We start from the raw sequence: 113739 nt of genomic DNA on the forward strand, positions 1-113739 counted from the left end.
CGTCGACGCGGCCGAACTCGACGAAAACCGGCGTGCCGACGTCGACGTCGCGGGCCTCGAGGCCGTCCCGCAGGACCGCCAATAGCTCCGGAACGTTCGTCTCGACGGCCGTCGAGGAGAGCCCGTCGCTGACGACGATCTGGACATCGGGTGCGTGCTCGCACTCGTCTCGGAGCCGCTCGAGGCTCTCGTCGGCGAGTTCCCGCCCGAGATCGGGACGGGCCAGATACTGGTCCGTATCCGCGACTCGCGTTCGCAGCGGTACCAGCCCGAGGTCGTCGATGGTGGCGTCGTCGACCCGGGAGTGGACCGCGTCGCGTGCGACGCCGTGGTCCGCGCGGAACTCGAGGAGGCTGTCCGTCGTGGGTCGCGGGCCGGCGCGGCCCACGCCCAGACGTGTGGGGGTTCGATCGGCGATGCGACGGCGCAGTTCGTCGTCCTGCTCGTCGTGGCCCGCAGTCGACGCACCGTCCTGCTCGTTGCCCGAGTCGGTTACGTCAGTAGGGTCATCGGTCGAATCGGCGTCGTGGGTTCGATTGGAATCTGATGCCATGGTCACGTGAAGATCGTCGGATCGCCCGCGCGGTCGGTCAGTCGGCCGTCGCGCCAGAGGCCCATCTCGGCGAGCCAGTCCCGAAATGGGGCCGTCGGCTCGAGGTCAAACAGTTCCCACAGCGCCGCGGCGTCGTGGTAGCTGTTCGACTGGTAGTTCAACATTACGTCGTCGCCCATCGGCACCGTGATGAAGTAGTTCGTCCCCGCCGCCGCGAGCAGGACGGCGAGGTTTTCGATGTCGTTCTGGTCGGCCTGAATGTGGTTCGTGTAGCAGGCGTCGATCCCCATCGAGATGCCGTGGAGTTGGCCCATGAACACGTCCTCGAGGCCGGCCCGGATGACCTGCTGGCCGTCGTAGAGGTACTCCGGGCCGATGAAGCCGACGACGGTGTTGACGAGGAACGGGTCGTAGCGCCGCGCGAGGCCGTAACAGCGGGCCTCGAGGGTGAGTTGATCGACGCCGTGGTGGGCGTCGCCCGAGAGCTCAGCGCCCTGTCCCGTCTCGAAGTACGTGACGTTCGGTCCCGACGAGGTACAGCGGCGCTGGGCGAGGTCGTGAGCCTCGTCGAGGAGGGCGACGTCGACCCCGAACTCGTCGTTGCCGGCCTCGGTGCCGGCGAGGCTCTGGAAGACGAGGTCGGCCGGCGCGCCCTCCCGCATCGCGTCCATCTGGGTCGTCACGTGGGAGAGACAGCAGTTCTGCGTGGGAACGTTCCACTCCTCGATGAAGTCGTGGGTCGCCTCCAGAACCCGCGTCGTGGTCTCGACGGTGTCCGTGACCGGGTTGACGCCGATCACGGCGTCGCCGGTGCCGTAGGCTAGCCCCTCGCGCGTCGCGTCGATGATGTTATCCACGTCGTCCGCGGGATCGTTGGGCTGGAGTCGAAACGAGAGGGTGCCGGCCTCGCCAATCGTCGTGTTGCAGCGGGCCGTGACTTCCATCTTGGCGGTGACGAGCACGAGGTCCATGTTCGACATGAGTTTCGTCACCGCCGCGATCATCTCGCTGGTGAGACCGGGGCGGATCGCCGCGATCTCGCGGTCGCCGGTCGCGCTGTCGACGAGAAACTCCCGGAGATCGGCGACGGTCCACTCCCTGATCTCGTCGTATATCGGCTCTCGCACGGCGTCCTGAATGACTCGCGTTACCTCGTCCTCGTCGGACGGAACGACCGGGTTCTCGCGGAGCGTCTCGAGGCGCACGCCGGCGAGCGCGCGTTTTGCGGCGACCCGTTCGGCGTCCGATTCGGCCGCGATGCCCGCTAGCTCGTCGCCCGTCTTCGGCTCGTTGGCCTTGGCGAGGACCTCGACGATTGAGTCGAACCGGTCTCCGGCCGACGAATGTGTGGTTTGAATAGACATGGCACGGATGGCGACAGCTACACCGTGGACCGGCTTCACAGTTTGGTCCCGATTCCGACGCCGCAGCTGCGCTCGTCGAACCGACAGTGCGCTCGACACCGACGGCCGCCCGTCGATGTCCCGGTCCGCGCCGACCGGACATGGGCAGCGTTTTCACCGGAGCGACGACAGGAGAGGCATGAACCGGGCGCACGTCTGGACGGCGGCGATCTTCCTGTTCGTCTTCGGTGACGCGATGGCGATGCAAGCTCGAGGACCGCTCCTCGCCAGCCTCGAGGGGAGTTTCGGCGTCTCCGAGGCCGCGCTCGGGCTGGTCGCGCCCGCCGGAACGACCGGCTTCGTCGTCGCCATCGTCGTGACGGGAATCCTCGCCGGCCGGCTTCGAATGCGGTGGACCCTGCTCCTGGGCGTCCTCGGCGTCGGCGCTGCGCTCGTCCTGATGGCGGGTGCGCCGCTGTACTCCCTCTTTTTGCTCGCGCTGCTCGCACAGGGGGCGGCGGCCGGGGTGTTTCGCGGCCTCGATCGGGTCGTGTTGAGCCACCTGCACACCGCCCGACGGGGTCGGATCTTCACCGCCTACGCGCTCGTCTGGGCGATCGGTGCCGTCATCGGTCCCCAGGTCGTCAGCACCGTGCTCGCCGTGGCCAGTTGGCGAGTCGTCTTCCTCGTCATCGCCTGCTGTTTCGTGCCGGTCGCCGTCGTCGCGAGCCGCGTCGACCTCCCCGCGATGGATGCCGAGCGATCGATCTCGCTGGACGCGCTTCGCGCGCTGCTTCGACGACCTGCCGTCATCGGTTCCTGTACTGGCATGTTTCTCGTCGGCAGTGTGGAGGGGATCATGTTCACCTGGCTTGCCTACTACGCGAGCGGCTTCTACGGGACGGCAACGGCCAATCTGCTGCTGTCGGCGTACCTGCTGGCGTACGTCCCCGCGCGGGCCGGCTACACGGTCGCCGTCGAGCGCGTTCCCTACCTGACGCTACTGTTCGCGGCGACGCTGCCCGCGATCCCGGCGCTCGCACTCACGTTTTCCGGGATCACCGGCCCGCCACTGTTTCTCGCCGTCTTCGTCGCCGGCGCGGGGCTCTCCAGCGGATTCCCGACGCTGTCGGCGTACGCCGTCGAGGCTGCACCGGAGTACAGCGGGCCGCTCGCCGCCCTGACCGCCGGTGCGACGTACGCCGGAATCGCGATCGCCCCCGCCGTCGTGGGCGTCCTCGCGGAGTGGTACGGCATCGGTCGGGGGCTGTGGCTCGCCGTCGGATTCGCGGCTGCGCTCTCGGTGACGATCGTCGTAACGTGGGCCTGGACGGGCACGGCGAACGCGCCGACGGCTGGGACGACCGCAGAGTGAGCGTCCCGACCACGCGGATCGGAAAAACGAAAGTGGCGATCGAAATCGGCGGCGTTGGGTCCCGCTCAGTCGTCGGCCGGAGCGGCCGTGTCACTGCTGAACCGACCGTCAGGGACCGTCCCGTCGTCGTTCCAGCCGCGTTCCTCGTAGTACTCCGCGAGTCCCCGTTCGAACTCCGGAATCTCGTAGGGGACGGTGTCGTCGCTCCGATCGAACCCGCGCTGGTTGTTGAAGTGGCGCTCGAGCGAGACGACCTCGCCGCCGAGTTCGAGGAGGTCGTCGTAGTCGGCGTCGAGCAGCGACTCGAGGCGCTCGGGGGTAATGAAGTCCCGCGAGAACTTACAGAGGACGCCGCTGTCTTTGATCGCGTTGACGTTCTCGAGTTCGATGACCTTCGGCGGTTTGTTCTCGAGACCCTCCTTGTCGAAGGCGTCCTCGGCGTCGACGAGCGGGTACTCGTAGGGGTAGAACTCGGCGTACATGTGGTCGGCGCCGCGGTTCGAGGTGGCGAAGGCGAGTCCCTGGCCGTTCAGCGTGCGGCCGTCGTGGGCGGGGAACTCCATCCCCTTGACGGTCCAGTTCTCGACGCCGAGGTCGTCGTGGACGCGGTCGATCCCCTCCGCGAGCGTGTCGCCGACGCCCTCGCGGTAGGCGATTTTCTCGACGAGGTCGTGGATGAGGTCGACGTTTCCGAACTCGTCTTCGCTGGCGAGGTACGCCGCGACGGTGTCGCCGGCGGAGATGGTGTCGAGCCCGTACTCGTCGCAGAGCTTGTTGGATTTCATCACGTCGACGATGTCGTCGACGCCGGAGTTCGAGCCGAAGGCCATGACCGTCTCGTACTCGGGGCCTTCGGTCTCGAGGCCCGATTCCTCGTCTCGGGTCGGGAGTTTGCAGGCGAAGGCGCAGGCCGAACAGGTGCCTTTCTTGTACTTCTTTTCGGCGACCGCGTCGCCGCCGATCCCTTCGGCCCCCTCGAACGACAGTTCGGAGAAGTAGTAGCTCGGCAGCGCTTCGACCATGTTCGCGAACTCCGTCATGGTGGTCGTTCCAGACCGCTTCATCGGGTGGTCCGCCTTGGCCGCCTCGCCGTGAATCTCCATCTGGACCGGCGGAATCTCGACTTCGTGGGTCGAGTCGCCGTCGAACGTGATCGCCTTGACGTTCTTCGCACCGAGGACGGCACCCAGTCCGCCGCGGCCGAAGGCTCTCTCCTTCGAGGTCATGATCGACGCGAACCGGACCTGATTCTCGCCGCCGGGTCCGATGACGACCGTGTGTTCGGACTCGAGCCCGTGTTCGTCTTCGATGTACTCGCAGGTCTCAGAGACCGTCGCCTCCTCGAGGTCGGGAACCGGCTCGAACTCGACGCCCTCGTCGGTGACGTGAACGATGACGAGTTCGTCGCTCTCGCCGGTGATTTCGACGGCGCTGTAGCCCGTCCCGGTGAAGTTTCGCGAGAGGAATCCCCCGGCGTTCGAGGAGAGCAACCCGTCGGTCAGCGGCGAGACGCCCGTCACCGACATCCGACCGGTGAAGCTCATCGTCGAGTGCTGGAGCGGGCCGGTCGCGAAGAACAATCGGTTCTCCGCCCCCAGCGGATCCGCGTCGAACGGGATCCGGTCGTGTGCGAGTTTCGTCCCGAGTGCACGCCCGCCGAGGAACGACTCGAGGAGATCGTCGATCTCCGCAGTCTCGGCCGTTTGCCCCCCGAGGTCGACCGTACACAGCGGTCCTCGTACGTGTTTCATATGAGACGTAGTGGCCCCGAGGCTGCAAAATGGTACCGATTCCGCTCACCCGAGGTACTTCCGCCGCCGGCGACGGGAAGAAAGACGGCTCGAGCGCCGACCGTCTCCGCGACGCGCTCTGAGCGGTCAATCCGAGTCGCCGCCGAGCCGATTACGGCTCGAATTCGGCGAACACTAAGCGGCTGGAGTGTGAGACCGGCGTATGTCACGATCGACGGGGCGGCGCGATGACACCACGATCGGCGAACTCTACGAGCAACTCGAGACGCTGGAGGAAACCGTCGACGATCCGGCGGAGCGAAAAGAGGTACACCGAACGATGACCCTGGTCGACCGGCTCTCGCACAACGGGATGGTCAATCGGGTGATCACCCGGTTTACGGGCAAGGACAAAGCGGAGGCGTTCGTCGGCAGCATCATCGTCGGGATACCCTTACTCGTCGAGGACGGCGTCATCGAGATCGGCGCGTTCCTCGCCGAGACGCCGACGTTTCTCGTCGCGAACCTGGCGCTCGCCGTCTCGCTCGTCGTCGGGATTCTCTACGTCGCCGACTTCCGGGAGGTACAGATCAACAATCCCTACTTCGGCGTGATCCCGCGCCGGCCGGTGTGGGTGCTCGGAATCGCGTTCGTGACCGCAACGATGATGATGACGCTGTGGGGGCGAGTGGCGTGGGACGAGCCCTGGGTCAACCTCTGTCAGGTGTCGGTGGTCTTTACCGGGATGGCGATCGGCGGCTCGCTGGGTGATATCCTTCCCGGCGAGGAAGAGCGCGTGCGGAGTGAGTAACGAGCGCTTCGACGGGAGTCGAGCAGCGAGCCCCAACTCGGCAATGACGCTGGCGGATTCAGTTCGGACACGGTCTCGAAGAACGGACCGTTCGTCGAGACGGCGGTCCTCGATCAGTCGTGAAACTGCTCGTCGTCGAGTAGTTCGCGCTCGCGGAAGACGAGGAAGACGGCCTCCGGGTCGGTCTCGAGTTCGACCGCTCGGCTGTCGCCCTCCTCGATGGTGCCGTCGTCGCCCCACGCTATCGGTTCGGACCGCGCAGGCCGGATGTGCAACCGGACGTCGGCGGCGGCGAGTTCGTCGCCGCCGTCGTGCGTGGCGGTCAGCGTTCCGTTTTCGTCGTCGTAGACGATTTCGAAGTCGGCATCCGGAGCGATGACGTGGTCGGTCACCTCGACCGGGTCGTCCGGAACGGTCCACTCGACGACGAGTTCGGTTCCCGTCTCGAATTCACCGAGATCGACCACGTCGCCGTCTTCGAGTGTATCGTGCTCGTCGGCCGGCTGAACGTCGGTCGCGTCGCCGTTCGCGAGGACCCGAAACGCAGCGCCGGCCCGGGAGACCTCGTCATGGTAGACGGCGACGACGTTCCCCGCTCGAGATTCGAAGGAGAACGCGAATCTGGGCTCCGGTGTGAAGTCGAAGAAGTGGCGACGGTGTCGGCCGTCGGAATCGTTGAGGACGACGTTGATGCGCTCGTCGATCTCGACGTCGGTCAGCGTGATTGCGTCGTCAGTGGTTAGCGTGTCGTGTGCCTCGGCGAACAGCGGCTCCGGCCCGTCGATATCGCCCGAACCCGGAACCCGGCGGCGGACGCCCAGTCGTGCGGGATCGGCTTGCCGCGTGCCGACGTACGTGAGTTCCACCTCGTCGGCGTCGGGATCGTAGTCGGCCTCGAAGGTGTCTGCGGCGGTCACCGTCCGACTAAGCGTGTACTCGGAGTCGACATCCTCGGGAACCCACGAGAGGGCGACGTTCACGAACGGCTCCGCCTCGACCGTCAGCTCGTCGCCCGGCTCGAATCGGTCGTCCTCGTCGCCCGGCTGGACATCCGTCCGCTCGCCGGCGGCGCGCAGTTCGAGGTCGGCGGCGTCGACGGCCTCGCCGTCGTCGTGGACGAACGTCAGGGTCCCCTCCTCGCCGTCGTACTCCGCGGCGACTCGCGTGTCCGGACGCACGACCAGATCACCGACCTCCATCGGCTCTGCCGGCGCGGTCCACTCGACGAGTAGCTCCGTACCGACGTCGTAGTCGCCGAGTTCGAGGTCGTCGCCGCGCTCGAGGGTGTCCACGAGATCGGCGAACTGCGTCTCCGCTTCCCGGCCGTCGACGAGCAGGCGGAACTCCGCGGCATCGCGCTCCTGCTCGTCGTGATACCGAGCGACGACACCCGTATCCGAGCGGCGGTGGAGGAAGACCCGCGGCGGACGCACCCGGTGGCTGACCAACTGTCTCGGCTGGTCGCGGGGCTCGTTGGGCACGTCGAGTTCCAGCGAGACGCGGTCGCCGACGCCGACGTTCTCGACGGTGATCGCGTCGCCCGCGGCCAGCGCGTCGTACTCGCCGGCGAATCCCTCGAGCGTTTCCGTCCGGTTGTCGGAATAGTTCCGGAGATTCAACTTCGTCGGGTCGGCCTCCCGATCGCCGGCGTACTCGATCTCCAGTCGCTCCGCGTCGAAGTCGTAGTTGACCTCGAAGGCGTCCTGCCCGACGAGGAGACTATCGTACGTGTAGAACGCGTTCTCGTCCTCGTCGAACCAGCGGAGGGTGACCGTGGCGATGGGATCGGTGGCGACGGGCAGTTCGTCTCCCGCTTCGAAGACGTCGAACTCCGCGGACGGCCCCTCATCGGAGCGTTCACCGTCGTGCCACAGCTCGAGGGTGTCGGCGTCGATCGGCTCGCCCTCGCGGTGGCGGAAGACGACGGCGCTCTCGTCGTGATCGAGCTCGGCATCGATCTGTGCGTCGGGTGCCGCCTCGCGGTCGCGCTCCGGCGGCTCCTCGGCGACCACCGTCGTGTGAACGAGATCGGGGGTGTGATCGACGTCGATCTCGGCGACGACGCCGGGCTCAAGTTCGGTGACGATCCGCTCGACGGTCTCGTCGTCGAGATCGGTTCCGGTGGCTGGAAACAGCAGGTACTGGTTCTCGACGGTTCCGTCGATCGCGTTCGGATCGTCCGCAAAGCCGGCCGCGAACGCGTCGAGGGTGTCGGAACCGATGCCGGAGAAAACCGCCTGATCGACGTCGGGCACGAAGTAGACGAGGGGCTGGTCGGCGAGCAGTTCGAACGCCACACCGGCGTCCTCGTAGCCGTCGAGAAACGTCGCGGCGTCGTCCGTATCGACATCGACGGCCGCCGTCGCCAGGTCGGCTGGCTCCTCGCTATGGACGACTACCGCACGACCTTCCGTCGTCGCGTACGCGCGATCGGTCGCTTTCGCGAACCGCCAATCGCCCCGTTCGTCGGTCTTCTCACCCGGCTCGAGCCGGTCGAACGACCCGACCACGACGCCGATCTGTCCGGAGTGCTCCGCGACGCGGGCCGCGGCGACGTGGGAGACGTCGCCGACGTCGAGGTCGTCGAACGATCGAAGGACTTCCCGCACTTCGTAACCGTACTCGTCTTCGCCCTCGGCATCCGCCACGTCGGCGAGGAGCACCGTCCGGTAGTCGGTATCCGCGGCCGACTCCGACGGGAGCAACGCGAGCGCGCCCGCGACGCTATCGGGGAGGTCGGCGTCGAGACCGTCGAACTGTTCTGCGTACGATCCGCCCGTAATGCCGGCGAGGCCGGCAGCCGCGACGGCGCTTCCGGTAAGAAAGCTCCGTCTGGAGGGTCGTTCCATACCGATTACATCTTAGAGATATTGTAAATATATTTCGATGACATCATCGGGGAGATCGGGATACTGGAGCGGGTTGTCGCCGGAAGGCCTCGTTACGAGGGCGTGAGGCGAAAACGGATTCGGGATCGCTAACCGTCGAAAACCGGCCGCTCAGGCGATGGCACGCACGGGAAACCCTTTTCTCACGAGAGTGAATAGCTCCGTTCATGAATCACTTCGAGGGCGAAGCCTCGTCGACTCCGATCGAATACGAGCCCGTCAACGTCAAAGAGGTACTCGTCGAGATGAAAGACACCGCGGAGCTCCTGATCGACCTCTCCTACTCCGCGGTCCTCCTTTCGAGCGCGGATATCGCCGAAGAGGTCCTCCGACTCGAGGAGCGGATGGACGTCCTCGAGATGCGAGCGCGAATGGGGTTGATGATGGCCGTTCGCAGCCCGGAAGACGCCGAACGGCTCGCACCGGTCCTGGGGATCGTCGCCGCGGCCGACGACATCAGCGACGCCGCCGGCGACATCGCGAAGGTCGTCCTCGAGGATATCGGTCTCCCGGAGGCGATGCGTGCGGCGCTGCCGGAGGCCGTCGAAACGCTCGTTCGAGGGGTCGTCGGCGAACACTCCGAATACGCGGGGCGGACGCTCGAGTCGATCAACCTCGAGTCGGAGACGGGCGTGCGCGTAATTGCGCTTCGGCGCGGGGACGAGTGGCTGCTCAATCCCGGTCCGCAGACGTCCGTCGAGAGCCACGACGTCGCGCTCCTGCGCGGCCCCGATCCGTCGATCGGCGACGTCTACGAGGGGTTGACCGGAACGCCCTACGAGCCGCCAACCGCGCAGACACCGGCCATCGAGGACTTAGAGCGGGCCGTGAACACGATCGTTCACATGAAGAACCTCTCGGAGCTGGCGGTCGATCTCGCCTACAGCGCCGTGCTCTTCGACAACGACGCCCTCGCCGAGGAGGTTCGCAACCTCGAGGTCGAAGTCGACGCGCTGGAATCGCGGTTCGAGGCGTGGACGCTGCGGGCGGCCGCCGAGGCGTCGGATCCGGTGGTACTCCGTGGGCTGATCCACCTGGGCAGCGCCACGGAGGTCATCAGCGACGCGGCGGTCGACATCAGCGAAGGCGTGCTCCGGGATATCGACGTTCACCCCGTGGTGCAGATGGCCGTCGAAGAGAGCGACGAGATAATCACGCGCGTCGAGGTCGAGTCGGAAAGCGACCTCGACGGGACCGCGATCACGGTCGGCGTGCCGGACACGGAGTCGACGATGTCGGTGATCGCGATTCGCCGACCTGGCGAGGGCTGGTTGCTGGTCGGAGACGCCGACGCCGAGGTGCGAGGCGGCGATATTCTCATCTCGAAGGGGACGCGGACGGCCGCCACCGCCTTCGAAGCGCTGGCACAGATCTGAGGCGGTCGACGGATTCGGATCGGAACCGCGAGTAAGTGGCGAGGTCAGAAGCCCAGAACGAGTGTCGAAACGCCGATGAAGATGACCATGCCGCAGACGTCGACGACGTTCGTGACGATCGGGATCGTCGTGTCGTCGGGGTCGATCCCCAGCCGGTAGGAGGCGTAGGTCGCCGCGAAACTGAACACGATAGCGATGACGGCGACCGACATCCCGCTGATCAACGAGATGGCGAGCAGTGCCGAGAGCGGCAGCGCGAAGCCAAAGAGGACGCCGACTACGTACGCACCACACGCCAGTGCGGTGAAGATCGTCGCCGCCAGCGCCAGAATCGCGGCGACGTTACCCCACAGAACCCGATCGCGCAGGTCGAGTTCCGTCGTTCCGAGGTGGAACCGCGTCGAGAGCCGCGAACTCAAGATCGCGCCGAGGTTCCCGCCCATGTCGACCATCGTCGGCACCATCACCGCCAGCAGTCCGTACTCGTTGAGCATCTCCTCTGCGTCCTCGAGCGTGATGCCCGCCGCGAGGACGATGATCGAGAGGACGACCAGCAGCGGGAACATGTTCAGAACGATGCGCTTTGCGTCCCACGTGCCGAGCGATCCCTGCGGAGCCACCATCAGGCGAGTACCTCCACGATGGAGATCGCGAACACCAGAAAGAGCATGCCGAAGATATCCCCGAGCGTCGTCACGACCGGACCGACGAGGTTGTCGGGATCGTAGCCGGACTCGTAGCCGGCGAAGATCAACGCCAACAGCCCGACGATCATGACGACCGACGTCAACGTCCCGGCGATCAGCATGATCCCGACGAGTTCGTAGACTGCGGCGACCTCCCACCCGATCACCAGCAGCGCGATCCACGTGACGACGCCGATGACGATCGAAATCCCGATGCCGTTGACGAACGAGGCCACTACCGCGTTGACGAGCCGTTCGTTCCGCTCGAACCGCGGCGGGATCAGCCCCTGGTGGAGTCCGCTCGAGATCCGTCCGCCGAGTGCGCCGTAGACGTTCCCGCGCGTCGCCAGAAACACGGGAACCATCACGAGGAGGCCGGGAAACCGCTCGACGCTCTCCAGGGTTCCTTCAAGCACCAGTCCGGCGAAGATACCGCCGCCGAGCGCGATCAGCAAAACGGGGAGCGCTTCGCGATAAATCGACCAGAAGACGTCCCGAGTGCTCATATCCGTTCGTGGGCGAGTTGCCTGTTAAACGTACCGAGAACCGATCCGTCGTTCCGATTCCGGTATCGGCTTCGAGAGAGCCCCGGAGGTAGTTCGAGCCGCGTTCGCTCGAGTGAAAGTACCCGAGAGCGGACCCGAACGAGCGATCCCGGTGGCGGGATCGATCACTCCTCGTAGATTCGGTCGACCCGGTCCTCGAACCGCGAAAGGATGACGCGACGCTTCTTTTTCATCGTCGGCGTCAACATCTCGTTTTCCTCGGTGAACTCCTGCGGGACGAGTTCGAAGCGCTTGATCGTCTCGTGTTTCTCGAAGTTCCCGTTGACCCGATCGACTTCCTGTTGAACGTACTCGCGAACGCGGTCGTCGTCGCACATCGACTCGGGGTCGTCGGGAAGGTCGATACCTTCTTCCGCGGCCCACTCGCGAACGTGTTCCGTGTTGGGAACGAGCAACGCGCCGATGAACTTCTCGCCGTCGCCGACGACCATCGCCTGTTCGACGATCTCGCTCGCGGCGAATGCGTCCTCGATCGGGCCGGGCGCGACGTTCTTGCCCGTCGAGAGAACGATGATCTGTTTGACGCGGTCGCGGAACTCGAGGTAGCCGTCGGGGCGGATGTGGACGATGTCGCCGGTTCGGAACCACCGTTCGCCGGCGTCGTCTTCCACGAAGGCGCCCTGCGTTGCGCCGGGTTTGTTCCAGTACCCCTGGGTGACGTTCGGCCCCTTGACGAGGAGTTCGCCGACGTCGCCGGGATCGTCGCTGAACACCTCCTGATCGGCGGCCGTCTCGTCGACTTTAAGGTCGATCCCGGGAAGCGCCGGGCCGATCGTACCGATCTGCACCGCCTCCGGCGGGTTCGTCGTGACGACCGGCGAGGTCTCGGTCAGCCCGTATCCCTCGTAGATGGGCAGCCCCATCGCGTGATAGAGCCGGCAGAGCTCCGGCGAGAGGCTGCCGCCGCCGCTGATCAGCAGGTCGATCTCGCCGCCTAACGCGTCGCGAACGGACGAGAAAACGAGTTTGTCCGCCAGCGCCTGTTTGGCCGCCAGGATCGGACCCGGCGACTCGGCTTGCTGGTACTCGATGCCGACGCCGGTCGCCCACTCGAAGATCCGCTGTTTCGCGCCGGATTCGCTGGCCTGTTCGCGGATCGCGTCGTAGATCTTCTCGTAGACCCGCGGCACGCTCGTCGCCGTCGTCGGCTGAACGATGCCGAAGTCCTCCTGGAGCGTCTCCGAACTCTCGGCGTAGGCGACGCACGCGCCGGTCGCGAACAGCACGAAGTGGCCCGCCGTCCGCTCGAAGACGTGTGCCAGAGGCAGGTACGACACCGCGACCGACTCCTCGTCGAGTGCCGGGACGCCGTCCGGCTTGTCCGGTCGCGGTGCGAACCGCTTGCGGACCGCGTTAACGTTCGACCGAAAGTTCCAGTGGGTCAACTGGACGCCCTTGGGCTGGCCCGTCGTCCCGCTGGTGTAGATCAGGCTCGCCAGATCGTCCAGTTCGGGCGCGTCGACGCGCTCCTGATAGGACTCGAGGTCGAACGTCTCCTCGCCGCGGTCGTAGACCGCCTCGAGCGTGAGGATATCCTCGCGGTCGTCGTAGCCATCGAGGTCGTCCATCGAGACGATGAACTCGAGATCGAGTTCGTCTTCGACCGCGAGGACCCGCTCGAGCAGCGCCTCGTTTTCGACGACGACGGCGGAGGCGTCGGGATCGTCGAGCAGGTACTCGACCTGATCCGGCGAGGAACTCGTGTAGACGGTCGTGACGGCAGCGCCGGCACCGAGCAGGGCGAAGTCACACTGGGCCCACTCCATTCGGGTGTTGGCGAAGATGCCGACCCGGTCCCCCCGATCGACGCCGAGGTCGTGGAATCCCGCCGAGAGCTTGCGGACGATATCGCGCATTTCAGCGTAGGAAATCGTTCGGTACTCGCCGGGCGTCGCGGCCGTGAGAACCGAATCCGTTAGCGACCGATCGTAGATCCCGCCCTTGTACTGCTGGGCCGGACGATTCGCGTTCCGTTCGACGGCCTCCTCGAACATCCGCCCGAGCGTCGTCTCCCCGATGACGTCGTCCTCGTACTCCCGTTCGGCATCCTGCCAGTTCATACGAATGTGACAGCATCTCTCGCACGATAAAACATGTTGAAACGGGCTTCACCGGCCGCTCCGTTTATTGGGTCCGGACCTCGCGCCGTACACCGCTCGAGGGACCGGGTGTCGAGACCGCCGCTCGAGCGACTCGACGGGCGATCGAAACGATCCGAGTTCAGTCCCGTCGGTCGAGGTAGCCGAGGACGCCCCGCGTGTTCATCGCCGCCTCGGCGCTCGCCTTGCGCTCGCCCCAGACGTCGGCCACGTCGGTCTCGGTAGCGAAGTGTTCGACGACGGCCTCGTCGTCCGCGAGTTCCTCGCGCTTCCGTTCGACGGCCCGCACCCAGTCGGTAAGCACGGTCGCGTACTCCTCGAGGGCGGCGTCGAGGTCGTCACCGACGTCTCGCGGCCCGAAGTGCGTGTAACAGAGAACGTCCGGATCGATTTCTGCGATCGTCTCGAGGTCGTCGAGACACTGCTCGAGATCGAAGTCCGAAGGGGGCGACGTCTCCCGGATTTCCTCGATTCCGGGGATCCAGATGCCCGCTGCGTCGCCGGTGAAGACGGCGTCGTTCGCCGGGTCCTCGAAGATCACCTGGTGGAACGCGTGGCCCGGCGCGTCGTGGACGCGCAGTTCGTGTTCGCCGAGGTCGACGACGTCGCCGCCCTCGAGTTCGACGATTCGGTCTTCGGGGATCGGTTTCGGTTCGGCGTAGAACTCCCACTGGTCGCCGACGGCGTTTTTCGTGCCCTCGACCAGTCGCGAGGGATCGGCGAGCAACCCCGATCCGGGAGCCGGGACGTACACGTCGGCGTTCGGGCAGACCTCGGCGAGGAAGCCAGCGCCGCCGGCGTGATCGAGGTGGATGTGCGTCACCGCGATAACCGCGAGTTCCTCGGGGTCGATGCCGACCGCCTCGAGCGCCTCGACGATCGACTCGTAGTCGGTTCCGATCCCGGTATCGACGACGGCGGGCCGGTCGTCGTCGAGGAGATAGACGGCGCCGTATTCCTCCGTGTCGTACATGCCGGTGTCGAGATAGTAACAGTCCGTACAGTCGCCGGCCGTCACCTCGTGAACCGTACCGAGATCCGTTTCCATAGCGGTATCCCGTCGGCTGACGGGATAAAAGCTGGCGTCGCGGCCGAACGCTCGCTCGAATGCGGAGACTGTGCGGTCGGTTCCGGGAGCACCGCGACGCTGACGACGGACGATCCGTGATCCGGCCGCCGGGGCGGTTACCGATTGTCGGGACAGTCCTTCCACTCGCCGATTCCCGACGGATCGAGGTGGACGTGGGCGTCGCCGACGTTCTCGAGTTCGCGCAGCCGTTCCACGAGATCCGACTCGATGTCGTGGGCCTGCCGGAACGGCATGTCGCCGTCGACCTCGACGTGGACTTCGACCTCGAGGACGGTGCCGTCGTAGAAGACGGTCAGATCGTGGACGCCGCGGACCTCCGGGTGGGTCCGCAGGGTCTCGATGATCGTCATGCGCTTTTCGGGATCGGGAGCGGCACCGGTGAGGTAATCGACGTTCTCGCGGCCGATCTCGACGCCCTGATAGACGACCAGCAGGCTGACGAGCGCCCCGGCGAGGGGGTCAAGAATCGGCTGCCCGAACCACACGCCGGCAACGCCGACGACCGCGGCGAAGGAGGTGTAGATATCGTTCAGGCAGTCCGCGGCGAGCGCCCTGAGCGCGGTCGAGTTCACGTCCTCGTTGACGAGCGTCGTGTATCGGTAGACGAGGTACATGTCCACGATCGCGAACGCGAGCGCGCCGAGCAACAGCAGGTTCGCGTCGGGCGGATCCTGCTCGACGAGCCCCTGGACGGATTCGGAGAGCAACAGCAATCCGAGCAATGCGATCACCGCGCCGACGAACAGCGCCGTCAGCGGTTCGATCCGGTCGTGACCGTGCGGGTGGGTATCGTCGGGTTCGTCGTAGGAACTCCGGCCCCAGATCAACACGACGACGCTCGCGACGAGGTCCGCGAGCGAGTGGGCGGCGTCGGCGACCAGGGCGACGCTCCCGAAGGCCAGCCCTGCGGCCCCCTCGACCACAATTTTGACGACGTTGCCGAGGACGTTCACCCACGACGCGCGCATGAACCCGCGGCGTTCGTCCTCGACATCGACCATGCCGTGGTTTAGAGGGAGTCTAAACTTGGGTCTTTTCCTTCCGATCGAGCCGACGCGAGGCGATTTACATCGCAATTCTAATCACGCCGCTGGGAGAACCACGCCGTATCCGGGCGATGGGGCCCGCCCGAACCAACCGCCGGACCGCTCGTAGTCGTCGCGGGTCGTCGTGTCGACGGCCGCGTCGAACGCGAGGGCGGCTGACGGTCCCTGCCTCCCAACCAGCTATGGCAGCCGACCACCCCCTCGTTCGACTCGAGACGCTCGCACTGATCGGCATCGGCGGCTTCGCCGGATCGAACCTCAGATACTTCGCGGCCGGGTTGCTCCCGGAGATACAGGCCGTAGTGCTGGTCAACGCGCTCGGCTGTTTCGCCCTCGGAGGCCTCGTCTACGAGGCCGAGTACGCGGGACTCGTCGGGAGCCGCTCGCGGATCGTCTTCACGACCGGCTTTCTCTCGTCGCTGACGACCTACAGCACGTTCGCGATCCAGTCGGCGCTGGCACCCGAGCCGCTGTCGTTCGTCGCCATCGTCGCCGGCAACTACGGACTCGGATTCGTGAGCGTTCTCGCGAGTCGGGCGCTCGCGCGCCGCCTCCGCGACGGATCCGGACCGACCGCCGGCGGTGAGACCGCATGAGCCTCGAGCCGGTGGTCTCCGCGGGCGCGCTCGAGGCGGTACTCGCCGGCGCGTCGCTGATCAGCAACGGGCTCTCGGAGTACGTTACGTTCGACCCCGAACCCGCTCACGTCGTGGGGACCGGCGGCGCGATCGGCGCGGTGTTGCGCCACTGGGTATGGCTGCGGTTCTCGAGCGAGCGATTTCCCTGGCCGACGCTGGTCGTGAACGTGCTCGGTAGTTTCGGCTTCGGACTCGCGATCTTCGCGGGCGCGAGCGAGTCGATGATGCAGCTCGTGGGAACCGGCATTTGTGGCGCGTTCACGACGTTCTCGTCGTTCTCGGTCGAAACCGTCCGGCTATACGAACGCGGTGACCGGCTGCTCGCCGTCGCGAACGCCGCGGGAAACCTCGCGCTCTCGCTCGCGGCGATCGGACTCGCCTGGGGTATCGTCGCGGTCGGTACGTTCTGAGCGGCTCGAGGCGCACCTCGCGGTACCCGAACGGGCCGAAGCGACCGGCTCTGGAGCGGTGATAAAATGAAAATCCGCTGTTAACGTCGCCGTGAGGCGACAGTAAACAGGGTCTTACTGTCGTTCGACGTTCGTCGCGCGCGGACCTTTGGGGGCCTGCTCGATGTCGAATTCGATTTCTGTACCTTCTTCGAGATCCGGGCCGCCAACGTCTTCCATGTGGAAGAAAACATCGTCGTCCGCGTCGTCCGTCTCAATGAAACCGTAGCCGCCTGTGTCGTTGAAGAAATCAACCTTACCTTTCGCCATTACAAACAAGTGTAGGGACAGACCACGGATAACACTTGCGAGGGTCGGAGTACCACGACTCATCCGCGCGAAGAGACATCGTTCGCGCGAGTGACACCCGTCAGTGCCACCAGAACCGTCGAATACCGGGCTTCCGGTCGCCCAGTAATCACGACGGCGGCCTCATCGATTCGATCTACCTGTTTCGTCGCCACTGCGGAGCAGTTTGTATCCCACGTACATCGCAGTCGCGGCGATCCCGGCGGCGACGGCGATCGTACCCGGTATCTCCCGGCGTTGGCGGAGGCTCGTATACAGACTCGACTCCGCAACGTGGCCCTCGTAGCTGCCTCGCTCCTCGAGGTCGCCGGCGGGGCCGTCGAGACCGTTCCGGTCGTCGGGACGCGGCGGATCGTCCGTTCGCTGCTGGCTGAAAAACGCCGCTTCCATGAGTCTATCCATCAGCCGCGAGGCGTTCCGGCCGAGCAGCGTCATGTTCTTTCCGCCGGCACCGACGGTCACCTCGCGCTGGGGGTGTTCCGCGGCGTGGAGGATCGACCGGGCCACCGTCTCCGGCGCGTAGACCGGTGCCGGAAGCGTCGCCGCCCGGTCCATGTGGTTTTTCGCGTGCTCCGGGAACGGCGTATCGATCCCGCTCGGTTTGACGAGCGTCACAGCGACGGGTGCGTCTTCCTCCTCGAGTTCCGTTCGAAGCGTCTCGGTGAAGCCTTTGACGGCGTGTTTGGACGCCGAGTAGCTTCCCTGGAGTACTATCGCGCGCTCGGAGACGATACTCCCGACGTTGATGATCGCACCACCGTCGTCCCTTTCTTTCAAGTGGTCTGCGGCCTCGAGCGAGCCGTACAGGAGCCCCCAGACGTTGGTCTCGAACTGGTCGCGCATCTCCTCGATCGGAACGTCCTCGAGTTTGCCGTAGATGGAGACGGCCGCACCGTTGACCCACGTATCGAAGCCGCCGTAGGTATCCGTCGCGACCCGTGCGATTTCGCGAACGTCTTCCCGATTGCGCACGTCGGCGACGACGTACGCCGCGTCGCCGCCCTCGTCGTTGATCTCCTCGGCCAACTCCCGTAACGCGTCTTCGCTCCGAGCGGCGAGCACCAGCGTTGCGCCCCTGTCGGCGGCCATTCGTGCGGTCGTCAATCCGATACCCGAGGACGCACCGGTGATCACGATCACCTGCTCCTCGAGGGGTTTCAGTTCTCCGTTCATGGGTCTCGGTTACAGCGAGGGCCACGACGCGCTTGCGCTCGACGCCTGTATGCGCATGGCCGGCCGAGTGCGCGTTCACACCGGACGCTCCGGTCCGTACTCGATTCGAACGCAGAGTTCGGTCGTCGGAAAACGAATGCACCGATGCCGGTCGCACCGGCTCGACGGACAGAAAGGCGGCGTCTTCCCTGCGTCTGTCGAGCGTCTGACTGAGCTTCAAGTGCGAAGCGGTGGGCAGCATAGATATGGTTCCTGAAACGCGACCGCACGAACAACCGCGCCGGTCCCCGCATCACCGCACAGCACGCGGGGGAAACATATGATCGAACTGCTTCGGACGATCCGGACTCCAGAAATCGGGCAGACGCTCGTCCCGTTCGCCCTCGCCGTCGGTATCGCCATCCTCGGCGCACTCGTCTATCTCGAACTCGTCGCGCTCCTGACCGGATACGTCGGGTAACGCGAGCGCGTGGGACGTAATCGGTACGCAGGTATCGTCGCTCCCGACGTCAGTCGGTATGAGCGCGCTGAGCCAGTTCTTCGAACGCGCTCGCAGCCGTCCGGGTCCCCTTCGAGATCAGGATGTCACCACCGCGGAGTTCGCCATCCGAATCGGCCACCAGCAACCAGCCCTCGCCCGGACGGCGAATCGCGATCACCGACATCGTCGACTCCGTGTCCGGCACGCCGGCCGTGATCGCAGTCCCGTCGAGGTCGCTCTCGGGATCGATCTCGACGCGCGTGATTATCTCGTCGCTTTCCTGAACTGCCAGCTGAACGACCGGATGAACGGCGATATCCCGGAGCACGCCTTCGCTGATATCGATCGCCGCGTCGCTGATGACCTCCGTGCAGACACCCAGTCGGATCAGCCCACGGAGTACCACCGGATCCGACGCCTCGGCAGCCGCCCGCAACGTCCACGCCTCGAACCGCGACTGGAGGGCGTCGACCTCGATCTCGAGGTTGCGCACCTCCTCGGCCAGCGCCGCGCTGTCGAACAGGACGCTGCTGTAGGCGAGATCGACCGCCAGCTCCGAGAGGTTCTTCATGTGGACGATCGTGTCCACCGCCCGCTCCAGGTCGTCGATGGCCGGGTCGTCGATATCCGGTGTTTCGTAGGGCGTTCCGGTCAGCGTTTCGCAAACCGCACCGATCGCCGGATCGGGGCCGCGCAGGAGCGCGACGTCGGTTGCCATCACGGTCGTCGTCGGCCCGGGGTTGAGCAACCACTTGTCACCGCGCCTGAGGGCGATCACGCGCACGCCCGTCTCGGACTCGAGGTCGATGTCTTCGAGGGTTCGATCGACGTATTCGGAACCGGGATCGACGACGCCGCGAACGAGCGTCTCGGCCGCCTCCGGCAGCGCCGCGCGCATGGCGTCGGGCAGTCCCATCTCCTCGAGGACGATCTTCGCGATGTCGCCGGCGGCGTCGCTGATGTCGTCGGCCGCGGCGACGATCCCCAGGACCGGGGCCAGCTGTTCGGCGTCGGTGGGGTTGCGGACGGCCATCATGAGGCTCATCCGCGCTCGCAGCTCGAGGACGTCCATCCGCTCCTCGAGGCGAAGCACCTCCTGTGCGAGGTCCGCGTTGCGGTGGAGGACCGCGGAGTAGGAGAGGTCGATCAGGAGCTCCGCGGTGTCTTTCATCTCGACGAGTACCTCTTTGACGCTGACGGGTTCGTACTCGACCGATATCGACGCTTCACCCTCGAGCGGGTCCATACGTCAAACTCCGCCTCCCGTCGGAAAAAACGTTTCCCGCAACGTTCCGATCGGCGACTCGAAACGCGATCAGCGACGCGTTCCCGCCAACCCGCGACGCTGCCTTCCGACACGGTTTTGGCCGGGCGCAAAGAACGCACCAGCAATGCACGACCGGACCTACCTGCGCGAACACGCCGAGGAGGTGCGCGACGCCCTCGACAATCGCGGTGCCGACGTCGACCTCGACGACCTCCTCGAGATCGACGAGCGGTGGCGAGAGCTGAAAGCCCGCGGCGACGAACTGCGCCACGAGCGCAACGAGATCACCCAACGGATCGGGAAACTGGTCGCCGCGGGTAAAGACGAGGAGCGAAAGGAGGCGATCAGCGAGTCGAAAACCCTCAAATCGGAGATCGAGGACGTCGAAGCCGAGGCGACCGAACTCAAAGCGGACCTCGAGCAACGGCTGCTCGAGGTGCCCCAGATCCCCGACGAGAGCGTTCCGCTGGGGGTCGACGAGCGCCACAACGTCGAGGATCGCCGCTGGGGCTTCGACGACCTCCGCGTCGACGCCGACGAGATCACCCCCCACTACGAACTCGGCGAAGAACTGGACATTATCGACGAGGAACGCGCCGCCAAGACCAGCGGTGCCGGATTCTACTTCCTCAAAGGCGAGGGCGCACGACTCGAGCACGCGCTGATCCAGTTCATGATGGATATCCACCGCGAACAGGGCTACGTCGACCTCTTCCCGCCGATTCCCGTCAACAGCGAATCGATGCGGGGAACCGGCCAGTTGCCCAAGTTCGCCGACGACGCCTACCGACTGGGCGGGAGCAACGAGGAGGCGTACGGTGACGACGATCTGTGGCTCTGTCCCACGGCGGAGGTTCCCGTCACCAACATGTACGCCGACGAGATCCTTCTGACCGAGGATCTCCCGCTCAAACACCAGGCCTACACGCCGAACTTCCGACGCGAGGCCGGCGAGCACGGCACCGAAACGCGGGGCATCGTGCGCGTCCACCAGTTCAACAAGGTCGAGTTAGTGAATTTCGTTGAACCCGAGGACAGCTACGACCGACTCGAGGGCCTGCTCTCGGAAGCCGAGGAGGTCCTCCAACAACTGGGTCTTCCCTACCGCATCCTCGAGCTCTGTACCGGCGATCTCACCTTCGCGAGCGCGAAGACCTACGACATCGAGGTCTGGGCCCCCGGCGACGACCTCGAGGACGGTCCCGAGGAAGGCGGCCGCTGGCTCGAGGTCTCGAGCGCCTCGAACTTCGAGGAGTTCCAGGCCCGCCGCGCCGGCCTGCGCTACCGACCCGAACGCCACGAGTCGGCGGAGTACCTCCACACCCTGAACGCCTCGGGGCTCGCATTGCCGCGGGTGATGGTGGCGATCCTCGAGTACTACCAGAACGACGATGGCACGGTGGAGATTCCCGACGCCCTGCAGCCGTACATGGGCGGCAAAGATGTCATCGAGGGACACGAGAAAGTCGGCGAGTCGGCGCTAGGTGCCGGCGAACGGGAGTGAACGGCGTCGATTACTAGGTTTCGACGTCGACGCCGCTGGTTCTGTTCTCTCGGCTGTAATCGTTTCAGGTGGTACTATGGAAACTGGGATTTACCGCACCGGAAGCGTTCACCCGGTTCCGATCAGCGACCCGGTTGAACGAGTTCCGTGACGACGGTCGCAGCGATCGTGACCACTGTCAGAGAGAGGACGCCTCCAGCGAAGAAACTCAATCGCGAGGCTCGAGACGGAATCGCAGCGAACGTCGCACCGACGAACAGTACCACGAAACAGACGAGTCCCCCGAGCCGAAGCGCGATCGGCGCTCGTTCGACGGCGTTCCACACCCTGGCGCCACGTTCGGAAACCGTGATCGCGACGAGTGCGAGGCACACCGCGAGCGCGCCGATCACTGTCCACATCCAATCGACAGTACCGACGTCAAGCAGTGAGCTGTCCAACAAGACGAGGAGAATTGCCACAGTCAGGAGGGGCAGGGGTCGAACCTCGAGTCACTCACACGCCTTCGCAATACTGTTCATCGAGTACACCGTTTCAGTACAGCGAACAAATACGTTAGTACCCGCGGTTCAGTCGCCGTCGAGGTCGACAACACTGCTACAGAGCGGCTCGGGAGTACGATCGGTCGGCGAAAGAAAAGATCGGCAGCGAATACGGAATGACCGCCTATATGTAGTCGATCGCCGGCGGCAGTTCGAGCTTCATGCCCTTGCGCTCGCGGATCTCCATGATCTTCTCGCGCTGGAGGGAGTCGGCCATGACCTCGAAGCCGGCGTTCTCGGTGTTCCAGGAGGCACGTCCCTCGGTCGCGGAGCGGATGTCGCTCGCGAACCCGATCATCTCGCCGACGGGCGCGATACCCTCGACGACCATGAGGTCTCCTTCCTGGTACATGTCGTCGACGCGGCCACGACGACCCTGGATCTCGCCGGAGGCGGCACCCATGTGGTCGTTCGGCACGTCGATACGAGCGTCCTGCATCGGCTCGAGCATCTTGATGCGACCGTCGATCAGCGCCTTGTGGACGGCGTTTCGGGTAGCGGGGATGACCTGTGCCGGGCCACGGTGGATGGTATCCTCGTGGAGTCGAGCGTCGTGCAGGCGGATGAGCGTCCCCTGAACCGGCTCGTTCGCCAGCGGGCCGTTGTCGAGGGCGTCCTCGAGCCCCTCGATGAACAGCTCCATCGTCTCGTTCAGGTGCTGGATACCCTTCGTCTGATCCAGCAGGATGTTCGAGCCGTGGATGTGCTCGACGTCCTGGGAGTCGTCCTTGTCCATGCCGGCTTCTTGCAGGGCCTCACGGCGTTCCTGCTCGGGCATGTCCATCGTCGCCTCCCCTTTCTTGACCGTCTCGACGAGCTCGTCAGACAGCGGCTCGACGGAGATGTAAAAGCGGTTGTGGCGGTTCGGCGAGATTCCTTCGACCTGGTCGCTCTCTCGCTGGATGGCCTCGCGGTAGACGACGATCGGCTCACCGGTGTTGACTGGGATGCCCTGATTCTTCTCGATACGCTGAGTGATGACCTCGAGGTGGAGTTCACCCTGTCCGGAGATCAGGTGCTCGCCGGTGTCCTCGTTGATCGTAATCTGGATCGTGGGGTCCTCCTTGGAGACCTGGCGCAGCGTCTCGATGAGCTTCGGCAGGTCGTCCATCGTCTGGGCCTCCACGCTCTTGGTAATGACCGGCTCGGAGATGTGTTCGATCGTCTCGAACGGCGTCATCTCGGTGCTGGAGACGGTCGAACCGGCGATCGCGTCTTTGAGACCGGTCACGGCCGCGATGTTCCCGGCCGGTACCTGGTCGACTTCCTCGCGTTCGCCACCCATGTACACACCGACGGACTGGACGCGGTTTGTTCCCGCGGTCCCCGATACGTAGAGGTCCTGTCCCTTCTCGAGGGTGCCCGAGAAGACACGTCCACTGGCGACTTCGCCGGCGTGGGGATCCATCGCGATGTCGGTAACCATCAGGACGACTTCGCCGTCCTCGTCGACGAGTCGCATCGAATCCGCGAGTTCGGAGTCGGCGTCACCGCGCCAGATCCGTGGAATACGACGGGGCTGGGCGTTGACCGGGTTCGGGAAGTGCTCACAGACCATGTCGAGCACGACGTCCGAAAGCGGCGTCCGCTCGTGGAGCTCCTGGCGCTGGTCGTTGCGCTCGAGGTCCATGATTTCGCCGAAGTCCATACCGGTTCGCTGCATCGACGGCATGGAGACACCCCACTTGTACAGGGCGGATCCGAAACCGACGGTCCCCTCTTCGACGGAAACCGTCCAGTCGTCGATGTCGTCCATCTCCTCGGTCATGCCACGGATGAGTTCGTTGACGTCGTGGATGACCGACAGGAGTCGGTTCTGCATCTCTTCTGGTCCTTCCTGGAGTTCGGAGATCAGGCGGTCGACCTTGTTGATAAACAGGGTCGGCTTGACGCCTTCGCGAAGTGCCTGTCGCAGGACCGTCTCGGTCTGGGGCATGGCTCCTTCGACGGCGTCGACGACGACGAGCGCCCCGTCGACGGCGCGCATCGCTCGGGTGACGTCGCCACCGAAGTCGACGTGGCCCGGCGTGTCGATGAGGTTGATGAGGTGGTTGGTACCATCGTACTCGTGGGTCATCGAAACGTTCGCCGCGTCGATGGTGATCCCACGTTCCTGTTCGTCTTCCTCCGTATCCATCGCAAGCTGTTCACCGGCAGTCTCATCGGAGATCATGCCGGCACCGGCGAGGAGATTGTCAGAAAGGGTTGTTTTTCCGTGGTCGACGTGAGCGGCGATGGCGATGTTCCGGATGTTCTCCGGTTCGTCCATCAGCCGTTCACACTCTTGGACGATCTTCTTGCGTCGGCCCATATATACCCCATTACCGCCAGCGGGGTCAAAAGGGTAGTGTTTCGTCTCCGCGCGAATCCGTCGAATTTCCCGGATTTCACGCCGGAATTTCAGGTTTGCGTGAGTGAATGCCACGCATCGGAGGCGAAACGGAAGATGACGAAACGATCAGTCCGCTCTCCTCGAGGTTTCGACTGTCGATCCGTGACACGGGTTTCATCTTCACTTCGGCTAACAACGGCGGGCACGAACTGCGACCGACGAAACTGGGCGTAAGAGACATACTCTCACAGAACCTGGTACTGGTACACATGGATATCCGAATCCAGGGCTCCGGTCCTACTTCTCCGTTCCTCAGCGCCCGGGATGTTTTCGAGACCGAACACGATATTTCGCTTCCGGTCCACGTTCATCTTCGGGAGGACCCCGACCAACGAACCTGGGCCGCCCACTACGACGACCGACACGTCCTGAACATCTCGAGACAGGCCGCCTCGAGCGCGATGGCTCGCGAACTCGCCCTCCACGAGTTCGCCCACATGGTCAGACACGAAGAAGAACACCCCTCACACACTCAATCGACGGAAGAGGTCCTCTATCTCGCATTGGCCGGCAAACGCGTCGAACGCCGAAAGCTCTCGCACTGTTACCAGATCGCGAACCACATGAAAGACATCTACGCCGACGACATCACGCTCGCGGTCGGCCCCGGAGAAAAACTCCTCTCCTTTCTTGAATCCAGCCTCGCGATGGCCGTCGCCGACCGTCCCATAACTCCCTCCCGACCGGGATTCGAACGCCTCTCCGCGAGTGCAGATCCGGAGATCACTGCTGTGAACGCGGCGTTCGCGCTCGCACTCGCCGAACGCCACGACCTCGTCGATGACGATCACCGATTGTACGACCTCGCACACGCGGCCGCGATGGACGCCCCGCAGGTGGACTTCCAGTGGTTCAAGCGCCGATTTCGAGAACTCGCCCGCGATCCCGACTCGAGTACCTACCGGCAGGTACTCGTGGACGCGACCCGCGCGTACGTCGGCGGTGAGGGTCCAGCAGCGGAGTGATTCGACTTCGACTACCGGTGGAGGCACCAGTCGCCACACTGTTACGCCATACAGTATTTGCTTTCGAAGGCGAGCAGAATACGCAACCCGAACCGAGCGTTGCGGTCGAAAACCAACGCGTTGATGGTAGCACGCACTGCTAACGGTTCGCTACAATCCGAACATTTAATGTTTGATCCATGCGTGTTTATAACATATATTGATGTTTTCGCGTAATGACTGGAGTAGTGGGTCGAACGAGGAACGGTTCACCGAGGAGCTCTCCCAATTGAAACGTCGCGGGGCGAGCGTTCTCGTCGTCGGCTCCGTGCGAGCCACTCAGCGACGGGACGTCTGTCGACGGCTGTTGGGGGAAGCAACCGGTCAGCCGCGCCGACGCGTTCTGGCATCGACGACTGGCGACAGCCACGATATCTCCCACCTGCTCGATGGGAACGTCGATGCGGCGGAGTCGGTCAAACTCGTGAACTACGCGACCCAGGCTCGGAGCGCTACCGCGAGTGAAACCGGTTCAAAACGCTCCATACCGTTGGACGAAGTGTCGCCGGTCGAAACCACGACTCTCGCCGACCTCGGCATCGCCATCTCGAGTGCCATCGAATCGTTCGAAACCAGTTCGGACAGGCTCGCACCCGCAGAACTCCGCGTCGGTATCGACTCTCTGGTTCCACTGCTCGAGGAGTACGGTACCGAGCGCGTCTTCAAATTCGTTCACCTGACGAACGGTCGAGCTAGGGCCACCGACGGCATGATCCACTACCACCTCCCGCTGGACCGCGACTCGGATGTCGTTTCGGTACTGGCTCCGCTGTTCGACATTGTCATCGAACTTCGGGAGCAAAACGGCGTCTTTCAGGAACGCTGGTCCATCCACGACGGCGACCAGACCTCCGGCTGGGTCTCGATCAGCCAGCCGTAACGACTATTGATTTCTCGAGCATCAGGTCTGGTATCTTAGCTGGCGCGTGGTCGCCTGCACCGATCTCTCGCACCCAGTCCATTCCATGAAACCGAAATTCGAAGCAACTGAAGACGGTATCGAGATCATCGATCCGATCGAGCGCCGTCGATACCGACTGACGACGCATGAACCGGTTTCGCCCGAACCGGTAGATACGGATCGGATTCAGTTTCCAGTAGCGACAGCCGTCGAAATCACGACAAAGATGATTACGTTACCAACAAACGAGACCGTCTATGTTCGTGATAAGGATGGGGTGATGATAGCGGAGGTCCGGCCTAATAAGCAAGTTTCTCTCCCTTGTGATGAATATACTCTCGACCTATCAGGTCCGCTGAAAGTGTATGCTCAGATTAGAAGCCCGGTATATATTTATTCAGACAGTGATAGGACATACATTACATTCGATAAATCGACACACACTATTCTTGGATTTCGATCGTATCATCGACGGCCAGCAGGAATGATCACCACAACTGAGGAACCAACTGACGTAATGCAAGCAGTCTCAACATTTGGATCTGCATTAAAGTCTACTACAGTCGAACGCTCCTATCCAACCCATCAAGGCCATCCGCCAGCTATCAAACTTGGGCATGAGTTACACATACCTGATGAGTTCAAGGGGCTAGATACAGGGATACGAATCGAAGTACCACCAACACTAAGCAACATATTCGTTGTTACACCGCTCGCATACTATCTGGGTGCCAAAGTCGTTCCTGGTCCAGAGCCACAGCTTGTTACGAAGAGCGAGTTTACGTATAATCTCGAGGGAAAAGAAGATTTTGAGACGACAGTAGAGCGTATTCTAAAACAAATATTCTTCCTCGATTGTATCGTTCGGACTGAGGGGGCGACACCACTTCCACTACATGAGGAACAAGTGGTTAAATCGAAACTCGATATCGATTTTAAATCGTTATATAACAAACCATTGGCCAGTCAAATAAGACATTATCTTTCTATCTCGTTCGATACAGTAGAGGAACATCTGCCAGATTGGCGACTGGAGGTGAAACTTAGTCCAACACGAGAGATAATAGAATTTCTTCCATTTATTGCTAATCGTCTTGCGATGGTAACAGTTCACAGTGGGAACGGAACTTCAAGATTGGACGTACAAAACCGGGCAGAAGCTATTGAAGGATTTACCAGACATGATCCTGAACATATTGATGGAACAAATCAGTGTGAAGACACAGCCTCTAATTGTCGAGTTCAAATTTCGGCTCCAACAATCAAGCAGTCTTGGAGTAGAGATGTATCTGCAAATATCACAAGTACAACGCCACTTGCAGCGTTCTACAATGGTCTAGGTAGAATCCCAAGGGAAGGTGCCATAGAGATCACAGTCATATGTAATGATCAGAATATGAAGGAGGAGTTAACGGCAGTAAATAATGTGTATGGAAATCGTGAAGAACTATCATTTGATGTTTCGGTTCATTATGCAGTGACGAAAAAAGATCTTGAAGAGATTCTTTCTCAAGAAAGTGATTTCGTTCACTATATCGGTCATATTGATCAAGATGGTATGCAGTGTACTGACGGGAAATTGAACGCAGCATCCATTGAAACGGTTGGTGCAAAGGCATTTTTGCTTAACGCATGTGAGTCACATAAACAAGGGTTGCATTTGGTTGAAGCAGGAAGTTTAGGTGGGATAGTAACTCTTGGTGACATTGTGAATAATGGTGCTATCCGTGTAGGAAGTATGATTGCTAAATTGTTGAATCAAGGTTTTCCGCTCTACGCTGCACTAGATTTAACCAAGAAGCAAAATATTACTGGGGAACAGTATCAAATTGTTGGAAATGGAATAACAACAATAGCACAGTCTAAGACTGGTGCACCTAATGTGTGCATAGTAGCACAGAAAAAAGAGGGAGTAACTATTAGAATGAAAACATATATGGCTGCAGGAACAGAGAAGGGAAGCTTATTTACACCCTATATAGAATCCGTCGAAAAATATTATATACACCCAGGAGTGACAGGAGAGATTCCAATTACATACACTCATTTGAAAGAGTTTTTTGATTTGAGGAAAATTCCAGTTATAACTAATGGATCTGTAGAATGGAGCGATAATATCAACGCTAGCGATTTTTACTAATTAGGTACCCGAATACGTGCCGTTATTCGCGAGAACAGTTCCAGTTTGTGATAGAGCTAACATAATTGTGAACAGAACGCCGATCATTCGTGGGTGCTTCTTCAGGTACTGGGTTAGGTCGTCCATAGTACATCAAAGACATAGTGAGGCATGGATATGAATTTATTTTATTATATCTTTTAATTAAATAATAGTATTATAACCGGAGTTAACTGTTCAAAAGGAGAGACAATCCTCTTCGAGCGGGGCAAGTTCAGTCAACAATCGGAAAAAGGCCCATCACTTCTTCGTAAGCCTTCTGCAAAAGAAGTCATTCGACCGTCGAATGGAGAAGTTCATCTAGAAATAGACTAACAAGAAGTTCGTAGCACTATGACCAACTGAATAATTCGAAGGAATGTCGGTAGGAAGGACAAGAACCTGCGTGTCCGGAGCGTTCTGTCGAAGTGGATCAAAAATATACAGAAGTCAGGTGATCCGAGTTCCTAATCGAGAAGTGAATTGAAATAATACCCCTATTATTCTAGAGTTATTTAATTAAGATTAATTCTATAAATATGGGAGACAATTAGTATTTCTCAGGAAGGTACTATCAAATGCAGTCAAAAGAAAATAAGGAGAGATACATATTCATGAATGACGTACGTTACAGGATAGCAACCGAAATATCTGATAGAACCAGAACGTATATTTCATAGACACACCTTTAACTCTATAAGATAGGTGAATTTTCCAGTGGAGATTTTAACTAGACTCATTTAGTATGAAACCGAAGTTTAAATCAGTTCAAGATGGGTTAGTAATTGTTGATCCGATTGAACGTCAGCATTTTCAAATCAAAACACAAACACCAGTTACACCGATACCCACTGATACTGATAAAATCCCATACCCGATGGATGCGGCAGTAAAGATTACAACAAGTGGATTTACCTTACCAATCGATAATGTGGTTTATGTTCGTAATCCAGACAAATCGCTAATCACTGAAATCTACCAGAATGAAAAGATAATTCTTGAGCGGGCAGAATATATCCTCGATATATCAGGCTCATTGAAGGTATATGTGAAGGTTAATAGTTCAGCTCGGATTCATATTAGCGTAGATCAGACAAAAATTTCTTTTGATGGTGTGACAGAATTGATTGTTAGTGCGCGATCACATCAAACACATCCAACAGCGACAATTACGACAACACCTGAACCAATTAATATGATGCGGGCTGTTTCTATGTTCGGGTCAGCACTGAAATCAACAACGACTGAACGGTCATATCCGACGCTTCGTGGACATCCACCAAGTATTAAACTAGGTGATGAGCTGGAGATTCCAGAGGAGTTAACTCGTCCAAATACAGGTGTCCAAATTAAAATACCACCAACATATAGGCACATATTCATTGTTGCACCACTCGTGTATTACCTCGCAGCGGAGATCGTCCCTGGTTCAACACCACAACTCGTTACAGACACAGGATATGTATACGAATTCGGGGAGGAGGAAGTGTTTGAGTCAGTAGTTGAGAAAGCTTTAAAGCAAGTTTTTTTACTTGATTGTGTCGTGCAAACTGAGGGAAAGACGCCAACAAATTTGTATGAACGGAAGAAAATTAAACCCAGACTCAAGTTTGATATTGAAACTGTGTACGAACAGACGATGGCAGAACAGCTTGAAACCTATCTCGAAGTTCCGTTTACAACAATAGAACCACTACTTCCAAAGTGGTGGCTTGAGACACAACTCGAGCCGACTGCAGAGCATGTTGAATACCTCCCATTTGCTGCTAATGACTTCTCTGCAATCACGATTACCGAAGACAACCGTTCTCTCACGCACACACAGGTAGGTGCCAAAACAAACATGGTTGGTGAATGCAGCGGGGGAGATAACCGGTTAAATAAAATATTTTCCAATAATATTTCGATAATTAACCAATATTGGAATGACGAAGATGGATCAGTAATTCCAAGTACCAAACCGTTATCGGCATTCCATCACCGTGTTAATCAATCACCCCGTGAGGGTTCACTCGAAATTGAAGTTATTTGTAATGACGCAAACATGAGTGAAGAGCTTGTGAAGGTTCATGAAACATACGGTGATCGAGATGATCTTCCATTTGAGGTCACGATTCACCATGACCTTTCAAAAAACGATCTTAAACAGGTACTTACTCGGGAAAGCGACTTTGTCCACTATATTGGCCATATCAATTCAGATGGTTTTCGATGCTCGGATGGAATGTTAGATGCTGCAACTGTCGAATCGGTTGGAACGAAGGCGTTCTTTCTTAATGCGTGTCAATCTTATGAACAGGGATTCAATCTTATCAAGGCAGGTGCTATCGGTGGTATTGTAACGCTTGCAGAGGTGAAAAACAGTGATGCAGTAGATGCAGGAGAAACTATTGCTCAACTACTAAACATTGGTTTTCCGCTTTACGCTACACTAGATGTTTTTCAAAAGAAAGGAGGAAGCAGTCAACAGTATCATATCCTCGGAGATGGAATGTTAACAATAGTACAATCTGACCAGCCATCTCCAGAGATTTGCACAATAATTCGAGGAAAAAAGGAAAACCGGATTAAAATTGAGACGTATATTTCACCAGAATGTATGCATGGGAGTTTATGTATGCCCTATGTTGACTCGATTAAGACATATCGCATAATATCGGGAAAAATACAATCATTTCCTATAACAGATGCAGAAACTATAGAATTTTTCAATTCAGGGAAATTCCCGGTTTTACTCGATAACGAACTCCGATGGAGCAACGAAATCAAGACGCACGAGTTATAACCTCGAGAACCTATCGCGACCGCTCTCGAGACAGGATCTAGAAAACGAAAGAACTCGTAGTCTTAGCGGGCTGCTGCTGCGACGCGCTCTTTCTCTTCTTTCTGGCTGATTGCGTACGTCTGCACGTCGTAGTTAGATGCCCCGATAAGCTGACTGGCGATCGCTTCTTCGACGGATGTCGCCGTCTTGAACGAAGCATTGTAGACGCCTTCGGCGAGGAACTTCAGGGCCTGGTCGACGCGACGCTGAGGAGCGACGTCGACTGCTTTGGGAACCGAAATACCACCGTATTTCAGGCGGACGGTCTCCTCACGCGGGGCGGCGTTTTCGACAGCGGTTACGAGCACCTGAATGGGGTTCTCGTCGGTGCGCTCGTGGATGAGTTCGAACGCCTCGCGGACGTGGTTGAGCGACTGCTGTTTCTTGCCCGTGTTCTCTTCGGTTTGCATCAAGCGGTTGATAAAGCGCTCGACGATCGAGATCTGGGACTTCTGGAACTGCTTGCTGGCGTGACGCCCGGCGGTGTGAGCGACCGGCGTCACTGCAATGTAGCGTTCGGTGGAGGGATCGTTGTACGCGATCTCGTCGATCTCCCACGTGCCGAACAGTTTCGCGCCGACATCCGTGCCACCTGCTGGGGCGTCGGGGTCGGGTTGGTCTTCTGCAGCCATAGTTATCGCACCGGTTTCTCTGCGTTCCCGCGGACCAGTTCCTTCAGGGCGACACCGTTGACCTTGTCGACCTTGTAGTTGACACCGGAGAGGTCACCCATCGCACGACCCTTCGCCCCACCGATTCCGGCGATGGTGACTTCGTCGTGCTCGTCGATGAAGCTGATTGCGCCGTCACCGGGACAGAACGCGGTGACCTGCTTGCCGTTTTTGATCAGCTGAACCCGGACGCACTTTCGAATTGCCGAGTTGGGCTGTTTCGCTTCGATGCCGACCTTTTCCAGTACGATACCTCGAGCCTGTGGAGCGCCCTCGAGCGGGTCGGACTTCTCGCGAAGTCCACGGGCGCGGCGCGCGTAGTCAGAGTCGGACCACCGCTGGTTCTGGCGGTCCTTTTTGAGCTTACGCGCGGCGTACTTGCCGTTTGCCATGGGCGTCGCTATCCGTCGAAGCCACTTAAGCGACCCGTTTCGAACCGACGTTACGGCTCGAGAGCGTTCGATCGGGGTCGATGAAGGAATCTGAGGGCGTTTCGACACCGAGTAACGGCTCTCGGGCAGTCCGCGACGGATTCGACGCGAGATCTCCCACTCCTCACAACAACCGACACTGATGGGAGGACAGGCGGTCAGAAGACATGCGATACAACCGGGAACACAGCAGATATAATTGGTCGCACAGACTCTGCACCCTCCGGTTGTACACGCGAGAGTAATATCGACGCTGTCGTCCACGTCGTCGACTTCCTCCCCACTCAGCGGATGACAGGGATCGCGATCCAGGTCGGCGGTCCCTACGGACGTGGTCGTTTGCGTACCGTTGATACTCCCATCCTCGGCTCGTAAATTCATCCCTTCGAAATCCCTTCCGCCTTCGATCCTCCAGAGTTTCGCCTCCGAAGGTTCTCGAGAGGGTGATAGTGGTTTGAATACGTCACTCGCAGATAACCCGCATCGAGCGACGAAGTAAGGAGACGGAGATGCGGTTCGTATCGAAACCGGCGACCGAGTCGAACAGCGATCGAAACCGAGGATCGTACTCGCTCAGATCAATTGAACGTCGTCGATCGCGAAGTGGCGATCGGCGAGCGTCCGCGCGGCCTCGATCGTTCGGCCGTTCGTTCCGATCGCGACGCCGCGATCGTCCTCGGCGACTTCGACGTAGGCGACGGTATCGTCGTTCTCGCTGATCGTGACGTTGTAGACCGCCGCCGGGGCGAGCGTGTTTGCAACGAATTCCTCGGGATCGGTCGCGTCTTCGACGAGTCTGACGGGGAGCCCGACGCGGTCCTCGTACTGCTGGATGGTTCGACCGCCGGGACCGATCGCCTCGCTCATGTGTCCGCTCGAGACGACGACGAGCAATCGCTCGTCCGCAGAGTCGGCGTCGGCCGGCTCCGTGACGAGACAGTCCTGTCCGTTCACGCCCGTGGTGTCCTCGAACGCGGCGAGATACTGACGGGCATCGTCGTCGAGGGTAACACCCATCGATCAGTCGGCCTGACCGCCGCCGGAGCCGGAGCGCGTCGATCCCATGCGGAGATCGACGTCACCGGTGCCGAGCTTGATCGGTTTCCCGACGATGACGTTCTCCGTAACGCCGTCCAGATCGTCGATCTCGCCGTGAATCGCTGCGTTGAGCAGGTGGTTGACCGTCACCTCGAACGCCGCGCGGGCGAGAACGGACTGTTTCGAACCCGAGATGCCGTGGCGACCGATCGACTCGATCTCACCGCGGTTCGTCATCATGTCCGAAACGAGCATCAGGTGACGAACGTTCACGTCGTCAAGCCCCTGCTCGGCGAGCGTGTTGTTCGTCTCTTCGATGATCGTCTCGCGGGCAGCCTCGATACCGAGGTTGCGGTGGATCTCGTGAAGGTTGTTACACGTCGTTCGCGAGGCGTCGACGCCCTCGATCTCGAGGGCGTCGCCGAAGGCAGATCCCTCGGTGTAGAGGACGAACTGCTCGCCCACGTCGAGTTCTTCGCGGCGGATAACGACGCGCGAGACTTCCTCGATCCCCTTAAACGTGATATCACGCAGTTCCTCGACCAACTGGAGCAGATCGCGGTAGGACGGCTCCTCGGGACCGAACTGGATCTCGGTACCCTGTTGGATCGTGCTTACGCCGAGGTTGTCTTCGATGATCTCGGCGACTTCCTCGGGCGTGATCATTCGCTCCTGGAGCGTATCCCGATTGAGCGAGATCTGGACCCGCATATCCGCGACGTTCGTCGAGACGTCACCCAGCGCGAGGATCTTCGTCGCCTCGAGGTTCCAGACGACCTCGTGGGCCTTCTCCCGCTCGGTGGCGTACTCGTCTTCGAGGTAGACCGTCATCATCGGCGTGTCCGGGGTCTTCCGGGCGTCGACGAGTTCGATGAGTCGGGGAAGCCCCTGAGTCACGTCGATCTCCGCGACACCGGCGTAGTGGAACGTGTTCATCGTCAGCTGCGTTCCGGGTTCGCCGATCGATTGTGCCGAGACGGTCCCGACGGGGTCGAGCGGATCGACCCGGGTATCCATGTAGCGAGCTTCGACGACCTTCGCGATCTGATCGGCCTCCTCGACGGTGGCGTCACCGCGCTCTTCGAGCGCCTCGTAGACGTTGTCCTTGAGTCGTCGAGGGAGATTCGTGTCTTCGACCACTGCGACCGTATCGTCGTCGACGGCGTAGTCGACTTCAGTCATCGGAGGGCACCTCCGTTCGTTCAACCTTTCGACTATCCGCATGCTCCGAGAGGTTCGTCGCCTCCCGTTTCGTGCCGAAGAACTCCTCCCTTGCAGCCTCGGAGTCGAACTCGGAGTCGAGTACGCGATCGGCGATGTGTTCGACGTCGATATCGTTGTCGTCGCCGGAGGAAACCTTGACCGGCGAGGTGCCGTCCTCTCCGAACTCGAACTGGACGATGGTGTCGCTCGTGTCTCGAACGGTGCCATCGTACTGCGTCTCGAGTTCCGAAAGGGCGTTGATCAGTCGACGCTGCAGGTAGCCGGACTTCGAGGTCCGGACTGCCGTATCGACCAGTCCCTCGCGGCCACCCATAGCGTGGAAGAAGAACTCCCGCGGGGTGAGACCGCTGGTGTAGGAGTTCTCGACGAAGCCGTGAGCCTCCGCCGAGAGGTCGTTTGGCTCGTAGTGGCTGAGCGTACGGTCTTCGTAGCCGCGGTTGATTCGCTCTCCGCGAACCGCCTGCTGGCCGACGGCACCGGCCATCTGGGTCAGGTTAAGCATCGACCCACGGGCGCCGGAGTTAGCCATCACCACGGCGGGGTTGTCGTCTTCGAAGTGTTCGTCCGCGATGTTCCCCGCGTTGTCACGCGCACGCGAAAGCGTTTGCATGATCTTCATCTCGAGGGTCTCGTCGATCGTCCGACCCGGGAGGGACTCGAGTTCGCCGTTCTCGTAGGCTTCGATGAGCTCCTCGACGCGGTCGTTGGCGTCTTCGACGGTCTCGTCGATGCGTTCCTGTGCCTCGCCGGGGATGGTCTCGTCGTCGATACCGATCGAGAATCCGAAGTGCATGATCGCCCGCATCGCGAGCGTCGAGACTTCGTTGATGAAGACTCGAGCGCGGGTGTTCCCGTAGACCTTCGTGATGGTGTCGACGATTTCTCCGCCGAACTCGCCGACCTCGTCCTCGGCGATAGTTCCCTCGATGAGTTGGCCGTCCTCGATGACGACGTCGTCGCCGACGGTGCCGGTGAACTCGAGGTTCAGATCGTCGGGCATCAGTTCGGAGAAGACGTCGTAGCCGGTCCAGAACGGGACACCCTCGTCGTCGATGCCGCTCGGTTCCGGCAGTTCGTCGATCCGAGTCGCCCGGAGTAAATCGAGCGCCTGCGTCTCGTTGAACCGCGGATTGTCGTGCGTCAGGAGGTACGTCCCCGAGATATGGTCCTGAATGGCTCCGATGATGTTCTCACCGAAACGCGGGCTCAGGATCTGTTCTTGGACGCGCATGAGAACGCGCGCTTCGGCGCGGGCCTCCTCGTTCTGGAGGGCGTGCATGTTCATCTCGTCGCCGTCGAAGTCGGCGTTGTACGGCGGGCAGACGACGGTGTTGAGTCGGAACGTCTTGTACGGCATGACCACGACCTCGTGGGCCATGATCGACATCCGGTGGAGCGACGGCTGGCGGTTGAAGATAACGATGTCGCCGTCGATGAGGTGGCGGTTGACCTCCCAGCCGGCCTCGACCTTCTCCGCGAGCTGTTCGCAGTTCTTCTCGGTTACCTTCAGTCGGCGGCCGTCGGGTCGGCGTACGTAGTTCGCGCCGGGATGGCCCTCCGGTCCGTTCGAAACGAACCGTCGGGCGTCCTCGAGATTGCGCTCGGTGACGTTCATCGTCTGGGTCATCTCCGTTGCGACCCGATCCGGGACGCCGACCTCGTTCAGGCTGAGCGTCGGGTCCGGCGAGATGACGGTACGCGCAGAGAAGTTCACACGCTTGCCGGACAGGGAACCACGGAAGCGACCTTCCTTCCCCTTGAGGCGCTGGGAGAGCGTCTTGAGCGGCCGTCCCGACCGATGGCGGGCCGGCGGCGTCCCCGAAATCTCGTTGTCCATGAAGGTGGTGACGTGGTACTGCAGCAGTTCCCAGAGGTCCTCGATGATCAGCTGCGGAGCTCCCGCCTCACGGTTCTCCATGAACCGCTGGTTGATCCGGATGATGTCGACCAGCTTGTGAGTCAGGTCGTCCTCGGAGCGCTGCCCGTTGTCGAGTGTGATCGACGGGCGTGCGGTAACGGGCGGAACGGGAAGCACCGTCAGGATCATCCACTCGGGGCGGGACCGGTCCGAGTCGATGCCGAGTACTTCGATATCCTCGTCCGGAATGTTCTCGAACCAATCCCGGATGTCGCTCGGCATCAGCTTGTTCGTGTCCTCCTCCGTGAGGTCGATATCGAGGGCCTTCTCGATAGCCTTCCGCTGGCTCTCGCGCGGCCGGAACGATCCCGAGAGAATCTCGTTGACTCGTGTGAGTTCGATATCGGTCTGCTCGGCGAGTTCGTCCGGCGTCGTTCGCTCGATACCCTCCTCCTCGTCGCCCTGCATCGCACTCGCGATACGCTGGGAGTACTCGCTCGTGAGGACCTGCTGGACCTCGTAGTACGTCGTTGGCTTCTCGTGATCGATGTCGTACTGAATCTCACCGCAGAACGGACAGCGATCCTTCTTTCGGGCCTGCCGGATGGCGGCCTTGGTTACGTCGTTCAGATCGCGGCCGAGCTTGCGCGATTCCGTGATGTCCGTCCGAAACTCGTCGCGTTCGTCCTCCGTCAAGAGCAGCTTCGAGCACTCCCGGCAGGTACCTCGCAGGAGCCGTCGAATGAGCTTCGTAAAGCCGACGTGGATGACCGGCGCGGCCAGTTCGATGTGGCCGAAGTGGCCGTTACACGAACCCGAATGCTTCCCACAGGTTTTGCACTCGAGGCCGGGGTCGATGACCCCGAGCCGCGGGTCCATCAGTCCCATGTCGATGGGGAAGCCGTCGTCGTCGTAGGTGTCGGCGGTGATGATCTTCGTCGCGCTCATCTCCCGATACTCCTCGGGCTCCATGAGCCCGAAGTTGATCGATCCGATGTCTTTTGGTGTGCTGTTTTGCATGGTGGTGGCTTAGACGGCGTCTGCCAGTTCGAGTCGCGGCGCGATACCCAGCGCCTTCATCTCGTCGAGCAAGAGCTTGAACGCGTAGCTCATCTCGATCTCGTGGATATCGGTCTCCTCGTCGCAGTTCGGGCAGTAGACACGCCGTTGTTCGACGTTCTCGACCGCGCTCATCCCGCACTGCCCGCAGACGTGGATGAACTCGCGGTCGGACTCGTCGAGCAGTCGTTCTTTCAGCGTCATCGCGGCACCGTGACCGATGAACACGTCCCGTTCCATCTCCCCGATACGAAGTCCACCCTCGCGGGCGCGACCCTCCGTCGGCTGGCGAGTGAGAACCTGCACCGGCCCGCGCGAACGGGCGTGGAGCTTGTTCGAGACCATGTGGTAGAGCTTCTGGTAGAAAATGATCCCCACGAAGATTTCGGCCTCGATCTTCTCCCCGGAGATGCCGGAGTACATGACTTCCTTCCCCGCGGAGTTGAAGCCGGCGTCCTCGAGGCCGCCGCGGAGTTTGTCCTCGTCTTCGCCGAGGAACGGCGTCCCGTCGACGCGGCGTCCTTCCATCGCACCGAGTTTGCCGCCGATCATTTCGAGGATGTGACCGACGGTCATCCGCGAGGGGAGTGCGTGCGGGTTGAGCACGAGGTCGGGTACGACCCCATCCTCGGTAAAGGGCATATCCTCCTGCGGGGCAAGGTGACCGACGACCCCCTTCTGACCGTGTCGGCTCGCGAACTTGTCCCCGAGTTCGGGGATCCGCTCGTCGCGCACCGAGACCTTCGAGAGCTTCGAGCCGTCCTCGCCTTCCATCAGCGTGACGGTGTCGACGACGCCGGATTCACCCGAGCGCATGGTAACGGAGGTCTCGCGTCGCTTCTGGGGCGAGAGTCCGCCCATGTCGTCGGGTTCCTCGAGGAACCGTGGCGGGGAGGTCTTGCCGAGCAGGACGGAGTTCTCGTCGACCGTCGTTTCCGGATTCACCAGGCCGTCTTCGTCGAGGTGCGCGTAGGCTTCCTCGCCGCGAGCACCGCGAACGTCCTGGGAGGGAATCTCGAATCGGTCTTCCTGACCGCCGGGATAGCGGCGTTCCTCGCCCTCGTAGGTTCGGAAGAAGTGCGAGCGCGCGAGCGCGCGTTCGACGGACGCCTTGTTCATGACGAGTGCGTCCTCGATGTTGAACCCCTCGTAGCTCATCACGGCGACGACGAAGTTCTGTGCTGCAGGACGGTCGTCGAAACCGATCTGTTCGGTCGTCTGGGTCTTCACCATCGAGAGCTGCGGGTAGTGCAGCAGGTGCTGGCGCGTATCGGGCCGGATTCGGTAGTTCGCCGACGGCAGCCCCAGCGACTGCTTGACCATCCCTGCACCCATCGTAATGCGCGGGCTGGCGTTGTGTTCGGGGTACGGAATCATCCCCGCACCGATCCCGAAGATCAGCTGCGGGTCGATCTCGAGGTGCGTGTGTTTCTCCGTGAGATCGTCCTCGTCGACGGCGACGAGGATGTCCTCTTCCTCCTCGGCGTCGATGAACTCGATGTAGCCGTGATCGACGAGATCCTCGAACTCGAGGTCCTCGTTTTGCAGCGCCTCGATCTCCTGATCGGAGATTCGTGGCTCGCCGTCCTCGACGACCAGGAGCGGTCGCCGCGCGCGGCCGGCGTCGGCGTTGACGATGACTTCGCGGGTTCGGTCTTTGACCGAGACGTTGACCATTTCGCTGACGTCGCCGATACGGCGCGCTTCGCGGATCTGTGCTGCCAGTTCGTGCGGATCGGGATGCGTCCCCACCAGCGACCCGTTGACGTAGACTTTGGCTTCTCGTTGTTGGCTGCTCATTGTATTAGTCGTCTGCCGTCGATGTTGATCGTTCGATGCCCTCGAGACCCGGAATGCCCTCGACGCCCATCGATGCCAGTTCGCGTTTGAGTCCCTGTTCGTCCTCGACGTTCTGTGAGAGCTCCATCGCCTGCGCGAAGTTCTTCACCAGCCCACAGTTGGGCCCCTCCGGCGTCTCGGAGGGACAGATGCGACCCCACTGGGTCGCGTGCAGGTCCCGCGCCTCGAAGTGCGGCTGGGACCGAGAGAGCGGACTACGGAGTCGGCGGAGGTGGGAAAGAACCCCCATGAAGTCCGTCCGGTCGACCAGCTGCGAGACGCCGGATCGGCCGCCGACCCAGTTCCCCGTCGCGATCGGGTGCTCGAGACGTTCCGTGAGCACGTCGGACCGAACGACGGTCGAAACCGAGAGGTTCCGGTTTCGCATGTTGGCGCGCTCGAGCTGGTACTTTACGTCCCGTGCCAGCTTGTTCAGTGCGGTCCGGAACAGGTCCTTCATGAGGTCGCCGCTGACCTTCAGGCGCTTGTTGGCGTAGTGGTCCTTGTCGTCGGACTCGCGCCGACCGAGTGCGAGTTCGAAACACGCCTCCGCCATCCGGCAGAGGTAGTGGGCCTTGTTGATCCGAACGTCTTCTTCCTCGACGCCCTCCTCGTGAAGGTGTGGCAGGAGGTAGCGGTCGATAACGTAGTTCGCCCGCTTGAGCTGGTAGTTTTTCCCCTGGCCCGAAGCGACGCGTTTTCCGAGTTCCTCGATGGCCTCCTCCTCGCTCTGGACCTCGGCTTCCTCCAAGTTCTCGAGCATGTACTTGACGACCTCGGGGTCGTTCGAGACCTTGTGGACGATCTCCTCGTCGCTCTCGAGGCCCAGCGCCCGAACGAGCGTGACGAAGTTGATCGAGCCCGAAACCGACGGGAACGACACCTCGAGCAGTCCCTCGCGGTTTCGCTCGCAGAGCACGAGCGCGCGGTAGCCACGGCGCTGGGAGAAGGTTTTGGCAACCTGAATCTCGTCGCCGTACTTGGTGTCGTACTCCGCGAGGATCTTGTTCGGTGCGAGGTCCTCGCTGGTCATCAGCACGCGCTCGGAGCCGTTAACGATGAAGTAGCCGCCGGGATCGGCGGGATCCTCACCGATCTCGATGAGTTCCTCGTCGGAGAAGCCAGCGATGTTACACTTGTCGGAGCCGACCATGATCGGCATCCGACCGATCTTCGTCTCGGTCGAATCGACGACGCGCTCGTCGCCTTCCTCGCCCTTGACGATGGACATCTCCATGAAAACGGGTGCGGAGTAGGTGATGTTCCGGAGGCGGGCCTCCTGCGGGTAGAGCAGTTCTTCCGACCCGTCGGCTTCCCGAACGCGGGGCGTGACGACGCGGACGTCGCCTAATTCGACGTGGACCGGTTCCTCGCCTTCCTTGTCGCCGATATCCGTATCGATCGTCTCCTTCTCGTCGACGACCCGCTGCATTCCCCGGTTGAGAAATGAGTTGAACGAGCGATAGTGGTGTTCGGCGAGGCGTTCCCTGGAGAAGTATTCGCGCGAAATGTCCCGTCGTTTTTCTCTGTTGAGTTCAATTGCCATTTATTCCACCACGAGGCGGTATATGACTGCCTGATCGGTTGTCCGTGAGTTCCGAACGATCTTGATGACGTCGCCGATTTCCGCCTCGTCCGGCAGGGCGGAATCGTTGCGCTTGATTTTGGGCAGGTCTGTACGGTCGATATCGTACTCGGAGAGGACCTCCTCGAGGACGTCATCGTCGAGGACGGTATGCTCCGGTACGAGTTCGTGTTGGCTTACGTCTACCATGTGTTGAGGTTGGTGTGCGTGTGGGCTATCGGGAGAGAAGCGGCTGTCACGAGATACTACAGGTAGTTAGCGGCGGGACGCATTTAACGGTTACTAACTCGATCCAGAAGCAGGGCTAACCGACCGGGCAAGCCTGACCGGAAGTACCGATCACATTCGACAGTAGCCCGGTATCAGTTAAATTCCTTGTGGGTCATGACAATTTGTACCACAGGTGTGGCTCGAGGGCGGTTCGTGGCTCGATTCACCGTACCACACGGTGATCGATTGAAAAGCCTTAATACTCCCAGCGGGAAACGATGTAATGCAGGTTGCCCGGGTGGTGTAGTGGCCCATCATACAACCCTGTCACGGTTGTGACGCGGGTTCAAATCCCGCCTCGGGCGCTTCTTCGAGGAATTAACCCCTGAGCGATCGAAATCGCCGGTCGCGAATACCCAGTAGCGGAGATCGCCAACGCGTTATCATAATCCGATTGACTGAAAGTTGGAACACAACCCTTAAGAGTTTTACCGGGAAACGAACGAGTGCAGGCAGCCCGGGTGGTGTAGTGGCCCATCATACAACCCTGTCACGGTTGTGACGCGGGTTCAAATCCCGCCTCGGGCGCTTCTTCGAGGAACTAACCGACGAGCGAAGCGAGTCGCTATTCCTCGAAAAACGGACCAAGGGATTTGAACTAACCAGCGGTCGAAGTTCGACAGCCGACGGTTTTTATTTGATTACGGGAGCAACTGCCGTATGCGTAACTCGAAGGATATCGGCGATGAAACCGAGTCGAGAGCGCTTTCGAAATTAATCGAGTCCGGGTACAGTGTCTAGATCCCCTTCGGGGATAACGACAGGTATGACCTCGTAGTCGACGACGGTGGCGACCTCTATCGTCTACAGTGCAAGACAGGCTGGCCGAACAAGGACGAGACGATGCGCTTTAATACTCACTCTCAAACGACGAAAGACGGTGCATATCACGAACGGACGTATCACGGAGCTATCGACGCATTTCTGGTCTACTATCCGGAGATGGAGACGTTCTACTGGATCGACAATCCATCGATAAACTGGGCCGAAGCGTACGAGTTCGGCGGAAAGATACCTGACTCGGTCACACCGTACAACGAAGGTCACTAGCGACCGAACTGTAACCACTGTCGAAAAAAAAAACGCTAATTACTTAGTGCCTACTCCATCACTCATCGACAGACGACCGACCCACCGACCGCTGCCCCGACGCTAACCAATGACGAACCCGATTACCGTCCTCATCGTGGATAACGAACCGGGTTTCGCCGACCTCGTCGGCGAGATGCTCGAGCGCCAGCGCGACTCGATCGTCGCCGAGTCGGCGACGAACGCCGAGACGGCCCTCGAGGCCATCGAGGCGCGTTCGATCGACTGTGTCGTCAGTGATTACGAGATGCCGAAGATAACGGGGCTCGAACTGCTCGAGCGAGTCCGCGAGAGCGATCCGGACCTTCCGTTTATTCTCTTTACCGGTCGCGGGTCCGAGGAAATCGCCAGCGAAGCGATCGCGGCGGGCGTGACCCAGTACCTCCAGAAGGAGTCGGGAAAGGAGCAGTACGCCCTGCTCGCAAACCAGATCACGAACGCGGTCGCCCAGTACCGGACCGAAACGGAACTCCGCGAGAGCGAGCGCCGGTACGAACGGACGCTGGCGACGTTACACGAGACGACGCGAGATCTGATGCGAGCGGGCACGAAACGCGATATATACCAATCGGCGGTCGATACGGCGGGCGAAATCCTCGACGTGTCCGTCGCCGTGGCGTACGCATTCAAGCCGACGGAGGGGACGCTCGAGCACGCGGCATCGACGCGAGAGTCGCAAGAGCTCGTCGATCCGAAGCTGAGCTTCGAGCACGGCGAAGGGCATATCTGGGACGTGTTTTCGGAGGGGGAAAGCGCCTACTACGAGGACGTAACGCGGGATCCGGAGAACGCCAAGACGGTGAGTCGGAACGAGTTGATCGTCCCGCTCGGGACCCACGGCGTGTTGGTCGCGGGGACCGAAGACGACGACGGCTTCGACGAGACAATGACGGAGTTGCTGCATATTTTGGCGGCGAACACCGAAGCAGCGCTGGATCGCGCGGAACGCGAGCAACTGCTTCGGGAACACGATCGGACGTTGACCCGGCAAAACGAGGAGTTGACGCGACTCAATCACACCAACGAGATCGTTCGAGAGATCAACCACGGGGTCGCACAGGCCTCGACACGGACCGAGATCGAAACGCATGCCTGTGAGAGACTGGCCGACACGGAGCGGTACCGTTTCGCCTGGATCGCCTCGAGCGACGACACTCCACCCGAGCCGACGGCGTGGGCTGGCGTCGACGCGGCGTTTATCGATCGCGTTCGCGAGGACGGCGACCACGCTCCCGAAATCCGGTTGATCAGGGACACGCTCGAGGCCGAACAAGTCCAGGTCGTCCGGAACGTCCTCGAAGCCGACGGGTGGGACGGGCGTCGGAAGGAGGCGTTGACCTACGGCTACCAGACGATACTCGCGGTTCCCCTCGTCGACAGCGAGCGGCGCTATGGCGTGTTACTCGTCCACGTGGCCGGAGCTGACTCCATCGGTGACAGCGAGCGAGCGGTGCTCGGTGAACTCGGCGAGACGATCGGCCACGCGATCCGGTCGGTCGAACGTACGCGGGCGATGGTAACCGATAGCCGACTCGAACTCGAACTCGCGTGTCACGACTCGCGACTGCTGTTGAACCGGCTGGCCGAGCGGGCCGACGGACCGGTCGCTATCGAGGGGATAATCGACCGAGATGACGAAGTCGGCGTGTTCGTCAGCACCCCGCGGGAAACGGATCTCACGTCGCTGGATCAGTGGGCGTCGGTCGAAACACTCTCGGCCGTATCGGAGGGCGACGACGAAATTCTGTTCGAACTGACGGTTACCTCGTCGCCGTTCCTGGACGTTTTGCGGACCTACGATGTCCAATTGCGGAGGGCAACGGGCGAAGACGGGACGACGACGCTCGTTCTCGAGGTCCCCCAGCAGGTCGAACCCCGATCGCTGGTCGAGGCGATCAGAGAGCGATACCCCGAGACGGAACTGGAAGCGCGACGCGAGACGACCAGCACACGGACGGCCCGGCAACTCGATACGCATCTCGAGGACCGACTCACGGCCAAGCAGTTCGAAGCACTACAGGTAGCCCACTACAGTGGGTTCTTCGAGTGGCCGCGCGAGAGTACCGGAGAGGACCTCGCGGACGCCCTCGAGATATCGCCGCCGACCTATCACTACCACCTGCGAGCAGCGGAACGAAAGCTCGTCGCGTTGGCGTTCGACGGGGAGTCTGAGTAGAGCGGAAGCGAGTCGAACAACGGCCACACGATGAGGAGGTGTGGTTACCACATCCCTGTTCAGTAATCGACGATCCGCGATCGTTATCGCCGCCCGATTCTCCGATCGATCCACGGACGAAAACTAACTCTCCCCTGGAGTCATCGACGTATCGACACAGGAAGGGGGCGAGGCAGTTCGATCCCGTTCGGACCTCGCGCTCTGACGACGGAGCGACTTACCGTCTACGACGATGGTTCAGCGGTCTCCGGAGGATTACTAATTGATTAGATTAGAATGTAGGCAACTACTAATCAGTTAGTGACCATAGTTAACTCGCGCCAGTTCGTACGGGTAAGTGGCGATCTGTGATACTCTGTCGCCACCCCCAATCCCCCCACCCCCACTTTTCGTCGGCATTGTGTATCGAGCACCAGCAACCGTAGCCGGAAAACCGTCTTCAACTGGCTCGAGGGGACCGACGCAAGTCGATAGTGCCGGAACAGAACGAACGGCAGTCGCCTGGTTCAGTAACCGAGTACGGACACGGTCACCGTGAATCGACCGATTCCTCCCACTCGATCCACTCGTGTTCCCATCCCCGACGGGATTCGGAACGGCGCAGTGCGTGCTCCATGTCCTCGCGGTCCGTTCGGTTGCGTTCGACGGCGCCCGCCTGTTCGCCCTCGACCAACAACGGCTCGAACGACACGGCCCCAAACCGGGTTCGGTCGCCGTCATCCGAAACCGCCTCGAGTCGTTGGCGTTGGGTTCCGCGAGGAAAGACCAGTCGACCGCCGGTCGCTAGTTGCTCGAGTAGCGCCCGCGGCGGATCGACGGCGGCAGCCTCGAGCAGGATCCGGTCGAACGGCGCGTACTCGGGGAGGCCCGTTGCCCCGTCGCGACGGTCGACGAATACGCCGTCGTAGCCCGCTCGGGCGAGATTCTGGCGCGCTTCGAGAACGAGCGGCCGGGAGATATCGACGGCGTGGACGTTCGTTTCACCGACGAGTTCGGCCGCGACGGCGGCCGTGTAGCCGACACCAGCGCCGACGATCAGCACCTCGTCGTCGTCCTTGAGGGCGAGGGCCTGAAGCAATCGGGCGACGGTGCTCGGCGCGAGCACGCGAGTCCCGAGGGCGTCGTGCTCGCGGTCGGCGTAGGCCGAGCGTTCGTCTTCGAAGAACTCGTGGCGAGGGACGTCACGCATCGCAACGGCAACGCCCTCGTCGTGGAGGACGTCCCTGGCGGTAGACTCGAGGCCGTCGACCATGTCCTCTCGCAATACCGCGGGGTCCATACTCGAGATATCGCACCGGTTGTTATCAATGACGCGCTTGCGCGGCCCGGCGTCACTGCGGGCGATTATCCGCCTCGCATTTCGACGAACCGAACCCCGCCGTGCTCGGTTCGGTCGAGGTTCCCATCCTCGCGTTTCGTCGCCTCGACGAGGGTCTGGAATCCGGTCCCGATCGGTGCAAGAAGCTGTCCGCCGGAGCGGACCTGCTCGACGACGGGGCTGGGAAAGGTCGCGGCCGCACACGTGAAGTAGACGGCGTCGTAGGGAGCGTGTTCGGCCCAGCCCTCGCGGCCGTCGCTGGCTCGGACCGACACGCCGTCGTAGCCGACCGAGGCGAGTCGCTTCCGGGCATCCTCGGCGAGGTCATCGCTGTATTCGACGCTGTAAACGTTCTCCTCGCCGACGAGTTCGGCGGTGACTGCGGCGTGATAGCCACAGCCGGTACCGATCTCGAGGACGCTTTCGCCGGGTTCGGGGTCGAGCACGTCGGTCATGATCGCGACCATGTGGGGAGCGCTGATCGTCTGGCCGTCTCCGATCGGCAGGGGCCGGTCCTCGTAGGCCCGGTCTCGGCGAACGGGCGGGACGAAGACGTGGCGGGGGACCGACTCGAGGGCCTCGAGGACCCGATCGTCGTCGACGCGCGGTGCGACGGTCCGGACCATCCGCTCGCGTTCGGCCTCGTAGCTATCGGACATGAGTGGCGAAAGGTAGCGTCTCGGCGGCAATAGCCTGTGGGCAGCGAATGCCGGGCGGTGGATCGGCGTTCGAACAGACGATCGGTCCCGGCGTAGCGAGCGGTCGGCGCTACCAGGCCGACCACGCGGTGCTCTGTTCGTCGTAGGCGTAGACCCGTTTGACGTCCTTCGCGAGGACCGTGTCGCCGCCTTCTTCGTAGCGATCCCGGTGATAGCCAGAGGCGTCCTTGCGCACGACGAAGGCGTCGATTTCGAACTCGTCGTCGCCGAACTCCTCGGTCGTCCCGACCTCGAACTCGTAGTCGCCGGGCACGTGGACCGTAATACTCCGACTGTCGTTTCTCGAGCCGTCCTGGGGGTGAACGGTGACGTTGACGGCGACGTTGTCGACCTCGCGCGTCCAGACGGTTTCGATGTCGTCGACGACGGCCGCCTCTCTGCGCTTTTGTCCGTCGAGTTCGAGGCTCGTGACGCGGACCGTCGACAGAACCTCGTCGGTCTCGAGAATGAACTCGTCGCCGGTCTCGATGGTCTCGCCTTCGGGAGTCGTAACGTTCGCGGTGAAAGACTCTCCTTCCTGGGAGACGACGACGTCGAGCGTTACCTCGCGCTCTTGTTCGGGCTGAATCTTGTGAACGTGGCCGCAGTCGCTACAGCGGACTGTCACGGTGCCGCCGCCTTCCGTCACCGTCAACACTTCGTGGACCGTCTCGAGGTCCGGCGAACAGGACGGACACGGCGTGGGAACGCGGTCCGGAATATCGGTCATAACACGCTGTAAACGGTACGTGCCTAAAAGGCGATTGAACTTGGAATCGGGCCGACACCGCGTTACACTCCGCTATCGTTCGCCCGGCGCAGACGCCGCTCGACGTCCGACTACGCGTCGGGAAGGTCGATCGGGTTGCCGTCGGCGTAGACGGTCGGTTCCCGCAAAATTCCGTCGAGGTGGATCGGCGCTTCCGTCTCGCCGCCGATTCCCGCATTGTCCCCGATCGCGATGTGAACGGTTCCGGCAGCCTTCTCGTCGAGGAGGACGGAGCCGACGAGTTCGGTGACGGCCACGTTCGTTCCGATTCCCAGTTCCGCGAGGTTGTACGCCGCGTCGCCGACGTCTTCGGCTGCGCCCTCGACCGTCTCGCGAATCTCGTCGTCCGAAATGTGCGTGACGAAGCCGTCTTCGACCTCGAACGTCAGCGTTTGCCCGTCCTCGAGCAGCCCGTGGGGACGCATCGTTCCATCGACGACGAAGGTGCCGGTTGCGGTTTCGGGACTGACGAACACCTCTCCGGCAGGAAGGTTCGACATCTGCCCGGGCTCGTGAACGATCCCGGTGTCCGAGAGCCACTCCCGGTCGCCGATCCCGAACGTGATGTCGGTGCCGGCGGGGGTCGTTACGCGGATTTCGTCAGCGCCGGCAACCTGCGTACGGACGTCCTCGCAGTGGGCCGCGATCGAGTCGTAGTCGGCGTCCAGCCCAGTCGTAAAGACGGCCTCCGTGATCCCCGGAAGCGTCGCGACGCGGGCTCCCGCCTCGTTGGCCTCGGTGCGAGCGCGGGTGTGGCTCAGGCTCTTGGTCGTCGGCGCGAGGACGACGTCCGCACCGGCCATCGCTGCGGCGACGGGAGCGGGTGGCTCGCTGCCGTGGGTCTCGCCCGGCGGATACCGGACGATAGCTGCGTCGTCGGTGATATCGCGGGCGACTTCGTACAGCGCCTCGCCGATCGGTTCGCGCTTGTCGTCCGTAATGATCGCACAGGATTCGTCGCTCTCGAGGGCCAGACACTGGCGAATAGCCGTCTCGGAAGCAGCGTGAAGTTCGGACATACGTGATCTGTACGCGAGCGGCCCGAAAGTTGTTCCCTTATCGTGCAACGAGTGGTGGACCGCTGCTCATCGACGCGACAGCACCGATCCTCCGCAGTTACCGGCTGTACGTCCCCGCGTCGGATACCGGCTGTGCCTCGAGCCCCGTCGAAAGTGACTCGAGTTCGAGCGGCGTTCCGAAGACGTAGACCGTATCACCGGCCTCCAGTGGGACCTTCTCCGCCGGCAGCGAGAGCACCGCAGTGCCGCGATCGATCGCGAGGACGGTTCCGGGAACCCAGCCGACGAACTCGCTCTCGAGCGGCCCGCCGTCCTCGACCGTGATCGCCACGACCGTCTCGTCAGCGAATCGGATCGCGGAAACGAGCGCGTTGGCGTCGCTACGCGTCTCCGGACGCGTCGTAAGCTGGTATCGTTCGCCGCGCTCGAACGCGTCCGCGTCCTCCGCATCGACGATCAGCGTTGTCACTGGGCCGGCACTCGCTCGCAGCCGCCCCGTCGCAACGAGTCGATTCGAGTCGCCGCACGTCCAGACATCGACCGGATCGCCAGCGCTCGCCGTCGGCAGAGGGGGACCCGAAATCGCGACCGCGGCGCGGTTCGGCCCCAGCGAGGGACTGATACCGGTTCGCCGGTCGCCGACTGTGATAGTCGAGACGGTACCATCCTCAGTGAGTTCGACGCGGACGTACCCGAGACCGTAATCGGATTCGATCCGAGCCGTCACTCTCGATCGGCGTTCCGCAATCGACAGCCCGCTCGGAAGCCGGAGTTCTTTGCCCGCCAGCTCCCGTTTGACGGAGTCGTCGACGGGCGGGTAGCCTTCGGCGTCGTCGACCGACGGCGGAAGCGTGACGGTGATGGCGAGGCCGGCCGAACGAACGAGATCCGCGATCTGCCCGCCCGCATCGAGTTTCGCGATCTCGTACGCGCCACACGCGAGGCGATCGCCGAGACGGTGACCGCCGCTCGCAGCGACGGTGCCGGCGAACAGGACCCCGAGGAAGAACGTCCCGGACGTGTAGTGGATCAACGGCGAGTCGGCGATGACCTCGCCGTGGCGAATCGCCTCCGCGGAGAGCCACCCCGTCGGCAGCGCGAGACCGACGAGGGCGGCCGGTCCGATCGGGAGTTCGCGAACGGTCAGTGCTCGATAGGCGAACGCGACCGCCAGCGCTCCGATGCCCGCCAATAATCCGTACCCGAGAATACCGAGCAGCGCCGTTCGTGTCCACTCGAGCGTCGCGTTGCCACCGACCTCCGCGCCGTTTTGCAGCGGTTGTACCGCGCCGATCGTCTCGAGTGCGACTGCGGTCGTCATCTCAGTGACTCCCCTCGAGCACCGGCGGTTCCCGTTCGTCCGGTTCGGGTCCGATCCCCCCTGCGTCGGGACCGAGGAGGAACGCCTCGGTGCCGATCGGAAGCGCGTCCCGCTCCGGCTCGAACCGCCACTCGTGCTCGGACGTCAGGTCGTCGGCGCTCAGATCCGCCTTCCGGATCGCGAAGACGTCGATCTCGCCCTCGTCCGCGGAAACAGCGTCCAGCACCGCTTCGGTCACCGTCACCCGCCGAATCGACGTGCCATCTCGCTCGAGCAGCGAAATCGCAGCGAGTTCGGGGTGACTCCGCGCGGCTTGACGACGATCCGTGCTCGATCGGTCTCGAGAAGGGGTTCCGCCTCGGTTGTTGGGACGGCGAGGGTAACGCATCCATCGCCGCCGCTCGTCGCGGCATCGATCGGGAGCGAACCGCCCCTTTCTTCGGATCGATCGTCGCCCCAAGTGCTGTCTGGCGCGCTCGAGTCGATATCAACGTGACCGCCATCGGCGACCGCGTCGACGGTCTCATCGAGCACCGTTCCGGGGACCGTCTCCGAGCCGGTGGCGACGAGAATGTCGTCACCCGGTGCCAGTCCCGTGGGGAGGAGCGCCCGGATCGAGACGGCGCGCCATCCTTCGGGCACCTGTTTCGCGATACCGTTCGCCGGCGGCGCTGCGGTGATCGTCGCTCGTCCCCGCCCGTCGATAGCGACGGATACCGCCTCGAGGTCGTGGGTCATCCGTAGTTTGTCCTCGAGACGCGTCTCGAGCGCCGACACTGGGAGATCCACGGGGAGTCGCCACGCGCCGTCCTCGAGTGTGGCTCGGAGTTCCGGACCGAGCGGCGGATATCCCTCGAGCTCCCGAACCGCGCCGCTCGAACGGACCGTGACCTGTCCGACTGCGTCGACCGCGTCGATCGCGTCCGCCGCAAGTGGTTGCGTTCGTTCGACCGAGCCAGCGGCGGTACGCGGCAGGTCGGCAGCAAGTCGGCTTCCCCGACTCGTCGCGTACACGCCGAGAAGGAAATTGAGCCCCGCGCCGAGGAACAGCCCGGACTGGACCGTGCTCAGGTCGACGGCGGCCGCGGCGTACAAGCCGGTGCCGGTGATCGCGAGGGTTGCCGCACCTCCCGCGGCCGGCGGGATCGTCTCGTTGCCGACGTAACGGGTTGCGAAGCCGATACAACCGACGACTGCCGCGGAGACAGTGCCGAACACGAGGGCGAGCGACACACCAGTGAGAATCTCGACGGGCGTCACGAGCGGTGGAATCATCGCCACCTCGCGCGATGCTCTCGAAACCGCTGTTCGCCCGCTCTCGAGTTCGTTACCGTCATTTCTTCCCGGGTGTTACTATCCAAACCAAACCGAGTCCCGTTTTCGGGGTATAGCTGATTCGTCCTTCCGTCGTTCATAGCTGACTGTAAGTGTCGAAGTGGAATCGTCTCGCTCGCGTCGGTATCGGTCCCGAAGACGTAGTGTGTCCCGAGATTCTCGTGTAGTGTTGGACGGAGATTCGAGCGTCAATTTCGATCCTGGACGACGATGATTTCCGAGTTCGGCTGCTCGTCGATATAGCTGCTATCCGACGGCGGTACCACATCGATTTCGAGCGTCCCCTTGTCCTGATCGGCACGAAGCCCGTGTTCAGAGACGTCTTCGAACTTCGCTTCGTACTCTTCCGAGGAGTCAGCGGTATTCTGGTCTAACGTGCCTTCGAGTTGAGCGGATCCCGACGAGATGAGAACGGTCGCGTCGTCCACGTAGTTGCCGTTCTCGTCGATGACTTCGATCGTGATGTCTTCTTCTTCCCCGTTCTCTACGACCTGTCCCTTGGTTATTTCAACATCCACTTCGGTGTCGCCAACGGAACCGATCGTCCCGAGCATATTCAGCATCAACGCCAGCGCGGCCACACCGACGACCAGTGCGATCACGAGTCGGATCGGCAGGCCTTCGATCGCACGGTCGTCCCGAGCGAACGACGACCGCGAACGGAGCGGCCTGGCGGACCGATCCGACCGATCGGAACGGTCCGGTAGCAAACTGTTCGGAAGCATACCCCCGCTTGGATCCGCCTTCCAACTTAAACGTTAGACTGAGCGTTCAAATCGAAAGGCGCGGCGAGTATCCGGTATGAGTTTCGTACTCGGTCGCGGTGACGACCTCGAGAGCGGCCCCGTCGGGCGGCTCGGTGCGTATCGGGCTCGAGACGGAAGCGAGGGAGCACCACTTCACATCGATTTCGACGGCCCGCACGCGATGTTGATCGTGGGCAAGCGCGGCTACGGGAAGTCCTACACGATGGGCGTGCTGGCGGAGGGCCTCGCTCGAGCGGCCGGCGTCGCACCGGTGATAATCGACCCGATGGGCGTGTTCGACACGCTCGCGACGTCGACCCCCGGTGAAGGCGTCCCGGCAACGATCGTCGACAATCCGGCCGTCGCACCGACGTCGCTCGATCCCCGATCGTGGTGTGCGCTGCTCGGCCTCTCACCGGAGAGCGGCGCGGGAGGGGTCCTCTGGCAGGCTTCACAGGAGGAATCGACGCTCGAGGGGATGGCGGCCCACGTCGAGTCCGCCGACGCCCCGACCGCCGACAGACGGGCGGCGGTCAACCACCTTCGGCTCGCCGACGCGTGGGCGGTCTTCGACGCGGACGGCATCGACGCCGCCGGACTCGGCGGTTCCGAAGCGACGGTCATCGACGTCTCCGGGCTCGAACCCGCGCCGATGAACGCCGTCTGTCGCGGCGTTGGTGAAGCGCTGTATCGCGCACGCGTCACCGAGGCGATCGATCGGCTCCCATGGCTGTTGATAGACGAGGCCCACACGTTCTTCGAGGGCGTCGCCGAACCGGCGCTGCGAACGATTCTGACGCGGGGTCGCGCGCCCGGCGTGAGCCTCGTCTCGGCGACGCAACGCCCGAGCGCCGTCCCGGATGTGGGGATCTCCCAGTCCGATATTTTGCTCTCCCATCGGTTGACGTCCCGAGCGGACCTCGACGCGCTCCGGGCCGCCCAGCCGACGTACATGAACGCCTCGCTGACGGATTCGGATCGGCTTCCGGAGTCGACCGGCGAGGTCGTCATCGTCGACGACGCGACGGAGACAGTCCATTCGGCGCAGATTCGTTCGCGAGATACGCCACACGGCGGTGACAGTCCCCGGGCGAGCGACGTCGTCGCGGACGACTGACGACCGACGCCACCGGTTTCGGCGACTCGAGCGCTCCCGATCGGGCCGATGTTTAAGTACGATGAGTCGGCCAAGAGCGACATGAGCGATATCGAGCGGCTCGACCGGCGGCTATCCGCGGTCGAGCGTGCGGTCGTCGACGGCGACGCCGAGATCGACCGACTCGCGAATCTTGCTGCACTCGCGGAGGACCTCGAGCGCCTCGATTCCCGAGTCGGGAACCACGAACGACGGCTCGCGAAGCTGAACGGAGCGGTCGGTTCGATCGGCGGTTTCGTCGGGAACGTCGAGTCGATCAACGAGGACGTCGAGCGACGAGCCGATGCGGCCATCGCCGACGTCGATCGACTCGAGTACCGGATCGACGAACTCGAGCGAGCGCTCACGGATCGAGGGAGTCGCGACGGCGGACGAGACCGCGACGACGTCAACGGTGACCGAGCGAGAACGACCCCCCGTGCACCGAACGAAGCGGGTGTCGACGGTCGGATCGCCGGATCGGGCCGCGCGTTCGGAGCCACCGCGAGCGGCGCGGATTCGACGGCTCCCGTGACGACGGAACCCACGGCCGACGACGCCCCGTTCGGAGCGCCCGGTGATGCGGAAACAACCGCCGAGACGCTCCTCGAGACGCCGGAAAACAGGGGAGAAACGAACAACAACGGATCGAGCGAGACGTCGATCCGTGGGGACGACGAGTCGAGTACCCTGTTCGCGTCGCTTCGCGCCAGACTCCCGTGATCCGATACGTGCTCGCAGTGGTGTTGACGATCGCACTCCTCGCGATTTCTATCCCCGCCATCGACGCGGCAGCGACGATGAACAGCGAGCGGCAGGTCGACGCGAGTCTGGCGGCGATCGACAACAAGGCGACCTCGCTGATCGAAACCGAGGAGGTGACGCCCGACGGTCACCCCGATCCCCGACGCGTCGTCGAGATGACGCTTCCGCGGGACACGCTGACGACCGCTGAGGTCGACCGCTTCGAACTGGTCCCGTACGAGAGCGGAGGTTACACGCACGCCAGGTACGTTCTCGAGGACGGCACCACTCGAGAGGCGGTTCTCGACGAGCGGATCGTCTGGAACGATCCCGAGGGGAACGAGACGACCGAACTCGGCGGGGCCGGCGAACACCGCCTCGCGCTCGTTTTGGTGGCAGACGAAGACGGAACATCGGTGATCGTCGCCCGACGGGTGTGAGTTTAAATCACAACGCGCTGCCAGTACCGATATGTCACAGGATTGGGTCGCAAGCTCCTTTCGATCGGTTATCGACGAACTCGGACTCGGATCGCTCCTCGAGGACGAGCAGCGCGGGGCGTGTGCCTGCCGCGTCTCCTTCGAGGGCGAGGTGCTGGTAGTCGACGCGGGCGACTGTGACGGCGAACTCGCGAGTTCGGAGCCGTGTCGTCGCACCGTCGTCGACGCGCTCACCGATCGCGAGGCAGCGGGCATCGTCACTCGATCGAACGGAATCGAGCGGCGGTACGGCGATCGAAGCGTCGAACTGCTCGGTGCGGCCGGCCGGTTCGTCGAACTGCTCGGTGATCGCGACGAGCGACTGGCCGAGATCGGCGCTGTGCGTCCGCTCGAGGCCGCTGCGGAGCTGGAGACGCAGATCGGGGCGATCGCGGATATCGCCGTCGAGTCCGGTCTCATTGCCGTCTCGAGCGGGATCGATGGATACGAATCGGCGCTGACATCGACCGTCGGCCTCACCATCGGACACTACTTCGTAGATCGAGACCTCGACGACGAGGCGCGTCTGAAGGGCGTCCGGACGCTCGAGACCGGGAGCGAGGCGCGAATCTACGCGCGGCCGGATAGCGTTCCGCTGTACGTACTCGACGTGGCCGACGGAACGCTCTCCGAAACGGAGCGACGCCAGCTTCTCGAGGGGTACGAGGCTATCGCCGAGGGCGTCGTCGACGGCGATCGTGCGCCATCGCGTGCGATCGAGTACGTCACCGACGAGCCGGCGAATCCGTTGCTGACGAGGGTCCTCTCGAAGCACACGAGCGGCTATGGGATCCTCGAGGATCTGTTCGCGGATCCGCGAGTGACGGACGTCTACGTGACGTCGCCGGTCTCGCGGAACCCGGTCCGGATCGTCGTCGACGGGGAGTCGATGACGACGAACGTACACCTGACGCCGGACGGTGCCCGGGCGCTCGCCTCTCGAGTTCGGCGAACCAGCGGCCGGGCGTTTTCGCGGGCGAATCCGACGGTCCACGCGACGGCCGCTCTCGAGAACGGAACGGGCGTCCGCGTCGCCGGCGTGACCGATCCCGTCGCGGACGGCGTCGCGTTCGCGTTCCGCGAGGAGGCCGACGACAGGTTCACGCTGCCCGCTCTCGTCGCGAACGGCACCGTGCCGGCGGCGGTCGCGGCGTTTCTCTCGGTCGCCGTCGAGCGGAACGCGGCCGCGCTGATCGCTGGCACGCGCGGATCGGGAAAGACGACCCTGCTCTACGAACTGCCCCCGGGCACCCGAACCGTCGTAATCGAGGACACGCCCGAACTCCCGGTGGCTCCGCTGCAGGCAGTCGATCGGGACGTACAAGCGCTGCGGACCGGAACCGGCGACGGGCTGGAGATCACGCCCGACGAGGCGCTCGAGACCGCGCTCAGGCTCGGCGACGGGGCGCTCGTCGTCGGGGAGATTCGGGGCGACGAAGCGCGCGTCCTCTACGAAGCGATGCGGGTCGGTGCGAACGCGAACGCCGTCCTCGGAACGATCCACGGCGACGGTGCCGAGGACGTCTACGAGCGGGTCGTCTCCGATCTCGATGTCGAACCGTCCTCGTTCGGAGCGACGGATCTCGTCGTGACCGTCCAGACACACCGGACGCCGAACGGACGCGAGCGCCGGGTGGCCAGAATCGAGGAGGTGATCGCCAGCGACGACGACATCTGGTTCGAGTCGCTGTACGAACTGGACGGCGAGCGGGCCGCCCCGACCGGACGAATCGATCGCGGCGAAAGCCGGATCGTCGATCGGCTCACCGGATCGAGCGAGGAGTACGCAGCGGTGCGACGGGCGATCGCAGAGCGAACGACGGTGCTCTCGAGGCTCGCCGACGACGGCCGGACGAGTCCGCGCGAAGTCGCCGCAGCGTACGCCGACCGGGGGCGTGAATGAGCGATGGCGGTACTGGCAGCGCTCATTCGGAATCTGGCCGCGCTCTACCCTTACGACGTCGACGGGAGCGACGGCCTCGTCGAGTCGCTCTCGTTTATCGACTCGCCACACGACGACGAGACGATCGTTCGTGCGGGTTACGGGGCCGGTATCGTCGGTGCACTGCTACCCGTGGGGCTGTTGGTGACCTCGGCACCGCTTCCGTTCGTCCTGTTTTTCGTACTCGTAACGCCCGTCGCAGCGGTTCACGCGGTGCACTCGCTCCCGCATCTACAGGCGGCGTTCCGCCGAACGGAAGCGCTCGGCGACACGCCGAACCTTATCGGCCGCGCGGTGTTGCGAATGCAGGTCCAGCCGGCGCTCGAGAGCGCGGTCCGGTTCGCCGCCGAAACCGGGACGGGACCGCTGTCGGACAGTCTCGGCGCCCACGTCGACCGATCGATGGGGACCGCGGAGACGGGGCTGCTGTCGTTCGCCGACGAGTGGGCCGCGTGGTTCCCCGCGTTGCGACGGTCAGCGCACTTGCTCGCGACCGCCCAGGACGCGACGGAGGGCGAGCGAGCGCGAACACTCGACCGGGCGCTAGCGGCCGTGCTCAACGGCACCCGGAATCAGATGGCGGACTTCACCGCCTCGATCCGCGCTCCGACATCCGCGCTGTTCGCCTTCGGGATCATGATCCCGCTGGCACTGATCGCGCTCGTCCCCGCGATACCGATGGTCGGGTTCTCGATCAATATCTGGATCGTCGTCCTGCTATACAACGTCGTCCTTCCCGCGTGTCTCGTCGCCGCGAGCCTCTGGTTGCTCGTCCGTCGGCCGGTCGCGTTCCCGCCGCCGAAGGTCGGTTCCGGTCATCCGAACGTCCCCGATCGGCTCTGGCTGCGCGGGCTGTGGGGGGTGGGTGCCGGCGCGGGCACGTACGCGGTCACGACCCTGGTCGGCCCGGCCCACCTGGCTCCGATCACCGGACTCGGCGTCGGTCTCGGCGTAGGACTCCTGGCGGTCTTCAGCCCCATCCTTCGGGTTCGAAACGACGTTCGTGACGTCGAAGCGCACCTCACCGACGCCCTCTACCTCGTCGGTCGGCAGGTCGCCGAAGGCGAATCCGTCGAATCGGCGATCGAACTCGCGGCCGAGCGCGTTCCCGCCGAGACGGGCGCGGTCTTCGAGCACGCTGCCGGCGTTCAGCGACGGCTTCACGCGGGCGTCGAGGCGGCGTTTCTCGGCGAGTACGGCGCGCTCAGAGCGGTCCCGAGCCCGCGGGCGCGAGGGACGGCCGCACTGCTCGCGATCGCCGCCGACGAGGGGAAACCCGCAGGTCGAGCGATCGTCTCGATGGCCGACCACCTCGAGGAACTCGACGACGTCGAAGCCAGGACCAAACGGAGCCTGCGGGAGGTCACGGGGACGCTCGACAACACGGCAGCGTACTTCGGACCGCTGGTGGCCGGCGCAACGGTCGGGATGGCCGCGATGATGGCGAGCGAAGACATGGCGGGCGCGGACGTCGAGGCCGCCGCCTTCCCGGCCGAATCGCTCGCCATCGTCGTCGGCGTCTACCTGGTTACCCTGTGTTTCATTCTGGTTCCGCTCTCGATCGCCCTCCGGAGCGGGCTGGATCGAGCGCTCTTTGGCTACCACGTCGGACGCGCGCTCGTCACCTCGATGGTGCTGTACGCGGTTACGGTCAGCATCATCGAGCTGGCCCTGTGACGGTGACCGGCCTCGAGCGAACCGTTCGACCGGGACCCGTTCCGACGGGAACTCGAGGACGGCGTATGGAGTGTGATCGGAACCGCGGCCAACGGGACCCGTAGCGGCGACGTCGCGCGTGCAACCGCAGCCGACCGTGTCCATGTTCAAAAGGGAGGACGCGCCACTTCCGGTATGATCGCCATCGCCGGTGCGAAAGGCGGGTGCGGAAAGACGGTAACGACGCTCGGACTCGCGGAGGGACTCGCACGAACCGGAACGCCAGCCGTCGCGATCGATGCCGATCGACAGCTGCCGAACCTGCACGTGGCCGGTGGCGTCGATCGCGAACCGACGCTTGCGACGCTTTCGTCGGACGAAGACGTGCGGGCTATCGCGCAGGTGAGTCCGCGAACGTCGAACGCCGGTATCGTTCCCGCACCGGAGCCCGCCGAAAAACTCGAGATCGAATCGGCGCTCGATCGACTCGAGACCGGTTCGATACAGACGATCGTCGACTGTCCGTCCGGCGCGGGTCCGGACGTCGCCGACGCGCTGTCGGCGGCCGACGGTGTGATCGTCGTCACGACGGACAGCAATCGCAGTCTCGCCGCCGCCGAAACGACGGTGGAGATGGCCCGCCGACTCGACGTTCCGGTGCTCGGGACGGTGCTGAACAGGTGCGAAGCGGTGCCGACGGCCGTCGAATCGTGGGTCGGCGTGCCGGTACTGGGTGTGGTTCCGGAGGCGGAGTCGCCCCTGACGGACGAGGAGACGACGGCGGCCTACGAGGGGATCATCGAGACGCTACGAACACGAAACGCAACCGCCCGGACGCCACCCGCGTACGACGAGGGCCTGCTGCCGACGGGGATCGACGTTCTCGATCGGCGGTTGGGCGGCGGGCTGGCACCCGGTTCCGTCGCGGCACTGACCGCCGAACCGGCCAGTCAGTCGGAGCAACTGCTCTACGAGGCGACCGCCCCTCGCGGAACGCTGTATCTCTCGACCGAACGATCGGCGACGAACGTTCGGCGAGCGATCGAGACCGCGGCCGTCGAGACCGGAAACCCGACCGTTCGTCGCGTCGACGGGGCGGACGCGCTCGAGGAGGCGATGGAAAACGTCCGCAAGCTACCGGACGGAGCGACGCTCGTCGTCGATCTCGCGGACGGACTGGAGCGGCACGATCGATCGGCGTACGTCTCGTTCCTGAACGACCTGAAAGACCGACTGATCGAGAGCGAAAGCGTCGCCCTGTTGCACTGTCTGAACGGGACGGATCGACCGGCGAATCGGACGGCGACGATCCACGCTGTCGACGCCGTTTTCGACCTTCGCACGGTCGAGTCGGGAACCGAGACGACCATCGAACACTACCTGTCGATCCCGAAGTTTCGTCCGGAGGGGGCGCTCACGGAGACGATCGAACTCGCGTTCGACGGACCGGAGTCGGTTCCGATCGAAACGAAGCCGGATACGGAGTGACGACGCGGACGGTCGGTCGTTCAGTGGGGTCGACTCGAGAAGAGAGGGGGATACGGCGTCAGCGAACGCCGATTCGATCGGGGAGACGCTGCTCACAGCGTTCGATCGATCGGGCGACGGATTCGAACGCGTCGATCGCCGCACAGTCCGGATCGACGTCTCGGATCGGCCGCTGCTGTTCCATCGCCTCGTCGACGGCCGATAATTCCTCGATCACCGCGGTCGGGGCACCGAGTTCCCGTACGACGCGATTTTCGAGACGATCGGTCGCGTCGCCTGTCGCCCGGTTGAGGACGATCGACGCGATCGGCGTGTCGAGCGCGAGTGCGATGCGTCAGGTCCGAACGGCGTCGACGAGCGCCGATTCGGTCGGTGCGGTGACCAACACCGACACGTGGGCGCACTCGAGTTGGACGCCGACATCGCGTGCGAGTCCCGCCGGACAGTCGACGACGACGCGACCGCACTCGCGCTCGAGTCGATCGACCACCCGCGGGAGCCTCGCCAGGTTCGATGCGCGGGCACCGGCGAGCGTTCGGCCGCACGGGAGAAAGCGAACCGATCCGATCGGCTCGACCGCCTCGAGCGGGTCCGCCCGCCCCGCGAGAACGTCGTGGAGGTCGGGACCGCTCCCCCGCGGCAGATCCGCCGTTGCGAGATCGGCGTCAACGACGATGGCACCGAGTTCGCGTCCGAGGTTCAACGAGACCGTGGATTTCCCGACACCGCCTTTGCCGCCGCTGACGGCGACGATCATGGCTCCGGCGTGAGGACGGCGGCGGTCGGTGACCACCCGTCTAACGCGGCGAGCACGTCGTCGGACGGCATCGTGTTCTCGTCGGAGGCGCGGGACACCTCGAGAATCTCGAGCGGTGGCTCCGTCGGCGGCGCCGGATCCGCGAAGCCGACGCCGCGACAGCGCCCCGGTTCGACGGTCCCCTCCCAGACGTCCCCGTCCCATTCGGGTTCCGTAACGCCGTCCCGCCGTGGCGGCCACGTCGGACCGTCGAGTCGGCTCTCGAGACGGACCGTCTGTCGGGTCGTCCGCGTGTTCGTGAGGACCGCCGTCACGAACGTTACCCCCGCGCGTCGATCCGTTTCACAGTCGACCTCGATCATGCCGGTATTTCCGGTCCCGCTATCGTATAAAGTCCAACACGTTCGGGCCCGCGTCACCGCCCGAACGTCGATCACCGATCGGCCGAAAACTCACGATAAAGCGCGTAAAACTCACTTCTGAGTTACAATCGATCGCGAAGCCTCGAAACGGTTATCCCCCTCGGTAGTGGACTGCCGGACACATGATTCAGGTCGCGATCAACGGCTACGGCACGATCGGCAAACGCGTTGCAGACGCCGTCGGGCAGCAACCGGACATGGAGGTACTCGGCGTCGCCAAAACGCGGCCGAACTTCGAGGCCGAGACGGCCCTCGACAAGGGGTTTGCGCTCTACGCGGCCGTCGAAGAGCGCGCCGACCGCTTCGGCGAGGCCGGCCTCGAGATCGCCGGTCCCGTCGAAGACATGATCGAGGCGGCCGACGTCGTCGTCGACGCGACGCCGTCGGGAATCGGCGCGAAGAACAAGGAGCTGTACGAGGAGTACGAGACGCCGGCGCTCTACCAGGGCGGCGAGGACGCGTCGCTCGTCGACACCAGTTTCAACGCGCGCTCGAATTTCGAGGACGCCGTCGGCGCGGACCACGTTCGCGTCGTGTCCTGTAACACGACCGGACTCTCCCGAGTGCTCGCGCCGCTGCGCGAGGCGTACGGCGTCGAAAAGGTTCGGGCGACGCTCGTCCGCCGCGGCGGCGACCCCGGCCAGACGTCCCGCGGCCCGATCAACGACATCCTCCCGAACCCGGTCACGATCCCCTCCCACCACGGTCCCGACGTGGAGACCATCTTCGACGACCTCGACATCGACACGCTCGGGATGAAGGTGCCCGCGACGCTGATGCACATGCACAGCCTGAACGTCACGCTCGAGGAGGAAGTCGACGCCGCCGATGTCCGCGAACTCTTCGCCGAGGAGTCCCGACTCTTCCTGATCCCCGAGCGGATGGACATCGACGGCAGCGGGAAACTCAAGGAGTACGCCAACGATGTCGGGCGACCCCGCGGCGACATCTGGGAGAACTGCATCTGGGAGGAATCGATCTCGACCGTCGGCACCGACCTCTACCTCTTCCAGGGGATCCACCAGGAGAGCGACGTCGTGCCGGAGAACGTCGACGCGATCCGGGCGGTCCTCGGTGCAGCCGACGCCCGGGAGAGTATCGAAACGACCGACGAGAGCCTCGGAATCGGCCTGTAACGGGGCCCCGATAGCGAATCCGTGCTTCGGTTTTGCGCCGTTCGAACAACTAGTGACGACAGAAAGTTTTTGGCTCGCGGTCTACTAGAGGTTCGCATGCGCCGAGACGACCGCGACGAACCCTTCGACGACCTGTTTCGCGAGATAGAACGCATGATGAACGAAATGATGAACGGCGCGGACCCCAACGTCGAGTTTAATTCCTCGAGCAACGTCGACACCGGCTTCGGGATGGATACCCACGTGGACATCCACGAGACCGACGAGGAGATCCGCGTGATCGCCGACCTGCCGGGCGTCGAGAAGGACAACATCGAACTCGAGTGCGACGGCAAGACGCTGACCATCTCCGCCTCGAGCGATCACCGGCAGTACGACGAACGCGTCTCGCTGCCCCAGCGCGTCAACGAACACACCGCGTCCGCGACCTACAACAACGGCGTCCTGGAGGTCGTCTTCGACCTCGCAGAACAGTCGTCTGGAATCAGTCTCGAGTGAGACGGCAGTCGCGGTCCCGGTCGCAGTCGTAGTCGCTTGGTTTTTATCGGCGGTCGGCAGTTCTGCGGATCGCAGCCGCGAGTCGATCGTAAAATCCCGGTTCGTACTTCGTCTCCGCATCGATCGTCGGTCGCGCGTTCGTCTCGTTGACTACCAGTCGATCAGCCGTCTCGAGGAGGTCGACGCCGAGGAACGGGATCTCGAGTTCGGTAGCGACGGCTTCGGCTATCTCGCGCCAGGGTTCGGGGAGGTCGACCCCGGTCGCCTCCGCGCCGCGGTGGACGTTGTGTTTCCACTGGCCCTCCGAAACCGCACCATCCGGCAGTCGACGCTCGACCGCACCGACGTACTCGCCCTCGAGCACCATCACCCGGTAGTCGGTCGCGTCGGGCAGGTACTCCTGGACCAGAAACGAGCGGTCGCCGGTCGCCCTGTAGTCGTGGACCAGAGAGAGGTAATCGCAGATCCCCAGAAACGAGTCGAGATCGTGAGCCTTCGCCACGCCGACGCCGCGGGTCGTCGAGTTCGGTTTGACGACGACCGGCGGCTCGAACCGCTCGAAAACGTCGGTCAGTTCCGCTTCCCCGACGTCGTTAGAGACGTACACCGAGTTCGGTACCGGCAGGCCGGCCCGGCCGAGACGCGCGATCACCTCGGCTTTGTTCCGCGAGGTCAGGACGGTCTCGTGGTCGTTGATCCACGGAATCTCGAGGAGGGCGTCGGCGACGCCGCCTTCCATCAGTCGGCCGGGATAGACGTAGCCGGCGTCGTACTCGCCGGGAGACCACGGCGCGTCCTCGCCAAGCGGCACCACGCGCTCGCTCGCGGGCACGTGGTGAACCCGAATCCCCCGCTCGGAAAGCGGCTCGCGCATCCGCTGGAACGTCTCCTGATCGTTCGCGACCGCGAGATCGATCATGGTCGGAACTCGGGATGGAGGAGATAAAAAGGTGCTCGAGATCGAATCGACTCGAGTGTCCGGATTCGGCCGGGAGCGGGCTCCGAGCACCGCGAGGAGTCCGCGACTCGGGGGAGGGCAGGCTGTCGCCCCGTCACCGACCGCGAGTGAGCGAAAGCGAACGGGGGCTCGGAAGACGCGACGTGTCTTCCGGTGCTTTTCATCGAAGTGGTAGGAGGGTGCGCCGAAGGCGCACCCGCAGAATAACAGTTCGTTACGCGATCAGCTGCTCTTCGCCCCGCTCGATGACGACGCGACACGGCGGCGAGATCTTGTTGTAGGCGCGGCGGAGCGCGTCCTTGGCGAACTCAGCGTCGTCGACGTCACACCAGATCGTGAAGATGCGCTCGCCGGCGTTCATTCGCGCGGCGGTACCGACGATCTTCCCGAAGGACTGGCGCATTCCGTCGGAAACACGGTCCGCACCCGCACCCGTCGCCTGCTTGTTCTCTCGGATGACCTGGTGGGGGAACTTCCGAAGAATCATCTTGTAGTTGCCCTCGCCGGCGTTTTTAAGCATGTGACGGTTAGCCGAGAGACGCGATGCCTCGAGGCTCCCGTGGCGGAGCTGAACCTCTTCTTCGGTGATCAGACTGATCTGGATGGGGTACTCGTCAGGATCGGCGCTGATGTCGCCCATCTTGTGCTGTGCGATCTTCGAACCGGGGATTCCAGTGATGTATTCGCGGCGCGTGTACGATGGCTTATCGATAGCCCGGTACATTGAGGCGGGTTTGTCTGACATGGCTGTAGTTACTTACGAAAACGCAGGCCTACCGTGCGGATAAAGGCTTCGAAGCACGCGTTGTGGACGCCGTCGAGCGAGGGGAAACCCGGCTCCCCGACCGCGGAGCGTGAATACCGAGCGCGGTCGGAGTGAGTTCGTCGGGCGCGAGATCGAGGGCTCACACGGCGACGATGGAGTAACGGGCGTCTCGAGCGTCGAATCGGAAACTCCCCGTACCGTGTGGCCGAAGGCGGTGGCGTCAGCGGGGACACGTCGCCGGCAGGGAACAGAACGCGACGGTTCAGTTGCTCGGCACGTACTCGCTACCGCGCTTCTCGACGAGGTCCTGACTCGAGAGGGAGTTGAGGACGCTCAGGATCGCGATCTTCTTCATCGAGAGTATCTGTCCGAGTTCGTCGACCGTCGCGCTCCCGGCCGCCTCGAGGTAGAGGTACACGAGTTTCCCCTGCGGGGACTCGAGTTCGGTCGGAAGCTGGCTGATCTCGTTGGTGGCGTGGGTCTGTTCCATCATCGTACCAACACCAATGTCGAACTTCCGTATAAATCTATGGTGCAGTGAGTGCATATTGGATAACGAGTATTATTGTGATTATATGTATTGTTTTGGTGTGTCATAGCGAAGTCGAGCTGCGTGCAAGAACAGTATCGGTCATAGAGTGCATCGTTCGGGCGTTAGGAAGGGTTTTCTGAGACGGGACTGGAATTCGACAAAAGAGCAAGCGTGTGTAAGCTTTCTCACATTTTAGCTGCAGGAACTGAGAATATGCGACGACAAATAGCAGCAAGAACCGAGATATTTCACGCCCACAATACCATATAAGGTGTATTAATATCGGGGAAGGCGCTACGAGTGAGGCCTCGGTGAAACGTCGGTACTAGCCGTCTCGAGAGGAATGTCCGAATCGGACGACAGACTCGGCGATCGATTCTCGAGAGTGGAGGTGATTTTGAACCGAGCGTAGTCGACGACCGTGTCGCGTTCGTGCGCCCTTTAGTAAGCAACGAAGGTCGAATACGCACTCGACCGTACGTGGGCCGTGCGATCGGTGTGTCAATTGTTTCGATTGGTTGCTATCGCATGTGAGTTGCGTACTGCTACAAAGGAACCGTCGATCCAGCGGCGTGTTTAAGGCCCTTCCACAGGAAGAATAGGGCATGATGAAGAGTTTCCGGATCGGCTCCCTGTTCGGGATCCCGATCAAGCTGGATCTCACGTTCTTGTTGGTGCTTCCGCTGTTCGCCTACCTCATCGGCGTCCAGCTCGAGCCCGTTATCGAGATTCTCAATTCGAGTCTGGGCGCTGGAATCGACGTCGACGCGCTCACGGCCGAGTCGTGGCTGCCGTACCTCGTCGGCCTCGTTGCGGCGATCGGGCTGTTCGTCGGCGTCGTCTTGCACGAACTCGGCCACTCGCTGACGGCACAGCGCTACGGCTTTCCGATCGACTCGATCACGCTCTGGCTGTTCGGCGGCATCGCCGCCCTCTCGGAGATGCCCGAGGATTGGCGACAGGAGTTCACCATCGCCATCGCCGGCCCAATCGTCTCCGTTCTCGTCGGGATCGTCTCGTTCGCGCTCTTTCTCGTGGTTCCAGAGAGCCTCGACGGCGTCCGCTTCGTCCTCGGCTACCTCGCCGTACTGAACATCGCACTCGCCGTCTTCAATATGATCCCCGCGTTCCCGATGGACGGCGGTCGCGTCCTGCGCGCGTTCCTTGCCCGCAGCCAGCCGTACGCGAAAGCCACCCAGCAGGCCGCGAGCATCGGGAAGCTCTTTGCGATTTTGATGGGACTGTTCGCGCTGATCCCCCCGTTCAACATCATCCTGCTCGGGGTCGCCTTCTTCGTCTACATCGCCGCCTCGAGCGAAGCCCAGCAGGTGACGATGAAAGCCGCCTTCCAGGACGTTACCGTCAGCGATATCATGACGCCGACGCGCGACCTGCAGACCGTCGAACCGGAGACGACGGTCTCCGAACTGATCAGACGGATGTTCACCGAACGCCACACGGGGTACCCGGTCATCGAGAACAGCGCGTACGACGACGGTCGACTCGTCGGCCTCGTGACGCTGTCGGACGCTCGAGAGATCGATCCGGTCGAGCGCGACGCCTACACGGTCGAAGACGTGATGTCAACCGACCTGAAGACGATTTCGCCGGATTCGGACGCGATGACGGCGATCGAACGGATGCGCGAGAACAACATCGGTCGCCTTCTCGTCGTCGAGGACGACGATCTCATCGGCCTGATCTCGCGATCGGACGTGATGACCGCCTTCGATATCGTCCAAAAGAGCGGGTCGGTCAACCCGGCGGCCCAACCGCGAACCGCGGACTGATCGCCGCAGCGAATCGAACGCACGGGTGAACCGGCAAAAAGAGCCGTAACGGCCGTCTCGAGTGCCGAGACCAATATTCTTAACCGCGGCCGGGGCTGACACTGTGTCGATGCCACCGGCCATCGAGACCGTCGATCTCGTAAAGGATTACGGCGAGTTGCGCGCGCTGCAGGAACTCTCGCTGACCGTCGAGGAAGGCGAGTTCTTCGGCCTGCTCGGGCCCAACGGCGCGGGCAAGACGACGTTCATCAACACGCTGGTCGGACTGGTCCGCAAGAGCGGCGGCGAGGCGCGGGTTTTCGGCCACGACGTCGAGACGGAGTACCGCGCGGCGCGGGATGCCATCGGCGTCGCCCCGCAGGAATTCAACGTTGACAGGTTCTTCCCCATTCGGGAAGTCCTGGAGCACAAGGCGGGCTACCACGGGATCCCCGAGGACGAAGCCGCCGAGCGCGCGGACGAGGTTCTCAAGCGAGTCGGCATTTACGACAAGCGAAACGAACGCTTCGACTGGCTCTCAGGCGGGATGAAACGCCGGCTCCTGCTCGCTCGAGCGCTCGTCACCGAGCCCGACCTGCTCATCCTCGACGAGCCCACGGCGGGCGTCGACGTGCAGTTGCGCCACGATCTCTGGGAACTGGTGACGGAGCTCAACGAGGAGGGAACGACGATCCTCCTGACGACCCACTACATCGAGGAGGCCGAACGCCTCTGCGACAGGGTCGCGATCATGAACGAGGGCCGGAAGGTGACCGTCGCGACGCCCGACGAACTGAAGACTCGAGGCACTGATACGATCTCCGTTCGCCTCGAGTCGCCGCCGGCCGACACCGCAGTACCCGACCTCGCGGCCGATCTCGGCGCGTACGCCCACGAGGTGACGACGGCCGGCGATCGCCTCGAGGTTCGCGTGGACGACGGCGGTTCGAGCGCACCGCAGTTGCTCAACGATCTCGAGGCCGCGGGCTACGAGATCGCGGACCTCGAGATCGCTCGAACCTCGCTCGAGGAGATCTTCGTCGACCTGACGAAAAGCGAGGATCGAACGGTAACTCGGTCCAGCGGGTCGGCGGGTGCGGACGAGGCCGAGTCGGACGCAGCGGACGAAACCGAATCGGACGCCGCGAACCAAACCGAACAGGAGGGGGTCGCCTGATGTTCTCCGTCGGGTTTCGAGCGCTCTTTCGACGCGAGATCCTCCGGTTCGTCCGTCGGCCCAAGAACACGTTCATGCCGCCGGCGATCACGAACGTGCTCTACTTCGCCGTCTTCGGTATGATTCTCGGCGGCCGGATCGAGGAACCCGTCGACGGAATCGGGTACATCCTCTTTCTGATCCCCGGATTGATCGTGTTGGGAACCATCTCGAACGCCTTCGAGAACGCCTCGTTCTCCATCTTTCACGGCCGGTGGAACGAGTACATTCACGAGACGCTCACCTCGCCGCTTTCCTACGCCGAGATGGTCGTCGCCTACGTCGGTGCCAGCGCGGTCCGCGGACTGATCGTCGGCGTCATCATCGCCCTGATCGGTCGGCTGTTCGTGCCGATTTCGGTCGAACACGGCCTGTTCCTCGTCGCGACGATGGTCGTCATCGCCGCGCTCTTTGCGGGGTTAGGGATCATCGGCGGCCTCGCCGCTCGAGACTTCGACGATCTCACTGTGATGAACCAGTTCATCCTGCGGCCGCTCGTGTTCTTCGGCGCGGTCTTTTACTCGCTGACCATGCTGGATTCGCTCTGGCAGTACGTCTCCCTGCTGAATCCGATGGTGTACATGGTCGACAGCGTCCGGTACGGACTGCTCGGCTACTCGGATATGCTGGAGATCGCGCCGCCGGCCTACGCCGAGTTCGCGCCGTACATGTCCCTCGGGGTGCTCGCCGTCCTTGCCAGCGCCGTCATCGCGCTCGACGTCTACCTGTTCAAGATCGGTTACGGTCTGACCGACTGAACGCCGATCGGTCCGAGCGACCGGCACTCGAGGGTGGCGCGGATCGCGCCGATCACCGCTCGTAGTCGGCGACCTTGACGAGTTGCTTGCCGATGTTTTCGCCCTCGAAGAGACCGAGGAAGGCGTCAGGGGCGTTCTCGAACCCGTCGACGACGTTCTCCCGATACTGGATCTCGCCGCTCTGGACGAACTGCGAGAGTCGCTCGAGCGCCTCGCCCCAGCGCGGCTGGTAGTCGCTAACGAGCAGCCCCTCGACCGTCGCGCGGGTCTCGATGAGTTTGGCGAGCTTTCGCGGGCCAGTCGGCACCTCGGTCTCGTTGTAGAGCGCGATCTGACCGCAGACCGCGACGCGGGCGTCGACGTTCAGCCGTGGCCAGACGGCGTCCGTGATGGGGCCACCGACGTTGTCGAAGTAGACGTCGACGCCGTCGGGACAGGCGTCGTCGACCGCGCCGGAGAGGTCGTCGGTCTCCTTGTAGTTGATCGCGGCGTCGAAGCCGAGCTCCTCGATGAGCCACGTCGTTTTCGCCTCGCTTCCGGCGGTACCGACCACTCGAGCCCCCGAGAGGCGGGCGAGCTGACCGACGACGGAGCCGACCGCGCCCGCGGCCGCGGAGACGACGACGGTGTCGCCGGGTTTCGGATCGCCGACGTCGTTCAGCCCCCAGTACGCCGTGACGCCGGGCATCCCGAGCACACCGACGGCCGTCGAAATCGGGCCGTGGTCGGGGTTCACCCGCTGGAGTTCGTTCGCGTCCGCAACGGCGTGTTCAGCCCACAACAGATCGCCGGTAACGACATCCCTCTCCGCGAACTCGTCGGCGTTGGACTCGAGGACTTCGCCGACGATACTGGCCGACATCGGATCGCCGACGTTCCACGGCTCGGCGTACGATTCCGCATCGCGCATGCGACCGCGCATGTACGGGTCGACGGACTGGTAGAGCGTCTTCACGAGCACCTCGCCGTCGTCGGGTTCGGGACGGTCGACGGTGACGAGTTCGAAGTTTTCCTGCGTCGGTTCCCCGACCGGACGGCTCGCGAGGCGCCACTGTCTGGTTTCTACCATACGCGTTCATCGTGATACGGGGAGGTCAATATTGGCTTCCCGGAACCGGCTCAGTCGAAGACGGCGGCCGCCACCGGTCTCGGCACTCGGCGCCAAAGTTGGGGAAACGGAATCGTTTTACTTCTGATTTCGCGTATGGATCGTATGTGCGCGGACCACGACGTGCTACACGAGTTGCTCGCCGGAAACGAACGCCACCTCGAGGAGCTCCCGACGGAGTACTTTTCGGCCGTACAGGACGGACAACGGCCGGACGCGGTCTCCGTCTGCTGTTCTGACTCCCGAGTCCCGCAGGAACGAATGTGGGGCGTCGATCAGCCGGGAACGATCTTCACCCCCAGTAATATCGGCAATCAGGTCTGGGACGAGGACGACGGCGAGCTGATCGTCGACGGCGGGATCCTGTATCCGATCGCCCACACCGGAACCGACGTCGCGGCCGTCGTCGGCCACACCGGTTGCGGTGCCGTTACCGCGGCCTACCGGGCGGCGACCGACGGCGAACTGCCCGGCCCGCAGGGCGTCGACAAGTGGGTCGAACAGCTCGTCCCCGTCGTCGAGGCGGGCCTCGAGAGCGACCTGATCGACGCCGACGCGGCCGATGAAACGGTGATCAACCAGCTCGTCGAGTACAACGTCAACCACCAGACGCAGTTTCTGCGTGCCGCCGACGACGTCCCCGACGACGTCGACATCTACGGCTTCGTCTACGACTTTCAGGGCGTCTACGGCGACGAGAAGGGACGGACCTACCTGATCAACGTCAACGGCGAAACGGTGCCAGAGGTGATCGCCGAGACCGTCCCGGACGAGTACGCCGGCGCGATCGGAAGTCTGCTCTACTGACCCACACGACCGGTACTACCGTCCGATTCCCGGCCCGAAATGCCGGCGTTGGCGGTCCGAGCCGGACCACCGGGGTTTCGCTCCCGGTCAGGCGATCCGAGGCATCCTCGAGACAGCACGTGTCGGTATCGTTTTGCCGTTCGCAACGAGAGGACGTCCTATGAGGGAGTTCTTCGACTCCGATACGGGCTTTTACTACGCGATCGGCCTCTTTACGATCGGCGTCTTTCTCGCGGCGCTGGCGGTGCTCGCGATGACCAGTCCCGCCGATATCGGGACGCGAGAACTCGGCGGCCTCGTCGTCGGCTTTTCCGTGTTCATGCTGGTGTATTTCGTCTCGATAACGGTGTATCGACTCGAAGGACGAGAAGAGCGGTAGGAGCTACGGGCCGTCACTCACACCCGGCCACGCTGGTCTCGTGTGACCGGTGGGAAACTCGTTGCAATCGGTGCCGGATAACGAGGCCGAAAACCACAAATACGGCCGCGATAGCGCCTATGCGGCCGAATATCGTTCGTTCTCTCGGGGCAGAGGACTTATAACTCTCGAGAGCGTCAGTTCGGATGCAATGGCGAAAGGAACCGTTGATTTCTTCAACGACACTGGCGGCTACGGATTCATCGAAACTGAGGACGCGGACGACGACGTGTTCTTCCACATGGAAGACATCGGCGGCCCGGACCTTGAGGAAGGACAGGAACTCGAGTTCGACATCGAGCAGGCCCCCAAAGGCCCGCGCGCGACGAACGTCGAGCGCCTGTAAGGCGAATTCGCGGAGGTATCGGCACTTCAGAACTGTATTTTACGTCCCCGAGCGACGGCGCTGTACCGGCGGCGATTCGCCGAACGTTTAGTAGCTCCGACGCCCAGGGAGAACCATGGCAGAACGCGAGTCCGAATCCGACCCCGTACCGCTGGTCCGCCGCGGCGACGAGATCAAGTACGAGTCCGTCGACGCCGCCGAGGGCCTCGAGAAAGGCGTCCTGATCGACGAGGCAGACGGCGCGCCGACCTTCGCGATCCGGCGGTTCGTCCTTGAGCCCGGTGCGACGGTTCCGGCACACACCAACGCCGTTGAACACGAACAGTACGTTCTCGAAGGAGAGTACACGGTCGGTATCAGCGATGTGCCGGAGGCGAATCGAGCAAACGGCGATAGCGCGGAGCGGAACTCCGCGGACCGTTCGAGCGGGCGACGCCCACGAGAAGAAGCCGTCGACGGCGACGAGGAGTACGAGGTCGGGCCGGGCGACTCGTTGTTCATCCCTGCCGGTACCCGTCACTGGTACCGCAACGAGGGCAAGCAACGCGGTGCGTTCATCTGTGCCGTCCCTAACGGTGACGACGAGATCGAACTGCTCGAATGACCGCCACTCGGCCGCTTCTCACTGCCGTCTCGGAACGCCGATTCCGATCATCCGGTATGGTAGCGTATCGTGTGATTCTGTCGGCCCGCAACCACAACTACTAAGCGTGATTTAGGCCTACCTAAGTTGAGATGGCAGAATCGCAGTTATCTGCGCCACACGCGAGCAATCAGGATCAGGAGGGATGGTTCACCGGAACGCTCGCTGTGTTCTGTCTGGGGAGTGTGCTCATCACCATCGTGGCTGGACTCGTACAGGTTAGTTTCGGCGAGTACTCGCTGACGGTCGTCGAAGCCTGGAAAGCGGTGTTCAACCCGGCGGTGGTGTTCAATCTCGATGCCTGGTCGGCGTTCCTGTTCGGAACCGCGCTGCCGGAAATGAGCACTAACAGCGTCGTCGTCTGGAACCTCCGGCTCCCGCGGGTGTTCGTCGCGATCATCGCCGGGACGACGCTCGCGATCTCCGGAGCGATCTTCCAGGCGGTGACGCGCAACGAACTCGCCAGCCCCTTCGTGCTCGGGGTCAGCTCCGGCGCCGGGTTCGCGGTCCTCGCAACGCTCGTCGTCTTCAGCGGTCTCGCACCGTTTCTCCCGCTAATCGCCGCACTGGGCGGAGCGCTCGCGTTCCTGATCGTCTACGGGATCGCCTGGAAAGGCGGAACCAGCCCCGTCCGCCTCGTGCTCGCGGGCGTGGTCGTCAACATGGTGTTCCAGTCGCTCCAGCAGGGGCTGTTCTTCTTCGCGGACGATCTCGGGGTCGTCCAGACGGCGATCGCCTGGATCACGGGCTCGCTCACGGGGACCGGATGGGCGGAGGTTCGGATCGCGATCGTGCCGGCCATCGTTTCGATCGTGATCGCGCTCGCCGGTGCCCGGCAGTTGAACGTCTTGTTACTGGGAGAGAGCACCGCCAAGTCGCTCGGTATGCGCGTCGAACGCGTCCGCTTCGTCTTCTCCGGCGTCGCTATTCTGGCCGCGAGTGTCGCCATCGCGGTTGCGGGAATTATCAGCTTCTTCGGCCTCGTGGTGCCCCACATCGTCCGAAATACGGTGGGTGGTGACTACCGTCGACTGATGGTCGGCTGTCTGTTCGCCGGCCCGGCGCTGATGGTCGTCGCCGACGTCGGCGCGCGGCTCGCCCTCGGCGGCACCCAGGTACCCGTCGGCGTCGTCACCGGACTGATCGGCGGGCCGTACTTCCTCTACCTGATGCGCAAGCAACAATCGATGGGTGAACTCTAATGCCACAACAGAACCAGAAAACGACGCACGAACAGATCACCGACAGCAACGGCGTCACGGTCGACAGCGCGCTGGTCGGGGACGGTCTCGAGTTGCGCTACCCGAGCAGCGACGAAACGATCGTCGACTGTGCACGGCTCGACATTCCCGAGGAGGCGGTGACCGCGCTCGTCGGACCGAACGGCAGCGGAAAGAGTACCCTCCTGAAGGCGCTCTCGAAGCACCTCGAGCCGGAGACGGGAACGGTCCGAATCCACGGCGAGGATCTCGACACCTTCACCCGAAAGGAACTGGCCCGCGAGATGGGCGTTCTCTCGCAGGAAAACGACTCGCTGGGCTCGATCACCATCAAGGATCTCGCCTACCACGGCCGCTATCCACACCGCGGATTCTTCGACGGCGTCAGTCAGGACGATCACGAGGCGGTCGCCCGCGCGCTCGAGCTAGCGGGAATCGAACACATACAGGACGCCGAACTCGGGCAGCTAAGCGGCGGGCAGAAACAGTTGGCCTGGATCGCCATGGTGTTAGCGCAGGACACAGACGTCCTGTTGCTCGACGAGCCGACGACGTTTCTGGACATCCACCACCAGTTCCGCGTGCTCGAGACCATTCGCCAGCTCAACGAACAGAAGGGCGTTACCGTGGCCGTCATCCTGCATGACATCGCACAGGCGGCCCGCTTCGCGGATTACCTGGTTGCCATGCGTGACGGCGAACTGTACGACTGGGGGCCGCCGGAGGAGGTCGTGACCGAACAGCTGCTCGCCGATGTCTTCGGCGTCGAGGCCAGCGTCGCGTACGAGCCCGAACTCCAGGTGTTGCCGAAGCGAGCGCTGAGCGACCGGTAACCGAGCCGGTGTCAGTCGGAAGAACTTTATATTTTTAGGTCGACCTAAACCTGATGAGTGATCAACGAACGTGGACGCGACGAAACGTCCTTCGGACGAGTGGAACGGTCGCCGGCGTGGGTGTTATGGCCGGTTGTATCGACGGGGACGACGGGGGAGACGACACTGACGACGGGTCGAACGACGGCCCGTACACGGTGACGATGCAACCGGTCGGCGACGTCGAGTTCTCCTCCGTCCCCGAGACGTGGGCCGCCAACAACGGAAGCTGGGCCGACATGGGGATCGCGCTCGGCCAAGAACCGCCGACGGCCATGTATCTCGCGAGGCGCTATCACACGCAGTATTACGACGACATTCCCGGTGTGAGTGTCGATCCGGCTGAAGATGATATCGAGTCGCTCTGGGACGATGAGCTGACCCGTGAGGAGTTCATCGAACTGTCCAACGCCGTGGACGTCTTCGTCATGGATCCGAATTTCCTCAAGGGTCGGGCCGACTGGAGCGACAACGACATCGAACAGGTCGAAGCGACCGGGACGCCGTTCTTCGGGAACAGCATCTTCTCGCAGGGGTACGGATGGCACGAAGACTACGACTACCTCTCGCTGTACGAGGCGTTCGAGAAACTCGCCGAGGTGTTTCGGGAAGAAGAGCGGTACGAAGAATTCGACACGCTGCACGACGAGTTCCAGTCGAACCTCGAGGAGGTCGTTCCCTCGGACGACCCGCCGTCGGTCGCCATCGTGTGGCCACAGGAGGGTGACTCGTTCCTCCCCTACGTCATCGGTGAGGGGACGAGTTTCAAACACCTCCGGGACCTCGGGGTCGAGGACGCGCTCGCGAACACCGGTGTCAAGGACTTCCACAGCAACCGCGGGGCGATCGATTACGAGACGCTCCTCGAAGTCGATCCGGAAAACCTCCTGCTACGCAGCGAGCGATACCAGTCCCGGGAAGCGTTCGAGCAGGATGTCGTCGAGCCGATGAAGGACCACGACGTTGCACAGCAACTGACGGCCGTCCAGAACAACGACGTCTACCGGGCCGGCCCGCTCTATCAGGGGCCGATCATCAACCTCGCCGTCACTCAGCAGTTGGCCGAACAGCTCTACGGCATCGAGGAGGAGCTGTACGATCCACAGGAAGTCAGCGACATCGTCAACGGCGACTTCTAGGCGACCACTCGGTCGGAACCGGTGGCGGCACGCATCCGGATCGACTCGCGCACCCGACGCACTCGAGTCCGAATCGCTCAAGTACGCCACGCTGCTATCGAGTGATGTGTCGAAGCAGGTCCAGGAGGTCGAAACGATATTCTGCCACGAGATCGGCGACGATTTCCTCGTCGTCGTCGAACGTGACGGACAGCGGCTGTTCCGGGCGAAGCTCGGGCTCTCGGAAACCTCGGCCGGCCCCCGCCCCGCGAAGTTCCGCCTGAAAGACGGCTCGAGCGAAGAGCCCCGCCAGCCCGACGAGTTCGTCGAACTCGCGCGCCGAGCGCGGCGGATCCGCATCTCCGAACAGACCTCTCGTGCGAGCCGACAGAAACTGATGGAGATGTTCAGTGGCTACCAGCTCGAGGACAAAGCCAAATCCGTCCGGACCTGTCGGTACTGCGCCTCCGCGGGCGAATACTCGCCGATAACGACCGATACGGCGATCAAAGACGACAACGACTGGATCTGTCACGACTGCGCTCGACGGGAACTCGAGCGCCAGCTCACCTACGCCGGCGGCGGCGAGGTCAGCGGGGCAGCCAAGGACCGCCTCGAGGACCTCATGATGGAGGTTCAGGACTTAGAACGGATCGTCAACCTCCTGAAGGGGCAGCTCGATCCCGACCTGACGAAGTTCGATACCATCTCGGCGACGACCGACGAGGTCGATCCCGTCCGGGTGGACTCCCTGGACCTGCACCCCGATCTGCAGGCGCTGCTCGAAGACCGGTTCGATACCCTCCTCCCGGTGCAGAGCCTCTCGGTCGAAAACGGCCTCCTCGAGGGCGACGACCAGCTCGTCGTCTCGGCGACGGCGACCGGGAAGACCCTCGTCGGGGAGATGACCGGTATCGACCGCGTCCTCAAGGGCGAGGGAAAGATGCTCTTTCTCGTGCCCCTGGTCGCACTGGCGAACCAGAAACACGAGGACTTCAAAGACGAGTACGGTCACCTCGTCGACGTCTCCATTCGCGTAGGCGCGAGTCGGATCGCCGACAACGGCAACCAGTTCGATCCCCACGCCGACGTCATCGTCGGCACCTACGAGGGAATCGATCACGCCCTCCGGACGGGCAAGGATATGGGCGACATCGGAACCGTCGTCATCGACGAGGTCCACACCCTCAAAGAGGAAGATCGCGGGCACCGCCTGGACGGCCTCATCTCGAGGCTTAAATACACGTGCGAGCAGCGGGCGGCGCGACGGGAGGCGTACGACGGCGCGCAGTGGGTCTACCTCTCGGCGACCGTCGGAAACCCCGAACAGCTCACGGAAGCGCTCGAGTCGACGCTCATCGAGTTTGAGGAGCGACCGGTGCCGATCGAGCGCCACGTCAGCTTCGCCGACGGCCAGGAGAAGGTGCGAGTGGAGAACAAACTCGTCAAACGCGAGTTCGATACCGAGTCCTCCAAAGGGTATCGCGGGCAGACGATCATCTTCACGAACTCGCGCCGGCGCTGTCACGAAATCAGCCGAAAGCTGCACTACTCGGCCGCCCCGTACCACGCCGGCCTGGACTACAGGCAGCGAAAGAAGGTCGAACGACAGTTCGGCGAGCAGGAGCTCTCCGCGGTCGTGACGACCGCCGCGCTGGCCGCAGGGGTCGACTTCCCGGCCTCGCAGGTCATCTTCGACTCGCTCGCGATGGGGATCGAGTGGCTCTCCGTCCAGGAGTTCCACCAGATGCTCGGCCGCGCGGGTCGCCCGGACTACCACGACAAGGGGAAAGTGTACGTCCTCGTCGAACCCGACTGCGCCTACCACAACTCCATGGAGATGAGCGAGGACGAAGTCGCCTTCAAGCTGTTGAAAGGGGAGATGGAGTCGGTGATGACCCACTACGACGAGTCCGCGGCCATCGAGGAAACGCTGGCGAACATCACCGTCGGCGGCAAGGCCGCGAAGGCGCTCAACGACCGCATGCTCGGCAACGTGCCGACGAAACACGCCCTCGGAAAGCTCCTGCAGTACGACTTCATCGACGGCTTCGAACCCACGCCGCTCGGCCGGGTCGTGACCCGACACTTCCTCGAGCCCGGCGAGGCGTTCACGCTCGTCGACGGCATCCGGAAGGACGCCCATCCGTACGAACTCGTCGCGGATATCGAGCTCCGCGATGCCGACCTCTAGGCACTCCCGACCTCGAGCGGCGGATCGTCAGTTCGGCCGTGTCTTTATCGGACGGCCGGGCGTTCCTCCCTTCGCGAACGCGGCCGGAATCCTTTTACCGAACCTGTTAGCGGCCGGAACGATAAAGAACGGAGGACGCAGTGTACTATCAGTGCCGGGACCATCCCGGAGAGATCACGATGGAGCCCAGAATTCCCGCCGAGATCGAGCCACCGGCGAACGTATTGCTCGTCGACGCGAACGCTCGTGAGCCAAACGCGTGTACCGAACGCTGCTACGAGACCGACTCGACGGCAGCGCTCACGGTCAGCTTCGTGGATGACCAGCTGGAACAGCCGGATCCGGACGAGGTAGACGGCAGGGTCGGGCTGTTGACGATCGGGAATGACCTGTTGGACGAACGCGCGGACTCGGACCCCGATTTCGCCGACTCGGTCGTCGTCGATTCGGTCTGTGATCCGACCGACCTCTCCGAAATCGGGATTGCCGTCAGCCGATTTTGCGAACACTGGTTCGACGACGGCGAGCAGATTTCAGTCTGTTTCGAATCGCTCGACGCCCTCATTCGGTACAGATCGCCGAAAGAGGTCTTCCAGTTCACCCGCATCTTGCTCGGCCGACTCGAGAGCGTCGACGCCGACGCCCACGTTCACTTCGATCCGTCGCGCCACGAAGACCGCCTCGTCTCGGCGTTCGGATCGGTCTTCGATGCCGTCATCGTCGACGAGAACGCCGATCGATCGCTTCCGGAAGCCACCGACGAGGAGGTCGAAGAACTGCTCGCGGCGTGGAGCGAGGCGTCCGAAAACGGGCTCGGGCTCGAGGCGGATCCGTCGACCGAGGCGACCGACGAAGAAATCGCCCGAATACTCGGGAATGAGTGCAATACGACGCGTTGAGACGGACGTGACGACGAGGAGGGTTACGGAACGAACGCGACGCCCAGCAGCGATAGCACGAGCACCACGATCGAGCCCGGGACGCCGCCGAGCGCCACGATCAGCAGGACGATCGGGGTCACTGCGATCGAAAGGCCGAACACCGCCTGCGCGAGAAACAGGATCACCAGTCCGACGACCGCGTTGATGATGAAGGGACTAACCGCACGGATGAGGCTTGCTGCGACGAGCACGCCGACGAGGACGACGATCAACAGCAGGATCTCGATGCCGGTCATACGGACGGCGGTATCACACCGACTGACAAAACCGTTCGGGCTTGGCGCGACGCCGGCGTCAAGTCGCCGACAGAACCGTTCGACTCGTAACGAAACCCTTTATGCAGTTCACTCGTAAGATGGAGGTACGGGATCGTGGGTTAGCTTGGTATACTTCGGGCCTTGGGTGCCCGTGACCCCGGTTCAAATCCGGGCGATCCCATACTGTATAAAAGTGAAGCGGCGCGTTTTGCCGCTTCACACCTACCGTTCTCACATTACTTAGCGGTCGCTTTCTGGAGGTGGTCGGCGTGACGATCGCCCCATGGCCGTCGGCCAGCAACGAAACGACGTGCCGTCACTGCGGTGCGTACGTCACGAGCCAGTTCTGCCGCGTCTACGGTGACAACGACGATCAGGTCCACCGTTGCGGCGACTGTGACAGCTATCGACGGCTGACCCGCGGGTCCGCCGCCGGCGTCGACCTTTCGATTCCTGATCCGGAGACGTCGCCCGGCCGTCACGGAGGTGAGGCCGATGTGTGACGATTCGTTCGTCCCGGCGAGTCGGCTGTATAACGTCGATAGTCGGACGCCCATAGCCCATCCGGCCCATCAAGCGAGCGACGAGCAGGTTCGACGCGCGCTCGAGCAGCGAGAGATTCGGACTGATGGTGGTTTCTCGAGCGGTACTGACCAAGCCTCGCTATTTCGGAAGCCGGACGAGCGGGAAATCACGCGGCTCGAGCGGGATGGCCGAAAGCCGATGTGTCCCGACTGTGGGTGCTACGTCGGTCACACCAAATCCGGCGGCAAACCGCTACCAGATACGGAGGCAGAAGCGTTCGGATGGTCATGCGCCGACTGTAACCTCACGTTCCCGTCCAACTGTCACGGCCCTAACGCCCCTGGGTTCAACAGCAGCATGGCCGGTATCCAAATCGAGTTCCGCGACGGCGAGACTCGATGGGTCCCGGTTCCTGCGCGGTATGTAAGGCCGGATACTGAACCCGACGACGGGGGTTCGCGATGAGCCGCCTCGTCGAATCTGACGAGTGCGAGCGGTGCGGTGATCGTATCAACGGAATCCGACGACTGTGCTCCGACTGCACGCGCGACGTTCGTGATGCGCGGGAGGGACCGCTATGAGTTCGCGGACGTCCGCCCTCGAGAGTTCGAAAGCAAGCGGTGACGCCCTCGAGGCGGTGCTCATTCAGACCATCGACGCCCTGGAGTACGTGAGCGATCACACCGCGACCTGGCACGACGCGAAGACATCGACGCTCCTCGAGGCGAGTCGATCGCTGACGTTTTTCGGAATCGTACTCGTCGAGCCCGAGACGCCGATCGAGATCAAAGGCTGCCAGATCGAGACGAGCAACGGTGACCGCACGACTCGCGGCCGGTTCTACGTCAAACGCGCTGCTCACGAGCAGCTGCTCGAGGCGGCCGGGATGTACCTGCTCGTCGTCTATCTCCCGCGGCCGGGGCTGCCCCAGGTGGCCCGCGCGATCGTGCCGGCGACGCTCGTCGACGAGTTGCTGGCCGGGCGGTGGTACGACGTCGGCGGGTCGCGCTCCGAACAGGAAGTCGCGAAACTCGCGTGGTCGCACGTAATCGATCCGGCGGGCGTCGACCCGTCGGTAACCGTCGGTGAGTCGCGATGAGTGCCGACGCCAATCACGACGATCGCGACCTCGAGGCCGAACTCTCGAGTTCGGCAGCTGGCCGAACCGGAATTCCCGTCGACGCGATTTGCGTGGGCTGTGGGCGGACGCGAGTCAAACGCGCCCGTCCCGAAGAAATGGATCAACATCCGCACGTCGATCCGACGACCCTCGAGGCGACGGACTGCACGTCGTTCAAACACATCTGCTACCCGTGCCAGGGGGCGACGTGGTGGAATCCGGTGGCTGTACTGACCGGATTGCTCGAGTCGGAGGACGGTGAGTAGTCGTGTCGCAAGTCGAGACGACGCCTCACGAGATCGAGGGTCGTTGGAAGTGGCCCGACTGGGGCCGCGGGCCGTACGATGCGCTGTCCTCGGTGATGCTCGGTCCGCCGTTCGAAGGGTATCTTGAACTGAACATCGAAGTCGACGGCGAGCCCTGGCTCATCAAAGTCAGTTACAGCAAATCCGGATTCGCGCCGCGGCTGTCGGACGGGATCAATGCCGAGCGACTGTACGAATGGGATATTGTGGGCCGTGGGCGCGGCAAGCGAAAGGCGTCATTCAATATCTCGCCGCGGTTTCCGAACATGCGCCACTGGGAAACTGGTGATTCGATACAACTCCCCTGGGAAAATCAGGTGGGCGAGGTCGACGGTGTGGACGTCGAGTTCCACACCAGCAACATCGAAGCCGAGCGCGGTCTCGAGTTGCTACCGGAGTTCTTCGCGGCCATCTTCGAGCACGCCAACGAGCGGATTCATTCCGAGTATTTCCGAACCGAACCGCACGCGGCGAGTCGAATGTGGGCGTACGAGCGCTACGTTCGAATCTGTCGCGAGTGGGCGGAAAAGCTCTCGTCGGCCGGTGTACTCCAGAAGGTCGCGCTTTATCTCTCCGACCTCAAGGGCGTGAAGGCAGAGTTGCACATCGACAACGAGGAAACGATCAACCACCAGAATCGGTTGTTCCTGAATCCAGCGTCAGCGGGGAAACTCATGCCGGGCCATACCTACGGTCGGAAGTTCGAAATCTACCAGCTGAAGGACCCGGACGCGGTATCGAAAAATCACCCATCCTATCACCCGAAAGTAGAGGTACTGGTGAACAAGGCGAGGAACGACGGCGAGGCATGGGCATGGGCCGATCGCCACGAGGTGACCGAGCAGATCGAAGAGACGCTACTGAACGCGCTTCACTGGGAAGACATTCCGCTCGGTCCCGACGGAAACGGCGTGTACATCGCCGACGACCATTTCGACGCCGTTGCTCGAGACGACCTGGTGGAACTCTACGAGGACCCGACGCCGCGCCTCGAGGCGAAGTCGGACCACCTGTTGATGACGACGCTTCGGGATATGGGCGAGACTGCTCGGGACGTCACCGAGACGGTCGCGACCGACGGCGGGGCGACGGTCGACGATCTCGCCGACCAGCTGGGGAAACACCCGGCGACGATCTACCGAGCGATACAGGACCTCGGTGAGATATTCGAGTTAGACCAGGGCGACGTGTCGTTCCGCGCCCGGAAGTACCGCGAGGAACTTCGAGCGCTCGCCGAGTCCGCCGAGTACGCGATCGAGAGCTATGCCGATCGGATGCAGCACATCATGGGGCTGGCCGATCACGTCGCGGAACTGTCGCCCTTCCAGCAGTGGCTCACTGAGAACGGTGCCGACCTCGAGTTCGACGAGAACGGCGAACCCCGACGGATGCGAGTCGATACGATTCTCTCGCAGTTGAAGGCTGATAGCTTCGAGAACCTCGGCACGATCGCCGCGGAGGCCCTCGAGAAGTGGTCGAAGTCGGGGAACGATCCGACGGTACTCCGTGGTGCCGAGTTGACCTGGAGGACTCCCGGCGGCGGAACTGAAACCGGATTCGTCGGCGCTGTCGCCGATCGGTGAACCGGCCAGCGTAGTGGCAACGCTGTCGTTTTGACTGTTTTATGCAAATACACTTGACTAACACGGCTGCTTAGACAAATCTGGTTGTAGTCGAGCCCTCGAGGCCGGGGCCGCCACCGCGATCGCACCGCAACGCCGGCGGGGTCGTTTCGCGCTTCGCGCGAAAGCCCCCTTGGCGGGTGTCCCCAAGGGGACTGAGCCAAAAAATTACAGCGCCCCACCCCATTTCCGCACGATCTCCAGTTGATCCACAGGAAACAGGGCCTACTGGTAATGATGGGTGGGACCTCAGTAACCGGTGTTGTCGAGTCCACTTAGGAGGGGTACGCACGTTTAAATACAATAACGAAGCCACCACCGGCGTGATGCGCCGTCCTCAAGATAATTTACTGATCGTCTTCGCACTCGTCGAACTTGCTCGTGACCAGTGAGAAACACCCACTGAAAACCATGCGCTCAAGCTGGCCGCGGAAATAATACTTTATCTATTTTATCTGCCGACTGTTACGGTTGCAGCGATAATGATACCCAGTACGAACCCGAATATCACTATATCTGCCAGTATATTTTGGATGTAGCCTGTTATTTCGATACCAAGCAGCATCATAATCGGGATTATTCCAACCGCAGCGATTACGATGACTGCAAAGACTGTGTACCCTGGATTTTCACTCATGTTTTCACTTTAGCAGAGCGAAAGATATCTCTCATCATTCTTCCGCTAGTCCCACATATTCGTGTGGTATAGGTCCGCTACCTGTCTTTCGCTCTGTCTAATCAGAGCAGATTCAAATATAAAAGCGTACATCCTTAATGAATTCTAATACTTCAAAATCGCATGACTGCAACGGTATAAAATATTTGACTTATTTGGCCAGCCTTTATTTCTTCGTCAAACATCCGAATAGTAATATACATTATGTATACTGTATACGTGTAGTATATGGTCACAGTTGTATCTGAACAGATAAGTCATGGCTGGGGTGAAACTGTTCACAAGAGACTAGATGGTGAGAGCTACTATTTTGTGTCTTTTGACGAATACAAAGCAAAGCGCCGGGCCGATATATTTGAAAGTCTTTGGTTGGCAATTGACGGTGTAGATATCGTGGATCAGGATGTGATTCCAGTAAAAGTAGCACGTGAGGGAAAGGCGGCTATTGCTTCATACCTCTATAGTGTACATCTCAAGTCAATCGGCAATATTGCAGAAATCCTTAAAGTATCAGCTTCCACAGTTGAACAATACCTTACAGATGTAAAAGCAGGTAGAAGATTATAGATATATGACTGATCAGCTAACGATAAATCCTGATGCTTTTCTCTGGCTCAATCCCCTACCACTGGTCTTCACCTGTTGAGAGAATCGATTTTCCGAATATGAATACGAGCGATAATCGACTGTTTTCATATCGTGGCAGCTGCCATCGAGATAGTTCTCGTAGCGGCCACGCTTTGCTCGATACAACTCAATCAATGAATTATTTCGAAATTATATGATGGCTGTTATTTGATCTGGGGAAGTTCGTTGTGATGTTCCGCTAATAACTCTAATGTGGGTCTAATTTCACTGAATCGTGGTCCCCGTTCTACGCAATTCATGTTGGGACTCCATTCGATAAATCCGTAATCATCTAATTTGGGAAGGTGAACATGCCGGTGTTTGATGCTACTCCGCTGTTCAGTTTCTGCAACATCGGGTGGTGTGTCAAGGCAACTTGGGGAGTCTGTCTGGGGATTCTCCTTCAGCAAGGAGAATAGCAGTTCTCGTCGTTGTGCGTTTGATATCACTTCGTATAATTTGTCGTGGGGTGAATTCATGGACAGGTAAGCCCAAACTATCCATGCGGATAAAGTTCGGGCCAATATGTGTTGAAACCATGTTTTGAATATCTGAGTGAATCCCCTTCTACTCAGTTCGCACAAGGGCTTATCGTGCCGTATAGATGTTTTTTGTCCGAATAGAACGCCGTGAGAGACAGATTCAATGCTACTTCTTGGGGTTGCACGTCGACAGATCCGGTTTCCCGAATATGCACACGAGATCGGAAACGTCGTGTGCATATTGAGTGACGATCGCCGCGACGAACCTCGGAACAATTCTGATTGGGTGACAGAAACACCCCGATTATGGGCTATGGGCGGGGTTGAGTGAGTCGAAAAAACTAGGATTCGGGGGTTCGTGTGTACGAGTATGCGAATCCGAACCGACGGCGACTATGCGTACCGAAACGATGCGATCGACCGCGCAGCACGCTTCTACGACTGTAACAAGACGAAAGCCGTCGTCTCAGCGTGTGACGACGTGCCCCGACTGGTTGCAGCTGCCCGCCAGGTCCTCGAGCGCGACGACCTCACTCACGAGCAGCGCCGGGAGATCGCCGAGACGTTGAGTACTCGAGTCACGACCTTCGATGTTGGTCAGTCCGTAGTTGTTGAAAAAGAGTAGTGACCCTGCTCAAGTCCTGTTTTGAGAGGGGTATCTCAGTGAACGATACACTACAGATGCAAACTGAACGCCGCAATTTCTATCAGTTACCAATGATGCTCGTTGAATGGTGCTGAATATAGGGCGCAAATGTGGCACGTGTTGGGAGCAGGTCTGCGATGGATCGTGATTGGTCAGTACTGCAGCAATAGTTACTGACGTACGGACCTCTCAGTCCATCGTTCTGACCCACTCTAAGGTGAACAATTTACCAAAGAGATACCAGAACCGGTGCCGGTACAACATGATAAGCGGGAAGTACCGAATGATCCCTTCAATCACGAACTGATAGACACTGGGAGCGACGTACTTGAGCACGCCCATGAAGCATAGGACCGGAATCTTCCGCGAACTGCAGAGCCCGCGGTTCCACACCTCGTAAGCCACAAGTTCGGGTCGTCTCCGTTCCTTCGCATTCACCGCTCCGGGCCCAAATCGGAGCTCACGGTTGAACTCCTGTACGAACGTTGTATCCATCGTCAAGAGGAACGGGTAGAACAGGACTGCCCACGTAATAATCGCTGGGACGCCGTTGACCAGTTCGTGGAGCGGCAGCGAATACCAGTCCAAAACCATGGATACCGTGTCCATGACCGCCCAACCGACTGCGCTTGTTACGCCCCAGATAAAGAGTAGGATTATCCCAATCAACCAGTACAGGTCCTTCGCCAGAAAGATAGGCTGTGTGACCGGTTTATGTGGGTCGTGGTTGGCCGCTTGTTCCCCTGCTTTGATCGCACGTGTTCGCAAATCGGGATCGGAAACCGAACTAAATCCTGCAAAAATCGGTGGATACCAGTACACGGTTCGGTAGATCCGAAGAAAGTCGGCTCGCACCTCTCGGTACCGATCGATACTCACTACTCGATGGAACATGATCCGTCTTATCAGCGGGTGTGAGAGGAGTTTGGCGAGCACTTACAGAGGTATACAGTCCGATGGAATATAATCATTACCACGGTTTCTGATATAATGAACCGTTGTCATCAAATCCTTACTGTGGATGAGTTGCTGAATACATCCTCTATAGTCAGCAGGCACCTTTTGATAGATCCAAGAGAGATCGGTAACCACTCCAGTAACTATTTGACCTGTACTTGCCGCTAAGGATATTAAACCGAATTCTTTGCCGAGGTTTTCAATAGAGTCGGATTAGAAGACGTCGCCGATCGAGATTTTTGCTTGCTGGGTTCCGCGGTGATCGCCGCCACCGTGCCACCGGAGCAGCGGGAGATCGCTCGCTCGAACCATCTTGTCTGTGACGACCGTGCAGCCGGAGCGCCCATGTGGCCGGTAGACGACGAAACAGTACCAGCCGTCCGCTCGCCGAAGCTTGTCGTGATACGCTCGGTAGACCTTGAAGTTGCCCGGCTGGCCGTCGGCGTGCTCGAGCATGGTGCTCTTGATCTCGACGGGCGTTCCGTTTCCGAATCTCGCGTCGTGCCAGCTGGCGCGCTCGAGTTCGAAGCGTCGTTTCTTCGCCATCCGTTTCTCGCAGGCCGTCCCGAAGTGGTTCGCTCGCTTCGATCGACTCCGAGTCATGGCTGACTCATCACGCACGCGCTCGTCGCGCGTCTTTATTTATTTCTCCGCCGCCGTCTATGGATCGAATACAGGCGATGGGCCGTGATACGCGGCCCTGTCGGGCCGCGCCCATAGTAAAGGGGGGATAGTTGCCGTTGCCAGCGTGCCACCTGTACGCGGTCATGCAATTACCTCTTCGACTTTGGCAAGCGTATCGACGTGCTCGCCGTCGTCTTTGTACTCTCGCCAGCGAGTACCGACCCATTGGTGGCTGTAGGGAACGTACGTCGCTGTCTCGCGATTTGACATACCTTCCTCTTTGCACCTGATAGCCGTCCAAATGGCCGTTTTGCGGGCCGCCTCGCCCGCCCCCATTTCGTCGGTTTCGTCGCCGTAACTCGACCACGACCAATCACTCGCCTCTTTCGTGTTGTACCGGAGGTCCGTCGGAGGCACGCCTTCGATCTCGCCTTCAATATCGGCGAGTTGCGCGTTCCGAATCGAGTCGGCGATGACGGCCTTTTTCTGACTCACCTTCTTGACGATCGTGCCGACGCGCCAGAGCATTGGATGAATCGATCGCTCGCCGTGCGCGATGTAGATGAGAGCGCCGCCGTACTTCCGGATCTTGTATACCAGCGGAGCCATCTTCTTGCGGGTTTCGTGGCCCTGTTTGCCGGTCCCACTGGCGGCACTCGAGAACTCGTCACCGATGAACAGTTTGTCGCGCTGGCTGTGCTTGAGCGGATCGCCATCCTGCTCGACCCACTCCATAAGTGTGCCGTAGTCACCGATCCAGCCGTCCTGTACATCGCCGTCAGCGTCCACCCAGCGGTTCTTTTCCTCGAGCGACTGGATGTTCGTGCCGAGCAGCGAGTTCTCCTGATGGAGCGCACGCCAGCGTTGTGCGAGCAGACACGCGAAGTCCGTCTTCCCCGCGCCCATCTCGCCCAAGACAACGATCACTGGAGCCGGGCCGTTGATGAGTTCGTCCACCGTGCCGATGGCCTTCAGACCGCTCACATCGGCACGCTGTGACGTGTCTCCAACCATGTGCTTGATCGTGGCCATATCGCCGTTTTCCATCGCTCTGCGGAAGTTCTCGGTCCCTTCGACCATCCGGATTTCCTCGTGTTTCGCGAGGTTTTTCGACTGGCCGGGCATCTTGTCGGGCCGATCGGCCGACGTCGGATCGTAGTGGATCGATCGAACGGCCATCGCCCGGCTAATCTGCTCGTCGCGAACGATGCCGCCGTGGTCGGCGATCTCCCGATTCTCGCGCTGTCCGTAGCCTTCCTGGTGCTCCCGCGCTTCGGCCGTGACGTGTAGGTCATTGTCGTCAGTCATCGGTCCCTCCGTCGGCTGCTGCCGCCTGCTCGCCGCCCGTGTTGATCGTGACGGGTGCCGTTTCCATCGGGTCGGTCGCGTCGAACTCCTGTTCGTATTCGCCAAGGTCGCTAATTTCGTCGCTTGACCACTCTTCGGCGTCGTCTTCGGCTGCCTCGAAGCGTTCTTTGACGCTGGTTTTCTGGGTCATCAACCCGCGTTCGTCGGCTTCGGCGTGCGCGTTGATCGTATCGCGTTCAATCTCGATTCCCATCCGGCTGATCCGCCCGCGTAGCTTGTTGTAGGCAATCGCCGTTTCGACTAACTCGCCGTGGACGTCCTCGAGCATGGCTTTGATCGTGACGAGTTTCGAGTCCGAGAGTTGGCTGAAGTAGCAGCCGGTGACGATGAGCGTCCCGTTCTCGCCCTGATCCGGGTGCCAGTCGAACTCTCGAACCTCGAACGCTTCGTTGTCGTTCACGCGGTACGGTGACGGTCCCTCGACGGTCTTGTTCGACCACACCTCTGGTTCAACGTAGAACTTCTTTCGTACGTCTTCGACACCGTTGACGTGGTAGACTTCCGTCATCCGCCGGTTTCGGAGCGCTCGAGCGCCGGTGACGAACAGCGCGAGCAGCGGCGGTCCGAGCAACAGGAGCGCAGCGAACCAGCCGATCGCGATCGGTGGAATGCCGGGGATGCTCGGACGGATCAAGACGAGTGCCGCCCCGAGCGACACCACGACACCGAGCACGATCAGCTGGCCCTCGGCAGCGATGTACGTCAGTCGATCCGCCCAGGAGCCGAACGTCCCGCTCGTCTGTTCGCTCATGCCTCCATCACCCCGCTTTCTTCGGAGCGGAGGACGTGCCACGTCCCGACACCGGCCAGCCCGACGGTCATGAGAATCCCCGAGAACAGTCCCGACTCGCCGCCGAAGTGCCGGAACGGGTTCTCGTCGCCTTCGCTCGGTTCTTCTATCTTGCTCGAGAGACGGACGGTGGTTCCGCTGACGCTGACACCGACCGTCGACGCCCCGCGCATCTCGCGGACGTCCATCGAGATCGTCGTCTCACCGCGCTCGAGGTTGTAGTCTTCGCTCGGCACCTGGACCGCGCCTTCCTCGCCGACGCCCGCGAGTGCGTCCGAGACGGTGACCGTCCGCGGCCGATCGGCGTCGAAGGTGATCGTCGCGGTTCCGTTCGCGAGTTCGTACTCAGTAATTCGGAGACCGTCGCCGAACTCAGCTTCGAATGCGGGTTCGGCCGTCGCGTTCTCCGTTTCGTTCCCGTCCTGTGCGGCGACTGGCCCAACGCCCATGCCCATCGCGAGCGCCACCGCTACGACGACAACCACAAAAAAGATCCGTCGCATCCTCAGTTCCCTCCGAGTCCCGGAATGAGGTCGGTCACAACCCCGATGACAGCGAGAACGACGACTCCGATGAGCCCCAGACCGAGCAGTGCGCCACCCTCTCCGAGGTCATCGAGCGGATTGGGGACGGTAAGGTCTACCTCAGTGTCATCATCTGAGTTCATCTCTTCGACCAGTTCGTACTGTTGTTCTAAGAGTTCCTTCTGAAACTGCTCGAACTCGTCCAGCCGATCGTGTACCTCCTCGTAGTCGGTCGGCGTCTCGGTTGTGAGATCGTTATCCGTGAACGTCACCGAATCCGTATCGACTATCTCGCCGTCCTCGTTGAGTCCCTGTGCCGAGTCGATCGTGAACTCTCGCGTGTCTTCGAACTCCACGAATCCGGTTTGCTCGACCTGCTCGCCCTCCGAATTTTCGACCACGACAGTAGTAGAGAATAGGACGGTTGGGGCCGCAGTCGTTTCACTAACCAAATCCGTCAAATCTGCTGGCGTATAGGTCTCTCCCACCTGAAGATCGCCGTCCGGCCCCGGATCGATATACAACGTTCCGCTGATCGTTTTCCCCTCGATCGCGGCCACGTCCTCATTCGCTTCCGGCCCCTCGTCGTCCGGGTCGGTGAGCGGTCCTATTGTAATCGTGTTATGGGTCGTAGACGGCGTTTGACCGAGCATCGACAGGTGAGCATTGACGAGCGCGTGCGGGTCGTCTTCCGGCGCGTCGTCTGACAACGAGGTGAACGTCTGGATTTCTTCGTAGCTCAGTTCATCGTCTACGATTTGCTCATACACGTTGTCTACCATCGTCTCGACGTTGGTAGAGGCGGTGTTGAGCGCGTCGAGTACCGACTGAATCGCAGCGTTCCAATCGTTATGGGACCACAGGAGTTGTGCGCCGGCTACTTCGCCGTCCCGACCGAATTCGTTGTCGTAGACGTTCCGGTACTCCGCATCATCGAACTCCTTAATCTCTATCTCAAGGGTTTCAACGACGAACCAGCCGTTTGCATCGTCTGAGTCCCGCATCTTGTAAATTTCCTCCCCGTCATCCTCTGGAGTTGGGTCCAGTGCCGGGAGACCAATATTCCCAAGTTCTCCGACATCGCGAGTGGCTCCGGTTGCACTCTGGCCGTTATCGAACTCAATCGCAAACGTCGGTGCCGAAATTGTACTCCCGTCGGGGAGATCGTAGACCATATCGCTCACGTCATGGTCGAGATCTGTGATTCCTCCCGCACTTTCGTCAGACGATCCATAGGTGCTAGCGAGGCGGTAATATTCCTCATAATCAGCAGGCTCAGAGTAGTCACCGGCTTCATCGAGCGCGAGGTGCAGGCGCTGCCACCGATCACGAATCGAGCGTAGAACAAGATGCGACTCGTTGACGATCTCCTCGAGCGGGGTTGAATAGACTTCATCAACTTTCGCGGTAGCAGCGTCAATCGCATCCTGTCGGCTCGCTCCTTGCTCCTGAATCTCCCGGTAAGCCGCCTTCAGACCCTCGATATAGGCGCGTCCTTCCAGAAGTTCGGCGTTGTCCTGTACCCACGTGAGTGAGGTGCCAGTGCGAGCCTGCGTTTCGACACCGTATCGGTAGGTGTCGCCGTGAATCCGAAGAATCTCGTTTTCTAAGTATTCCTCGTGTTCCTCGTCATCGTCGCCGTCCGATCCGAATAGCCAGCCGAGAGCGTCACCCGCCCCCCATCCCGCCCCGATCGGCATGAGTGACTGTGCGCTCGCCGTTCCGCTCGAGGCCGCCCCGCCCGCCGCGATCGCCGCGGCGGTGGCCGTCCCCTGGAGGAACGTCCGCCGGTCGAGCGAGCAGCCGGGCGCGACCTCGTGGGCCGTGGGCTGTGGGCCAGAGTCCTCTGCCGCCATTCAGACCACCCCCGTCGTCATCAGCGCCGCCAGGCCGATCGACACGCTCGAGGCCGTGAGGACGTAGCCGGTGATCACTGAACTGTACCACTGTTCCGTCTGACCGCTGAAAACGTTGGAATGCATTGGTTGGAACTCCGGATTACTTGTAGGCGATCACGTAGAACGCGGCGGCGTTGAGGAAGACGGTGAACCAGCCGACGTACCACATGCTTGCCATCGTGACGGCCACAGCGGGCACGAGCGCCGCGAGAATGTTCATGATGATCGCCAGCAACACGACGACCGTTTCCACGTCGGTCCAGTCCTCTGGCGTCCCCTCGTTGGTGAGCCAGCCGATGAGCAGAATCCCCATCGAGAGGATGAACCCGTACGTGACCTCGGTGCCGTGCGCGCTGTACAACGAGTCCGCGAGCGACATGTTCAGCGGCGCGCTGAACTGGAGCGTGCCGACCGCGCCGACCGAGATCGACGCGAGCACGAACAATGGCGCGAGAATACTGTCTGTTAGGTCGATACCGTCTTCCTGACGAATCGAGTCAGGAACGTATTTCTGCGGTAGGCTAAGTGCCATACGAACGCTCCGTTTCCCCGCCCCATCGAAAAGGTCAGGAAAACCAAGGTTCACCAACCTTTATACCAAGGCGGGTTGCCGCCAGTCGCATGGCGCTGAACAAACTCAGACAGTTAGACCAGAACTCCGCCGGGATTACCCTCCCAAAAGACGATCTCCGAATTGAGGGACTGCTCGACGAGAACGGGAGTGTTGACGATGAATATCACTTCCACGTTCGTCACATCGGTGACGGTGAATGGACGCTTGAGCTCGTCGAAGAACTTGATTAGTAATTCTCTATCTACTCACAACAACATGTCGGAAATTGAAAAATCGTTCTATAAGGTTGTCTGTTATTTAGGTGTCGTACTCGACTGTCCCAACGATAGTTGTCCCACTTCGGTCAGTTTCTTCCCCGTAATAGGCAACAATATCATATTCCGTACCAGTCGTACCATCAATTGTTGCCCCCTCACCTACACTTTCTAACGGCAAACTTCCACTGCTCGTGGACACAACGTTACCACTATCATCAATAACAGTAACTCCATCTGCATTTGCCAGCGATTCAAGGTTCACTGTTGGCGCGGTGGATCCATCATCTTCCACCTGTACGCCTGCTTGGGCACTGTCTTGGAGTCCCGATCCCATATCGAGAACAAATGCAGCGATCACAGCCGCTAAAATAACTGTAATCGCAACCATAAGTATGACCCCTATCACTGGAGAGACCGCACGTTCATTTTCGTTACCAATCAGCTTACTTCGGAATTGTGTCAAATCCATGTGTCATCACGCACCACAAATCAGCAGGTGGTTCATCGTGCTCAACCTCGAGCACACACTCGACGGATCAGGGCAGCAACCCACTACCGTCGCCATCCTTCCATGCGATTTTCGGTGCTAACTCTAACACAAGAAGCACCCATAATAAAGGTATTCGAACGTGAAATTCATCTAATCTTATAGGGTTTCAGATCTGATAATCAGTGAGTGGCAGAAACCTTGCAGTGGCCCCTTGAAGCGCCGCCATCTATCGATATCACTTTTGAAACCGTCCAGACCGAACTTCTTTGCTTGCGGACTCAAATTCACATCTATGAGTGAATCGGACAGTTTGGTCCCCGAACGCGCTCTCGCGCGCACCTACGACGGTGGATATCACATCGACGGCTGGCAGAGTGTCACGGAATATCGGCGGGCGCTATCCTACGCGAGTCGGAACAATGTGAAATCCGGAGCCACGGCCAACGCTCTCGAGTTACCACGTGGGCGGGTCCGAACGTGGCTCGAGGGTGGCTGTCCCGACCCTGCACGAGCGATCGACATCGCTCGCGAGCACGGGTGGCTTGAGTGTACGTTCGGTGACCCCGAGTTCCAGGGTCTGAACGCGCTCGTCGCGAACATCTTTTCCGGCGGTTCGATCGCCGAGTCTACCTACGCGCCAGGGTTCGCGCTGAACCATCGCGGAGAAGACAGCCACGTTTTCGACGCGCTCGAGCTGGCCGGCGTTAAGTATCGCGTGGTCGACGATCGCGACGGCCGAGCCGATGAGGTCCGGCCGACGACGGATGCCAGTGTACTCGGTCGCGTGTTGGCCGTTCTTGGCGCTCCCGTGGGTCCGAAAGCTGATCAACACCTCTCGATTCCGGACTACCTTGAAGACGCGCCCGAGGGAGCCCGTGAGCAGTTTGTGTACGCCTATCTCGAGAATCGGGCGATCCCACACGAGGGGAAAGCAACGCTCACGCTTCGCGAAGATCGGAACCGGGACTATCTCGAGGGACTGGCCACGTTGATCGACGACGTGGCCGGCGGCGGGGTCCGAATCGGCGAGCGAGATATCGTGATCTCGAAATCGGCAACGGAGAATCTGGGGACAGTTCGATAACAGTAGTACGGTTTCTATTCGTCTGTCTCTAAGTCGCCAGCGTCGAGTTCTCCCTCGAGATACGCACGACCGCGGTCCGTAATTTGGTAAAATCCTGCATCTTCATCGTAGTATTCTACAAGGCCTTCATCCAGAAGCGGGCTCATTCTCTGCCGCACGTATCCGGCATTGAAATTGATATTTTCAGCAATCACACGTGGTGTCGCAACGATCTCTCGGTTCCCTTCATTCAGAAGGAACTCCAAGATGTGATCATCTGCATTCGTCATCCACGACACCCGTGGCCGTCGCATCTTGCCTGTTCTGACGCTTGAAACCAGAAAGTTCGTCCGGTTGTGTTTGGTGGACTGATCATGTCATGGTCCATGGCTAACAGAATCGTTAGTTAAATATAAGTAAATAGGGTGTTTGGATGCGGTCAACGGAAGCCAGACGGACCCACCGGTACCCGGTCGGGTCCTCGTCAGAAACGCGGACCCGGTGCTTGGGACACCGGCCCGCTGGCCTCCGTAACCACAGTACGGAAGCATGTATTCACGCAACGCTACGGGGGATAAAGCCCCCGATAGACGGCATCGATCGGCCCACGGCCCACAGCCTACGGCCGCCTCGAGTTCCGATATCGGAACTATCGGAAAGATAGCAAATCCCGACTCAACACTAACGAGAGCGTGTAAGTCACAGGATCCGACTATTTTCGGAACTATCGGAAATCACCTTCCGACAACTAAGAGGGTCGCATACAGTCGTTACAACGCACCGACGGACAGCAGCCGCGCGCGCCCCCAGTTCCAACTAACGGCGCACGCGGTGAGTCCGCGGTCCCACAACAGTGAGACCATGATTGAAATTACACGCAACCACAGTAAACGTACCGGAGGTAGTGCTGACGGCAAGCTACCCGAGGGGGATCGATGAGCGACGAGTTCCACGCCCTAGAGCGACAGGCCGACGCGATGGAACAACAGACGGCGGCCCTCGAGGCGATCGCGACGGAACTGCGCTACCAGAACGCGGCGCTCGTCGAGACGATCGACGCGATCGACCAGCTGGCCACGCACGTCGACGACCGCGAGGGCGAGCTGATGAATGGGCTGGATCTCGCGGAGAACTGGGCGGACGGTGATGGGCGATGAGCCTGTACGGCGTCTGCTACGACTGCGGCAAGCACGCGACGCTTCGGTACAAACCGGACGTCGCGCTCGACGATCAGCCGCGACCGTCGGTCTGTAACGTCTGCCGGTCGCGTCGCGAAGAGCGGATGATCGAGCAGTTCCGCGAAGACCGAGCTGTTTCGCCGTACGTTCCACGGACTCCTGACGAGGGTGACTACGAGTGATCACCCCGGAAGAGATGACGCCACGTAAGGCGTGGCATCGGTATCTCGACGGTCGGCGTACGGAGATCACCGACGAAACGGCATCCACGTATCACTACCGGCTGAAGCTGTTCGTCGAGTGGTGTGAGGATAACGAGATCGAGACAGTATCGGAACTCACTGGCTGGGTACTCGATCAGTACGAAAGTGCCCGCTCCGGCGAGGGTGTTGCTTCGACGACGCTCCACAACGAAATGGAGACGCTACAATCGTTCATCGAGTATCTCGAGCGGATCGAAGCTGTCGACGATGGGCTTGCCGATCGCGTGAACATTCCTGACGTGCCTGCCGACGAGAAGTCCCGAGAGACGAAACTCGAGGCAGATCGTGCACTCGGACTCATTCGCTACTACCGTTCGAGTAGTCGAGCAGGTTCGCAAAACCACGCGCTGCTCGAGGTCGCCTGGCATACGGGTGCGCGGTTGGGCGGGATCCGAGCGCTGGACTTGCGGGACTTCGACGCCAGCGACCAGACACTCGAGTTTGTACACCGGCCAGAAACCGATACGCCGCTGAAGAACAAGCGCAACGGTGAACGGATCGTTGGGATACGAGACGGTGTCGCGAAGACGCTGAGACAGTACATTCAGTCTGACCGGTGGGAGAAGCACGACGATCACGGTCGACAACCGCTGTTTTCGTCACTCCAGGGCCGTCCGGCGACGACGACCATGCGCGCCTGGATGTACGCTGCGACCTTTCCGTGCGTTCAGGGTCCGTGTCCTCACGGACATGACCCTGAAACCTGTGAGTTCCGGAGTCATACCCACGCGAGCAAGTGCCCGTCCTCACGGGCTCCGCACCACGTTCGGACGGGCTCGATTACCTGGCACCAAGATCGTGGTGTTCCGCGCGAAGTGACCACAGAGCGAGTGAACGCTTCGCAGGATATCATCGATCGGTTCTACGACAAGGCAACCAAGCGCGAGCGGATGGAACTTCGACGCCGTCCGCACCTCGAAAAACTCGAAATCGAATGAGAGATATGTACGCAAAATTCGGCAGTTCGATCGACGCACAGTCCGGCGATTTTCGTCCTAGTTCAATACCGGGCGATCCCATACTTCCTGCTGCGAGCAAGCTCTCGAGCAGCGGGGACCGGAAACGCACGGCTTTAAAGCGGATCGAGGTTCCGTTCGAAGCGCAGGCTCTCGGGCGTGGTTCACGATCCGGGAGATCCATCCCAGTTGTGACTAGCAGAGCAGTCGGTACGGTCGAGACAACGCACAGACGGACAACAGCCGCGTGTGCCGCTGTATCCAAAGCAACAGCGCACGCGATTCGTCCGCGGTCCCACAGAGTGAGACCATGTGCAGACTGGGACCCAAGTGTGGTAAGGGTGTCGACTGCCGTTCTAACAGTCACACGTTCGAAGTCCGTCAGTACGCACCAGCGAACGCGACGGTCCGTCCCGTGGAAGACACGGGCCGATGGCGGACGCCGGCCATCAGAGGTGGATGCTGGAGTCTCTCGCCGCGAGTTCCTCCGTGACATCCGCCGGGAGGGCGGCATCCGAACTGCTCGAGTCCGCAGCCTCGAACGAGTCACCTGAAAAAACAATCAATGCAAGCCGAACGGCTTCCCAGACCCCCGTGCTCAGTGGAACTCGATGGCGGACTCTCGAGCCCGTGGCCGCGGTCGCATACGCGGACGGTTCAAGCGCTGGCTCATCAACGGCGTCGTGATCACGATTCCGCTCGTGATCACGCTGCTCGTGTTCGTCGTAGTTATCGACTTCGTTCTCGGTATCCTCTCGCCGGTCGTTCGGGGCCTCATCTACGTCTGGCCGAACGAGCCGTCCACCGAAATCGTCCAGTTCGCGACGCTCCTGTCCCTGTTCGTCTTTTTCCTGCTGGTCGGGATCGCCGCCGAGTACACGCCGGGCAGGTACATCTCCAGACGCGTCCACGCGACGATAGAAACGATTCCCGGTGTGAGCACGATCTACGAGAGCGTCCGTCGGGCCAGCCGGATGCTCATCGACGACGACACGGATCAGTTTCAGGACGTCAAACTCGTCGAATTCCCCCACCGGGACGCCTACATGCTCGGCTTTCTCACCGCGACGACGCCACCCGCGATCGAGGACCGAATCGACGACGGCGAGATGATGACGATCATGGTCCCGCTCGGGCCGAATCCGACGACGAACGGGTTCATCATGCACATACCCGCCGAACGCGTCTACGACGTCGACGTCACCGTCGAGGAAGCCGTTCGCTCGATCGCGACCCTCGGCGTCGCCTCTAACGAACTCGGAGGCGACGCCTGACCGGAAGACAGGTCAGCGGACGAGTCGTTCCGCACGCGGTACCAAAACAGATTGGGCACACATACATAACTGACGGAGAACGAGAACTGGTGTGGCCACGCGAGGGAAGCGGAATACGGAACGCGGCGTGTGCGTCTTCAGCGTAGGATCCTGAAGGCGATTTCAGACAGCGATCGACGTGGTCCGAAACCGATCGTCAGCTTCTCCGGGCGATTTCGCTACGCTCCCGCGGCGAGCGACGACAGCAAGCGACAGTGGAGCCGCGATCAGTTTCGCCCCGCTTTGCGACCATTTATACCCGATGGCACCCCTAGAACAGTGCAATGGCGCAAGCGGGAAATTCTGAACTCGTCGACTCGTTCGAGCAGTTCTTCCGCAACTACTACGACAACGAAATCAAGCAGCTTGCCCAGCAGTATCCGAACGAACAGCGTTCACTGCATATCGACTGGCAGGACCTCTACCGATACGATCCCGATCTCGCAGACGACTTTCTCAATCAGCCCGAGCAGCTTCAGCGCTACGCCGAGGAGGCGCTTCGACTGTACGACCTGCCGATCGACGTGAGTCTCGGACAGGCTCACGTCCGGATCCGAAACCTTCCGGAGACGGAGTCCCCCGAAATTCGGGAGATTCGCGCCCGGAACATGAACTCCCTCGTCCAGGTCCACGGCATCGTCCGAAAGGCCACCGACGTTCGTCCGAAGATCGAGGAGGCCGCCTTCGAGTGCCAGCTCTGTGGCACCCTCACTCGTATCCCTCAGTCCAGCGGCGATTTTCAGGAGCCACACGAGTGTCAAGGCTGCGAACGACAGGGGCCGTTCAAGGTGAATTTCGACCAATCGGAGTTCGTCGACTCCCAGAAACTCCGCATGCAGGAGAGTCCCGAAGGCCTTCGCGGCGGGGAAACGCCACAGTCGCTCGACGTCCACATCGAAGACGACATCACCGGCGAGGTCACTCCCGGCGATCACGTCTCCGCGACCGGCGTCCTCCGACTCGAGCAACAGGGCAACGACCAGGAGAAATCGCCCGTCTTCGACTTCTACATGGAGGGGATGTCCGTCGACATCGACGAAGAGCAGTTCGAGGACATGGACATCACCGACGACGACAAGAAGGCGATCTACGAAATTTCCAACCACGACGACGTCTACGAGCAGATGGTCGCCTCCATCGCGCCCTCGATCTACGGCTACGAACAGGAAAAACTCGCGATGATCCTCCAGCTGTTCTCCGGCGTGACGAAGCAGTTGCCCGACGGCTCGAGGATCCGGGGTGACCTGCATATGCTCCTTATCGGGGACCCTGGTACTGGTAAATCGCAGATGATCGGTTACATCAAAAATATCGCCCCTCGAGCCGTCTACACGTCCGGTAAGGGTTCGTCCTCAGCGGGTCTCACCGCCGCCGCGGTTCGCGACGATTTCGGTGATGGACAGCAGTGGACGCTCGAGGCCGGCGCGTTAGTTCTCGCCGATCGGGGTATTGCAGCGGTTGACGAGCTAGATAAAATGCGATCGGAGGATAGGAGCGCCATGCACGAAGCCCTCGAGCAACAGCAGATTTCGGTCTCGAAAGCCGGCATCAACGCCACGCTCAAGTCGCGCTGCTCGCTCCTGGGTGCGGCAAACCCCAAGTACGGTCGCTTCGACCACTACGAGCCGATCAGCGAACAGATCGACCTCGAGCCGGCGCTCATCTCGCGATTCGATCTCATCTTCACCGTGACGGACGAACCGGACGAGGAAAAAGATCGGAACCTCGCCGAACACATCATCAACACCAACTACGCGGGTGAGCTGACCACTCAGCGCGAGGAGATGACCTCGATGGACGTCTCGGGCGACGAGATCGAGGAGATGACCGAGAAGGTCGACCCGGAGATCGACGCCGAACTCCTGCGGAAGTACATCGCCTTCTCGAAACAGAACTGCCACCCGCGAATGACGGAGGAAGCCCGAAACTCGATCCGGGACTTCTACGTCGACCTGCGCTCGAAGGGGACGGACGAAGACGCGCCGATCCCGGTAACGGCGCGAAAACTCGAGGCGCTGGTCCGGCTCTCCGAGGCCAGCGCCCGCGTGCGACTCTCGGATACGGTCGAACAGTCGGACGCGAACCGGGTCATCGAGATCGTCCGCTCGTGTCTGCAGGATATCGGCGTCGATCCCGAGACGGGCGAGTTCGACGCGGACATCGTCGAAGCCGGCACCTCGAAGTCCCAGCGCGACCGGATCAAGAACATCAAACAGCTGATCAGCGACATCGAGGAGGAGTACGACGACGGCGCACCCGTCGATATCGTGTTGGATCGGGCCACAGAGATCGGGATGGACCAGTCCAAGGCCGAACACGAGATCGAGAAGTTAAAACAGAAAGGCGAGGTCTACGAGCCGAGTACGGACAACCTCCGGACGACGTAGCAGATCCGAGTCGACGCGACTCGAGCCTCGATGTCGGTCGGTTACCGTTCTTTCAGCGTTGTTACGGTCGAGCGGATCGTTACCGGGGCGACGTCGGCGACGTCTGCCGCAGCAGCCTGCGTAATCGTCGACCACTCTTCGCGCTCGTTGGCCGCCTTGTAGAGACAGGCCGCCGCGACGCCGCTCGGATTCCGTCCGCCGATGAGTCCGTCCTGAAGCAGCGCAGTGGCGTGTTCTCGAGCGCGGCGTTCGACAGCGGTCTCGAGATCGAGTTTCGAGGCGTATCGGGGCAGGTACTGCGTCGGGTCGATCGGTCCCGTCGGAATGCCGAGTTCGCGATTGAGCGCGTCGTAGGCGACGGTGAGTTCGTCGGCGTCCGCGCGAGCGACGGCGGCGATTTCGTCGATCGTTCGGGGGGTCGAACGCGTTCGACAGGTCGCATAAATTGCGGCGGCGGCGAATCCCTCGATCGATCGGCCCTGAAGCAATCCCTCGGACTGTGCCGATTTGAACAGGGCACACGCCTGCTCGCGAGCGGAGTCCGGAAGCGAGAGCCGGGCGTTGACCCGCTTGATTTCGGTAAACCCGTAGACCTGATTGCGGTCGGCTTTCGTGGCTATTCTAGCACGGTTGTGTTCCCGTCGTAGGCGGGCGATTTGTCGGCGTTTTCGGCCGGTCAGTCGAGAGCTGTATCCCGAACTGGAACCGTAGCCGATCTTCGTCGAGAGTCCGCGATCGTGTCTCGAGCGGGTCAACGGTGCGCCGGTTCGTCGTCGGTCGGTGTCGTCGCCGTCGAACGACCGCCATTCGGGCCCACGATCGATAGCGTCCTCTGCAGAGATGAGACCGCAGTCTTCGCAGATCGTTTCGGTACCGCTCGTTCGTAACCGCCCGTCGCACTCGGGACAGAAACCGGACGAATTGAAAGTAGCCATTGGTTATTTTTCCCCACTATACTGGTTGGTGTTCGCGATAGTATTTAAAATATAGGAAGTCAGTGAAGGATTAAAACGAGGTACACAGACGGAGAAACGACGAAAACGGCCCTACCGGGCGAGAGTGATCGGCTGGGACAGATCGACACGAACGCGGTCGGCGAAACTGAACGTCCGCGCTCGAGAACGTACGGCTGACGCCTACTGCCGCGCCTCGAGAAACCGCTTCACGGCGGACCGCGTCTCGGACGTCGTCGGTGCGTCGTCGTCGGAGGACGCTCGTTCCGTGAGGAGGCGTTCGTACCGATCGATCACTGCCTGTCGACGGTGTTCGCTCGTCTCGAGCGCCTGCTCGAGCGCTTCGATCCGCGCGCGGAGTCGCGTGCGTTCGATTCGAGAGTGAAGCGGTGGCCCCGTCGGACTCGCGGTACCGGCATCCGATGTGCCCGCTGCGGAGGGACAGTGAAACTCGACGGCGGTGGCCACACCGGTGCGGTGTCGTCCACGCATCGGTTCATCGCTGGCAGGGGTTCGGTCGTCATGTGGGTGCTCGACGGACATAGATCCGGCTCGCGATTCGGACTCAGTGCAGAAAAAGCTCAGTCAGTCGACCGTCATACACGTCTGACGGGAGTCGTGCGCCCGAATGACAAGGTTGGCGATCAGTTCTGTAGGTGCTCGAGTACGCCCGCAGTATCCGCAGAAACCGGCTCCGGCTCGCGTCCGGCGGCGGCCGCGGCGTCGGGATCTTTGAGCAGGTGGCCGGTCGTCAGGCAGGCGACGCGTTCGTCGTCGTCGACGATCCCTTCAGATCGAAGCTTTCGCAGCCCCGCAACGGAGGCGGCCGAGGCGGGTTCGACGCCGATCCCCTCCCCGGCGAGATCTCGCTGGGCGTCGGTGATCGCCTCGTCGGAGACCGCCACCGCGGTGCCGCCGGTTTCGCGGATGCCCGGCAGGGCTTTCGGCGCGTTGACGGGGTTGCCGATCCGGATCGCCGTCGCGCGCGTCTCGACGTCGTCCCACCGCTGCACTTCGTCCGCGCCGTTCTCGATCGCTTCGACCATCGGGGCCGCGCCCTCGGCCTGGACACCCGTCAGCTTCGGCACGTCGCCCTCCGCGAGTTCGCCCGCCTGAACGAGTTCGCGGAAGGCCTTGTACAGCGCCGACGTGTTTCCGGCGTTGCCGACGGGGAGAACGATCCGATCCGGAACGGCGTCGTAATCCGCGAGGAAGCCCTCGAGGATCTCGAGTCCGATCGTCTTCTGGCCCTCGAGTCGGAAGGGGTTCAGCGAGTTCAGCAGGTAGGCCTCGCCGCCCGCCGCGAGTTCCTGGACGATGTCGAGACAGGCGTCGAAGTTGCCGTCGACCTCGAGAATTCGAGCGCCGTGGAGGCTGGCCTGGGCGATCTTGCCCGCCGCGACCTTTCCCGCGGGGAGGAGGACGAGCGTCTCCATGCCGCCGCGGGAGCCGTACGCGGCGAGGGCGGCGCTCGTGTTCCCGGTAGAGGCACACGCCAATCGATCGACGCCGAGTTCCGCCGCGACCCTGACGCCGACGGTCATTCCCCGATCTTTGAACGAGCCGGTGGGGTTCATCCCCTCGTGTTTGATCCGCAGCGTCTCGACGCCGATATCGTCCTCGAGACGGGGGACTTCGTACAGCGGGGTCGCCCCCTCCTGAATCGAGACGCCGGCGTCGAACGGCAGCGCGGCGGCGTAGCGCCAGACGCCCTGTCCCTCGAAGTCGTCGAACGTCGGCAGATCGGCGTATCGAACCTCGAGCAGGCCGTCGCAGTCGTCGCAGGTGTAGCGAACGTCCTCGAAGGGCGCGAACGTGTCGCCGCAGTCGATACACTCGAGCCAGACGCCATCGTCGGCGTTGTCGGGCGCTCTCGGCTGATTCGTGGACAGGCTGAGACTCATTATCGCTCGAGAGGAGAGCGGAGGGGAAAAAGGACGTGGGTTCAGCGGACGTCGGCGGTTACTCGAGCAGCCAACTCAACAGCGCTTTTTGCGCGTGCAGACGGTTCTCGGCCTGATCGAAGACGATCGAGCGGTCGCTCTCGATGACGTCGTCGGTGATCTCCTCGCCGCGGTGGGCGGGCAGACAGTGCATGACCGATGCGTCGGCGGCGTGTGCGAGTAACTCCGACCGGACCTGGAAACCCTCGAAGGCGTCCATTCGGACATCGCGTTCGTCCTCCTGACCCATGCTGATCCAGACGTCGGTGTAGATGACGTCGGCGTCCGAGACCGCTTCGACCGGATCGGTCGTGACCGTCGGGTTGCCCCCGAGGTCTCGAGCGCGCTCGAGGACGAGATCGTCGACTCCGTACCCCTCGGGCGTGGCGATCGTCAGGTCGATGTCGGTCAGCGCACAGCCGAGCGCGAAGGACTGGGCGACGTTGTTGCCGTCGCCGACCCAGGCCGCCGAGACGCCCTCGAGACCGCCTTCCTGCTCGCGGATCGTCAGCAGATCCGCGAGGGTCTGGCAGGGGTGGGCGTCGTCGGTCAGCCCGTTGACGACGGGTACCGAGGCGTACTCCGCGAACACCTCGATGTTCTCGTGTTTGAACACGCGGGCCATCACGGCATCGACGTACCGCGAGAGTGTTCTCGAGGTGTCTTTCAGCGGCTCGCCGCGACCCAGCTGAATGTCGTCTTCCCCGAGGAACACGGCGTGGCCGCCGAGTTGGGTCATCCCGGTCTCGAAGGAGACGCGGGTCCGCGTGCTCGGCTTCTGGAAGATCATGCCCAGCGTCCGGTCCTCGAGATCGAGGTGGTCCTCGCCGCGTTCCTGCGCGCGTTTGTACGTCTCGGCGCGATCGAGGACGGTCTGCAGTTCGTCCTGCGAGAGGTCGTCGATCTCGAGGAAGTGTCGGAGTTCGGCGTCGCTCGCCATCACTCCTCACCTCCGCGCAGCGTCGTCGCAACGCGCCCGAGGATCTCGACTGACTGGTCGAACTCGGCGAGAGACAGCCGTTCGTCCGGCGCGTGATCGAGGTCCGAGTTGCCGGGTCCGTAGGTCGCCATGGGACAGTCCCAGACGCCCGCATAGAGGTTCATGTCGCTGGTTCCGGTCTTTCGCAGGAGTCGCGGATCGCAGCCCTCCTTGCGGATCGCCGCGCGGAAGGCGCGGGCGACCTCGGTTCGGGGGCTCTCCATCACCGGCGGGATCGGCTCGGCCCACGAAACGGTACCGATCTCGAGTTCGGCTTCGGCGGTCTCGCGGACCGTCTCGGCGTCCAGCGACGGCGGGATCCGCAACTGGACGTCGAGCGTCGCCTCGACCGAGAGCCCGTCGTCGCTGATGCCGCCATCGATATCGACGGGTTTGGCGGTCACCCGTTCGAAGACGGCCGTGTACTCGTCGTATTCGAAAGCCGCCTCGACGCCTGTCCACCAGTTCGTCGCGTGCTGAATCGCGTTGGGTTCGGGCCGGGAGGTGTGGCCGGATTCGCTGGTGGCGACGTAGGTGCCCGCGAGGAAGCCGCGGTAGCCGAGCGTAATCCCCGTCGCACCGCTTGGCTCGCCGTTAACGACTGCTGCAGGTTCCTCGCGGTCCTCGACGAGGTGGCGCGCACCGCGCGAATTCGTCTCCTCGCCGACGACGCCGACGAAGGAGACGCCCGTACGCACGGCGGCGGCAGCCATCGCAGCCAGCGGACCGGTGGCGTCGACGCTGCCGCGGCCCCAGAGGACCTCCTCGCCGGTCCTCTTGGCGATCTCCCGTTCCACGTCGACATCGTCCGCCGGCTGCACTTCGACCGGAATCTCGCCGGGGACGGTGTCGACGTGGGACGTCAACAGAACGGCGTCGTCCGCGGGTGCGCGAACGTTGCCGACCTCGTCCGTCCACGCCTCGCGGCCATAGGCCTCGAAAAACTCGACGAGACACGCGGCGGCCGCGTCCTCCTCGCCGGAGGGTGACGGCGTCGAAACGAGATCGATCAGGAGCTGACGAGCGTCCTCGAGCGAGACGTCGGTCGTGTTTTCCATGGTCGCACTCATGATTCTGCGTTTGCCTCGGGGGCGAGGATCTCGGAGAGGGCGTCCACGAACTGATCCGCTTCCGGCTCGTCGATCACGAGCGGCGGCAGCAGGCGCAGGACGGTCCGGCCCGCGGGGAGCGCCAGTATCTGATGCTCCATCGCCAGGTCGCGAGCGACGCGGTTCGCGCCGCGTTTCAACTCGACGCCGACGAGCAGGCCGTCGCCGCGGACCTCGCGCACCTCGTCGCCGAGGGCCGCCTCGAGTTCGTCGACGAGGTAGTCGCCGATCTCGGCGGCGTGGGCGGGCCACTCCTCTTCGACCAGCGTCGAGACGGTCGCGTGGACCGCCGCGGAGACGACGGGGCCGCCGCTGAACGTGGCGTTGTGCGAGGCCGCGCCGTCGGCGATCCAGTCGCGAACCGCGACCGCGCCGACGGGCAGGCCGTTGCCGAGTCCTTTCGCCGTCGTGATCACGTCGGGCGTCACGCCCGCGCGCTGGCAGGCCCACATCGCACCCGTGCGGCCCATTCCGGTCTGAACCTCGTCGAAGACGAGCGCCGCACCGGCGTCGTCGGTGCATTCGCGGGCGGTCTCGAGGTAGCCCGCCGGCGGGACGTTGATTCCGCCTTCGCCCTGAATCGGCTCTAAGATCACGGCTGCGGTCTCGTCGTCCACGGCGGCCGCGAGCTCCTCGCCGTCGCCGTAGGGGACGAACTCCACGTCGCCGGCCAGCGGCTCGAATGGCTTCTTGTACTTGTCTTTCCAGGTCGCCGCGAGCGCCCCCATCGTCCGCCCGTGGAACGAGCGGGTCGCGGCGACGATCTTCGACTCGCCGGTCGCCGAGCGGGCGAACTTCAGCGCGGCCTCGTTGGCCTCGGTCCCGGAGTTGCAGAACCAGGCCTGGTCCAGTCCGTCCGGGGTCGACGCGACGAACGCGGCGTAGGCGTCCTCACGCGATTGGACGGGGTACGAGGAGTCGACGAACGTCAGTTTACCGACCTGCTCCTGAACGGCCTCGACGACCGCCGGGTGGCTGTGTCCGAGCGGCGTGCACGCGAAACTCGCGCCGGCGTCTACGTACTCCGTGCCGTCTGCGGTGTAGAGGTACGGACCCTCGCCGCGTTCGATGCCGATCGGCTTGCCGCCGGAGACGAAGTCGTGGGCCGTCATTCTGCGGCCTCCTGTGCCGTCTCGTCCGCGTTCTCGGCGAGCACGCCGGGCTCGAGCGTCGTGCCCTCGCCCGCGAGCGCGCTCGTGATCGGTTCGTCGGCGTTTGCGGTCGCGACGATGACCGACGACGCGCCGCCCTCGAGGGCCTCCTCGGCGGCCATGACCTTCTTCGTCATGAAGCCCTCCGCGGCGGCTTTGACGGTTTCAAAGTCCGCTGGCGTCGTCGCCGAATCGATCTTCGTCGACTCGTCGTCGGGATCCTCGTAAATGCCCGAGACGTCGGTGAGCACGACCAGGTCGGCCTCGAGCGCACCGGCGATCGCAGCAGCCGCGCGGTCGGCGTCGGCGTTGACCGCCGTGTAGCCACCCGACTTCTCCTCACCCAGCATGGGAACGGAGACGACGGGCGTGTAACCGCCCGCGAGGACGGTCTCGAGCAGGTCCGAATTGACCGACTCGATCTTGCCCGAGTGGTCGCCGCGCTTGATCTTCTTCTTGCCGTCTTCCTTGACGCGGACGGCCGACTTGCGCTTGCCACGGAGCAGTTTGCCGTCGGTACCGGAGAGTCCCACGGCGTCGACGCCCTCGTTGTGCAGGCTCTCCACGAGATCCGTGTTGAGCTTGCCGGGCATCACCATCTTGAAGACGTCCATGGTGTCCTCGTCCGTAAAGCGGCCGACGACGCCGCCGGGCGTCTCGACGTAGGTCGGGTCCTCGCCGAGTTTTTCGAGGGTCTCGTCGACGGCAGTCGATCCGCCGTGGGTGAGCACGACATCTTCGCCGTCCTCGACGAGGCTCGCAACGTCCGCGAGCGCGCCTTCGGGATCGACGGCGCGTGCGCCGCCGACCTTGACCACAACGGTCATTCAGGGAGCCCCCACGGGATGGAGACCCGTAAACTCGAGCCCGGCCGTCTCCTCGAGCCCCAGCGCGATGTTGGCGGCGTGGACCGCCTGTCCCGCGGAGCCTTTCATCATGTTGTCGATGGCCGAGAAGACGACGATGCGCTTGTTCTGCGGATCGAGTTCGAAGCCGACCTCGGCGAGGTTGGTTCCGGCAACCGCTTTGGGTTCCGGATATCGATAGACGCCGGAGCCGCCGGCGGCCATGCGGACGAACGGCTCGTCCTCGTAGCAGCCGCGGTAGGCCTGCCAGAGGTCGCCCTTCGAGACGGGACCCGAGGGGAAGACGTGATTCGTCGCGCTCGCACCGCGAATCATATCCACGGCGTGGCAGGTGAACGCGACGCTCGTGCCGAGGAACTGCTCGATCTCGGCCTCGTGTCGGTGGCCCGTCGGCGCGTAGGGACGGACGACGCCCGAGCGTTCGGGGTGGCTCGAGGCCTCGCCGCCGCCGGCTCCGCCCTCGGAGGAGCCGACTTTCACGTCGACGACGACCTGTTCGCCACCTTCGAGAATGCCGTGCTCGAACAGCGGGTACAGGCCCAGAATGGTCGCGGTGGCGTTACAGCCGCCGCCGGCGATCAGGTCCGCGCCCGCGAGGTTCTCGCGGTTGATCTCGGGCAGGGCGTACTCGGCCGTTTCGAGGTACTCGGGTGCCTCGTGGCCGTCGTACCACTCGTCGTACTGCGCCTCGGTCTCGAGGCGAAAGTCGGCCGAGAGGTCGACAACCGTGTTGGCGACCTCGAAGAACTCGTCGATCTGTCCCATGGAAACGCCGTGAGGCGTCGCCGCGAACAGGACGTCGACGGACTCGAGATCCTCGGGTTCGGTAAAGCGAAGGTCCGTGCCGCGAAGCGGCGGATGGACGGAGCCGACGCTCTTCCCGGCCTTCGATCGGCTGGTAACCTCGGTAATCTCGAAGTTCGGATGGCCGGCGAGGAGTCGCAGCAACTCGCCGCCCGTAAAGCCGGAGCCGCCGATGACGGTCGCCGTCACCGTCTCGGCGTTCTCGTCGGTGCCGGTTTCGGTGCCGACCGCCATCAGGCGCTCACCTCGAGTTCCTCCTCGGTCGCGCCCGCCGCTTTCGTCTCGAGCCAGTCGACGACGGTGCCGGCGATGTCGGTCTCGACCGCGCCGTCGAGCGCTTTGAACTCGACGGTGTGGTTGACCTCGTGGACCGTATACCCCTCGTCGGTCTCCATCAGGTCGATGCCGAGCAGCCCGCCGCCGACGGCGTCGCTGGCCTTTCGGACGAGTTCTCGCGCTTCCTCGTCCGGCTCGAAGACGTCAGTCTCGGCACCTTTGGCCGCGTTCGTGATCCAGTGGTCCGACGAGCGGACCATCCCGGCGATCGGTTCGCCGTCGGTCGCGAGCACGCGAATGTCGCGGCCCGGTTTCTCGACGAACTCCTGAACGTAGAACACCTTGTGCTCGTAGTGTCCGAGCGTCGCCTTGTGCTCCAGAATCGCTTCCGCGGCGTCCGGCGAATCGATCTTGGCCATCAGGCGACCCCACGAACCCACGACGGGTTTGAGGACGCAGGGATAGCCGAACTCCTCGATGGCGGCCATCGCGGTCTCTTTCGTGAACGCGACTTTCGTCGCGGGCGTGGGAACGCCCGCACGCTCGAGCGCGAGGCTGTTTTTCACCTTATCGGCGCAGATGTCCGCGGTCTCGTGGCTGTTGACCACGGGGATGCCGTAGGCCTCGAAGAACTGCGTGGCGTACAGGCTCCGACTCGTGGCGAGACAGCGGTCGACGACGATATCGAGGCCTTCGAACGACTCGGGGGCCTCGCTGATGTCGAACGTCTGCTTGCGGACGTCGATCTTTTCGATTTCGTGGTCGCGCTCGCGAAGCTCGTTCAGGAGGAGCTTCTCGTCCTTGCGGATCCGGGAGTAGAGTATTCCTACTTGCAAGGTCACTCACCCCAGTCCTCTTCGAGCTCCGGGGCTCGCTCGAGGACTGGCGGCTCAGTGTCGACGACTTCAAGCTCTGCTCCACAGGTCGTACAGTCAACGATCTCTCCTACTTCCAGATCGTCATGCAGGGACACCTCGGCCCCACACTCGACGCATTCGGTCATTGTACCTCCAACTGAGAGCCGGGGTCCCTTAAAGCCTTCGAACTTAACAGCAGAATTACACGACTCACACTGCCCTCTACCGAACCCCTGAGGCCATCACACCGCAATTTTAATTTGACATATCATATAGTAAGTAAATGGACCCCTCGCGGGGCCGGCGGCGGGTGCGGAACGATCGATCGGTCGAACGGGTTACACATAGCCGTTCACCTCCGCTCGGAGCGCTTCGCGGGCCGTCTCGAGCGCGTCGCTCGCCTCCTCGAGCGTTCCCTCGTCGTCCGACAGCGCCCTGCGAGCGGACTCGAGTTGGGGCGCGACCGCCTCGGGGGCAGGACCGCCCTGCGAGTCGCGACTCGCGACGCTTTCGACGGGGTCGAGCGCGGCTTCGACGGCAGCGGGGTCGACAACGGAGTCGAGGGGGTCGCCCAGTACGTCTCGAGCGGCCGCGTCGACGGCGTCGTAGTCGCCGCCGCGTTCCGCTGCGATCGCGACTAGCTCGTGGGCCGTCCGGAAGGGCAATCCGTTCGCCGCGAGCAGGTCGGCGACGCCGGTCGCCGTCGAGAAGCCCGCGCCGGCTTCGGCGGCGAGCGCTTCCTCGTCCCACTCGGCCGTCGCAATCGCGCCGGCGGCGACCTCGCTCGCCTCGCACACCGCGTCGACGGTCCCCCAGGCGTGGGTCGTCGCCCGCTGGAGGTCGCGGTTGTACGCGCGGGGCAATCCCTTGAGCGTCGTCGTCAGCCCCTGAACGCTGCCAGCCGCATCGCCCGCGACCGCGCGGACGAGTTCCAGCGTGTCGGGGTTTTTCTTCTGGGGCATGATCGACGACGTCGAGGAGTAATCGTCCGCGAGGTCGACGAAGCCGCGGTTCGCGAAGATAATAACGTCCTCCGCGAGCCCCGACACTGTCGTCGCGTGCGTCGACAGCACCTGCGTCGTCTCGAGCAGGAAGTCCCGGCTCGAGGAGGCATCCATCGAGTTCTCGACGACACCGTCGAAGCCGAGCAACTCGGCGACGCGCTCGCGGTCGATATCGAACGTCGTCCCGGCGAAGGCGGCTCCGCCCAGCGGCGACTCGTTGATCCGGGCGTAGGCCTCGAGCAACCGTGCGGTATCGCGGCGCACGGCTCCCTCGTAGGAGCACGCCCAGTGAGCGACCGTGATCGGCTGGGCGGGCTGGAGGTGGGTGTAGCCGGGCATGATCGTCTCCGTGTTCGCCTCGGCGACCGCCACCAGCGCCTCGCGGAGCGCGAGCGTCGTCTCGATCACGGAGAGCACGTCCTCGCGCAGGCGATAGCGAATGCACGTCGCGACCTCGTCGTTTCTCGAGCGTGCGGTGTGCATCTTCCCGCCGTCGTCACCGACGCGTTCGATGACGGCCGTTTCGATGGCCTCGTGGACGTCCTCGCCGTCGGGCAGGGAGTCGTGGTTGTCGACCTCGATCGCGTCGAGGGCGGTCAGTATCCGCCCCGCGATATCGTCCTCGATGATCCCCTGTTCGGCGAGCATCAGCACGTGCGCACGGTCGACCTCGAGGTCGGCCTCGAAGATCCGCCGATCGGCGGACAGCGAGGAGAGGAAGCTCCGAGCGGGGCCGCCGCTAAAGCGGTCTCGCCGGACGACGCCCTCGCCGCCGTCGGAGCAAAGTTCCGACGAGGATCGCAGTCCGTTGGACTGCTCACCGCCGTCGGTCATCGCGGTTCCGGGCGTGGACCTGTCGTGAGCGCTCTCCTCGGTCATGGTTAGTGTTAGTCGTCGTCCTCGCGCTGCCCGCTCCCGTCCGTCGCGAGCTCGACTTCCTCGTCTTCGTCCGCGGTCACCGAGTTCGCGAGACGGCGCTGGAAGCCGTGGTACTTCGCGACGCCCGTCGCGTCCTCCTGCGTGATCTTGCCGACCGTCTCGGTGTCGAAGGAGGCGTGTTCGGCCGAGTACGCGGCGTACTTGCTGTCGCGAGCCACGGCGCGGGCCTGTCCGCCTTCGAAGCGGATCGTGACCGTGCCGGTGACGCGCTGTTGAGTCTCGTCGATGAAGGCCTCGAGCGCCTTCACGAGCGGCGCGTCGATCAGGCCCTCGTAGCCCTTCTTGGACCAGCGCTGGTCGATCAGCTGCTTGAACTCGCGTTCTTCCTGCGTGAGGACGAGGCCCTCGAGCGCCTCGTGGGCGTTGAGCAGCGTCGTCGCGGCCGGGTGTTCGTAGTTCTCACGGACTTTCAGACCGAGCATGCGGTCTTCCATCGAATCGGTGCGACCGACGCCGTAAGCCCCGGCCACGGCGTTCAGGTGCTCGATGAGGTCGACCGGATCGTACTCGACGCCGTCATCAGAAGCGGACGCTTCTGATTGGCTCGCGGGAGCTTCGCTCCCGAGAACGTCGACGGCGACGGGGTAACCCTTCTCGAAGGAGATTTCGATCTCCTGGGTCTCGCTCGAGGGATCGTTCGTCCACTCGTAGATCTCCTTGGGCGGGACGTAGTTGGGATCCTCGAGTTTGTCGCCCTCGACGGAGCGACTCCAGAGGTTGGTGTCGATCGACCAGTCGCCGCCGCTGCCGCCCTCGACGGGGAGGTTCTTCTCGGCGGCGTACTCCTGTTCCCACTTGCGGGTGAGTCCGAGTTCGCGCACGGGAGCGATGACCTCGAGGTCGGAGTCGCGCCAGACGGCTTCGAACCGGAGCTGGTCGTTCCCCTTGCCGGTACAGCCGTGTGCGATGCCGGTACAGCCCTGTTCTTCGGCGACTTCCAGGATCGCGTTTGCGATCACGGGGCGGGCGAGTGCCGTTCCCAGCGGGTAGCCCTGGTAGGTCGCGTTCGCGCGGACGCTCTCGAGACAGAGTTGAGCGAATTCCGCTCGCGCGTCGACGACGAAGTGTTCAAGGCCGAGTGCTTCGGCGGTTTCCTCGGCTTCCTCGAACTCGGAAGCCGGCTGGCCGACGTCTACCGTGACGCCGATGACGTCGTCGTATCCGTATTCTTCCTCGAGCAGCGGGACACAAACAGTCGTGTCTAGTCCGCCCGAGAACGCGAGTGCAACGCGTGTCATATCGTACTCGAGGAAAACGGCAGGAGGGACTTAAGCACATTGATTCCATCTCCGTAAATTAGTGGTAGAGCGTCTGCTACGTAAGAAAATTGGGTTTTCTGGATCGTTGGAACGAACCGGTCGAGGGGTGTGGGATAGGTCGGGCTCAAAGGCCCGGCCGTCGCCGTCGCGGTCGCCGCGGTAAAACAGTCCCGTCGGTACCGAAAACGGCGAGCGTGGTACCGACGGCGCGACTCATTGGTGGTGCTATGGCAGCCCTCGGTATTAAATCCTGCTGAATAGCAAATATTGCGGCGTTCAGTCCGTGAGCCAACTATTGTTCGATCCGTGCGGCACCCTTCTCGGGTGGAAATTCACGCGGGAGTCGACGGGACGCTCACGGTGGTTGGGAGTCCCGCTCGTCGTCGTCCGGCAGCGCGAGCACGTTCTCCCGGCCGATCCGGAAGACCTCGATCTCCTCTTCCTCCCGCAACCCGCTGATAACCTGACTCGTCTTGGCCTCGGTCCAGTCCAGTTCCGAGACGACCTCCTGCTGTTTGATCCGACCGCCGTGCTCCTCGAGCAGGTGGAGAACGCGTTCTTCGTTGCTGAGCAACTCGGGCGGCGGCCCGTTCGAGTCGTCAGCGGGAATCGAGTCGGCGGGTATCGGCGAAACCGCGTCGCCGGTACCGCCCCCCGTCCTATCGTTTCGATCGCGTCTGCGCCACCAGACGGCTGCCCCGGCGATCGCGAGCAGGGCGAGTGCAGCCGCTACGATCAGCCACGGCATCGAGGGACCCTCTCGCGTATCGGGCGATTGCTGCTCCGTATCGCTCTCCTCGATCATGACCACCGAGGGAGGGTCAGGGGAAAACGGCGCTCCGTCGCTGCTCCAGAAGACCGAGCTTCCGTCGCCCTCTTCGGGCGTCGGTTCGACCTCCTCGATAGTGTACCCCTCGGGCGAGAAGATCCGTAACGAGGTGTCGCTGGGGAGCGTAAAGCCCTCGAGCGCATCGCCCGCCTCGATCCGGTTCAATTCGACGTAGGCGAACTTGGACCATTCGAAGGAAACTTCGACGTAGCCGCGGTCTCGCGGGGCGGAAACCGTATCCGTGGTGACGGAAACGTTCGAGATCTCCATCTCCCGATCCGTCGCGTTCTCCCCCTCGACGAGGATGTCGTTCCACTGCTCTTCCTGAGCGGTCTCGTACGCCTCCGGGTTCTCCTCGATGTCGTCGCGAAGGGCCTCCCAGTCCCCGTTGGAGTCGTTCTCGAATTCGTAGCCGATGACGAACGTCGCCGATCCGTTTTCGTGGACGAACACGTCCATGTGAATCTCGTCGGCACTGTCGAGCCGGTTGTCTTCGGAAGGCGTATCCTGCAGCGTCGCTCCCGCGATTCCAACGTCGGCCACGGCCCCGGTCGAGGCGACCGGGAGTAACGCGACGACGCAACCGATACCCACGAGCACCCATACCAGGGCCCGAAGCCCCTTCGCATCCATTACAATGAATTGTCGTAGCCGACCAAATAGGTCTTTCCGACGACAACGATGTATTTTTCAAACTGTCACGCGTTCGTGAATGTATGTTCGACGTACGTGGCAAACTCGAGGTCGAAACTCTGCTGAAGATCGTCCTCGCGCTGATCGCCGTCTTGCTCGCCCTCCAGATCATCGGAATCGTCGTCGGGTGGATCGCTCAGCTGTTGACGCCCATCCTCCTGTTGGTCGTCGCTCTGGTGGTCGTCCTGTGGCTCCTCGATCGGCTCTAACCCGTCGGGAACGCCACACTCATACGGCGATCGCCCCTACAGCCGGTGAAGTGTACAGCGTCAACGTCCCAGTCCCCGGCCGCGTTCGAACGCTCGCCAACGAACTCTACCCCGAACTCGTCGGCTTCGATCACGTCCGCGAGGACCACTCCTGTCTGCTCAAACGGCTCGGCGACACCGATCACGTCGCCCAGCTACAACACCGCGCCCACCGCGCGCTCGAGGGCTCCCCCGCCGTCGAAGCCCGAATTACGGGGCTCGACTACTTTCCGGACCCGCCACTCGGGTCGGCCCCCGTCGTCTACCTCGCCGTCGAGAGCCCCGGCCTCGAGTCGATCCACGCTACTCTCACGGATACGTTCGGGACCGTCGAAGGACTCGAGGGTGCCGATTACGTCCCCCACGTCACGCTGGCCCGCGGCGGCGACGTAGAGACCGCGAAGCGACTCGCCAACCGCGAGATCGAACCGATCCGGTGGACGGTCAGCGAACTCGAGTTCTGGGACGGAACCTACAAACTGCCGGTGAGTCGCGTCTCGCTCCCGGCGTGAGTCGCGTCTCGTTGCGGCCTGAATCAGCATCGGAATCGAATCGTGAGTCCTCCGGGAGCTATTACTCGGCGGTCTCGGTACCTCGAGACATGTACCGTCGTTCGCTCCTTTCGAGTTCGGCAGTGGTGCTCGTGGCTGGCTGTAGTGAGGTAACCGATCTCTTCGGAGACGAGGGTATCGACACGACGGTGCAAGACGAAGACACGGCGACGTTTTCCGCCGACGCCGGAGACGAGTTGACCGTGACCGTCGACGTCGAGGAGGTCGCCGAGGTCGATGCGGAAACGAACGTCGAATCGGATTCCATTAGTTTCCGACTCGACCACGCGGACAACGGCCCGATCGAGACGCGCTCGATCTCGGATTCCGAAACGTTCGACGTGACGATCGGTGAGGACGGTCAGCACATCGTCATCGTCACGAACGGCGTGGCCCACGTCACCATCGAAGCGGCCTGAATCGGGCGGAAAACACGGCTCGGGCGGCGGGTCGTCACGGTGCCGGCAGTTCGCCGTCGTAGGTGTCGTGGTCGCCGTAGAAGTTGCGCATCGCGAACTTCAGCTTTCCCGGATCGAGATCGATCAGTTCCTCGCGTTCCTCGTGTGGGAACGTGCTGTTGACGCTGTACCGACCGAGATCTGATTTGGCCGATCGCGAGTAGCGACGGTCGAGCAGCGCGCGAACGCCGACGTCCTCGGGCGAGCGGATAACTCGGCCGAGGGCCTGTCTGGTCTTCCGAATCGTCGGAATCTCGACGGCGTACCGCCAGCCCGTTTCGGTCCCCTCGAAGGCGGCGTCGTAGGCCTCCTGGACCGCTTCGGCGCGGTCATCCAGGTGCGGG

General features: G+C 62.1%; 110 protein-coding genes, 3 tRNA genes and 2 pseudogenes (2 of these 115 running past the window's edge). 52 read left to right on the top strand and 63 right to left on the bottom strand.

Annotated features, from left to right (window positions below; genetic code table 11):
* Together eutC and DWB23_RS16040 are read right to left on the bottom strand one after the other, a co-directional pair.
* Positions 1–553, bottom strand: the 5' portion of a protein-coding gene (gene eutC, locus DWB23_RS16035) for an ethanolamine ammonia-lyase subunit EutC (RefSeq protein WP_121743808.1). It extends 284 nt beyond the left edge of the window; only the first 553 of its 837 coding nucleotides appear in the window; its start codon is at positions 551–553; its stop codon lies beyond the left edge, outside the window.
* Between the two features lie 2 nt (positions 554–555).
* Entirely contained in the window at positions 556–1917 is a 1362-nt protein-coding gene (locus tag DWB23_RS16040) for an ethanolamine ammonia-lyase subunit EutB (RefSeq protein ID WP_121743809.1), read from the bottom strand.
* Between the two features lie 178 nt (positions 1918–2095).
* Between DWB23_RS16040 and DWB23_RS16045 the strand changes: the two genes are divergently transcribed.
* Complete coding sequence (locus tag DWB23_RS16045; protein ID WP_121743810.1) at positions 2096–3271, top strand: MFS transporter; 1176 nt, start codon at positions 2096–2098, stop codon at positions 3269–3271.
* 65 nt (positions 3272–3336) lie between these two features.
* On the opposite strand, the gene DWB23_RS16050 is transcribed toward DWB23_RS16045, so the two are convergent.
* The gene (locus DWB23_RS16050; protein WP_121743811.1) at positions 3337–5022 is read right to left on the bottom strand and encodes an aldehyde ferredoxin oxidoreductase family protein; all 1686 of its coding nucleotides are present in this window, start codon (positions 5020–5022) and stop codon (positions 3337–3339) included.
* 202 nt (positions 5023–5224) lie between these two features.
* On the opposite strand from DWB23_RS16050, the gene DWB23_RS16055 reads away from it, so the two are divergent.
* Complete coding sequence (locus DWB23_RS16055) at positions 5225–5812, top strand: DUF2391 family protein (RefSeq protein WP_121743812.1); 588 nt, start codon at positions 5225–5227, stop codon at positions 5810–5812.
* A gap of 113 nt (positions 5813–5925) precedes the next feature.
* On the opposite strand, the gene DWB23_RS16060 is transcribed toward DWB23_RS16055, so the two are convergent.
* On the bottom strand, positions 5926–8661 hold the full coding sequence (locus DWB23_RS16060; RefSeq protein ID WP_121743813.1) for a twin-arginine translocation signal domain-containing protein: 2736 nt from the start codon (positions 8659–8661) through the stop codon (positions 5926–5928).
* 206 nt (positions 8662–8867) lie between these two features.
* Between DWB23_RS16060 and DWB23_RS16065 the strand changes: the two genes are divergently transcribed.
* Entirely contained in the window at positions 8868–10076 is a 1209-nt protein-coding gene (locus DWB23_RS16065) for a potassium channel family protein (protein ID WP_121743814.1), read from the top strand.
* Between the two features lie 44 nt (positions 10077–10120).
* Here the strand turns inward: DWB23_RS16065 and DWB23_RS16070 are convergent, their stop codons facing one another.
* From DWB23_RS16070 to DWB23_RS16090, 5 genes are all read right to left on the bottom strand, one after another.
* Complete coding sequence (locus tag DWB23_RS16070) at positions 10121–10699, bottom strand: magnesium transporter (RefSeq protein ID WP_121743815.1); 579 nt, start codon at positions 10697–10699, stop codon at positions 10121–10123.
* On the bottom strand, positions 10699–11268 hold the full coding sequence (locus DWB23_RS16075; RefSeq protein ID WP_121743816.1) for a magnesium transporter: 570 nt from the start codon (positions 11266–11268) through the stop codon (positions 10699–10701). Before DWB23_RS16075 ends, DWB23_RS16070 begins: the two co-directional genes overlap by 1 nt.
* Before the next feature lie 164 nt (positions 11269–11432).
* Positions 11433–13388 carry an AMP-dependent synthetase/ligase gene (locus DWB23_RS16080; RefSeq protein WP_121743817.1) on the bottom strand — a complete coding sequence of 652 codons (1956 nt, stop codon included), beginning with the start codon at positions 13386–13388 and terminating at the stop codon, positions 11433–11435.
* A gap of 160 nt (positions 13389–13548) precedes the next feature.
* A complete protein-coding gene (locus DWB23_RS16085) occupies positions 13549–14475 on the bottom strand; it encodes an MBL fold metallo-hydrolase (protein ID WP_121743818.1) in 927 nt (308 codons plus the stop codon).
* Between the two features lie 137 nt (positions 14476–14612).
* Positions 14613–15518 carry a cation diffusion facilitator family transporter gene (locus DWB23_RS16090; protein WP_121743819.1) on the bottom strand — a complete coding sequence of 302 codons (906 nt, stop codon included), beginning with the start codon at positions 15516–15518 and terminating at the stop codon, positions 14613–14615.
* Positions 15519–15745: 227 nt separating this feature from the next.
* Here DWB23_RS16090 and DWB23_RS16095 point away from each other — a divergent pair, with 227 nt between their 5' ends.
* A complete protein-coding gene (locus DWB23_RS16095; protein ID WP_121743820.1) occupies positions 15746–16159 on the top strand; it encodes a CrcB family protein in 414 nt (137 codons plus the stop codon).
* Positions 16156–16611: a fluoride efflux transporter FluC gene (locus DWB23_RS16100; protein ID WP_121743821.1), complete on the top strand. Its 456-nt coding sequence runs from the start codon at positions 16156–16158 to the stop codon at positions 16609–16611. Before DWB23_RS16095 ends, DWB23_RS16100 begins: the two co-directional genes overlap by 4 nt.
* Before the next feature lie 114 nt (positions 16612–16725).
* Here DWB23_RS16100 and DWB23_RS16105 read toward each other — a convergent pair whose 3' ends face one another.
* Both DWB23_RS16105 and DWB23_RS16110 read right to left on the bottom strand, forming a co-directional pair.
* Complete coding sequence (locus DWB23_RS16105) at positions 16726–16920, bottom strand: cold-shock protein (protein ID WP_121743822.1); 195 nt, start codon at positions 16918–16920, stop codon at positions 16726–16728.
* A 162-nt stretch (positions 16921–17082) separates the two neighbouring features.
* On the bottom strand, positions 17083–18132 hold the full coding sequence (locus tag DWB23_RS16110) for an SDR family oxidoreductase (RefSeq protein ID WP_121743823.1): 1050 nt from the start codon (positions 18130–18132) through the stop codon (positions 17083–17085).
* A gap of 319 nt (positions 18133–18451) precedes the next feature.
* Between DWB23_RS16110 and DWB23_RS23095 the strand changes: the two genes are divergently transcribed.
* Positions 18452–18592 carry a hypothetical protein gene (locus DWB23_RS23095; protein ID WP_162989852.1) on the top strand — a complete coding sequence of 47 codons (141 nt, stop codon included), beginning with the start codon at positions 18452–18454 and terminating at the stop codon, positions 18590–18592.
* Between the two features lie 49 nt (positions 18593–18641).
* Here the strand turns inward: DWB23_RS23095 and DWB23_RS16115 are convergent, their stop codons facing one another.
* Complete coding sequence (locus DWB23_RS16115) at positions 18642–19859, bottom strand: potassium channel family protein (protein ID WP_121743824.1); 1218 nt, start codon at positions 19857–19859, stop codon at positions 18642–18644.
* Positions 19860–20004: 145 nt separating this feature from the next.
* Here DWB23_RS16115 and serS point away from each other — a divergent pair, with 145 nt between their 5' ends.
* Positions 20005–21384 (top strand): serine--tRNA ligase, encoded by a 1380-nt coding sequence (serS, locus tag DWB23_RS16120; RefSeq protein WP_121743825.1) that lies wholly within the window; start codon positions 20005–20007, stop codon positions 21382–21384.
* 122 nt (positions 21385–21506) lie between these two features.
* On the opposite strand, the gene DWB23_RS16125 is transcribed toward serS, so the two are convergent.
* Positions 21507–21785 carry a hypothetical protein gene (locus DWB23_RS16125; protein WP_121743826.1) on the bottom strand — a complete coding sequence of 93 codons (279 nt, stop codon included), beginning with the start codon at positions 21783–21785 and terminating at the stop codon, positions 21507–21509.
* Between the two features lie 265 nt (positions 21786–22050).
* The gene (locus tag DWB23_RS16130) at positions 22051–24237 is read right to left on the bottom strand and encodes an elongation factor EF-2 (protein WP_121743827.1); all 2187 of its coding nucleotides are present in this window, start codon (positions 24235–24237) and stop codon (positions 22051–22053) included.
* A gap of 290 nt (positions 24238–24527) precedes the next feature.
* On the opposite strand from DWB23_RS16130, the gene DWB23_RS16135 reads away from it, so the two are divergent.
* The 3 genes from DWB23_RS16135 to DWB23_RS16145 all read left to right on the top strand — a co-directional run bounded on the left by DWB23_RS16135 (position 24528) and on the right by DWB23_RS16145 (position 28363).
* Positions 24528–25283: a DUF5781 family protein gene (locus DWB23_RS16135; protein ID WP_121744303.1), complete on the top strand. Its 756-nt coding sequence runs from the start codon at positions 24528–24530 to the stop codon at positions 25281–25283.
* 202 nt (positions 25284–25485) lie between these two features.
* Positions 25486–26202 carry a DUF7504 family protein gene (locus DWB23_RS16140; protein ID WP_121743828.1) on the top strand — a complete coding sequence of 239 codons (717 nt, stop codon included), beginning with the start codon at positions 25486–25488 and terminating at the stop codon, positions 26200–26202.
* A 538-nt stretch (positions 26203–26740) separates the two neighbouring features.
* Positions 26741–28363, top strand: a complete 1623-nt coding sequence (locus tag DWB23_RS16145; protein ID WP_338067827.1) for a hypothetical protein — start codon at positions 26741–26743, stop codon at positions 28361–28363.
* Here DWB23_RS16145 and DWB23_RS24135 read toward each other — a convergent pair whose 3' ends face one another.
* Positions 28364–28489, bottom strand: coding sequence for a DUF7503 family protein (locus DWB23_RS24135; protein WP_455429440.1), 126 nt, complete (start codon positions 28487–28489; stop codon positions 28364–28366). It abuts the gene before it with no gap.
* A gap of 637 nt (positions 28490–29126) precedes the next feature.
* Between DWB23_RS24135 and DWB23_RS16150 the strand changes: the two genes are divergently transcribed.
* On the top strand, positions 29127–31166 hold the full coding sequence (locus DWB23_RS16150) for a hypothetical protein (protein WP_238717484.1): 2040 nt from the start codon (positions 29127–29129) through the stop codon (positions 31164–31166).
* 62 nt (positions 31167–31228) lie between these two features.
* On the opposite strand, the gene DWB23_RS16155 is transcribed toward DWB23_RS16150, so the two are convergent.
* The 8 genes from DWB23_RS16155 to DWB23_RS16190 form a co-directional block, all read right to left on the bottom strand.
* A complete protein-coding gene (locus DWB23_RS16155) occupies positions 31229–31837 on the bottom strand; it encodes a 30S ribosomal protein S7 (RefSeq protein WP_121743830.1) in 609 nt (202 codons plus the stop codon).
* A gap of 2 nt (positions 31838–31839) precedes the next feature.
* Positions 31840–32268 carry a 30S ribosomal protein S12 gene (locus DWB23_RS16160; RefSeq protein ID WP_004267302.1) on the bottom strand — a complete coding sequence of 143 codons (429 nt, stop codon included), beginning with the start codon at positions 32266–32268 and terminating at the stop codon, positions 31840–31842.
* A 612-nt stretch (positions 32269–32880) separates the two neighbouring features.
* On the bottom strand, positions 32881–33324 hold the full coding sequence (locus DWB23_RS16165; RefSeq protein ID WP_121743831.1) for a NusA-like transcription termination signal-binding factor: 444 nt from the start codon (positions 33322–33324) through the stop codon (positions 32881–32883).
* Positions 33325–33327: 3 nt separating this feature from the next.
* Positions 33328–34527: a DNA-directed RNA polymerase subunit A'' gene (gene rpoA2, locus DWB23_RS16170; RefSeq protein WP_121743832.1), complete on the bottom strand. Its 1200-nt coding sequence runs from the start codon at positions 34525–34527 to the stop codon at positions 33328–33330.
* Positions 34520–37447: a DNA-directed RNA polymerase subunit A' gene (locus tag DWB23_RS16175; protein WP_121743833.1), complete on the bottom strand. Its 2928-nt coding sequence runs from the start codon at positions 37445–37447 to the stop codon at positions 34520–34522. The genes rpoA2 and DWB23_RS16175 overlap by 8 nt, the downstream gene beginning before the upstream one ends.
* Before the next feature lie 9 nt (positions 37448–37456).
* A complete protein-coding gene (gene rpoB / locus DWB23_RS16180; RefSeq protein WP_121743834.1) occupies positions 37457–39286 on the bottom strand; it encodes a DNA-directed RNA polymerase subunit B in 1830 nt (609 codons plus the stop codon).
* 4 nt (positions 39287–39290) lie between these two features.
* Entirely contained in the window at positions 39291–40871 is a 1581-nt protein-coding gene (locus tag DWB23_RS16185) for a DNA-directed RNA polymerase subunit B'' (protein ID WP_121743835.1), read from the bottom strand.
* Complete coding sequence (locus tag DWB23_RS16190; RefSeq protein WP_121743836.1) at positions 40872–41099, bottom strand: DNA-directed RNA polymerase subunit H; 228 nt, start codon at positions 41097–41099, stop codon at positions 40872–40874.
* Positions 41100–41412: 313 nt separating this feature from the next.
* Here DWB23_RS16190 and DWB23_RS16195 point away from each other — a divergent pair.
* The 4 genes and pseudogenes from DWB23_RS16195 (at position 41413) to DWB23_RS16210 (ending at position 44445) form a co-directional block, all read left to right on the top strand.
* Positions 41413–41485: transfer RNA gene (locus DWB23_RS16195), tRNA-Asp, on the top strand.
* A 150-nt stretch (positions 41486–41635) separates the two neighbouring features.
* A tRNA-Asp gene (locus DWB23_RS16200) sits at positions 41636–41708 on the top strand.
* A gap of 132 nt (positions 41709–41840) precedes the next feature.
* Positions 41841–42230: pseudogene (locus DWB23_RS16205) on the top strand (group I intron-associated PD-(D/E)XK endonuclease).
* A 109-nt stretch (positions 42231–42339) separates the two neighbouring features.
* On the top strand, positions 42340–44445 hold the full coding sequence (locus DWB23_RS16210; protein WP_121743837.1) for a bacterio-opsin activator domain-containing protein: 2106 nt from the start codon (positions 42340–42342) through the stop codon (positions 44443–44445).
* A 529-nt stretch (positions 44446–44974) separates the two neighbouring features.
* On the opposite strand, the gene DWB23_RS16215 is transcribed toward DWB23_RS16210, so the two are convergent.
* The 8 genes from DWB23_RS16215 to DWB23_RS16245 form a co-directional block, all read right to left on the bottom strand.
* Positions 44975–45724, bottom strand: a complete 750-nt coding sequence (locus DWB23_RS16215; protein WP_121743838.1) for a protein-L-isoaspartate O-methyltransferase family protein — start codon at positions 45722–45724, stop codon at positions 44975–44977.
* Between the two features lie 65 nt (positions 45725–45789).
* On the bottom strand, positions 45790–46422 hold the full coding sequence (locus DWB23_RS16220; protein ID WP_121743839.1) for a protein-L-isoaspartate(D-aspartate) O-methyltransferase: 633 nt from the start codon (positions 46420–46422) through the stop codon (positions 45790–45792).
* 109 nt (positions 46423–46531) lie between these two features.
* Positions 46532–47191: an HVO_0476 family zinc finger protein gene (locus tag DWB23_RS16225; RefSeq protein WP_121743840.1), complete on the bottom strand. Its 660-nt coding sequence runs from the start codon at positions 47189–47191 to the stop codon at positions 46532–46534.
* A gap of 110 nt (positions 47192–47301) precedes the next feature.
* Positions 47302–48249, bottom strand: a complete 948-nt coding sequence (locus DWB23_RS16230) for an aminopeptidase (RefSeq protein ID WP_121743841.1) — start codon at positions 48247–48249, stop codon at positions 47302–47304.
* 97 nt (positions 48250–48346) lie between these two features.
* Positions 48347–49570: a hypothetical protein gene (locus DWB23_RS16235; RefSeq protein ID WP_121743842.1), complete on the bottom strand. Its 1224-nt coding sequence runs from the start codon at positions 49568–49570 to the stop codon at positions 48347–48349.
* Between the two features lies 1 nt (position 49571).
* Positions 49572–49808, bottom strand: a complete 237-nt coding sequence (locus DWB23_RS23545; protein ID WP_238717485.1) for a hypothetical protein — start codon at positions 49806–49808, stop codon at positions 49572–49574.
* A gap of 2 nt (positions 49809–49810) precedes the next feature.
* Entirely contained in the window at positions 49811–50845 is a 1035-nt protein-coding gene (locus DWB23_RS16240) for a hypothetical protein (RefSeq protein ID WP_238717486.1), read from the bottom strand.
* A 248-nt stretch (positions 50846–51093) separates the two neighbouring features.
* Positions 51094–51630: a DUF7382 domain-containing protein gene (locus tag DWB23_RS16245; RefSeq protein WP_238717487.1), complete on the bottom strand. Its 537-nt coding sequence runs from the start codon at positions 51628–51630 to the stop codon at positions 51094–51096.
* 76 nt (positions 51631–51706) lie between these two features.
* Here DWB23_RS16245 and DWB23_RS16250 point away from each other — a divergent pair, with 76 nt between their 5' ends.
* The 6 genes from DWB23_RS16250 to DWB23_RS16275 all read left to right on the top strand — a co-directional run bounded on the left by DWB23_RS16250 (position 51707) and on the right by DWB23_RS16275 (position 59095).
* Positions 51707–52768: an ATP-binding protein gene (locus DWB23_RS16250; RefSeq protein ID WP_121743843.1), complete on the top strand. Its 1062-nt coding sequence runs from the start codon at positions 51707–51709 to the stop codon at positions 52766–52768.
* An 81-nt stretch (positions 52769–52849) separates the two neighbouring features.
* A complete protein-coding gene (locus DWB23_RS16255) occupies positions 52850–53509 on the top strand; it encodes a DUF7310 family coiled-coil domain-containing protein (protein ID WP_238717488.1) in 660 nt (219 codons plus the stop codon).
* A complete protein-coding gene (locus DWB23_RS16260; protein ID WP_121743845.1) occupies positions 53506–53970 on the top strand; it encodes a DUF7311 family protein in 465 nt (154 codons plus the stop codon). The genes DWB23_RS16255 and DWB23_RS16260 overlap by 4 nt, the downstream gene beginning before the upstream one ends.
* A 31-nt stretch (positions 53971–54001) precedes the next feature.
* The gene (locus DWB23_RS16265) at positions 54002–55912 is read left to right on the top strand and encodes a type II/IV secretion system ATPase subunit (protein WP_121743846.1); all 1911 of its coding nucleotides are present in this window, start codon (positions 54002–54004) and stop codon (positions 55910–55912) included.
* A 3-nt stretch (positions 55913–55915) separates the two neighbouring features.
* Positions 55916–57628: a secretion system protein gene (locus DWB23_RS16270; protein ID WP_121743847.1), complete on the top strand. Its 1713-nt coding sequence runs from the start codon at positions 55916–55918 to the stop codon at positions 57626–57628.
* A gap of 174 nt (positions 57629–57802) precedes the next feature.
* Positions 57803–59095, top strand: coding sequence for a DUF7125 family protein (locus DWB23_RS16275; RefSeq protein ID WP_121743848.1), 1293 nt, complete (start codon positions 57803–57805; stop codon positions 59093–59095).
* 58 nt (positions 59096–59153) lie between these two features.
* Here the strand turns inward: DWB23_RS16275 and DWB23_RS16280 are convergent.
* Together DWB23_RS16280 and DWB23_RS16285 are read right to left on the bottom strand one after the other, a co-directional pair.
* Positions 59154–59852, bottom strand: a pseudogene (locus tag DWB23_RS16280) (MinD/ParA family ATP-binding protein).
* Positions 59849–60214: a DUF7857 domain-containing protein gene (locus tag DWB23_RS16285; RefSeq protein ID WP_121743849.1), complete on the bottom strand. Its 366-nt coding sequence runs from the start codon at positions 60212–60214 to the stop codon at positions 59849–59851. Before DWB23_RS16285 ends, DWB23_RS16280 begins: the two are co-directional and overlap by 4 nt.
* 182 nt (positions 60215–60396) lie before the next feature.
* Here DWB23_RS16285 and DWB23_RS16290 point away from each other — a divergent pair, with 182 nt between their 5' ends.
* Positions 60397–61410: a type II glyceraldehyde-3-phosphate dehydrogenase gene (locus DWB23_RS16290; protein ID WP_121743850.1), complete on the top strand. Its 1014-nt coding sequence runs from the start codon at positions 60397–60399 to the stop codon at positions 61408–61410.
* Between the two features lie 96 nt (positions 61411–61506).
* Positions 61507–61908: an Hsp20/alpha crystallin family protein gene (locus DWB23_RS16295; protein WP_121743851.1), complete on the top strand. Its 402-nt coding sequence runs from the start codon at positions 61507–61509 to the stop codon at positions 61906–61908.
* A gap of 43 nt (positions 61909–61951) precedes the next feature.
* Here the strand turns inward: DWB23_RS16295 and DWB23_RS16300 are convergent, their stop codons facing one another.
* The 3 genes from DWB23_RS16300 to DWB23_RS16310 all read right to left on the bottom strand — a co-directional run bounded on the left by DWB23_RS16300 (position 61952) and on the right by DWB23_RS16310 (position 64125).
* A complete protein-coding gene (locus DWB23_RS16300; RefSeq protein WP_121743852.1) occupies positions 61952–62827 on the bottom strand; it encodes an ATP-grasp domain-containing protein in 876 nt (291 codons plus the stop codon).
* Positions 62828–63080: 253 nt separating this feature from the next.
* Positions 63081–63611 (bottom strand): 50S ribosomal protein L16, encoded by a 531-nt coding sequence (locus DWB23_RS16305; protein WP_121743853.1) that lies wholly within the window; start codon positions 63609–63611, stop codon positions 63081–63083.
* 283 nt (positions 63612–63894) lie between these two features.
* Positions 63895–64125, bottom strand: coding sequence for a MarR family transcriptional regulator (locus DWB23_RS16310; protein ID WP_121743854.1), 231 nt, complete (start codon positions 64123–64125; stop codon positions 63895–63897).
* 644 nt (positions 64126–64769) lie between these two features.
* Here DWB23_RS16310 and DWB23_RS16315 point away from each other — a divergent pair.
* The 3 genes from DWB23_RS16315 (at position 64770) to DWB23_RS16325 (ending at position 67907) form a co-directional block, all read left to right on the top strand.
* A complete protein-coding gene (locus DWB23_RS16315) occupies positions 64770–65954 on the top strand; it encodes a CBS domain-containing protein (protein ID WP_121743855.1) in 1185 nt (394 codons plus the stop codon).
* 109 nt (positions 65955–66063) lie between these two features.
* On the top strand, positions 66064–67110 hold the full coding sequence (locus DWB23_RS16320) for an ABC transporter ATP-binding protein (protein ID WP_121743856.1): 1047 nt from the start codon (positions 66064–66066) through the stop codon (positions 67108–67110).
* Complete coding sequence (locus DWB23_RS16325) at positions 67110–67907, top strand: ABC transporter permease (protein ID WP_121743857.1); 798 nt, start codon at positions 67110–67112, stop codon at positions 67905–67907. Before DWB23_RS16320 ends, DWB23_RS16325 begins: the two co-directional genes overlap by 1 nt.
* Positions 67908–67959: 52 nt before the next feature.
* Here the strand turns inward: DWB23_RS16325 and DWB23_RS16330 are convergent, their stop codons facing one another.
* A complete protein-coding gene (locus tag DWB23_RS16330) occupies positions 67960–68976 on the bottom strand; it encodes an NADP-dependent oxidoreductase (RefSeq protein WP_121743858.1) in 1017 nt (338 codons plus the stop codon).
* A gap of 144 nt (positions 68977–69120) precedes the next feature.
* Between DWB23_RS16330 and DWB23_RS16335 the strand changes: the two genes are divergently transcribed.
* From DWB23_RS16335 to DWB23_RS16375, 9 genes are all read left to right on the top strand, one after another.
* The gene (locus DWB23_RS16335) at positions 69121–69822 is read left to right on the top strand and encodes a carbonic anhydrase (RefSeq protein ID WP_121744306.1); all 702 of its coding nucleotides are present in this window, start codon (positions 69121–69123) and stop codon (positions 69820–69822) included.
* A 160-nt stretch (positions 69823–69982) separates the two neighbouring features.
* A complete protein-coding gene (locus DWB23_RS16340; RefSeq protein ID WP_121743859.1) occupies positions 69983–70201 on the top strand; it encodes a hypothetical protein in 219 nt (72 codons plus the stop codon).
* A 190-nt stretch (positions 70202–70391) separates the two neighbouring features.
* Entirely contained in the window at positions 70392–70586 is a 195-nt protein-coding gene (locus DWB23_RS16345) for a cold-shock protein (protein WP_005554588.1), read from the top strand.
* Positions 70587–70701: 115 nt separating this feature from the next.
* Positions 70702–71190, top strand: a complete 489-nt coding sequence (locus DWB23_RS16350) for a cupin domain-containing protein (RefSeq protein WP_121743860.1) — start codon at positions 70702–70704, stop codon at positions 71188–71190.
* Between the two features lie 131 nt (positions 71191–71321).
* Positions 71322–72431, top strand: a complete 1110-nt coding sequence (locus DWB23_RS16355) for a FecCD family ABC transporter permease (RefSeq protein WP_121743861.1) — start codon at positions 71322–71324, stop codon at positions 72429–72431.
* Positions 72431–73282, top strand: coding sequence for an ABC transporter ATP-binding protein (locus DWB23_RS16360; RefSeq protein WP_121743862.1), 852 nt, complete (start codon positions 72431–72433; stop codon positions 73280–73282). Before DWB23_RS16355 ends, DWB23_RS16360 begins: the two co-directional genes overlap by 1 nt.
* Before the next feature lie 53 nt (positions 73283–73335).
* Positions 73336–74460 carry an ABC transporter substrate-binding protein gene (locus DWB23_RS16365; protein ID WP_121743863.1) on the top strand — a complete coding sequence of 375 codons (1125 nt, stop codon included), beginning with the start codon at positions 73336–73338 and terminating at the stop codon, positions 74458–74460.
* A gap of 106 nt (positions 74461–74566) precedes the next feature.
* Positions 74567–76633 carry a DEAD/DEAH box helicase gene (locus DWB23_RS16370; RefSeq protein WP_121743864.1) on the top strand — a complete coding sequence of 689 codons (2067 nt, stop codon included), beginning with the start codon at positions 74567–74569 and terminating at the stop codon, positions 76631–76633.
* A gap of 179 nt (positions 76634–76812) precedes the next feature.
* Entirely contained in the window at positions 76813–77532 is a 720-nt protein-coding gene (locus DWB23_RS16375; protein ID WP_121744307.1) for a DUF7504 family protein, read from the top strand.
* A gap of 23 nt (positions 77533–77555) precedes the next feature.
* On the opposite strand, the gene DWB23_RS16380 is transcribed toward DWB23_RS16375, so the two are convergent.
* Entirely contained in the window at positions 77556–77810 is a 255-nt protein-coding gene (locus DWB23_RS16380; RefSeq protein ID WP_121743865.1) for a pro-sigmaK processing inhibitor BofA family protein, read from the bottom strand.
* A gap of 129 nt (positions 77811–77939) precedes the next feature.
* Between DWB23_RS16380 and DWB23_RS16385 the strand changes: the two genes are divergently transcribed.
* The 5 genes from DWB23_RS16385 to DWB23_RS16410 all read left to right on the top strand — a co-directional run bounded on the left by DWB23_RS16385 (position 77940) and on the right by DWB23_RS16410 (position 81364).
* Positions 77940–78012, top strand: a tRNA-Pro gene (locus DWB23_RS16385).
* A 79-nt stretch (positions 78013–78091) separates the two neighbouring features.
* Entirely contained in the window at positions 78092–78334 is a 243-nt protein-coding gene (locus DWB23_RS16390) for a DUF7563 family protein (RefSeq protein WP_121743866.1), read from the top strand.
* A 599-nt stretch (positions 78335–78933) separates the two neighbouring features.
* Complete coding sequence (locus DWB23_RS16400) at positions 78934–79455, top strand: hypothetical protein (RefSeq protein WP_121743868.1); 522 nt, start codon at positions 78934–78936, stop codon at positions 79453–79455.
* Positions 79452–79742, top strand: a complete 291-nt coding sequence (locus DWB23_RS16405) for a hypothetical protein (protein WP_121743869.1) — start codon at positions 79452–79454, stop codon at positions 79740–79742. The genes DWB23_RS16400 and DWB23_RS16405 overlap by 4 nt, the downstream gene beginning before the upstream one ends.
* A 2-nt stretch (positions 79743–79744) precedes the next feature.
* Positions 79745–81364, top strand: a complete 1620-nt coding sequence (locus tag DWB23_RS16410) for a DUF7845 domain-containing protein (RefSeq protein WP_121743870.1) — start codon at positions 79745–79747, stop codon at positions 81362–81364.
* A 490-nt stretch (positions 81365–81854) separates the two neighbouring features.
* On the opposite strand, the gene DWB23_RS23100 is transcribed toward DWB23_RS16410, so the two are convergent.
* Positions 81855–82040 (bottom strand): hypothetical protein, encoded by a 186-nt coding sequence (locus DWB23_RS23100; RefSeq protein ID WP_137288072.1) that lies wholly within the window; start codon positions 82038–82040, stop codon positions 81855–81857.
* 267 nt (positions 82041–82307) lie between these two features.
* On the opposite strand from DWB23_RS23100, the gene DWB23_RS23105 reads away from it, so the two are divergent.
* On the top strand, positions 82308–82646 hold the full coding sequence (locus DWB23_RS23105; RefSeq protein ID WP_137288073.1) for a hypothetical protein: 339 nt from the start codon (positions 82308–82310) through the stop codon (positions 82644–82646).
* Positions 82647–83558: 912 nt separating this feature from the next.
* Positions 83559–83813, top strand: a complete 255-nt coding sequence (locus DWB23_RS16420; RefSeq protein WP_121743872.1) for a DUF7692 domain-containing protein — start codon at positions 83559–83561, stop codon at positions 83811–83813.
* Between the two features lie 210 nt (positions 83814–84023).
* Here DWB23_RS16420 and DWB23_RS16425 read toward each other — a convergent pair whose 3' ends face one another.
* The 8 genes from DWB23_RS16425 to DWB23_RS16455 form a co-directional block, all read right to left on the bottom strand.
* Entirely contained in the window at positions 84024–84770 is a 747-nt protein-coding gene (locus tag DWB23_RS16425) for a hypothetical protein (protein WP_121743873.1), read from the bottom strand.
* A gap of 234 nt (positions 84771–85004) precedes the next feature.
* Complete coding sequence (locus tag DWB23_RS16430) at positions 85005–85394, bottom strand: hypothetical protein (protein WP_121743874.1); 390 nt, start codon at positions 85392–85394, stop codon at positions 85005–85007.
* A 162-nt stretch (positions 85395–85556) separates the two neighbouring features.
* Entirely contained in the window at positions 85557–86723 is a 1167-nt protein-coding gene (locus DWB23_RS16435) for a hypothetical protein (RefSeq protein WP_121743875.1), read from the bottom strand.
* Positions 86716–87534, bottom strand: coding sequence for a hypothetical protein (locus tag DWB23_RS16440; RefSeq protein ID WP_121743876.1), 819 nt, complete (start codon positions 87532–87534; stop codon positions 86716–86718). The genes DWB23_RS16435 and DWB23_RS16440 overlap by 8 nt, the downstream gene beginning before the upstream one ends.
* On the bottom strand, positions 87531–88076 hold the full coding sequence (locus DWB23_RS16445; RefSeq protein ID WP_121743877.1) for a hypothetical protein: 546 nt from the start codon (positions 88074–88076) through the stop codon (positions 87531–87533). Before DWB23_RS16445 ends, DWB23_RS16440 begins: the two co-directional genes overlap by 4 nt.
* 2 nt (positions 88077–88078) lie before the next feature.
* The gene (locus DWB23_RS23550; RefSeq protein ID WP_238709223.1) at positions 88079–89953 is read right to left on the bottom strand and encodes a hypothetical protein; all 1875 of its coding nucleotides are present in this window, start codon (positions 89951–89953) and stop codon (positions 88079–88081) included.
* Positions 89954–90079, bottom strand: a complete 126-nt coding sequence (locus tag DWB23_RS23775; protein WP_275086319.1) for a hypothetical protein — start codon at positions 90077–90079, stop codon at positions 89954–89956. It lies immediately after the preceding gene.
* A gap of 16 nt (positions 90080–90095) precedes the next feature.
* Positions 90096–90527, bottom strand: a complete 432-nt coding sequence (locus DWB23_RS16455; RefSeq protein WP_121743769.1) for a hypothetical protein — start codon at positions 90525–90527, stop codon at positions 90096–90098.
* A gap of 89 nt (positions 90528–90616) precedes the next feature.
* On the opposite strand from DWB23_RS16455, the gene DWB23_RS16460 reads away from it, so the two are divergent.
* Complete coding sequence (locus DWB23_RS16460; protein WP_121743878.1) at positions 90617–90799, top strand: hypothetical protein; 183 nt, start codon at positions 90617–90619, stop codon at positions 90797–90799.
* A gap of 67 nt (positions 90800–90866) precedes the next feature.
* Here DWB23_RS16460 and DWB23_RS16465 read toward each other — a convergent pair whose 3' ends face one another.
* A complete protein-coding gene (locus tag DWB23_RS16465; protein WP_121743879.1) occupies positions 90867–91295 on the bottom strand; it encodes a type IV pilin in 429 nt (142 codons plus the stop codon).
* Between the two features lie 313 nt (positions 91296–91608).
* On the opposite strand from DWB23_RS16465, the gene DWB23_RS16470 reads away from it, so the two are divergent.
* On the top strand, positions 91609–92400 hold the full coding sequence (locus tag DWB23_RS16470) for a hypothetical protein (RefSeq protein ID WP_121743880.1): 792 nt from the start codon (positions 91609–91611) through the stop codon (positions 92398–92400).
* A gap of 14 nt (positions 92401–92414) precedes the next feature.
* Here the strand turns inward: DWB23_RS16470 and DWB23_RS16475 are convergent, their stop codons facing one another.
* Complete coding sequence (locus tag DWB23_RS16475; RefSeq protein ID WP_121743881.1) at positions 92415–92669, bottom strand: helix-turn-helix domain-containing protein; 255 nt, start codon at positions 92667–92669, stop codon at positions 92415–92417.
* Between the two features lie 645 nt (positions 92670–93314).
* On the opposite strand from DWB23_RS16475, the gene DWB23_RS16480 reads away from it, so the two are divergent.
* From DWB23_RS16480 to DWB23_RS16500, 5 genes are all read left to right on the top strand, one after another.
* Positions 93315–93536: a hypothetical protein gene (locus DWB23_RS16480; protein ID WP_121743882.1), complete on the top strand. Its 222-nt coding sequence runs from the start codon at positions 93315–93317 to the stop codon at positions 93534–93536.
* The gene (locus tag DWB23_RS16485; protein WP_121743883.1) at positions 93533–93739 is read left to right on the top strand and encodes a hypothetical protein; all 207 of its coding nucleotides are present in this window, start codon (positions 93533–93535) and stop codon (positions 93737–93739) included. Before DWB23_RS16480 ends, DWB23_RS16485 begins: the two co-directional genes overlap by 4 nt.
* 14 nt (positions 93740–93753) lie before the next feature.
* Positions 93754–94758, top strand: a complete 1005-nt coding sequence (locus DWB23_RS16490) for a tyrosine-type recombinase/integrase (protein WP_170972315.1) — start codon at positions 93754–93756, stop codon at positions 94756–94758.
* A gap of 629 nt (positions 94759–95387) precedes the next feature.
* Positions 95388–96050 carry a DUF502 domain-containing protein gene (locus tag DWB23_RS16495; protein WP_121743885.1) on the top strand — a complete coding sequence of 221 codons (663 nt, stop codon included), beginning with the start codon at positions 95388–95390 and terminating at the stop codon, positions 96048–96050.
* 323 nt (positions 96051–96373) lie between these two features.
* On the top strand, positions 96374–98476 hold the full coding sequence (locus DWB23_RS16500; RefSeq protein ID WP_121743886.1) for a minichromosome maintenance protein MCM: 2103 nt from the start codon (positions 96374–96376) through the stop codon (positions 98474–98476).
* A 41-nt stretch (positions 98477–98517) separates the two neighbouring features.
* Here DWB23_RS16500 and DWB23_RS16505 read toward each other — a convergent pair whose 3' ends face one another.
* From DWB23_RS16505 to DWB23_RS16565, 13 genes are all read right to left on the bottom strand, one after another.
* Positions 98518–99411 (bottom strand): transcription initiation factor IIB, encoded by an 894-nt coding sequence (locus DWB23_RS16505; RefSeq protein WP_121743887.1) that lies wholly within the window; start codon positions 99409–99411, stop codon positions 98518–98520.
* 201 nt (positions 99412–99612) lie between these two features.
* Positions 99613–99972 carry a hypothetical protein gene (locus DWB23_RS23555; RefSeq protein ID WP_238717489.1) on the bottom strand — a complete coding sequence of 120 codons (360 nt, stop codon included), beginning with the start codon at positions 99970–99972 and terminating at the stop codon, positions 99613–99615.
* Positions 99973–100073: 101 nt separating this feature from the next.
* A complete protein-coding gene (thrC, locus tag DWB23_RS16515; protein ID WP_121743888.1) occupies positions 100074–101333 on the bottom strand; it encodes a threonine synthase in 1260 nt (419 codons plus the stop codon).
* Between the two features lie 58 nt (positions 101334–101391).
* Entirely contained in the window at positions 101392–102312 is a 921-nt protein-coding gene (argF, locus tag DWB23_RS16520; protein ID WP_121743889.1) for an ornithine carbamoyltransferase, read from the bottom strand.
* Positions 102312–103421: a [LysW]-lysine hydrolase gene (locus tag DWB23_RS16525; protein WP_238717490.1), complete on the bottom strand. Its 1110-nt coding sequence runs from the start codon at positions 103419–103421 to the stop codon at positions 102312–102314. The genes argF and DWB23_RS16525 overlap by 1 nt, the downstream gene beginning before the upstream one ends.
* Positions 103418–104572: an aspartate aminotransferase family protein gene (locus tag DWB23_RS16530; protein ID WP_121743890.1), complete on the bottom strand. Its 1155-nt coding sequence runs from the start codon at positions 104570–104572 to the stop codon at positions 103418–103420. The genes DWB23_RS16525 and DWB23_RS16530 overlap by 4 nt, the downstream gene beginning before the upstream one ends.
* The gene (locus tag DWB23_RS16535; RefSeq protein WP_121743891.1) at positions 104569–105438 is read right to left on the bottom strand and encodes an acetylglutamate/acetylaminoadipate kinase; all 870 of its coding nucleotides are present in this window, start codon (positions 105436–105438) and stop codon (positions 104569–104571) included. Before DWB23_RS16535 ends, DWB23_RS16530 begins: the two co-directional genes overlap by 4 nt.
* Positions 105439–106515 (bottom strand): N-acetyl-gamma-glutamyl-phosphate reductase, encoded by a 1077-nt coding sequence (gene argC / locus DWB23_RS16540; RefSeq protein ID WP_121743892.1) that lies wholly within the window; start codon positions 106513–106515, stop codon positions 105439–105441. It lies immediately after the preceding gene.
* Entirely contained in the window at positions 106515–107399 is an 885-nt protein-coding gene (gene lysX, locus DWB23_RS16545) for a lysine biosynthesis protein LysX (protein WP_121743893.1), read from the bottom strand. The genes argC and lysX overlap by 1 nt, the downstream gene beginning before the upstream one ends.
* Complete coding sequence (gene lysW / locus DWB23_RS16550) at positions 107396–107560, bottom strand: lysine biosynthesis protein LysW (protein ID WP_005554620.1); 165 nt, start codon at positions 107558–107560, stop codon at positions 107396–107398. The genes lysX and lysW overlap by 4 nt, the downstream gene beginning before the upstream one ends.
* Before the next feature lie 192 nt (positions 107561–107752).
* Positions 107753–109297 carry an argininosuccinate lyase gene (gene argH, locus DWB23_RS16555; protein ID WP_121743894.1) on the bottom strand — a complete coding sequence of 515 codons (1545 nt, stop codon included), beginning with the start codon at positions 109295–109297 and terminating at the stop codon, positions 107753–107755.
* An 8-nt stretch (positions 109298–109305) separates the two neighbouring features.
* The gene (locus tag DWB23_RS16560) at positions 109306–110595 is read right to left on the bottom strand and encodes an argininosuccinate synthase (RefSeq protein WP_121743895.1); all 1290 of its coding nucleotides are present in this window, start codon (positions 110593–110595) and stop codon (positions 109306–109308) included.
* Between the two features lie 376 nt (positions 110596–110971).
* On the bottom strand, positions 110972–112078 hold the full coding sequence (locus DWB23_RS16565; RefSeq protein ID WP_121743896.1) for a DUF7343 domain-containing protein: 1107 nt from the start codon (positions 112076–112078) through the stop codon (positions 110972–110974).
* Between the two features lie 83 nt (positions 112079–112161).
* Here DWB23_RS16565 and DWB23_RS16570 point away from each other — a divergent pair, with 83 nt between their 5' ends.
* The 3 genes from DWB23_RS16570 (at position 112162) to DWB23_RS16580 (ending at position 113356) form a co-directional block, all read left to right on the top strand.
* Complete coding sequence (locus tag DWB23_RS16570) at positions 112162–112347, top strand: DUF7554 family protein (protein ID WP_121743897.1); 186 nt, start codon at positions 112162–112164, stop codon at positions 112345–112347.
* Between the two features lie 50 nt (positions 112348–112397).
* On the top strand, positions 112398–112898 hold the full coding sequence (locus DWB23_RS16575; RefSeq protein WP_121743898.1) for a 2'-5' RNA ligase family protein: 501 nt from the start codon (positions 112398–112400) through the stop codon (positions 112896–112898).
* A 131-nt stretch (positions 112899–113029) separates the two neighbouring features.
* Complete coding sequence (locus tag DWB23_RS16580) at positions 113030–113356, top strand: hypothetical protein (protein ID WP_338067828.1); 327 nt, start codon at positions 113030–113032, stop codon at positions 113354–113356.
* Between the two features lie 34 nt (positions 113357–113390).
* Here the strand turns inward: DWB23_RS16580 and DWB23_RS16585 are convergent, their stop codons facing one another.
* Positions 113391–113739: the final stretch of an ATP-dependent DNA helicase gene (locus tag DWB23_RS16585; RefSeq protein WP_121744310.1), read on the bottom strand. The gene runs 1802 nt beyond the window's last position; 349 of the gene's 2151 nt are visible here — the last part of the coding sequence; its start codon lies off the right edge, out of view — the gene reads right to left on this strand; its stop codon occupies positions 113391–113393.

This window comes from Natronorubrum halophilum (assembly GCF_003670115.1).
Taxonomy (GTDB): Archaea; Halobacteriota; Halobacteria; order Halobacteriales; family Natrialbaceae; genus Natronorubrum; species Natronorubrum halophilum.

Bases quoted from the DNA above. Each gene is read 5' to 3' on its own strand.
- DWB23_RS16400 (WP_121743868.1), top strand. From the start codon at position 78,934: ATGAGTTCGCGGACGTCCGCCCTCGAGAGTTCGAAAGCAAGCGGTGAC.
- DWB23_RS16455 (WP_121743769.1), bottom strand. From the start codon at position 90,527: ATGGCACTTAGCCTACCGCAGAAATACGTTCCTGACTCGATTCGTCAG.
- rpoA2 (WP_121743832.1), bottom strand. From the start codon at position 34,527: ATGACTGAAGTCGACTACGCCGTCGACGACGATACGGTCGCAGTGGTC.
- DWB23_RS16070 (WP_121743815.1), bottom strand. From the start codon at position 10,699: ATGGTGGCTCCGCAGGGATCGCTCGGCACGTGGGACGCAAAGCGCATC.
- DWB23_RS16220 (WP_121743839.1), bottom strand. From the start codon at position 46,422: ATGTCCGATAGCTACGAGGCCGAACGCGAGCGGATGGTCCGGACCGTC.
- DWB23_RS16060 (WP_121743813.1), bottom strand. From the start codon at position 8,661: ATGGAACGACCCTCCAGACGGAGCTTTCTTACCGGAAGCGCCGTCGCG.
- DWB23_RS16065 (WP_121743814.1), top strand. From the start codon at position 8,868: ATGAATCACTTCGAGGGCGAAGCCTCGTCGACTCCGATCGAATACGAG.
- DWB23_RS16490 (WP_170972315.1), top strand. From the start codon at position 93,754: ATGACGCCACGTAAGGCGTGGCATCGGTATCTCGACGGTCGGCGTACG.
- DWB23_RS16340 (WP_121743859.1), top strand. From the start codon at position 69,983: ATGAGGGAGTTCTTCGACTCCGATACGGGCTTTTACTACGCGATCGGC.
- DWB23_RS16090 (WP_121743819.1), bottom strand. From the start codon at position 15,518: ATGGTCGATGTCGAGGACGAACGCCGCGGGTTCATGCGCGCGTCGTGG.
- DWB23_RS16215 (WP_121743838.1), bottom strand. From the start codon at position 45,724: ATGGACCCCGCGGTATTGCGAGAGGACATGGTCGACGGCCTCGAGTCT.
- DWB23_RS16100 (WP_121743821.1), top strand. From the start codon at position 16,156: ATGAGCCTCGAGCCGGTGGTCTCCGCGGGCGCGCTCGAGGCGGTACTC.
- DWB23_RS16130 (WP_121743827.1), bottom strand. From the start codon at position 24,237: ATGGGCCGACGCAAGAAGATCGTCCAAGAGTGTGAACGGCTGATGGAC.
- DWB23_RS16530 (WP_121743890.1), bottom strand. From the start codon at position 104,572: ATGACGGCCCACGACTTCGTCTCCGGCGGCAAGCCGATCGGCATCGAA.
- DWB23_RS16505 (WP_121743887.1), bottom strand. From the start codon at position 99,411: ATGGCTACTTTCAATTCGTCCGGTTTCTGTCCCGAGTGCGACGGGCGG.
- serS (WP_121743825.1), top strand. From the start codon at position 20,005: ATGCACGACCGGACCTACCTGCGCGAACACGCCGAGGAGGTGCGCGAC.
- DWB23_RS16250 (WP_121743843.1), top strand. From the start codon at position 51,707: ATGAGTTTCGTACTCGGTCGCGGTGACGACCTCGAGAGCGGCCCCGTC.
- DWB23_RS16095 (WP_121743820.1), top strand. From the start codon at position 15,746: ATGGCAGCCGACCACCCCCTCGTTCGACTCGAGACGCTCGCACTGATC.
- DWB23_RS16125 (WP_121743826.1), bottom strand. From the start codon at position 21,785: ATGTGGACAGTGATCGGCGCGCTCGCGGTGTGCCTCGCACTCGTCGCG.
- DWB23_RS16210 (WP_121743837.1), top strand. From the start codon at position 42,340: ATGACGAACCCGATTACCGTCCTCATCGTGGATAACGAACCGGGTTTC.
- DWB23_RS16235 (WP_121743842.1), bottom strand. From the start codon at position 49,570: ATGACGACCGCAGTCGCACTCGAGACGATCGGCGCGGTACAACCGCTG.
- DWB23_RS16255 (WP_238717488.1), top strand. From the start codon at position 52,850: ATGAGCGATATCGAGCGGCTCGACCGGCGGCTATCCGCGGTCGAGCGT.
- DWB23_RS23100 (WP_137288072.1), bottom strand. From the start codon at position 82,040: ATGAGTGAAAATCCAGGGTACACAGTCTTTGCAGTCATCGTAATCGCT.
- DWB23_RS16275 (WP_121743848.1), top strand. From the start codon at position 57,803: ATGATCGCCATCGCCGGTGCGAAAGGCGGGTGCGGAAAGACGGTAACG.
- DWB23_RS16325 (WP_121743857.1), top strand. From the start codon at position 67,110: ATGTTCTCCGTCGGGTTTCGAGCGCTCTTTCGACGCGAGATCCTCCGG.
- DWB23_RS16320 (WP_121743856.1), top strand. From the start codon at position 66,064: ATGCCACCGGCCATCGAGACCGTCGATCTCGTAAAGGATTACGGCGAG.
- DWB23_RS16155 (WP_121743830.1), bottom strand. From the start codon at position 31,837: ATGGCTGCAGAAGACCAACCCGACCCCGACGCCCCAGCAGGTGGCACG.
- DWB23_RS16405 (WP_121743869.1), top strand. From the start codon at position 79,452: ATGAGTGCCGACGCCAATCACGACGATCGCGACCTCGAGGCCGAACTC.
- DWB23_RS16380 (WP_121743865.1), bottom strand. From the start codon at position 77,810: ATGACCGGCATCGAGATCCTGCTGTTGATCGTCGTCCTCGTCGGCGTG.
- DWB23_RS23555 (WP_238717489.1), bottom strand. From the start codon at position 99,972: ATGTCCGTCGAGCACCCACATGACGACCGAACCCCTGCCAGCGATGAA.
- DWB23_RS23105 (WP_137288073.1), top strand. From the start codon at position 82,308: ATGGTCACAGTTGTATCTGAACAGATAAGTCATGGCTGGGGTGAAACT.
- DWB23_RS16230 (WP_121743841.1), bottom strand. From the start codon at position 48,249: ATGTCCGAACTTCACGCTGCTTCCGAGACGGCTATTCGCCAGTGTCTG.
- DWB23_RS16270 (WP_121743847.1), top strand. From the start codon at position 55,916: ATGGCGGTACTGGCAGCGCTCATTCGGAATCTGGCCGCGCTCTACCCT.
- DWB23_RS16470 (WP_121743880.1), top strand. From the start codon at position 91,609: ATGAGTGAATCGGACAGTTTGGTCCCCGAACGCGCTCTCGCGCGCACC.
- DWB23_RS16290 (WP_121743850.1), top strand. From the start codon at position 60,397: ATGATTCAGGTCGCGATCAACGGCTACGGCACGATCGGCAAACGCGTT.
- DWB23_RS16305 (WP_121743853.1), bottom strand. From the start codon at position 63,611: ATGTCAGACAAACCCGCCTCAATGTACCGGGCTATCGATAAGCCATCG.
- DWB23_RS16525 (WP_238717490.1), bottom strand. From the start codon at position 103,421: ATGAGTGCGACCATGGAAAACACGACCGACGTCTCGCTCGAGGACGCT.
- DWB23_RS16355 (WP_121743861.1), top strand. From the start codon at position 71,322: ATGGCAGAATCGCAGTTATCTGCGCCACACGCGAGCAATCAGGATCAG.
- DWB23_RS16330 (WP_121743858.1), bottom strand. From the start codon at position 68,976: ATGGTAGAAACCAGACAGTGGCGCCTCGCGAGCCGTCCGGTCGGGGAA.
- DWB23_RS16350 (WP_121743860.1), top strand. From the start codon at position 70,702: ATGGCAGAACGCGAGTCCGAATCCGACCCCGTACCGCTGGTCCGCCGC.
- DWB23_RS16535 (WP_121743891.1), bottom strand. From the start codon at position 105,438: ATGACCGTTGTGGTCAAGGTCGGCGGCGCACGCGCCGTCGATCCCGAA.
- DWB23_RS16375 (WP_121744307.1), top strand. From the start codon at position 76,813: ATGGAGCCCAGAATTCCCGCCGAGATCGAGCCACCGGCGAACGTATTG.
- DWB23_RS16140 (WP_121743828.1), top strand. From the start codon at position 25,486: ATGTTTTCGCGTAATGACTGGAGTAGTGGGTCGAACGAGGAACGGTTC.
- DWB23_RS16500 (WP_121743886.1), top strand. From the start codon at position 96,374: ATGGCGCAAGCGGGAAATTCTGAACTCGTCGACTCGTTCGAGCAGTTC.
- DWB23_RS16135 (WP_121744303.1), top strand. From the start codon at position 24,528: ATGGATATCCGAATCCAGGGCTCCGGTCCTACTTCTCCGTTCCTCAGC.
- DWB23_RS16475 (WP_121743881.1), bottom strand. From the start codon at position 92,669: ATGACGAATGCAGATGATCACATCTTGGAGTTCCTTCTGAATGAAGGG.
- DWB23_RS16560 (WP_121743895.1), bottom strand. From the start codon at position 110,595: ATGACACGCGTTGCACTCGCGTTCTCGGGCGGACTAGACACGACTGTT.
- DWB23_RS16080 (WP_121743817.1), bottom strand. From the start codon at position 13,388: ATGAACTGGCAGGATGCCGAACGGGAGTACGAGGACGACGTCATCGGG.
- argF (WP_121743889.1), bottom strand. From the start codon at position 102,312: ATGGCGAGCGACGCCGAACTCCGACACTTCCTCGAGATCGACGACCTC.
- DWB23_RS24135 (WP_455429440.1), bottom strand. From the start codon at position 28,489: ATGGACGACCTAACCCAGTACCTGAAGAAGCACCCACGAATGATCGGC.
- DWB23_RS16190 (WP_121743836.1), bottom strand. From the start codon at position 41,099: ATGGTAGACGTAAGCCAACACGAACTCGTACCGGAGCATACCGTCCTC.
- DWB23_RS16165 (WP_121743831.1), bottom strand. From the start codon at position 33,324: ATGGGTGTTACCCTCGACGACGATGCCCGTCAGTATCTCGCCGCGTTC.
- DWB23_RS16480 (WP_121743882.1), top strand. From the start codon at position 93,315: ATGAGCGACGAGTTCCACGCCCTAGAGCGACAGGCCGACGCGATGGAA.
- DWB23_RS23775 (WP_275086319.1), bottom strand. From the start codon at position 90,079: ATGCATTCCAACGTTTTCAGCGGTCAGACGGAACAGTGGTACAGTTCA.
- DWB23_RS16295 (WP_121743851.1), top strand. From the start codon at position 61,507: ATGCGCCGAGACGACCGCGACGAACCCTTCGACGACCTGTTTCGCGAG.
- DWB23_RS16105 (WP_121743822.1), bottom strand. From the start codon at position 16,920: ATGGCGAAAGGTAAGGTTGATTTCTTCAACGACACAGGCGGCTACGGT.
- DWB23_RS16115 (WP_121743824.1), bottom strand. From the start codon at position 19,859: ATGGACCCGCTCGAGGGTGAAGCGTCGATATCGGTCGAGTACGAACCC.
- DWB23_RS16265 (WP_121743846.1), top strand. From the start codon at position 54,002: ATGTCACAGGATTGGGTCGCAAGCTCCTTTCGATCGGTTATCGACGAA.
- DWB23_RS16050 (WP_121743811.1), bottom strand. From the start codon at position 5,022: ATGAAACACGTACGAGGACCGCTGTGTACGGTCGACCTCGGGGGGCAA.
- DWB23_RS16310 (WP_121743854.1), bottom strand. From the start codon at position 64,125: ATGATGGAACAGACCCACGCCACCAACGAGATCAGCCAGCTTCCGACC.
- DWB23_RS16145 (WP_338067827.1), top strand. From the start codon at position 26,741: ATGCAAGCAGTCTCAACATTTGGATCTGCATTAAAGTCTACTACAGTC.
- DWB23_RS16345 (WP_005554588.1), top strand. From the start codon at position 70,392: ATGGCGAAAGGAACCGTTGATTTCTTCAACGACACTGGCGGCTACGGA.
- DWB23_RS16150 (WP_238717484.1), top strand. From the start codon at position 29,127: ATGAAACCGAAGTTTAAATCAGTTCAAGATGGGTTAGTAATTGTTGAT.
- DWB23_RS16440 (WP_121743876.1), bottom strand. From the start codon at position 87,534: ATGAGCGAACAGACGAGCGGGACGTTCGGCTCCTGGGCGGATCGACTG.
- DWB23_RS16225 (WP_121743840.1), bottom strand. From the start codon at position 47,191: ATGACCGATATTCCGGACCGCGTTCCCACGCCGTGTCCGTCCTGTTCG.
- DWB23_RS16085 (WP_121743818.1), bottom strand. From the start codon at position 14,475: ATGGAAACGGATCTCGGTACGGTTCACGAGGTGACGGCCGGCGACTGT.
- DWB23_RS16075 (WP_121743816.1), bottom strand. From the start codon at position 11,268: ATGAGCACTCGGGACGTCTTCTGGTCGATTTATCGCGAAGCGCTCCCC.
- DWB23_RS16335 (WP_121744306.1), top strand. From the start codon at position 69,121: ATGTGCGCGGACCACGACGTGCTACACGAGTTGCTCGCCGGAAACGAA.
- DWB23_RS23550 (WP_238709223.1), bottom strand. From the start codon at position 89,953: ATGGCGGCAGAGGACTCTGGCCCACAGCCCACGGCCCACGAGGTCGCG.
- lysW (WP_005554620.1), bottom strand. From the start codon at position 107,560: ATGACCGAATGCGTCGAGTGTGGGGCCGAGGTGTCCCTGCATGACGAT.
- rpoB (WP_121743834.1), bottom strand. From the start codon at position 39,286: ATGAGCAGCCAACAACGAGAAGCCAAAGTCTACGTCAACGGGTCGCTG.
- DWB23_RS16460 (WP_121743878.1), top strand. From the start codon at position 90,617: ATGGCGCTGAACAAACTCAGACAGTTAGACCAGAACTCCGCCGGGATT.
- DWB23_RS16160 (WP_004267302.1), bottom strand. From the start codon at position 32,268: ATGGCAAACGGCAAGTACGCCGCGCGTAAGCTCAAAAAGGACCGCCAG.
- DWB23_RS16045 (WP_121743810.1), top strand. From the start codon at position 2,096: ATGAACCGGGCGCACGTCTGGACGGCGGCGATCTTCCTGTTCGTCTTC.
- DWB23_RS16185 (WP_121743835.1), bottom strand. From the start codon at position 40,871: ATGGCAATTGAACTCAACAGAGAAAAACGACGGGACATTTCGCGCGAA.
- DWB23_RS16435 (WP_121743875.1), bottom strand. From the start codon at position 86,723: ATGACTGACGACAATGACCTACACGTCACGGCCGAAGCGCGGGAGCAC.
- DWB23_RS16300 (WP_121743852.1), bottom strand. From the start codon at position 62,827: ATGATCGATCTCGCGGTCGCGAACGATCAGGAGACGTTCCAGCGGATG.
- DWB23_RS16445 (WP_121743877.1), bottom strand. From the start codon at position 88,076: ATGCGACGGATCTTTTTTGTGGTTGTCGTCGTAGCGGTGGCGCTCGCG.
- argC (WP_121743892.1), bottom strand. From the start codon at position 106,515: ATGGCGGTCGGCACCGAAACCGGCACCGACGAGAACGCCGAGACGGTG.
- DWB23_RS16240 (WP_238717486.1), bottom strand. From the start codon at position 50,845: ATGATTCCACCGCTCGTGACGCCCGTCGAGATTCTCACTGGTGTGTCG.
- DWB23_RS16245 (WP_238717487.1), bottom strand. From the start codon at position 51,630: ATGCTTCCGAACAGTTTGCTACCGGACCGTTCCGATCGGTCGGATCGG.
- DWB23_RS16570 (WP_121743897.1), top strand. From the start codon at position 112,162: ATGTTCGACGTACGTGGCAAACTCGAGGTCGAAACTCTGCTGAAGATC.
- DWB23_RS16485 (WP_121743883.1), top strand. From the start codon at position 93,533: ATGAGCCTGTACGGCGTCTGCTACGACTGCGGCAAGCACGCGACGCTT.
- DWB23_RS16465 (WP_121743879.1), bottom strand. From the start codon at position 91,295: ATGGATTTGACACAATTCCGAAGTAAGCTGATTGGTAACGAAAATGAA.
- DWB23_RS16040 (WP_121743809.1), bottom strand. From the start codon at position 1,917: ATGTCTATTCAAACCACACATTCGTCGGCCGGAGACCGGTTCGACTCA.
- thrC (WP_121743888.1), bottom strand. From the start codon at position 101,333: ATGAGTCTCAGCCTGTCCACGAATCAGCCGAGAGCGCCCGACAACGCC.
- DWB23_RS16285 (WP_121743849.1), bottom strand. From the start codon at position 60,214: ATGATCGAGGTCGACTGTGAAACGGATCGACGCGCGGGGGTAACGTTC.
- DWB23_RS16110 (WP_121743823.1), bottom strand. From the start codon at position 18,132: ATGAACGGAGAACTGAAACCCCTCGAGGAGCAGGTGATCGTGATCACC.
- argH (WP_121743894.1), bottom strand. From the start codon at position 109,297: ATGACCGAGGAGAGCGCTCACGACAGGTCCACGCCCGGAACCGCGATG.
- DWB23_RS16360 (WP_121743862.1), top strand. From the start codon at position 72,431: ATGCCACAACAGAACCAGAAAACGACGCACGAACAGATCACCGACAGC.
- DWB23_RS16420 (WP_121743872.1), top strand. From the start codon at position 83,559: ATGCGAATCCGAACCGACGGCGACTATGCGTACCGAAACGATGCGATC.
- DWB23_RS16315 (WP_121743855.1), top strand. From the start codon at position 64,770: ATGATGAAGAGTTTCCGGATCGGCTCCCTGTTCGGGATCCCGATCAAG.
- DWB23_RS16055 (WP_121743812.1), top strand. From the start codon at position 5,225: ATGTCACGATCGACGGGGCGGCGCGATGACACCACGATCGGCGAACTC.
- DWB23_RS16365 (WP_121743863.1), top strand. From the start codon at position 73,336: ATGAGTGATCAACGAACGTGGACGCGACGAAACGTCCTTCGGACGAGT.
- DWB23_RS16565 (WP_121743896.1), bottom strand. From the start codon at position 112,078: ATGGATGCGAAGGGGCTTCGGGCCCTGGTATGGGTGCTCGTGGGTATC.
- DWB23_RS16175 (WP_121743833.1), bottom strand. From the start codon at position 37,447: ATGCAAAACAGCACACCAAAAGACATCGGATCGATCAACTTCGGGCTC.
- DWB23_RS16430 (WP_121743874.1), bottom strand. From the start codon at position 85,394: ATGACTCGGAGTCGATCGAAGCGAGCGAACCACTTCGGGACGGCCTGC.
- DWB23_RS16495 (WP_121743885.1), top strand. From the start codon at position 95,388: ATGGCGGACTCTCGAGCCCGTGGCCGCGGTCGCATACGCGGACGGTTC.
- DWB23_RS23095 (WP_162989852.1), top strand. From the start codon at position 18,452: ATGATCGAACTGCTTCGGACGATCCGGACTCCAGAAATCGGGCAGACG.